92 protein-coding genes, 9 tRNA genes and 1 riboswitch (1 of these 102 running past the window's edge) are annotated in these 115,343 nt (G+C 62.9%); of the genes, 21 read left to right on the top strand and 80 right to left on the bottom strand.

The features are described 5' to 3' along the window. Positions 1–189: 189 nt before the first annotated feature. The 12 genes from map to putP form a co-directional block, all read right to left on the bottom strand. Positions 190–966: a type I methionyl aminopeptidase gene (gene map, locus DMP07_RS04925; protein WP_123198056.1), complete on the bottom strand. Its 777-nt coding sequence runs from the start codon at positions 964–966 to the stop codon at positions 190–192. Between the two features lie 164 nt (positions 967–1,130). Beyond that, a complete protein-coding gene (rplA, locus tag DMP07_RS04930; RefSeq protein WP_123198057.1) occupies positions 1,131–1,838 on the bottom strand; it encodes a 50S ribosomal protein L1 in 708 nt (235 codons plus the stop codon). Between the two features lie 60 nt (positions 1,839–1,898). Continuing rightward, positions 1,899–2,390, bottom strand: a complete 492-nt coding sequence (rplK, locus tag DMP07_RS04935; protein ID WP_123198058.1) for a 50S ribosomal protein L11 — start codon at positions 2,388–2,390, stop codon at positions 1,899–1,901. Between the two features lie 93 nt (positions 2,391–2,483). Next, complete coding sequence (gene nusG / locus DMP07_RS04940; protein ID WP_123198059.1) at positions 2,484–3,014, bottom strand: transcription termination/antitermination protein NusG; 531 nt, start codon at positions 3,012–3,014, stop codon at positions 2,484–2,486. Position 3,015: 1 nt separating this feature from the next. Continuing rightward, positions 3,016–3,390, bottom strand: a complete 375-nt coding sequence (gene secE / locus DMP07_RS04945; RefSeq protein WP_123198060.1) for a preprotein translocase subunit SecE — start codon at positions 3,388–3,390, stop codon at positions 3,016–3,018. A gap of 133 nt (positions 3,391–3,523) precedes the next feature. Beyond that, a tRNA-Trp gene (locus DMP07_RS04950) sits at positions 3,524–3,600 on the bottom strand. 12 nt (positions 3,601–3,612) lie between these two features. Then, on the bottom strand, positions 3,613–3,762 hold the full coding sequence (gene rpmG, locus DMP07_RS04955) for a 50S ribosomal protein L33 (protein WP_123198061.1): 150 nt from the start codon (positions 3,760–3,762) through the stop codon (positions 3,613–3,615). Positions 3,763–3,880: 118 nt separating this feature from the next. After that, positions 3,881–5,083 (bottom strand): elongation factor Tu, encoded by a 1,203-nt coding sequence (tuf, locus tag DMP07_RS04960; protein WP_123198062.1) that lies wholly within the window; start codon positions 5,081–5,083, stop codon positions 3,881–3,883. An 84-nt stretch (positions 5,084–5,167) separates the two neighbouring features. Next, a tRNA-Met gene (locus DMP07_RS04965) sits at positions 5,168–5,244 on the bottom strand. Between the two features lie 48 nt (positions 5,245–5,292). Continuing rightward, a tRNA-Thr gene (locus tag DMP07_RS04970) sits at positions 5,293–5,368 on the bottom strand. A 4-nt stretch (positions 5,369–5,372) separates the two neighbouring features. Next, positions 5,373–5,457 (bottom strand) — tRNA-Tyr (locus DMP07_RS04975). A gap of 357 nt (positions 5,458–5,814) precedes the next feature. Next, on the bottom strand, positions 5,815–7,383 hold the full coding sequence (putP, locus tag DMP07_RS04980; protein ID WP_123198063.1) for a sodium/proline symporter PutP: 1,569 nt from the start codon (positions 7,381–7,383) through the stop codon (positions 5,815–5,817). 132 nt (positions 7,384–7,515) lie between these two features. On the opposite strand from putP, the gene DMP07_RS04985 reads away from it, so the two are divergent. Then, positions 7,516–8,796 carry an aspartate aminotransferase type Ic gene (locus DMP07_RS04985; protein WP_123198064.1) on the top strand — a complete coding sequence of 427 codons (1,281 nt, stop codon included), beginning with the start codon at positions 7,516–7,518 and terminating at the stop codon, positions 8,794–8,796. 491 nt (positions 8,797–9,287) lie between these two features. Here the strand turns inward: DMP07_RS04985 and nifJ are convergent, their stop codons facing one another. The 15 genes from nifJ to DMP07_RS05060 form a co-directional block, all read right to left on the bottom strand. Next, a complete protein-coding gene (nifJ, locus tag DMP07_RS04990; protein ID WP_123198065.1) occupies positions 9,288–12,836 on the bottom strand; it encodes a pyruvate:ferredoxin (flavodoxin) oxidoreductase in 3,549 nt (1,182 codons plus the stop codon). A 487-nt stretch (positions 12,837–13,323) separates the two neighbouring features. Beyond that, the gene (locus DMP07_RS04995; protein ID WP_244594871.1) at positions 13,324–13,725 is read right to left on the bottom strand and encodes a very short patch repair endonuclease; all 402 of its coding nucleotides are present in this window, start codon (positions 13,723–13,725) and stop codon (positions 13,324–13,326) included. A gap of 244 nt (positions 13,726–13,969) precedes the next feature. Beyond that, positions 13,970–14,449, bottom strand: a complete 480-nt coding sequence (locus tag DMP07_RS05000) for a hypothetical protein (RefSeq protein ID WP_244594872.1) — start codon at positions 14,447–14,449, stop codon at positions 13,970–13,972. Positions 14,450–14,507: 58 nt separating this feature from the next. Continuing rightward, positions 14,508–18,167, bottom strand: a complete 3,660-nt coding sequence (locus DMP07_RS05005) for a UvrD-helicase domain-containing protein (RefSeq protein WP_123198067.1) — start codon at positions 18,165–18,167, stop codon at positions 14,508–14,510. Between the two features lie 4 nt (positions 18,168–18,171). Further along, positions 18,172–20,838 (bottom strand): PD-(D/E)XK nuclease family protein, encoded by a 2,667-nt coding sequence (locus DMP07_RS05010; RefSeq protein WP_161957032.1) that lies wholly within the window; start codon positions 20,836–20,838, stop codon positions 18,172–18,174. 205 nt (positions 20,839–21,043) lie between these two features. Further along, complete coding sequence (locus DMP07_RS05015) at positions 21,044–21,274, bottom strand: NifU family protein (RefSeq protein WP_009139334.1); 231 nt, start codon at positions 21,272–21,274, stop codon at positions 21,044–21,046. 146 nt (positions 21,275–21,420) lie between these two features. After that, positions 21,421–21,801: a desulfoferrodoxin family protein gene (locus tag DMP07_RS05020; RefSeq protein WP_123198069.1), complete on the bottom strand. Its 381-nt coding sequence runs from the start codon at positions 21,799–21,801 to the stop codon at positions 21,421–21,423. 44 nt (positions 21,802–21,845) lie between these two features. Next, positions 21,846–22,679, bottom strand: a complete 834-nt coding sequence (lgt, locus tag DMP07_RS05025; RefSeq protein WP_123198070.1) for a prolipoprotein diacylglyceryl transferase — start codon at positions 22,677–22,679, stop codon at positions 21,846–21,848. Positions 22,680–22,745: 66 nt separating this feature from the next. Next, positions 22,746–24,215 carry an LCP family protein gene (locus DMP07_RS05030; protein WP_161957033.1) on the bottom strand — a complete coding sequence of 490 codons (1,470 nt, stop codon included), beginning with the start codon at positions 24,213–24,215 and terminating at the stop codon, positions 22,746–22,748. A 66-nt stretch (positions 24,216–24,281) separates the two neighbouring features. After that, positions 24,282–25,565: a UDP-N-acetylglucosamine 1-carboxyvinyltransferase gene (murA, locus tag DMP07_RS05035; protein WP_123198072.1), complete on the bottom strand. Its 1,284-nt coding sequence runs from the start codon at positions 25,563–25,565 to the stop codon at positions 24,282–24,284. 247 nt (positions 25,566–25,812) lie between these two features. After that, positions 25,813–26,673, bottom strand: a complete 861-nt coding sequence (gene tsf, locus DMP07_RS05040; protein ID WP_123198073.1) for a translation elongation factor Ts — start codon at positions 26,671–26,673, stop codon at positions 25,813–25,815. Between the two features lie 77 nt (positions 26,674–26,750). Further along, positions 26,751–27,500, bottom strand: a complete 750-nt coding sequence (gene rpsB, locus DMP07_RS05045) for a 30S ribosomal protein S2 (RefSeq protein ID WP_162843078.1) — start codon at positions 27,498–27,500, stop codon at positions 26,751–26,753. Positions 27,501–27,854: 354 nt separating this feature from the next. Next, on the bottom strand, positions 27,855–30,473 hold the full coding sequence (locus DMP07_RS05050; protein ID WP_123198075.1) for a cation-translocating P-type ATPase: 2,619 nt from the start codon (positions 30,471–30,473) through the stop codon (positions 27,855–27,857). A 178-nt stretch (positions 30,474–30,651) separates the two neighbouring features. Further along, on the bottom strand, positions 30,652–31,452 hold the full coding sequence (locus tag DMP07_RS05055) for a TetR/AcrR family transcriptional regulator (RefSeq protein WP_123198076.1): 801 nt from the start codon (positions 31,450–31,452) through the stop codon (positions 30,652–30,654). Positions 31,453–31,545: 93 nt separating this feature from the next. Further along, positions 31,546–32,334, bottom strand: a complete 789-nt coding sequence (locus tag DMP07_RS05060; RefSeq protein ID WP_244594873.1) for a TlyA family RNA methyltransferase — start codon at positions 32,332–32,334, stop codon at positions 31,546–31,548. 218 nt (positions 32,335–32,552) lie between these two features. On the opposite strand from DMP07_RS05060, the gene DMP07_RS05065 reads away from it, so the two are divergent. Then, positions 32,553–33,188 (top strand): RNA polymerase sigma factor, encoded by a 636-nt coding sequence (locus DMP07_RS05065; protein WP_123198078.1) that lies wholly within the window; start codon positions 32,553–32,555, stop codon positions 33,186–33,188. A gap of 119 nt (positions 33,189–33,307) precedes the next feature. After that, on the top strand, positions 33,308–34,402 hold the full coding sequence (locus DMP07_RS05070) for a DUF4179 domain-containing protein (protein ID WP_161957034.1): 1,095 nt from the start codon (positions 33,308–33,310) through the stop codon (positions 34,400–34,402). A gap of 112 nt (positions 34,403–34,514) precedes the next feature. Here DMP07_RS05070 and dxs read toward each other — a convergent pair whose 3' ends face one another. From dxs to DMP07_RS05090, 4 genes are read right to left on the bottom strand one after another with little or no spacing between them, the layout of a single operon-like run. After that, entirely contained in the window at positions 34,515–36,413 is a 1,899-nt protein-coding gene (gene dxs, locus DMP07_RS05075) for a 1-deoxy-D-xylulose-5-phosphate synthase (RefSeq protein WP_123198080.1), read from the bottom strand. A gap of 48 nt (positions 36,414–36,461) precedes the next feature. Continuing rightward, a complete protein-coding gene (locus DMP07_RS05080; protein WP_123198081.1) occupies positions 36,462–36,671 on the bottom strand; it encodes an exodeoxyribonuclease VII small subunit in 210 nt (69 codons plus the stop codon). Position 36,672: 1 nt separating this feature from the next. After that, positions 36,673–37,221, bottom strand: coding sequence for a transcription antitermination factor NusB (gene nusB, locus DMP07_RS05085; protein WP_123198082.1), 549 nt, complete (start codon positions 37,219–37,221; stop codon positions 36,673–36,675). Positions 37,222–37,252: 31 nt separating this feature from the next. Continuing rightward, complete coding sequence (locus tag DMP07_RS05090) at positions 37,253–37,603, bottom strand: Asp23/Gls24 family envelope stress response protein (RefSeq protein ID WP_123198083.1); 351 nt, start codon at positions 37,601–37,603, stop codon at positions 37,253–37,255. Between the two features lie 168 nt (positions 37,604–37,771). Between DMP07_RS05090 and DMP07_RS05095 the strand changes: the two genes are divergently transcribed. Next, positions 37,772–38,224: a C-GCAxxG-C-C family protein gene (locus DMP07_RS05095; RefSeq protein WP_123198084.1), complete on the top strand. Its 453-nt coding sequence runs from the start codon at positions 37,772–37,774 to the stop codon at positions 38,222–38,224. A gap of 120 nt (positions 38,225–38,344) precedes the next feature. On the opposite strand, the gene DMP07_RS05100 is transcribed toward DMP07_RS05095, so the two are convergent. Continuing rightward, positions 38,345–39,610 carry a RidA family protein gene (locus tag DMP07_RS05100; protein WP_123198085.1) on the bottom strand — a complete coding sequence of 422 codons (1,266 nt, stop codon included), beginning with the start codon at positions 39,608–39,610 and terminating at the stop codon, positions 38,345–38,347. A gap of 355 nt (positions 39,611–39,965) precedes the next feature. Here DMP07_RS05100 and DMP07_RS05105 point away from each other — a divergent pair, with 355 nt between their 5' ends. Together DMP07_RS05105 and DMP07_RS05110 are read left to right on the top strand one after the other, a co-directional pair. Then, the gene (locus tag DMP07_RS05105) at positions 39,966–40,385 is read left to right on the top strand and encodes a peptide deformylase (RefSeq protein WP_123198086.1); all 420 of its coding nucleotides are present in this window, start codon (positions 39,966–39,968) and stop codon (positions 40,383–40,385) included. Positions 40,386–40,656: 271 nt separating this feature from the next. Beyond that, entirely contained in the window at positions 40,657–42,252 is a 1,596-nt protein-coding gene (locus DMP07_RS05110) for an aminotransferase class I/II-fold pyridoxal phosphate-dependent enzyme (RefSeq protein WP_123198259.1), read from the top strand. A 250-nt stretch (positions 42,253–42,502) separates the two neighbouring features. On the opposite strand, the gene DMP07_RS05115 is transcribed toward DMP07_RS05110, so the two are convergent. The 6 genes from DMP07_RS05115 to DMP07_RS05140 form a co-directional block, all read right to left on the bottom strand. Beyond that, positions 42,503–42,579 (bottom strand) — tRNA-Asp (locus tag DMP07_RS05115). A 168-nt stretch (positions 42,580–42,747) separates the two neighbouring features. Next, positions 42,748–44,073, bottom strand: a complete 1,326-nt coding sequence (brnQ, locus tag DMP07_RS05120; protein WP_244594874.1) for a branched-chain amino acid transport system II carrier protein — start codon at positions 44,071–44,073, stop codon at positions 42,748–42,750. 58 nt (positions 44,074–44,131) lie between these two features. Further along, complete coding sequence (locus DMP07_RS05125; RefSeq protein ID WP_123198087.1) at positions 44,132–44,347, bottom strand: hypothetical protein; 216 nt, start codon at positions 44,345–44,347, stop codon at positions 44,132–44,134. A gap of 238 nt (positions 44,348–44,585) precedes the next feature. Then, a tRNA-Lys gene (locus tag DMP07_RS05130) sits at positions 44,586–44,661 on the bottom strand. 34 nt (positions 44,662–44,695) lie between these two features. Beyond that, positions 44,696–44,771: transfer RNA gene (locus tag DMP07_RS05135), tRNA-Lys, on the bottom strand. 96 nt (positions 44,772–44,867) lie between these two features. After that, positions 44,868–44,944 (bottom strand) — tRNA-His (locus DMP07_RS05140). A 169-nt stretch (positions 44,945–45,113) separates the two neighbouring features. Between DMP07_RS05140 and DMP07_RS05145 the strand changes: the two genes are divergently transcribed. Continuing rightward, positions 45,114–45,189 (top strand) — tRNA-Arg (locus tag DMP07_RS05145). A gap of 269 nt (positions 45,190–45,458) precedes the next feature. On the opposite strand, the gene DMP07_RS05150 is transcribed toward DMP07_RS05145, so the two are convergent. After that, positions 45,459–46,361 carry a LysR family transcriptional regulator gene (locus DMP07_RS05150; protein WP_123198088.1) on the bottom strand — a complete coding sequence of 301 codons (903 nt, stop codon included), beginning with the start codon at positions 46,359–46,361 and terminating at the stop codon, positions 45,459–45,461. Positions 46,362–46,551: 190 nt separating this feature from the next. Here DMP07_RS05150 and DMP07_RS05155 point away from each other — a divergent pair, with 190 nt between their 5' ends. Then, positions 46,552–47,517 (top strand): TDT family transporter, encoded by a 966-nt coding sequence (locus tag DMP07_RS05155; RefSeq protein WP_123198089.1) that lies wholly within the window; start codon positions 46,552–46,554, stop codon positions 47,515–47,517. Between the two features lie 907 nt (positions 47,518–48,424). Here the strand turns inward: DMP07_RS05155 and DMP07_RS05160 are convergent. Further along, positions 48,425–49,354: a LysR family transcriptional regulator gene (locus DMP07_RS05160; RefSeq protein WP_123198090.1), complete on the bottom strand. Its 930-nt coding sequence runs from the start codon at positions 49,352–49,354 to the stop codon at positions 48,425–48,427. 287 nt (positions 49,355–49,641) lie between these two features. Between DMP07_RS05160 and DMP07_RS05165 the strand changes: the two genes are divergently transcribed. Beyond that, a complete protein-coding gene (locus tag DMP07_RS05165; protein ID WP_123198091.1) occupies positions 49,642–51,432 on the top strand; it encodes an FAD-dependent oxidoreductase in 1,791 nt (596 codons plus the stop codon). A 497-nt stretch (positions 51,433–51,929) separates the two neighbouring features. On the opposite strand, the gene DMP07_RS05170 is transcribed toward DMP07_RS05165, so the two are convergent. The 7 genes from DMP07_RS05170 to DMP07_RS08920 form a co-directional block, all read right to left on the bottom strand. Continuing rightward, on the bottom strand, positions 51,930–54,113 hold the full coding sequence (locus DMP07_RS05170; protein ID WP_123198092.1) for a YhgE/Pip domain-containing protein: 2,184 nt from the start codon (positions 54,111–54,113) through the stop codon (positions 51,930–51,932). Beyond that, positions 54,110–56,761, bottom strand: coding sequence for a YhgE/Pip domain-containing protein (locus tag DMP07_RS05175; protein WP_123198093.1), 2,652 nt, complete (start codon positions 56,759–56,761; stop codon positions 54,110–54,112). Before DMP07_RS05175 ends, DMP07_RS05170 begins: the two co-directional genes overlap by 4 nt. Positions 56,762–56,931: 170 nt before the next feature. After that, the gene (locus DMP07_RS05180) at positions 56,932–57,864 is read right to left on the bottom strand and encodes an anti-sigma-I factor RsgI family protein (protein ID WP_123198094.1); all 933 of its coding nucleotides are present in this window, start codon (positions 57,862–57,864) and stop codon (positions 56,932–56,934) included. Next, entirely contained in the window at positions 57,861–58,346 is a 486-nt protein-coding gene (locus tag DMP07_RS05185; RefSeq protein ID WP_123198095.1) for an RNA polymerase sigma factor, read from the bottom strand. Before DMP07_RS05185 ends, DMP07_RS05180 begins: the two co-directional genes overlap by 4 nt. Before the next feature lie 45 nt (positions 58,347–58,391). Next, on the bottom strand, positions 58,392–59,036 hold the full coding sequence (locus DMP07_RS05190; protein WP_123198096.1) for a hypothetical protein: 645 nt from the start codon (positions 59,034–59,036) through the stop codon (positions 58,392–58,394). 147 nt (positions 59,037–59,183) lie between these two features. Next, entirely contained in the window at positions 59,184–60,593 is a 1,410-nt protein-coding gene (locus DMP07_RS05195) for an NAD(P)/FAD-dependent oxidoreductase (RefSeq protein WP_123198097.1), read from the bottom strand. A 153-nt stretch (positions 60,594–60,746) separates the two neighbouring features. Beyond that, positions 60,747–60,893, bottom strand: a complete 147-nt coding sequence (locus tag DMP07_RS08920; RefSeq protein WP_211324515.1) for a hypothetical protein — start codon at positions 60,891–60,893, stop codon at positions 60,747–60,749. A 216-nt stretch (positions 60,894–61,109) separates the two neighbouring features. Between DMP07_RS08920 and DMP07_RS08925 the strand changes: the two genes are divergently transcribed. Both DMP07_RS08925 and DMP07_RS05200 read left to right on the top strand, forming a co-directional pair. After that, positions 61,110–61,271, top strand: coding sequence for a hypothetical protein (locus tag DMP07_RS08925; RefSeq protein WP_211324516.1), 162 nt, complete (start codon positions 61,110–61,112; stop codon positions 61,269–61,271). Positions 61,272–61,479: 208 nt separating this feature from the next. After that, positions 61,480–63,051, top strand: a complete 1,572-nt coding sequence (locus DMP07_RS05200) for a sodium:solute symporter family protein (RefSeq protein ID WP_123198098.1) — start codon at positions 61,480–61,482, stop codon at positions 63,049–63,051. 8 nt (positions 63,052–63,059) lie between these two features. On the opposite strand, the gene DMP07_RS05205 is transcribed toward DMP07_RS05200, so the two are convergent. The 5 genes from DMP07_RS05205 to DMP07_RS05220 all read right to left on the bottom strand — a co-directional run bounded on the left by DMP07_RS05205 (position 63,060) and on the right by DMP07_RS05220 (position 69,955). Then, entirely contained in the window at positions 63,060–63,893 is an 834-nt protein-coding gene (locus DMP07_RS05205; protein ID WP_123198099.1) for a hypothetical protein, read from the bottom strand. A gap of 160 nt (positions 63,894–64,053) precedes the next feature. After that, on the bottom strand, positions 64,054–64,374 hold the full coding sequence (locus DMP07_RS05210) for a hypothetical protein (protein WP_123198100.1): 321 nt from the start codon (positions 64,372–64,374) through the stop codon (positions 64,054–64,056). Next, the gene (locus DMP07_RS09055) at positions 64,367–64,495 is read right to left on the bottom strand and encodes a hypothetical protein (RefSeq protein WP_280176190.1); all 129 of its coding nucleotides are present in this window, start codon (positions 64,493–64,495) and stop codon (positions 64,367–64,369) included. Before DMP07_RS09055 ends, DMP07_RS05210 begins: the two co-directional genes overlap by 8 nt. Positions 64,496–64,652: 157 nt before the next feature. After that, positions 64,653–69,383 (bottom strand): 2-hydroxyacyl-CoA dehydratase, encoded by a 4,731-nt coding sequence (locus tag DMP07_RS05215; RefSeq protein WP_244594875.1) that lies wholly within the window; start codon positions 69,381–69,383, stop codon positions 64,653–64,655. Positions 69,384–69,418: 35 nt separating this feature from the next. Beyond that, on the bottom strand, positions 69,419–69,955 hold the full coding sequence (locus tag DMP07_RS05220) for a TetR/AcrR family transcriptional regulator (protein ID WP_244594895.1): 537 nt from the start codon (positions 69,953–69,955) through the stop codon (positions 69,419–69,421). Here DMP07_RS05220 and DMP07_RS08980 point away from each other — a divergent pair. Beyond that, on the top strand, positions 69,954–70,217 hold the full coding sequence (locus DMP07_RS08980; protein ID WP_244594876.1) for a hypothetical protein: 264 nt from the start codon (positions 69,954–69,956) through the stop codon (positions 70,215–70,217). The two genes, DMP07_RS05220 and DMP07_RS08980, sit on opposite strands and share 2 nt — an antisense overlap. Positions 70,218–70,387: 170 nt before the next feature. Here the strand turns inward: DMP07_RS08980 and DMP07_RS05225 are convergent, their stop codons facing one another. From DMP07_RS05225 to DMP07_RS05260, 8 genes are all read right to left on the bottom strand, one after another. Beyond that, positions 70,388–71,038, bottom strand: a complete 651-nt coding sequence (locus tag DMP07_RS05225; protein WP_211324517.1) for a YqhA family protein — start codon at positions 71,036–71,038, stop codon at positions 70,388–70,390. A 258-nt stretch (positions 71,039–71,296) separates the two neighbouring features. Beyond that, on the bottom strand, positions 71,297–72,199 hold the full coding sequence (locus DMP07_RS08985) for a hypothetical protein (protein WP_244594877.1): 903 nt from the start codon (positions 72,197–72,199) through the stop codon (positions 71,297–71,299). A gap of 10 nt (positions 72,200–72,209) precedes the next feature. Continuing rightward, the gene (locus tag DMP07_RS05235; protein ID WP_123198102.1) at positions 72,210–72,995 is read right to left on the bottom strand and encodes a hypothetical protein; all 786 of its coding nucleotides are present in this window, start codon (positions 72,993–72,995) and stop codon (positions 72,210–72,212) included. After that, the gene (locus DMP07_RS05240) at positions 72,995–78,886 is read right to left on the bottom strand and encodes a hypothetical protein (RefSeq protein ID WP_148039645.1); all 5,892 of its coding nucleotides are present in this window, start codon (positions 78,884–78,886) and stop codon (positions 72,995–72,997) included. The genes DMP07_RS05235 and DMP07_RS05240 overlap by 1 nt, the downstream gene beginning before the upstream one ends. A 62-nt stretch (positions 78,887–78,948) precedes the next feature. After that, positions 78,949–79,635: a hypothetical protein gene (locus DMP07_RS05245; RefSeq protein WP_123198104.1), complete on the bottom strand. Its 687-nt coding sequence runs from the start codon at positions 79,633–79,635 to the stop codon at positions 78,949–78,951. 245 nt (positions 79,636–79,880) lie between these two features. Further along, positions 79,881–80,693 carry a SipW-dependent-type signal peptide-containing protein gene (locus DMP07_RS05250; protein ID WP_161957035.1) on the bottom strand — a complete coding sequence of 271 codons (813 nt, stop codon included), beginning with the start codon at positions 80,691–80,693 and terminating at the stop codon, positions 79,881–79,883. Between the two features lie 97 nt (positions 80,694–80,790). Then, a complete protein-coding gene (locus tag DMP07_RS08930) occupies positions 80,791–81,780 on the bottom strand; it encodes a signal peptidase I (RefSeq protein WP_211324518.1) in 990 nt (329 codons plus the stop codon). Between the two features lie 3 nt (positions 81,781–81,783). After that, positions 81,784–82,041, bottom strand: a complete 258-nt coding sequence (locus DMP07_RS05260) for a hypothetical protein (protein ID WP_123198106.1) — start codon at positions 82,039–82,041, stop codon at positions 81,784–81,786. 129 nt (positions 82,042–82,170) lie between these two features. On the opposite strand from DMP07_RS05260, the gene DMP07_RS05265 reads away from it, so the two are divergent. Further along, entirely contained in the window at positions 82,171–82,371 is a 201-nt protein-coding gene (locus DMP07_RS05265; protein ID WP_148039646.1) for a hypothetical protein, read from the top strand. A gap of 168 nt (positions 82,372–82,539) precedes the next feature. Here the strand turns inward: DMP07_RS05265 and DMP07_RS05270 are convergent, their stop codons facing one another. The 4 genes from DMP07_RS05270 to DMP07_RS05285 all read right to left on the bottom strand — a co-directional run bounded on the left by DMP07_RS05270 (position 82,540) and on the right by DMP07_RS05285 (position 89,612). Then, positions 82,540–83,964: an alanine/glycine:cation symporter family protein gene (locus DMP07_RS05270; RefSeq protein ID WP_123198108.1), complete on the bottom strand. Its 1,425-nt coding sequence runs from the start codon at positions 83,962–83,964 to the stop codon at positions 82,540–82,542. A 213-nt stretch (positions 83,965–84,177) separates the two neighbouring features. Then, positions 84,178–86,703, bottom strand: a complete 2,526-nt coding sequence (locus DMP07_RS05275) for a ribonucleoside triphosphate reductase (RefSeq protein ID WP_123198109.1) — start codon at positions 86,701–86,703, stop codon at positions 84,178–84,180. A gap of 438 nt (positions 86,704–87,141) precedes the next feature. Further along, positions 87,142–87,984 carry a radical SAM protein gene (locus DMP07_RS05280; RefSeq protein ID WP_123198110.1) on the bottom strand — a complete coding sequence of 281 codons (843 nt, stop codon included), beginning with the start codon at positions 87,982–87,984 and terminating at the stop codon, positions 87,142–87,144. Positions 87,985–88,193: 209 nt separating this feature from the next. After that, positions 88,194–89,612, bottom strand: a complete 1,419-nt coding sequence (locus tag DMP07_RS05285) for an alanine/glycine:cation symporter family protein (RefSeq protein ID WP_123198111.1) — start codon at positions 89,610–89,612, stop codon at positions 88,194–88,196. 310 nt (positions 89,613–89,922) lie between these two features. Continuing rightward, positions 89,923–90,083, top strand: a riboswitch (FMN riboswitch). Between the two features lie 143 nt (positions 90,084–90,226). Between DMP07_RS05285 and DMP07_RS05290 the strand changes: the two genes are divergently transcribed. The 4 genes from DMP07_RS05290 (at position 90,227) to DMP07_RS05305 (ending at position 94,110) form a co-directional block, all read left to right on the top strand. Further along, the gene (locus tag DMP07_RS05290) at positions 90,227–90,826 is read left to right on the top strand and encodes an ECF transporter S component (protein WP_123198112.1); all 600 of its coding nucleotides are present in this window, start codon (positions 90,227–90,229) and stop codon (positions 90,824–90,826) included. 135 nt (positions 90,827–90,961) lie between these two features. After that, entirely contained in the window at positions 90,962–92,773 is a 1,812-nt protein-coding gene (locus DMP07_RS05295; protein WP_123198113.1) for an energy-coupling factor transporter ATPase, read from the top strand. After that, positions 92,770–93,570 (top strand): energy-coupling factor transporter transmembrane component T family protein, encoded by an 801-nt coding sequence (locus DMP07_RS05300; protein ID WP_123198114.1) that lies wholly within the window; start codon positions 92,770–92,772, stop codon positions 93,568–93,570. The genes DMP07_RS05295 and DMP07_RS05300 overlap by 4 nt, the downstream gene beginning before the upstream one ends. A gap of 129 nt (positions 93,571–93,699) precedes the next feature. Continuing rightward, positions 93,700–94,110 carry a pyridoxamine 5'-phosphate oxidase family protein gene (locus DMP07_RS05305; protein WP_123198115.1) on the top strand — a complete coding sequence of 137 codons (411 nt, stop codon included), beginning with the start codon at positions 93,700–93,702 and terminating at the stop codon, positions 94,108–94,110. 284 nt (positions 94,111–94,394) lie between these two features. Here DMP07_RS05305 and fdhD read toward each other — a convergent pair whose 3' ends face one another. Continuing rightward, positions 94,395–95,291 (bottom strand): formate dehydrogenase accessory sulfurtransferase FdhD, encoded by an 897-nt coding sequence (fdhD, locus tag DMP07_RS05310; protein ID WP_123198116.1) that lies wholly within the window; start codon positions 95,289–95,291, stop codon positions 94,395–94,397. Positions 95,292–95,373: 82 nt separating this feature from the next. Beyond that, complete coding sequence (locus DMP07_RS05315) at positions 95,374–96,219, bottom strand: formate/nitrite transporter family protein (protein WP_123198117.1); 846 nt, start codon at positions 96,217–96,219, stop codon at positions 95,374–95,376. Between the two features lie 274 nt (positions 96,220–96,493). On the opposite strand from DMP07_RS05315, the gene selD reads away from it, so the two are divergent. Both selD and DMP07_RS05325 read left to right on the top strand, forming a co-directional pair. Then, positions 96,494–97,576: a selenide, water dikinase SelD gene (selD, locus tag DMP07_RS05320; protein ID WP_123198118.1), complete on the top strand. Its 1,083-nt coding sequence runs from the start codon at positions 96,494–96,496 to the stop codon at positions 97,574–97,576. Positions 97,577–97,632: 56 nt separating this feature from the next. Next, positions 97,633–98,169: a GNAT family N-acetyltransferase gene (locus tag DMP07_RS05325; protein ID WP_244594878.1), complete on the top strand. Its 537-nt coding sequence runs from the start codon at positions 97,633–97,635 to the stop codon at positions 98,167–98,169. Between the two features lie 89 nt (positions 98,170–98,258). Here the strand turns inward: DMP07_RS05325 and DMP07_RS05330 are convergent, their stop codons facing one another. The 3 genes from DMP07_RS05330 to sppA form a co-directional block, all read right to left on the bottom strand. Next, on the bottom strand, positions 98,259–99,332 hold the full coding sequence (locus DMP07_RS05330) for a site-2 protease family protein (protein WP_123198120.1): 1,074 nt from the start codon (positions 99,330–99,332) through the stop codon (positions 98,259–98,261). 296 nt (positions 99,333–99,628) lie between these two features. After that, entirely contained in the window at positions 99,629–101,644 is a 2,016-nt protein-coding gene (locus DMP07_RS05335; RefSeq protein ID WP_244594879.1) for a class I tRNA ligase family protein, read from the bottom strand. Further along, on the bottom strand, positions 101,641–102,801 hold the full coding sequence (sppA, locus tag DMP07_RS05340) for a signal peptide peptidase SppA (RefSeq protein ID WP_123198121.1): 1,161 nt from the start codon (positions 102,799–102,801) through the stop codon (positions 101,641–101,643). The genes DMP07_RS05335 and sppA overlap by 4 nt, the downstream gene beginning before the upstream one ends. A gap of 268 nt (positions 102,802–103,069) precedes the next feature. Between sppA and DMP07_RS05345 the strand changes: the two genes are divergently transcribed. Beyond that, on the top strand, positions 103,070–103,480 hold the full coding sequence (locus DMP07_RS05345; RefSeq protein WP_244594880.1) for a VanZ family protein: 411 nt from the start codon (positions 103,070–103,072) through the stop codon (positions 103,478–103,480). Positions 103,481–103,664: 184 nt separating this feature from the next. On the opposite strand, the gene DMP07_RS05350 is transcribed toward DMP07_RS05345, so the two are convergent. Beyond that, on the bottom strand, positions 103,665–104,114 hold the full coding sequence (locus DMP07_RS05350; protein ID WP_161957036.1) for a NanQ anomerase/TabA/YiaL family protein: 450 nt from the start codon (positions 104,112–104,114) through the stop codon (positions 103,665–103,667). Between the two features lie 94 nt (positions 104,115–104,208). Continuing rightward, positions 104,209–105,960, bottom strand: a complete 1,752-nt coding sequence (locus DMP07_RS05355; RefSeq protein ID WP_123198124.1) for a phospho-sugar mutase — start codon at positions 105,958–105,960, stop codon at positions 104,209–104,211. Between the two features lie 626 nt (positions 105,961–106,586). Between DMP07_RS05355 and DMP07_RS05360 the strand changes: the two genes are divergently transcribed. Further along, entirely contained in the window at positions 106,587–106,793 is a 207-nt protein-coding gene (locus DMP07_RS05360) for a hypothetical protein (protein ID WP_123198125.1), read from the top strand. Between the two features lie 107 nt (positions 106,794–106,900). Here the strand turns inward: DMP07_RS05360 and DMP07_RS05365 are convergent, their stop codons facing one another. The 9 genes from DMP07_RS05365 to pyrH form a co-directional block, all read right to left on the bottom strand. Then, complete coding sequence (locus tag DMP07_RS05365; protein WP_123198126.1) at positions 106,901–107,290, bottom strand: GtrA family protein; 390 nt, start codon at positions 107,288–107,290, stop codon at positions 106,901–106,903. A gap of 347 nt (positions 107,291–107,637) precedes the next feature. Beyond that, the gene (locus DMP07_RS05370; protein WP_123198264.1) at positions 107,638–109,803 is read right to left on the bottom strand and encodes a cytochrome C oxidase Cbb3; all 2,166 of its coding nucleotides are present in this window, start codon (positions 109,801–109,803) and stop codon (positions 107,638–107,640) included. A gap of 200 nt (positions 109,804–110,003) precedes the next feature. Then, the gene (locus tag DMP07_RS05375; RefSeq protein ID WP_123198127.1) at positions 110,004–110,630 is read right to left on the bottom strand and encodes an adenylate kinase; all 627 of its coding nucleotides are present in this window, start codon (positions 110,628–110,630) and stop codon (positions 110,004–110,006) included. Between the two features lie 111 nt (positions 110,631–110,741). Further along, on the bottom strand, positions 110,742–111,512 hold the full coding sequence (locus tag DMP07_RS05380) for a type III pantothenate kinase (protein ID WP_123198128.1): 771 nt from the start codon (positions 111,510–111,512) through the stop codon (positions 110,742–110,744). 3 nt (positions 111,513–111,515) lie between these two features. Next, the gene (coaBC, locus tag DMP07_RS05385; RefSeq protein WP_123198129.1) at positions 111,516–112,214 is read right to left on the bottom strand and encodes a bifunctional phosphopantothenoylcysteine decarboxylase/phosphopantothenate--cysteine ligase CoaBC; all 699 of its coding nucleotides are present in this window, start codon (positions 112,212–112,214) and stop codon (positions 111,516–111,518) included. 132 nt (positions 112,215–112,346) lie between these two features. After that, a complete protein-coding gene (locus DMP07_RS05390) occupies positions 112,347–113,294 on the bottom strand; it encodes a phosphatidate cytidylyltransferase (RefSeq protein ID WP_244594881.1) in 948 nt (315 codons plus the stop codon). Next, on the bottom strand, positions 113,291–114,076 hold the full coding sequence (locus DMP07_RS05395) for an undecaprenyl pyrophosphate synthase (RefSeq protein WP_123198130.1): 786 nt from the start codon (positions 114,074–114,076) through the stop codon (positions 113,291–113,293). Before DMP07_RS05395 ends, DMP07_RS05390 begins: the two co-directional genes overlap by 4 nt. Before the next feature lie 555 nt (positions 114,077–114,631). Then, a complete protein-coding gene (gene frr, locus DMP07_RS05405; RefSeq protein WP_123198132.1) occupies positions 114,632–115,189 on the bottom strand; it encodes a ribosome recycling factor in 558 nt (185 codons plus the stop codon). A 19-nt stretch (positions 115,190–115,208) separates the two neighbouring features. Beyond that, on the bottom strand, positions 115,209–115,343 hold the end of the coding sequence (gene pyrH / locus DMP07_RS05410; RefSeq protein ID WP_123198133.1) for a UMP kinase. It continues 585 nt past the right edge of the window; 135 of the gene's 720 nt are visible here — the last part of the coding sequence; its start codon lies off the right edge, out of view — the gene reads right to left on this strand; the stop codon is at positions 115,209–115,211.

Raw genomic sequence — 115,343 nt, forward strand, 5'->3', positions numbered from 1 at the left:
ACGAAGGCGGGCCCACGACGAAGGCGGGCCCACGACGAAGGCGGGCCCACGACGAAGGCGGGCCCACGACGAAGGCGGGCCCACGACGAAGGCGGGCCCACGACGAAGGCGGGCCCACGACGAAGGCCCCGGCCGCGATTCAGTTCCTGAATGCGGCCGGGGCCTTTTCTATGCGATGACGTACGTATGCTAGCCGTTCACGGGACGCCTGAAATCGGGCTCGGTGGTCAGAACCAGCGGACCGTCTTCGGTGATGGCGACCGTCTTCTCGAAATGGGCGCTCGGTTTGCCGTCGCGCGTGCAGACAAGCCAGCCGTCGGGCATCTGGCGCGTCTTATGCGTGCCCATATTGATCATAGGCTCGATGGCCAGCACCATGCCGGGTTCCAGGAGGATGCCGTGATGACGGCGGCCGTAGTTGGGCACGTTGGGGTCTTCGTGCATGTTGCGGCCAATGCCGTGGCCGACGTATTCGCGCACGACGCCGTAGCCTTCGGCTTCGGCGATGGACTGCACGGCGAAGCCGATATCGCCCAAATGGTTGCCGGGGCGCGCGGCGTCGAGGCCCGCCCACATGCATTTCTCCGTGGTATCGAGCAGCTTCTTCACCTCGGGAGCGACCTTGCCAACCGGGAAGGTCCAGGCGTTGTCGCCCACCCAACCATCCACCGTAGCGCCGGTATCGATGGAGATGATGTCGCCTTCCTTCAAAATGACGTCAGCGGAAGGAATGCCGTGGACGATCTGCTCGTTGACCGATGCGCAGATGCTGCCTGGAAAGCCGCCGTAACCCTTGAATGTAGGAATGCCGCCTTCGAGGCGGATCAGGGTTTCGGCCAAGCGATCCAACTCCAGCGTGGAGACGCCTGGACGCACATGGGAGCCGACCTCGCGCAAAACCTTCGCGGAGATACGGCCCGCTTCCTTCATGGCTTCGATTTCAGCCGGGGACTTCTTGATAATCATGTACTCGCCTTCTTCTGAATACAATTAAGAGGAGCCTTCTCGTTCAAGGCCCGTCGCAGTAACGCAGTCAATTCTAGCACACGCGCCCTTACCCACAAGTAACCTTGGGTGAACAAAAAAGACCCGCATAAAGCGGGTCTTTTCGAAGTAAGGCTTTGTTTTCGCTATTCGGCAGAAGCGAAGTTGCGAGAAACGGAGGGGTCGACGGCAATGCCGGGGCCCATGGTGGAAGAAACGGAGATGGACTTGAGGTACTTGCCCTTCGCCGCAGACGGCTTCATGCGAACGATCTCATCGTAGATGGCGCCGTAGTTCTCAGCGAGCTTCTCAGCCTCGAAGCTGACCTTGCCGATGATGACGTGAGCGATGCCGTAACGGTCGGCACGGTACTCGACCTTGCCGCCCTTGAGCTCGGCGATGGCCTTGGCGACATCCGGGGTCACGGTGCCGAGCTTGGGGTTCGGCATCAGGCCGCGGGGGCCGAGGATCTTACCGAGACGGCCGACCTTGCCCATCATGTTCGGGGTAGCGACAGCAGCATCGAAGTCGATGTTGCCGGCCTGGATTTCAGCGACCAGGTCGTCGGAACCGACGATCTCGGCGCCGGCCTCTTTGGCGGCCTCAGCGGCAGCGCCCTCGGCGAAGACGGCCACGCGGACCTCTTTACCGGAGCCGTTGGGCAGGGAAACCATGCCACGGAGCTGCTGGTCGGCCTGACGGGTGTCGATGCCGAGACGGAAGTGGACCTCGACGGTCTCGTCGAACTTGGCGGTGGAAACTTCCTTGACGAGAGCGAGAGCCTCGGCGGGAGCATAAAGCTTGCCGGCTTCGATCTTCTCAGCGGCGAGCTTCTGGTTCTTGGTGAGTTTCATCAATGAATCCTTTCGTGGTGTTGGCGGGTGGAAGAACCACCCTTCCACATGTCAGGTAGGCTATTCCTTGCCAGCGAGGATAGCGGCGAGCTTCTTGGAAGGCACGTAGGTCTTCTTCATCTCGCGGCCCTCGATGCGAACGCCCATGGAACGAGCGGTGCCGGCGACGATTTCCATAGCGGCATCGATGTCGTTAGCGTTCAGGTCGGGGAGCTTGATTTCGGCGATCTCGCGGAGCTGGTCGTTGCTCAGCGTGCCGACAGCCTTAAGCTGCGGAATGCCGGAGCCGCTCTTGATGCCCAGCTTCTCCTTGATCAGGACAGCCGCCGGAGGGGTCTTGCAGACGAACGTGAAGCTCTTGTCCTCGTAGACCGTGATCTCGACGGGGATGATGGTGCCGGACTGGTCCTGCGTAGCAGCGTTGAACGCCTGGCAGAACTGCATGATGTTGACACCCTGCGCACCGAGCGCGGGACCGACCGGAGGAGCGGGGTTCGCAGCGCCGGCGGGAATTTGCAGCTTAATGAAGCCGCTGACTTTTTTCTCAGCCATCTGTCTTCCTTACCTTACTGAAATTGCTACAACGGCCAACCGTGCGTGAGAAGCCCTGTCCACCCAGGCACGCAGGAGCCGGGAATAATCGAACTAAATCTTAGTCACCTGGTCGAACGAAAGCTCGACGGGGGTTTCGCGGCCGAAAATGGAAACCATGACCTTGACCTTGCCCGCCTCGGGCAGAACCTCGGAGATGGTGCCGTCGAATTCGGCGAGCGGACCGTTGGTGACCTTGACGGACTGGCCGACCTCGAAGGAAGACGTGGTCTTCTTCGGAGCGGCAGCGGAAGTGCGCTTCATGATCTTGTTGAACTCTTCGCGGGTCAGCGGAGCAGGATTGCCCTGGCTTCCCACGAAGCCCGTCACGCCCGGAGTGTTGCGGACGGCAGCCCAGCTGCGGTCGTCCATCTCCATGCGGACCAAAACATATCCGGGGAAAACTTTCTTTTCGCTTTCCACACGACGGCCGCTTTCTTTGATTTCAGTGACCGTCTCGGTCGGAATTTCGATTCCGAAAACGTTGTTCTCGAGACCCATGGTTTCGATACGGGTTTCGAGATTCTTCTTGACCTTGTTCTCATACCCGGAATAGGTATGGAGCACGTACCATTTTTTTGCCATGTTAGAGTCCTGCCCCTATGCCGGAAAGAGCAACGATCAAAGGGGTGACAATCAGATTGTCCAGAACGGCAACAAAGACGCCGAAAAACACCAAAGCGGCCACGACAACGCCGGACCAACGAAGAACCTCGGATCGAGTAGGCCAGGTAACGCGTTTGAGTTCTGCCTTAACCTCTTTGAAGAACTTAAAACGCTGTTTTTTAGGCTTGGCCTTCTTAGCATCCGCCTTCTTGGCCTGCTGCTGTTTCGCTGCCTCGGTCTTCTTGGCGGCTTCTTCGGCCGAAATGCCCTGAGCCTCGAGCTCGACAGCCTGCGCTTTTTTCGCCTGACGATGAGCGGAGGCTTTGGCTCGCTGCGTTTTAGACTTTTTCGCCATATTTTTTCTTAATCCCTAAATGCGGTTTCTTAATCCCTTATGCGGTTTAGTGCGGGACCGCACGATCGCTCTCTAGGATAAATGTCCCTAAACCCAAAACAAGCAGCTCGCGTTCCAAGCTGCTTGAACAAGCTGGCAGGCCAGGTAGGACTCGAACCCACAACATGCGGTTTTGGAGACCGCCGCTCTGCCAATTGGAGCTACTGGCCTGTTTTCCTTACCTTATCGAGTTTCCTTGTGCAAGGTGTGCGTGCGGCACCACTTGCAGTACTTCTTCATCTCGATACGATCCGGATTATTCTGCTTGTTCTTTTTGGTCGTGTAATTGCGGCGCTTGCACTCGGTGCAGGCCAGGGTGACCAACGTACGCATGAATTCTCCTTCAAGTTAATCGTTTTGTAGCTTGATGATTGTACACATAAGAGCAGACCTTGAAGAGAAGAGCCCGCCCGAAAGCGGGCTCTTCATCTAATCATCGTAAATCCAAGAGTTATTTGATGATCTTGGTCACGCGGCCGGAGCCAACGGTGCGGCCACCCTCGCGGATAGCGAACTTGAGGCCCTCTTCCATTGCGATCGGGTGAATGAGCTCACCGGTGATCGTAACGTTGTCGCCAGGCATAACCATCTCGGTGCCCTCGGGGAGGTGTGCAACACCGGTAACGTCGGTGGTGCGGAAGTAGAACTGAGGACGATAGCCATCGAAGAACGGGGTGTGACGGCCGCCCTCATCCTTGGTGAGGATGTAGACCTGGCCCTCGAACTCGGTGTGCGGGGTAACGCTACCGGGCTTGCAGAGAACCTGGCCGCGGACGATGTCCTCGCGCTTCACGCCACGGAGCAGGCAGCCGATGTTGTCGCCAGCCTGAGCCTCGTCGAGCAGCTTGCGGAACATCTCGATACCAGTGCAGACCGTGTTGGTGGTCTCACGGATACCGACGATCTCCAGCGGGTCGTTGACATGCAGAACGCCACGCTCGACACGACCGGTAGCAACGGTACCACGGCCGGTGATGGTCATGGTGTCCTCGACAGCCATCAGGAAGGGCTTGTCGGTCATACGCTCGGGGGTCGGGATGTACGCGTCAACAGCGTCCATGAGCTCCCAGACCTTCTCCTGCCACTCTTTGTCGCCCTCGAGGGCCTTCAGCGCGGAACCGCGGATAATCGGGGTGTCGTCTCCGGGGAACTCGTAGGAGCTGAGGAGGTCGCGGACCTCCATCTCGACGAGCTCGAGGAGCTCCTCGTCGTCGACCATGTCGCACTTGTTCAGGAAGACGACGATGTAGGGAACGCCAACCTGACGGGCCAGCAGGATGTGCTCACGGGTCTGAGCCATCGGGCCGTCGGTAGCAGCGATAACCAGAATAGCGCCGTCCATCTGGGCAGCACCGGTGATCATGTTCTTGACGTAGTCAGCGTGACCGGGGCAGTCAACGTGAGCGTAGTGACGGGCATCGGTCTCGTACTCGATGTGAGCAATGGAGATGGTGATGCCGCGCTCGCGCTCCTCGGGAGCCTTGTCGATGTTCTCGAAGGCGGTGAAGTCTGCGTGGGCGGTGCCGTGGGAACCGTCGTTGTCAGACAGGGTCTTGGAGATAGCAGCCGTCAAGGTGGTCTTACCATGGTCAACGTGGCCGATGGTACCGATGTTCACATGCGGCTTGCTGCGCTCGAACTTCTCCTTAGCCATTATTCCTCCTCTTGGAATGGTCTTACGACCAAATACTAACGTGATAAAAGACACGCGCCGTAAAGGCGCGTGCAAAAATACAAATGGTAGCGGTGACTGGATTCGAACCAGTGACGCCACGGGTATGAACCGTGTGCTCTAACCAACTGAGCTACACCGCCGTATATACTAACGGAACCTATTATTGATAAGCTCCATTCGTAGTAAAATGGAGCCCGCGACCGGACTTGAACCGGTGACCTCTTCGTTACCAACGAAGTGCTCTACCTACTGAGCTACACGGGCGAACTGGTGGGCGCGCTAGGATTCGAACCTAGGTAAGCATAGCTAACGGGTTTACAGCCCGTCCCCTTTAACCACTCGGGCACACGCCCAGTTCATCAAGGTGCTCGATGCGATATGTGTACTTATCAAGCTGCGGTTCGCGTTGCGGTTTTCGTTTCCGTGCCGCGAACGAAGTGCATAATACGCTAGCCGCAAAAGCGTGTCAACACTCTACACGCGGCCGGGCGTATCCATTCTCTAGCACCCCATTTCTCGGCATCTACCTGGTATTTTTCTTACACTGAATGTCAAATCCAGCCCATATTCGCCAAACTTCGCCAAAAAAAATTTTTTGGCGAAATAAAAAAATACGGGGTGATTTCCACCCCGTATTCCTTATTCGGCTTCGAAAAATTTCGTTCGAAACAAGCGCGAAGCCGTCGTTTCTTTTTTCGCACGGACGCGTTTTACACGTCGGCGTCCATATAGCGGTCGAATTCGTCAGTGACTTCTTTCGAAGGCTTCTCGGTCAGAAGAGAAACCACCACGATCGCGATCAACGCGAAGATAAATCCGGGCAAAAGCTCATAGACCGCGAAGATTCCGCCGAGCTGCTTGATGAAAAGATTCCACGCGATGACGGTGACGGCGCCCGTGATCATGCCCGCAAGCGCGCCCTGGCGGTTCGTACGGCGCCAATAAAGGCTGCACAGCATCAACGGACCGAAGCTCGCGCCGAAGCCCGCCCATGCATACGACACCACTTGGAAGATCGACGAGTTCTGGTCGAGCGCGATCAGGATGCCGAAAATAAGGATGACCGTCAGAGCCACGCGCGAAACGAACATGGTCTGCGCCTCGGTGGCGTTCTTGTTGATCAAGCCCTTATATAGGTTCTGCGCGATGGCCGATCCCGCGATCAACAGGTAGCTCGAAGACGAAGACATGGTGGCCGCGAAGATGCCCGACACCACCAAGCCGCACGCGAACGACGGAAGCATGATCTGCGCCAGCACGACGAACACCGATTCGGCGCTCGACGCCGTGAGAAACGCCGTCGGAATGGCGGCGCGGCCCACCAGGCCGATGCACACGGCGCTTGCCAGCGAGACGACCACCCACACGACAGCGATGATGCGGCTCTTCTTGATTTCCTTGGAGTGGCGCACGCTCATGAAGCGCACGAGCACCTGGGGCATACCGAAGTAGCCGAGGCCCCACGCCAGGCAGCTGACGATGGTGATGATGCCGGAGCCGTAGACCACGGCCTCGCCGAACACGGGCAGGCCGCCTTCCACGACCTGGTTGCCCGTCGCGTCGAGGACCGGGGACGCCTGATGCGTCGCGGAGAGGAATCCGGGGATGGACTGCAGGAAGGCGACCGTGTTGTCGACGCCGCCCGCCATGGCGACGCTGCCCACGAACACCACCACGAGCGCGCAGACCATGATCGTGCCCTGGATCAGGTCGGTGGTGCACACCGACAGATAGCCGCCGACGAAGGTGTAGACGAACACCACCAAAGCGCCCAGGATCATCATCGTGGTGTAGTCGAGCCCGAACAGCGTGGCGAAAAGCTTGCCGCACGTCACGAAGCAGCTGCCGCAGTAGATGCAGAAGAACAGCAGGATGATCAACGCGGCGACGCTCATCAGGACGCGCTTGTTGTCATGGAAGCGGTTGCTGAAGAAGTCGGGCAGCGTGATGGCGTTGCCCGCCACTTCGGAGTACTTGCGCAGACGCTTGGCGACGAACTTCCAATTCAGATACGTGCCGATGGCAAGACCGATCGCCGTCCACATGGCGTCGGAGGCGCCGGTGAAATACGCGATGCCGGGAAGGCCCATCAGCAGCCAGCCCGACATGTCCGACGCCTCGGCGGACAACGCCGTCAGCCACGGGCCGAGGCCTCGGCCTCCCAGAAAATAGTTCTCAGAACTTGCGTTCGACTTTTTCAGATAGAAAAAGCCCACCGCAAGCACGACGACGAAGTACAGGGCCATCGCAAGAACAACTTGGATGTCGTCTACAGACATCGTCCCTCCTCTCATGATTAGAACAAAAGCAATTGCCGATTATACGGTAAAGTAAGGCCGCAAAGACACGGGGTGCTTTATGACGCTAAAGCGCTTCCCCCGAACGGCAACCGAATCTAAAGGAGGAGACGAATGTCGTACGCCGACCTTGACAGGACGCAGCTCGAAGAGCTCCGGCGCGCCCTCGAACGCGAGTATGCCGACCATTGCGCGAAAGGCCTTTCCCTCAACATGGCGCGAGGAAAGCCTTCGGCCGCCCAGCTCGAGCTGAGCCTTCCGATGCTCGACGCGGTGAACGCGGCGTCCGAGCTGATCGCGCAGGACGGCACCGATTGCCGCAATTACGGCGTGATGGACGGCATCGCCGAAGCGAAGGCGCTCATGGGAGAAGTCATGGGCCACGAACCCGCCACGGTGTGCGTGTTCGGCAATTCGAGTCTCAATATCATGTTCGACCTCGTGACGCAGGGCGTGACGCACGGCTACCTGGGCGCCGCGCCGTGGAAAGACCTCGACGGCGTCAAATGGCTCTGCCCCGTTCCCGGCTACGACCGCCACTTCGCCATCACCGAATCCTACGGCATCGAGATGATTCCCGTGGCGCTCGGCGAAGACGGCCCCGATATGGACGAAGTCGAACGCCTCGTGGCCGACGACCCGTCGATCAAGGGCATCTGGTGCGTGCCGCAGTATTCCAACCCCAGCGGCATCGTCTACAGCGACGAGACCGTCCGCCGTCTGGCGTCCATGACGTGCGCCGCCGACGATTTCCGCATTTTCTGGGACAACGCGTACTGCGTGCACCATCTCTACGAAGAGCGTGCCGCGCACGTGGCCGACATCGCCCGGGCATGCGAAGAGGCAGGCAATCCCGACAGATATTTCGCCTTCGCCAGCACGTCGAAGGTCACCTTCCCCGGCGCAGGCATCGCCGCCGTGGCCGCCAGCGCCGCCAATATCGCCGAGATCAAGGCGCGCGTCGGCATTCAGACCGTCGGCTACGACAAGCTCAACCAGCTTCGCCACGTGCGCTTCCTGCACGACGCGCAGGGCGTGGCCGAGCACATGGAAAAACACGCCGCGCTGCTGCGCCCCAAATTCGAACTGGTCGACCGCATGCTCGAAGACGGCCTGGCCGATACGGGCTGCGCCGCGTGGAGCAAGCCCGACGGCGGATATTTCGTCAGCTTCGACGGCATGCCCGGCACGGCGAAGCGCACCGTAGCGCTTGCCAAGGAAGCGGGCGTCACCATGACGGGCGCAGGCGCCACCTGGCCGCATAAAAACGACCCGAACGACTCCAACATCCGCATCGCCCCCACCCTGCCCCCGCTCGAAGAGCTCGAGCAGGCCATGGAGATCTTCGTCTGCTGCGTGAAGCTCGCAAGCGTCGAGGTGCTTCTGGCCGCATAGGATCGCAAGCGCCGCGCATCATGCAGGCGCCGCGGCGTCGTGGATTCGCCGCTTTCCGCGCGATGCATTTCGAACCGCCTCCCGGTTTTCGGACGACGAACACGAGTCCGAAAACCGGGAGGTTTTCTTTTATATAAGGATGCTCTCTCTATATAGATAGAGCGACATACGTGTTTCGCCCAAAGAATCCGTCCGGAAGCAGGGTTACGCCCAGGAAAAATCATTTCGCCGAGGCAGCCTTTCACCAGGGCGGCTTAGCGCAGAATGGGACAGCATCGCCGCCGACGGACAAGGCCTGGTGCCTGGACGCATCCGCATCAAGCAACAAACGCGACGGATACCCGCGCCCACGGGCAGATTGAGGCGCTCGTGTCGGCGGAGGCCGCACACGGCTCTTCCTCTCCCCCGTAAAAGCGAACGGGACCGGAAACTTCCGTTTCCGGTCCCGTCGTCATTCGATTCGAAAGCCCCTCCGGCTCAAGAAGGCTCGTTTACGCCTCGGCGTAGACTTCCTTCAGCTTGAGCAGGTGCTCGTAGCGCTCGATCGCGGCCTTCTCGTTCTGCTCGAACAGCTCGTCGGCGCGGTCGGGGAACTCGCGCGTCAAGCGGCTGTAGCGGGCCTCGTTCATCAGGAACTCGCGGTAGCCGCCCTTGGGCTCCTTGGAATCCAGGACGAACTTCTTGCCTGCCGGCGCGGCGGGGTTGAAGCGGTACAGGTTCCAGTAGCCGCAATCCACGGCACGCTCCATCTCGACCATGCAGTTGGCCATGCCGCCCTTGATGGAATGCATCTCGCACGGCGAGTAGCCGATGATCAGCGACGGTCCGGGATATGCCTCGGCCTCGGCGATCGCCTTCATGGTCTGCGCAGGCTTGGCGCCCATGGCGACCTGCGCCACGTAGACGTAGCCGTAGCTGATGGCGATTTCGGCAAGGCTCTTCTTCTTGATGTCCTTGCCCGCCGCGGCGAACTGGGCCACCTGGCCGATATTGGAAGCCTTGGAGGCCTGGCCGCCGGTATTGGAGTACACCTCGGTGTCGAAGACGAACACGTTGACGTCTTCGCCCGACGCGAGCACGTGGTCGAGACCGCCGTAGCCGATGTCGTAGGCCCAGCCGTCGCCGCCGAAGATCCAGACGGACTTCTTGGCGAGATAGTCCTTATCGGAAAGGATGGATGCCGCCAGCTCGCTCGTGGCGTCCTGCGCGGCGACCGCCTTCTCGAGCGCGGCGACGTATGCCTCGGATGCGCCCTTGCTGGCCTCGGCGTCGTTGCGCGCCTCGACCCATGCGACAGCGGCGTCTTTGAGCTCGGCGTCGGCCACATCGGCGATCAGCTGCTCGGTTTCGGCGACCAGCTTGTCGCGCACCGCGTTCTGGCCCAAGAGCATGCCCAGGCCGTGCTCGGCGTTGTCCTCGAACAGCGAGTTCGCCCATGCCGGGCCGCGGCCTTCCTTGTTCACCGTGTACGGCGAGGTTGCCGCAGGACCGCCCCAGATCGACGAGCAGCCCGTGGCGTTGGAGATGTACATACGGTCGCCGAACAGCTGGGTGACCAGGCGGGCGTAAGCGGTCTGGGCGCAACCTGCGCAGGCGCCGGAGAACTCGAGCAGCGGCTGCTTGAACTGGCTGCCCTTGACCGTGGCGTCCTGGATCTCGGGCTTATCGGAAACTTCGGCGACGCAGTAGTCGAAGACGTCCTGCTGAGCCATTTCGCCCTCGGCGGGAGCCATGGACAGCGAGTTCGTCGGGCACTGCACCACGCACACGTTGCAGCCCATACAATCGAGCGGCGAAATGGCGAGCGTGTACTGCATGCCGGCTGCGGCCTTGCCCTTGGCGGGGATCAGCGTCGCGGCCTCGGGGGCGGCGGCGGCCTCTTCCTCGGTCAGCGCGAACGGACGAATGGTGGCATGAGGGCAGACGAAGGCGCACTGGTTGCACTGGATGCAGGTGGAAGCGTCCCACGTCGGGACGGACACGGCGATGCCGCGCTTCTCGTAAGCGGACGCGCCCTGTTCGAACTGGCCGTCGACATGGTCGACGAACGCGGAAACGGGCAGGCTGTCGCCGTCCATGCGGCCGACCGGCTCCATGATGGAGGTGACCATCTTGACCAGCTCGGGCTTGCCGGAATGAACGGCTTCTTCCTTCTCGTCGGAAGCGTCGAGCCAAGCGGCGGGAACCTCGATGCGCGTGAACGCCGTGGCGCCCGCGTCGATCGCGCGATGGTTGGTGTCGACGACGTCCTGGCCCTTCTTCAGGTAGGACTTGGTAGCCGCGTCCTTCATATAGCGGATCGCGTCTTCCTGCGGCAGAACGCCGGTCAGCGTGAAGAATGCGGACTGCAGAATGGTGTTGGTGCGCTTGCCCATGCCGATTTCGATCGCGAGGTCGATGGCGTTGATGGTGTAGAGTTTGATGTCGTTTTTAGCGATGTAGCGCTTCGCGTCGGCGCTCAGATGATGCTCGAGCTCTTCAGGCGTCCACTGGCAGTTGATCATGAACGTGCCGCCGGGCTTGACGTCGTAGACCATGGGGAAATCCTTCGTGACGTACGAGGGATTATGGCATGCCACGAAGTCGGCCTTGTTGACGTAGTAGGAGCTGCGGATCGGGGAATCGCCGAAGCGCAGGTGGCTGATGGTGACGCCGCCCGTCTTCTTGGAGTCGTACTGGAAGTACGCCTGCACGTATTTCTCGGTGTGGTCGCCGATGATCTTGATCGAATTCTTGTTGGCGCCCACCGTGCCGTCGCCGCCGAGGCCCCAGAACTTGCACTCGATCGTGCCGGGAGCGGCCGTGTTCGGGCAATCGGGATCCTCAGGCAGCGAAAGGCCCGTGACGTCGTCGACGATGCCGATGGTGAACTCGCGCTTGGGGTTTTCCTTGGCGAGCTCGGTGTAGACGGCGAAGACCGACGAAGGCGGGGTGTCCTTCGAACCCAGGCCGTAGCGGCCGCCCACCACGGTGATGCCGGAAACGCCCTCGATGGCGAGCGCGTTGACGACGTCGAGGTAGAGGGGCTCGCCCACGGAGCCCGGCTCCTTGGTGCGGTCGAGCACGGCGATCTTCTTCACGGTTTCGGGCAGGGCCGCGACGAACTTCTCGGTGACGAACGGGCGATACAGGCGGACCTTCACCAGGCCGACCTTCTCGCCGCGGGCGTTCATGTAGTCGATGACCTCTTCGGCCACGTCGCAGAACGAGCCCATGGCCACGATCACGCGCTCGGCATCGGGAGCGCCGTAGTAATTGAACAGCTCGTAGTTGGTGCCGAGCTTCTCATTGACCTGATGCATGTAGTCTTCGACCACCGCAGGAAGCGCGTCGTAATAGCTGTTGCACGCCTCGCGATGCTGGAAGAAGATGTCGCCGTTCTCATGGCTGCCGCGCATGGCGGGATGCTCGGGGTTGAGCGCATGGGCGCGGAAATCGCGGACGGCGTCCATATCGCACATGTCGGCGAGGTCCGCGTAATCCCACACGGCGACCTTCTGGACCTCATGAGAGGTGCGGAAGCCGTCGAAGAAGTTGATGAAAGGCACGCGGCCCTTGATAGCGGAAAGATGGGCGACGGCAGAAAGGTCCATGACCTCTTGGACATTGCCCTCGGCGAGCATGGCGAAGCCCGTCTGGCGGCATGCCATGACGTCGGAGTGGTCGCCGAAGATGTTGAGAGCCTGCGTCGCCACGGTACGGGCGCTGACGTGCAGCACGCCCGGAAGCAGCTCGCCTGCCATCTTGTACATGTTCGGGATCATGAGGAGCAGGCCCTGCGATGCGGTGTAGGACGTGGTCAGCGCGCCTGCGGCGAGCGAACCGTGCATAGTGCCGGCGGCGCCGCCCTCGGACTGCATCTCGCACACTTTCACCGTGGTGCCGAAGATGTTCTTCTTACCCTGGGCAGACCACTGGTCGACGAAGTCGGCCATGGGGCTCGAAGGCGTAATGGGATAGATGCCGGCGACCTCGGTGAACGCGTAGGAAACGTACGCCGCGGCGTTATTGCCGTCCATCGATTTGAATTCTCTCGTCATACCAACGCTCCTTTGAAACAAGCCTGCGCCGTCTTCCCCGGGCCGCGAGCTTTCCGCCGTGTAAACGAACATACCGCGTTATGGTAGCGCGAGCGCTTTAGTCCGCGCGAGCGGGGCGCTTGGAGTGGGTTGAGCGTTCGGCAAACGGTGCGCCCTGGAATCCACCGACGCCGACGACCGTTCGCTGGCAGGAATTCGCGCATTCGGGGCGAACCGCGCGTCCGCGGCGCGAGACGAGACAAAAACGGGATGGCGCCTTCGCATTCAAGCGCACCGTTTCGAAAGGGTTTGCCGAGCGGGAAAGCATGCCGCATCGAAGAGTCTCGCCGAGCGGGAAGGCGAACCGTACTGGGGAGCCTCGCCGAATGGGAAGGGGGCCGACGCGTTTCGCCGCCCGCGGCGCCGCGACACGTTCCCATACGGCGACGGGGGCCGAAGATCGCGTCTTCGGCCCCCGTCGGAAAAGTTCGGCGCGCAGCGCTTTGCATTAGGCGCGACCGAGTTCTTCTTTCAAAAGAGGAATCAGGCGGTCGAACGTGTCATCGACCGTTTTCTTCTTCAGCTGGCACTCCCAGATAACATGAACGCGCCAGCCCTGCTCTTCGAGGATGCGCACATTGCGTTCGTCGCGTTCGACGTTACGTTTGAATTTCGGAACCCAGTATTCGAGATTGGTTTTCGGCATGGACGGATGGCAATGAGGGCACCGGTGCCAGAAACACCCGTTGACGAAAATGCACACCTTCTTGCCCGGATAGGCCACATCGGGCCTTCCCGGCACCTTCCATTGAAGGCGATACCCGGTCAGCCCGGCTTCGCGCAGGCGTTGACGCACCACCAATTCGGGCTTGGTGTCTTTGCCCTTATTGCCCTTCATGCTTTTGCGCACGGCAGGGGCGACCTTGCTTCGCGGCGGCGGGGCGGCATGAAGAATGCAGCGGGTGGTGTGCGCGTGTACTCTTATATAGGTACGATGCTCGCGCTTCACCGACACCCGCCAAAGGCCCGTTTTGCCGGCAGCGCGAACGCGAACGGCGCCGAGGCTTTTGCCTGCGGCGCCGCGAAGCGCATGGATTCGGCAGAGGGGAGCCGGGCCGCATTCGATCCTGCGCACCCGCTGAGGCACGCGTCCGCTAACGATCACGGCCGCCTCTTATATAGGAGACGATGAACGAGATGCCGGCGACCGTCAGGGCCAAGCCGAGTCCCGTGTAGAAGAACGCGATGAACCATTCGGGCAGGACGCCGCTCGCACGCAACGCGATGCCGCCGCCCATCATGATCGCCATGATGATATAGCCCTTCTTGTCGAAGAAATGCCATATCTGCTTCTTGTCTTCTTCGAAACCGCGGATACGTTCGGAGTGTTTCTTCACGAGCTTCTTGAACACGAACAGATGGAACATGAGGAACACGACGAGGGTTCCGAGCAAGACCCACCATACCAGGTGGTCGTGCGTCAAGGCGCCGATGCCGATGTTGCCGATGTTGCCGCCTGCGACGATCCAGACGAAGCCCGCGACGAGGAGGAGTTTTTCAGTCGATATCTTCATGCCACCGATTATATACGGCACTCCATTCGTGTCGTCCATCTTCACATGAACAACGTTCATTTTTAAAAAGTCCAATGGAGCGGCTTGAATACCGCCCCATTGGAATGAAAACCGGGAATTATCGCAAACGCTGTTTCGCCAATTCGGCACATGCCTCATCGATGCGCGAGCGCAACGAGGCGACATCGCCCCGATCGAACGAATAACGCACGACGCACGGCTGGTCCGGGCGGGCGGCATCGGGCCTTTCGACCCGGACGAACAGCGTTTCGACGCTCTCGAACCCGCGAGACAGCGCCACATACGAATAGCAGCTCGCCTGCAGCTCATGCTTCGCATGCAACGCCTCGGCGCCTTCGTCATCGGAGCCGCCGGTCTTGTAATCGACGATCAGCGCACGGCGCGGCTGCCCTTCCTCATGCTTCCACGACGCGAAAAGGTCGATCGAGCCCTCGAGGTAGCGGATCGCCGCGCTTTCTTCGCAGCGCTCCCCTCCCTCCTCGAGCGAGATGAAGAACGGCAGTTCGGCGCAGAGCGCATCGGCGCGGTCGCACGCTTTAGCGACGTCGCTCGAGAACCAACGCTCAAGAGCCGCCTCGAGACGCGGCAGGGAAGCGTCATGCAGCCCGCAGCCGTGCGCGATGGCACGAATGCGCTCGCGCGACGGCATGGCGAGGGAACCCCGCGACCTGTTGCGCGCACGCACCGCCCATTGGGCGCACAGATGAAGCGCGGCGCCGAAATCGGTCGCTTTGTCGGCATCGCGCAAAAGGTCTTCGCCGAGAGCGTCCCAGAATTCCTCATCGAGCGATGCGGCCGATTCGCCCGCTGCGATCGAAGAATCCGACACGAAGCACGACGTATCCACGCCGCCCGCCTCGGCAAGCGCCGAATAGCTCGCTACGTCGCCGCGCGAACCCGCAAGGCGCACGCCCTTTCGTCCCTCGCGTTCGCGAAGACGCGGGATCTCGACCGTTTCATCCGCCTCGCCGCATTTGTCGGATTCGCAAGGCCCGCCTTCCCGATCGGCGTCGAAATCGGATTCCTCCGCATCGATGCGTTCGATGCGGGCGGGAGCGCTGCCGCCGAAATCGACGAAGGTCTCCCCTTTTTCGAAATCATCGAGCCCGAACAGCGCGCTGCGAATATCGTCGTAGATGCCCGATTCGGCGTCGATGCCCGACGCATCGCCGTTTTTTGCAGGACGAGCGCTTGTCATGGCCACGACGAGCGCTTCCTTAGCGCGCGTCAGCGCCACGTACAGAAGGCGACGACGTTCTTGCAGTTCCTGCTCGGCTTCGTGCTCTTTCAAAATTTCGCGGCGTGCAAGCGGCGTTTCCGCGCGCTCGACGGCTTCGACGACGCTGTCGAAGCGCCCGTCGTCGAACGGCATGTATTCGCTCTTCATGGCTTTGGCGACAGGCGAAGACGGCGAGACGCCCGATACCGACCGACTCGGGAGCAGGCCGACATACGCCTTGCCTTCGAGCACCGTGCAGGAAAACGCCGACGAACGAGGCTTGGATACGGCCATCTCGGCAAGGCCGACGATGGGAAACTCGAGGCCCTTGCTGGCATGCACGGTCATGATGCGCACGAAATCGCCGCCCTTGGCGGACAAAGCTCCCGGAGGCTCTTTGGCGATGGCGATATGCGAAGCCATTTCTCGCGCGACCGACGACGGACCCGTCGCGCCGGATTCCTCGATGCCTTCCACCAAGCGGATGGCCTTCAAGACGTTGGCCGCGACCGACTGCCCCTCCGCGCCGCGCTTCTCCAGGCGGGATATCCAGCCCGACTCGACGACGGCATCGGCCATGATCGCCGAAACGGGCCTGACCCCCGCATCGCGCGCAATGCGATCGACCACGCCCGCAGCATGCGCGAGCTGCGGCGACACCGCATCGGTCTGTTCGCGTACCGCTTCGGCCACGGCATGAAAGCCCTTGTCGAGGCTGCGGCGGCGCAATACTCCCGTAGCATCGTCTTCATAGGTGGACAAAGCAATGAAATCATCGGCGGACAGGGCGAACATCTCGCTTGAAAGAACCTCGAACAACGCCGAGGTGGCGTGAGGATTGGCGATGACCTCGGCCAAGCGCTGCATGATGCGCACCTCGGGGGCCGACGCGAAGATCGACCCGCCCGCGATGACGCATGCGAACCCTTCTTCGCGCAAAGCGCGGGCATAGATTCCCGCATTGGTCATGCGGCCGAGCAGAACCACCATATCGCCCGCCTCGTGGCCGGCTTCGCGTAATTCGGCGAAACGGCGCGCAATGCGGCGCGCTTCGAAAAGAGCCATATCGCTGCGGCTGATTCCCTTGCGCTCGGGGTAGGTGCTCAGGAACACGTCGACGCGGCCCGGTCCACCCAAAAACGGGCGCCTCACCGATTTTTCGTCGCGCGACGGACGAAGCGACATGAATTCTTTGCCGAAGACGTTCGGCTGTTCGAACACGCGATCGACCAGCTTGAGCACGTCGCCGTGACTGCGGAAATTATCAGGCAGCTCGATCAGGCCTTCGGGATTCGTTTCCGCCACGCTGGCCAAGTGGTTCTTATACACCTGCACGTCGGCGCCGCGGAACCGATAGATGCTCTGCTGAGCATCGCCGACGGTGCACAGCCTGCAAGCGCCCGGCCCCGCCATACGCTTGATCATATCCACCTGAAGCTGGTCGGTATCCTGGAATTCATCCACCATGATGATGCGGAACTTGTTCTCGTATTCGCGCGCGATATCGGGATAGAACGCAAGCGCCTGGGACGCCTTGATCAGCAGGTCATCGTTATCGAGCAGGCCGAGTTCGGCCTTCTGGCGCGCATACGACTCGAACACGATGGAGGCAAGGCCGAGCAGCTCGCCGAGAAGCGGCTCGGCGATAAGGCAGCGGGCTTCCTGGATGACCGAAGCGCACGACGCCTGGAGGTCTTTGACGACCGCCTTGTATTCCTTCGTGCCGAAACGCCCCGACGGCCAAGGACAGGTATTGAAAAACGAAAGAAGGCGCTTCGCGTCATCGGGCGCGGCGCTCGATGCCCTTTCGAGAAAGTCATCGGCGCTTTGCAGCCAGGCATCGCGGGAATCGCCCGCCTTCTGAGCGAGGGCGATATCGCGCGCCTCTTCGATAAGCTCGACCATGGAGTGCAGGAGCTCCGAGGCGCTGCGGCACGACGGAGGCTTTCGGAAGCATCCGCATCCTTCAGGATTCGCCGATGCGACGCGCACCAGCGAAAGAACCATGTCTTCGACGGAATCGGACGAACGCGCGCCCGCGCTGCGCGCCGCATACTCCGAGAACAACGCATTGAACCCGCCCGGCGAAACGAATTCGTTTTCGCTCGACAGCGCCTTTTGCACCGACATGCGCAGCATGTCGTCGGCGTGGGCCGGATCGAGCACCGAAAACGCGGGGTCGATCCCGAGTTCGACCGCATGCGTGCGAAGGATGCGCGAACACATGCCGTGAATGGTAGAAATCCATGCGTCATCGACCTTCAAGGCCTCATCCGCCATGCCCTCTGCACGCAAGGTCGCCTTCACGCGCGACTTGATTTCGCCGGCGGCTTTCTCGGTGAACGTGATGGCCATCACCTGCTCGATGCCGTCGAGGAACGCGCCGCCGTCGGCGGCCGATCCGGGCAGAAGCGCCCAGGCGATGCGCTGGGTGAGCGTGAAGGTTTTTCCGCTGCCGGCGCCCGCCGATACGACCAAGGGAGCATCGAGCGTTTTGACGCACTTCAGCTGGCCCGGTTTGAAGCGATTCAGATTCATCGAGCTATCCCCTTCTTTGCGGACAGGAAATTTCAGGACAGTACGAGCAGGCGCCGGATGCGAGCGGGATCGGGGCGATCATGCCCGCCATAAGGCGCTGCAACGCCTCGGCGATACGCGACTCGGTGGCATCGAGCAGATCGTGGAAATGCGGTCCGAAATCGCCGCGATACACGCAGGTCTCGGCACGCAGGCCCGGCACATGGGCAGGTTCTATATCGCAGCTCAACGCGCCCGAGACCTTCGGCAGCCTTCCGTATCCGACGTAGAGCGCACCGACCACTTCGAAACCGAGCAGACGACGCACCGCCTGCGCATAGATAAGCGTCTGCACCTTGCCCTGCTTCATGGCCGAACCTTTGCTTTCGGGTTCGTACAGGTCGTAATCGGGAGAAAGCGAGCTTTTGTAGTCGATGATGACGGCGCGGCCGCGCGCGTCGACATCGATGCGGTCGATCTTGCCGACAAGCTTGCAGCCCGCGTAATCGAACGCCTCGTGCACGGGAATCTCGTATTCGAATGCATAGGGCGAAAAATCGGGAAGCAAGCACGCCTCGCGATCGAGAAAACGCTTCAACCGGTCGCACAGGTCGTCCACCTCGCGTTCCTCGAACACGGAAACGGGCACGAGCCTGTTGCTCGACGGCTTGCGATCGAATTGGGACGCACGCTGCTCGACGAGGACTTCGTCCATGACCGCCCGCGCCTGTTCGAGAGTCGACTCGTCGACCTTAGCCGCGACGCCCGCCTGGAAGCGACGGTAGAACTCCTCGAGCGCGCCGTGGGAGAAATCGCCCATTTCAACGGCGCCGAAGCCCTCTTCGATATCGTCGAGGCGAAGGCGGCGCAGCGCGAACCATTTCTGGGGGCATTCGAGATAGCTTTCGATCTGCGACGCCGAGAAGCACGGCTCGTTCACGATAAAGCCGCCTTTGCCGATGCGTGGAAGCATGATCGAGCGCTTCGCCGACTCGGACTCGATGCGTGCTATCGTGGGGGCATCGACGCGCGCGGCGCATTCGGGATTGCCTTCGCGCAGCGAAGCGTTTTCCTGCAGCAGCTCCTCGCCTCGTTCGATCAGCCCCTCCATCAGGCAGGGAGGCAGCGTATAGCGGTTGTCGACCTCGTCGGCATCGGTGGGGTCGGCGCGGAAGCAGTCGACGAATTCTTCCACCGTGGCCGCAGGATACGTCGGGCCCGCTTCTTCGTCGTTCAAGCGCCTCTCGATCACCAGGGCGTCATGCGCCCTGCCGACCGCGGCGGCGAATGCGCGGCGCATATCGTCGAGCGCATAGCGCGGACGCGCCACGCCGAGCTCTTTCGCGAACGCCGAAGCGGCGTCGTCGGCGTTTTTCACGGGGAACGAAACATTGTCCATATCGCACATGACCACGGTATTCCATACGCGGTCGCCCGCCGACTCGATGCGGCGCGCATCGACCACCATGACGCAAGGCTCTTCCGCGCACGTCGCGCGCGATGCATCGACGCGCAAGGCATCAGCCGCCTCGACCACCGCGCGCGCATCCGCTCCGACGCATCGGGCCGCCGCCATAAGGTCGCGCAACGCGCCGATCGCAGCGAGCTGCTCGGAAACCGTAGGCTCGTCGAAGCCGAGAGCGCGCGACCTGTCTTCGAAATAGCCGAGCAGCGCATCGGCATCGGCCGAATCAACCAGGTCTTCGAAGTATTCGAATGAACGGGACCTGGTGCGAAGCGCATCGAGGCAGGCCTCGCGCGTCATGAGCCTATCGCAGCGCAGGCGGGCGTCGAAATCGTACGCTTCGGCGCTCGACAGGCCCGAAAACGGATTGAGCAGGAAATCGGCGCATGAGGCTTTGTCGGCCTCGAATCCGTGCATGATGCTATGGACCGCGAAATAAGCACGGCCGAAATGCGTGTCGCGAAAGGCACGGCGCGCGCTGACGCCGCACGGAATTCCCGCACGTTCGAGCGGCTCCACCAGCGATTCGTATCGGGCGAGCGGATCGCGCGCCGTTATGAGAACGCTTCCCTTGGACGCATAGCCCATGACGGTATCGGCAAGAAGATACGGCTCGGCGTATCTGCCCGAAGGAAACGCGAAGCGCAGATCGACGCCTTCTTTCGGCTTTGCGATGCGGCCGCCGAACGACGAACGCGACTCGACCGAGCGAAAACATGAGGCGGCGAGCTTTTCCTGCGCAGCCGTCAGAACCACGTCGTAGACGACCGCTTCGTCGGCGGCCGGAAGACCCGACGCGCGCTCGGCCATGATGCGGCATGCGCGGCCGGCATCGACCAGCGACGCGACGGCAAGCACCCGCTCATAGCGGCGCAACGCCTCGACAAGCGGCTCGAAGCGCGAGGGCACCTGGCGATCGCCGCGCAAGGCGTCTTCGAATTCGTCGGAGCCGAGCGCTTCGTCGGCAAGACGGACCAGAAGGCGCACCATGCCGAACGTGCACGGAAGACCCGCGCCGTCGCTCGAATCGAGCGCCGCATACAGCGCCATGACCCGCTGCGCCCGCGACGCGATCCGACGGCCGTCGCCTTCGAGGGACCAGGCATCGGCCACCCACGAGCCGACCGATGCGACGGATGCGGCGAAAGAATACGGGTCGTCGGACGCTGCGTGACGACGCCTGAAAGCAAGCGCCTGCGCACTATCGGGGAACAAAACGGTCAACACTTGAGCGGCCTCCTTCATATCGGAAGCCCATTATAACGCACAGGCGGCAGCGAAGCGCCCGTTTCTCAAACATTTGTTCGTAATAAGAGAAAGAGCCGCGCATGAAAACAAAATGCCCCTCCGCGTCGCACCGATGTGCGCGCGAAGGGGCGATGTGCTTCGCCGGCGAACCGACGAAATCGGAAACAATGTGCGCGGAGGCTTCCTACGCGGGGACGACCTTGGTGACGCCCGGGACGTGCTCTTTGAGGATACGCTCGACGCCGTTGGCGAGGGTCATCTGGCTCATGGGGCAGCCCTTGCAAGCGCCCTGAAGCTCGACCACCACGACGCCGTCTTCCTGAACGTCGACCAGGGCGACGTCGCCGCCGTCAGCCTGCAGGCTGGGACGGATGAGGTCGAGAACGCGGCTGACCTGTTCTTTATCGATAGCCATATCGATACTCCTTTTCGCTTAAAGAATACGAATCGTTGGAATTGTATCCCGATTCGACGCGCTGCGCGACGGCAGACGCGACGCATTCGGGCTGCGATGCAAAAAACGCGCCGCCCTTGCGAGCGGCGCGCACTAGATCATGCGGCTTAGAGCTCGTTGACCCACAGGCCGTGCAGATTGCAGTACTCGTACACCTTGACGGCGGCGTCGCCCTCGGCCAGGACGAACTCGGCCTTCGGCTCGTTCTCGGCGGTGAGCTGAGCGACCTGGTAGCCCTTCTCGGTGACCAGGACGACGAACTGGATGAGGTGCTCCTCGGTCATGGGATGCTCGACTTCGCCCACCTTGACGCGAACGACGGAGCCTTCGGCCTCGACGACGGGAACGTGCTTCTCGACGGCGGCGTCGACGGAACCGGCAACGAGCTCGACCATCTTCTCGCCGCAGCACATCACGGGAACGCCTGCGTCGACGACCTTGATGACGATGTTGCCGCAGTGCTCGCACTTGAAGAATTTGATATCCATGGTATTGCCCCCTTAATCAAGCAATCTTGTTTACACCCGATATGTTACTTCTTTTGTGACATATCGGGAAGCCCCTCTTGGGGCAGCTTCATTGTAACCGCATAAATCAGCAAAGCCACGCCCGCAATGATCAAAGGAACCGAAAGGAGCTGGCCCATGGTCAGCCAATCGCCCCAGAGATAGCCCAGCTGGGCATCGGGCTCGCGGATGAATTCGACCAGGAAGCGGAACGTGCCGTACATGGCGAGGAACAGGCCGATGAACGTGCCGCGCGGGCGCGGCGGGTTCTTGCGCGACAAGGCATAGAGCACGCAGAAGATCACGACGCCCTCGAGAAGGGCCTCGTAGAGCTGGGACGGATGGCGCGGCATCGAGCCCGCGGCACCGCCGAACACCACGCCCCACGGCAGGTCGGTCGGCGCGCCCCACAGCTCGCCGTTGACGAAGTTCGCGCAGCGGCCGAAGAACAGGCCGATCGCGCCGCCCACCGCGCCCATGTCGGCCAGCGTGAGGAAGGGGATGTGCGTGATCTTCGACGCAACGACGCCGCCCAGCAAAACGCCGATCAAACCGCCGTGGAAGCTCATGCCGCCCTTGTTGAAGGCGAGGATCTGGTCGGGATGCTGCAGGTAATAGCCGTCGCCGTAGAAAAGCACGTAGCCGAGCCTTCCGCCCAAAATGACGCCGATCACGACGCAGATGACGATCGTGAAAAACGCGTCCTCGCCCACGCGCACACGCCAGCGCCGCGAAACGTCGAGCAGCACGACGGCCGCGCAGATGAAGCCCGCCACATAGGCAAGGCCGTACCAGCGGATCTGAAACGGCCCGATCGCAAGCGCCACGGGGTCGAGCATCTGATAGATATCGTTGAGCATCGGCTTCCTTTCTTCCATGAAAACGCCGGGTCGCGCAAGCGCGGCCCGGCGTTGCAAGCGCCCTCGTTACGAAGCGTTCGTCGCAACAGGCGCGGCTGTTTTCTCGCGCGCGTCCAAGACGGCCTGCCAGTCTTTTCCGACGACCACCAGGATATCGGTCTCGAACGCGTAGTTCACGGCATCGAGCACGGCGCGGCCCGTTCCGAGCGTCGCGACGATCGCCTCAGCCTTCGCCTCGTTTTCCGCCTTCTGATACACGACGAGCGTGCTTTCGTAGACGGCCTGGTTCGCGTTGCCCACGGAATCGACCGTGAAGCCCGCGCCCTCGAGCAAAGACGCCGCATCGGCCGCGGCCCCTTCGACGCTGCCGCCGTTATTCACCGTGATGGAAAACGACGCGGAATCGACCGACTCGATGATCGATTCCTTATCCTGCTGAGGAACCTCGCCCGCCACGAAACGCTCCATCATGGCCTTCCACTCGTCGGAGATGGGCTCTTGGTACACGTCGTCTCCCGCCCTGGAGAGATACGTCGGCATGACGCCCGTCATGACGGATTCGGCCACGATATCGCGCAGCGACGACATCATGGCGTAGGCGGCCTTGACGTCCATGTCGGTTTTCACGCAGTCGGAAAAACCGTCCATGCCCGTGTAAAACGACAGCTTGTCCATTCCCACGAACTTCTTGAACAGGGCCTGAGCAACCTGCGATTCGTTCAGGCCGCGCTGCAATTCGGGCGTTGCGGCGAAATCGTTGGCGCGGCACAGGAACAAAGCCTGCTCGCCCGAGAGCACCTGAAAACCTGCAGGAAGGCTCATCGTGCCCGCGTCGGAATCGCTCACCGGCTCGGACAGGTCCACCTCGACGCCGCCCACCGAATCGACCAGCGCGACGAAGCCTTCGGCGTCGGTTTTCGCGTAATGGGACACTTGGACGCCCGACAGGTTTTCGACGGCCGAAACGACTTCCGCGTCGCCTCCTATCGCCTGAGCCTCGCCCAAACGATGCGCCTTGCCGTCGGAAAGCTTCACGCGCGCATTGCCGGGAATAACCACCGCCGAGGCGGAGGCGTTCTCGGAATCGGTGCGCACGAGCAGCACCACGTCGGGGCCCGTTCCCCCGTCGCCGTCGTCATACGACGCGGCGAGCACGGTGTAGACGGGGCCTTCGGCGGGGGCGTCGGCCAGAACCGACGCGAGGGCGGGGTCTTGCAGCTGAAGCCTGTCGTTGACGCCGCCGATGAACACGAACCACGCCGCGACCGACGCCACGGCAAGCGCGACGGCGGCCAACGCCACGGCGACGGCGATCTTGCGACGACGGCTCGACGCCACGGCGCGTTCGATGAACGCCTGCTGGCTCATGCGATTCGTATAGTCACGCCTGCTTTCGCGCGTCGAGGTGTTCGGAAGCACCTGATGGATTTCGCCGCGCTCGACATTGCGCGTGCGGCGCGGGCTGGCCTGTTCCCTGCGAGACGGAATCGGACTCGGAATGCGCGCGACATGGGTGCCCAGCGTCGCGCGGCGCATCTGCCTCGATGTTTTCTTATATTGAGCACTGCTCGGTCGACGTGTAACCATATCCGCCGCCCCGAACTACCAATCGATGTCTTCGTCGGGCTCGCGATGCAGGCGCGCGCCGAGAGACGAGAGCTTGCCGACGTAATCTTCGTAGCCGCGGTCGATGTGGTGGACCTTATGCACGCGCGTGACGCCTTCCGCGAAAACGCCCGCCAGCACCAACGCCGCGCCGCAGCGCAGGTCGGTGGCCTTCACATCGGTGCCCTGCAGCGACGTGACGCCTTCGACGATGGCGTGGTGGTCTTCGATGGTCACGCTGGCGCCCATACGGCCGATTTCGTCGGCGAACATGAAGCGGTTCTCGAACACGTTCTCGGTGATGACCGAATTGCCCTGGGCGACGGCGGCGAGCAGCATGAACTGGGCCTGCAGATCGGTGGGGAATCCCGGATGGGGCAAGGTCTGGATATCGATCGCCTCCAGAGGACCCTTCCTGGACACGGTGATCCAGTCGTCGCCGAAATCGACGGTGCAGCCCATGGCGTGAAGCTTCATGAGCGCCATGCGCAAGAAACCGGGCTCGATGCCGCGCACCGTGACAGGACCGCCCGTCATGGCGCCGCCCACCAGAAACGTTCCGGCCTCGATGCGGTCGCCCACCGTGGTGTGCTCGCACGGGTGCAGCTCGGATGCGGAAACGCCTTCGACCACGATGGTCGGCGTGCCCGCGCCGCTCACGCGCGCGCCCATGGCGTTGAGCATATCGGCCAAGTCTTCGATTTCGGGTTCGCGCGCGGCGTTTTCGATGACGGTCTGGCCTTCGGCGGTAACCGCGCACATCATGGTGTTCTCGGTGGCGCCGACGCTCGGGAAATCGAGGGCCACATAGGCGCCGTGCAGACCGTTGGGCGTGCTTGCCTCGATGAATCCGTGGTCGGTTTCGAAATGGACGCCGAGCGCCTCCATGCCCACCATATGCATATCGATCTTGCGGGCGCCCAGGTTGCAGCCGCCGGGCATGGCCACGCGGGCGCGGCCGAAGCGGGCGACGAGCGGGCCGAGCACGGAAATGGACGCGCGCATCTTGGAGACCAGCTCATAGGGGGTTTCCCACGTGTCCACGTTCGCCGTGTCGATCACGAGCGTATGGTCTTCGCGCTGCACGCGGGCGCCGAGCGTTTCGAGCACCTTGGACATGACGGCGATATCGGAAATAAGCGGAACGTTGTGGATGACGCTTTCGCCCGCGCCGAGGATGGACGCGGCGATGAGCTTGAGCGCGGAATTCTTCGCGCCGGAAACGCGGACCTCTCCAACGAGCGGCGTGCCGCCTTCGACGACGATCATCTCTTTCGCCATGATTTCGATCCCCTTTTCTATAAAAAGCCGCACTGAAGGCGGCTCGAGTAGCGTATGCACTCCGTGCATTTTCCCAAAAAAGAAGAAAGGGTTGAACCCTTGCGCGGCAACCCTTTCATAAAACCACAGCGCCGAGCGATTCGGCGCGCCGCCGATATGCGCACCACGGAGCATCTTCTCCACATAAAAAAGAAAACGCCGGCGAAAAACGCCGGCGTTTCATATTGATGCGAAAGCCTGGAGACTTTTACTCGCCCAGAGCGAAGCGCTTGAAGTCGACGACCTTGATGGAGCCGCCCAGCTTCTTGGCAACCTCGTCGGTGTACTGGTTGATGGTCTGATCCGGGTTCTTCACGAAAGCCTGCTCGGTGAGGCACTGCTCCTTGAAGAACTTCTCCAGACGACCGGTAGCCATCTTCTCCTGGATAGCCTCGGGCTTGCCGGACTCGGCGGCCTGAGCCTTGTAGATGCCCATCTCGTGCTCGACGACGGCGGGGTCGACCTGGTCGCGGTTAGCGGCGATCGGGGCGACAGCGGCGACCTGCATGGCGACGTCGCGGCCGTAGTGAGCGAACTCGTCGGAAGCGATGTCGATGCCCTCGACGTCGAAGGAAACCAGAACGCCGATCTTGCCGCCCATGTGGATGTAGGAAGAAACGGCGCCGGCCTCGACGACGGCGAAGCGAGCGAGCTGGGTGTTCTCGCCCATCACGTGGATGCAGTCGGTGACGACGGCCTCGACGGTCTCGCCGTCGACCTCGGCAGCCTTCAGAGCGTCCATGTCGGCGGGCTTGGCGGCCACGGCGGCGCGGGCGATCTTCTCGGCGTAAGCCTTGAACTTCTCGTTCATGCCGACGAAGTCGGTCTCGCAGTTGAGCTCGACGAGGGCGCCGGTGGTGCCGTCCTCGGAGACGAGAGCCATGACGGTGCCCTCATTGGTGGCACGGCCGGCCTTCTTGGCGACGGCGGCAAGACCGCGGGTGCGCAGGACGTCGACAGCCTTGTCCATATCGCCCTCGGCCTCGACCAGGGCCTTCTTGCACTCCATCATGCCGGCGCCGGTCATCTCGCGGAGTTCTTTGACCATAGCAGCGGTAATGTTAGCCATGGGGAAATTCCTTCCATTCGAACGACGGCCCTTCGAACGCCTTTGCGGCGAAGGGCCGTCGTACTTATATAACGTGTTTATTCGGCGGCAGGAGCCTCGGCCTCGGCGGCCTCGGCCTGAGCAGCCATTTCCTCTTCGATGGCAGGAGCGCCGGTAGCGGCGATCACAGCATCGGCGACGAAGGTGCAGAGCAGGTCGACGGAGCGGATGGCGTCGTCGTTGGCAGGAATGCCGAACTCGACGTCGTCGGGATCGCAGTTGGTGTCGAGGGTGCCGACCACGGGGATGCCGAGACGCTTGGCCTCGTGGATGGCGAGCTGCTCGCGGTTGGTGTCAACGACGAAGATGGCGTCGGGGACGGTCTTCATGTTGCGGATACCGTTGAGGTTGGTCTGCAGCTTGGCGAGCTCCTTCTTCAGCAGGACCTGCTCCTTCTTGGGCAGGACGTCCATGCGGCCGTCGGCCTCCATGGCCTCGAGCTCTTCCATGCGAGCGACACGGGAACGGATGGTGACGAAGTTGGTCAGCATGCCGCCGAGCCAACGGGAGTTCACGTAGGGCATGCCGCAGCGGTCGGCCTGGGCAGCGATGGCCTCCTGGGCCTGCTTCTTGGTGCCGACGAACAGGACGGTGCCGCCCTTCTTAGCGACGTTCTCGACGAAGGTGTAGGACTGGTCGAGACCGATCAGGGTCTTCTTCAGGTCGATGATGTAGATGTCGCCGCGGTTGCCGAAGATGTAGGGCTTCATCTTGGGGTTCCAGCGACGGGTCTGATGACCGAAGTGCGCGCCCGCGTCGAGCAGGCTCTTGATGCTGACTTTCGCCATTGCAATCTCCATTCGTTAAACCTCTGCCTGCGGTCATCCCCTCTCCCGCAGCCTTTTCAAGTGGCCACTCGCGGTGAGAAAGTCGCGCAAGCATGTGAAATATAGAAACTTCGCTATTATACGACGCATTTTTCGGATTGCAAGAAAAATCACGAGCATTCGAGAGAACGTCCCAACCCGTCGCGACAAGGCTCTGTCGGAACAAAGCGACCGCAATCCCACATCCACGCGCCGCGCATGCTCGCCGCACGCCCGCCCATACGCGCCTCGACGATCGTGACGAACCTACAAACGCACGAAGGCGGCCCCCGCGAACGGAGGCCGCCTTTCAAACCGTGGGCGAAAACGCCCGCGCTACTTGTCGAACGCCATCTTGATCAGGCGACCGACCTGGACGATCGCGGTGGGAGCGAACGCCAGGCCGACGATCTGGGCGAACTGCACGGCCGTCAGCGGAGCGACCGAGAACGCGCTCTGCAGGAACGGGACGAACAGGACCAGCGCCAGCAGGACGAAGCCGCCCAGCCACGCCAGCGGAACCCATTTATTGGTAAACAGGCCCAGCTTGAAGATGGACTCGCCGCCGCGGCAGTTGAAGCCGTGGAACAGACGCGCCAGCGCGAGCGTGGCGAACGCCATGGTGGAAGCGAGCGCCGCGCCGCCGGCGTTGAGGCCGATGAAGAACGCGGTCATAGACGCGGTGGCAATCAGCGCGCCGTGCCAGACCACCTTGCGTGCAAGCGGAGCGTCGAGGATCGACGCCTTCGGGTCGCGCGGCTTCTGGTCGAGCAGGCCCTTGCGTGCGGGCTCGAGGCCGAGCGCGATCGCAGGCAAGCTGTCGGTCAGCAGGTTGATGAACAGCAGGTGCACCGGCGCGAAGGGCACGGGCAGCGCCATAAGCGACGCGAACAGCACGGCCATGATGCCCGCCATATTGCCCGAGAGCAGGAAGTGGATCGAGCTCTTGATGTTCGCGTAGATGCTGCGACCGTTCACCACGGCCTTCACGATGGTGGCGAAGTTGTCGTCGGCGAGCACCATGGAGGCGGCGTCCTTGCTGACCTCGGTGCCCGTGATGCCCATGGCCACGCCCACGTCGGCGCGCTTGAGCGCGGGGGCGTCGTTCACGCCGTCGCCCGTCATGGAGACGATGCAACCGCGGCGCTGCCACGCCGACACGATGCGGATCTTATGCTCGGGAGACACGCGCGCATATACCGACACCTTGGGCAAAATCTCGTCGAGCTGCTCGTCGGTCATGGCGTCGAGCTCGGTGCCCTCGAGCGCGATATCGCCGTCTTCGAAGATGCCGACGCTGCGGCCGATCGCGGCCGCCGTGACCTTATGGTCGCCCGTGATCATGACGGTGCGGATGCCGCCGCGCTTCGCGTCGGCCACGGCCTGGGCGCTTTCCATGCGCGGCGGGTCGACCATGGCGGTCAGGCCGACGAACGTGAAGTCGCGTTCGTCGTCGAAGGTCACGTCCGCGGAATCGACCGTGCGGTTCGCGAATGCCAGAACGCGCAGGCCCTGGCGCGAGAAATCGTCGTTGGCCCGGGCGATGCGCTTGCGCATCTCGTCGGTCAGCTCGACGTCGCCGTCGGCCGTCATCATGCGCACACAGCGAGCCAGCAGCACGTCGGGCGCGCCCTTGGTCAGCATGAGCAGCGAGCCGTCCACTTCGTGCACCGTGCTCATGAGCTTGCGGTCGGAATCGAACGCGAGCTCGCCCAGGCGCTCGTAGGCGGCGCGGGCGTCTTCTTCGCGCATGCCGTGCACGTCGCCCCAATCGACCAGCGCGATTTCTGTGGGGTCGCCCACCGCGGCGCCGGTTTCTTCATCGGTGGTGGCATCGCTCGCCAGAAGGCCCACGCGAATCAGGCGCGCGGCCACCGGATCGCTCGTCGAGGCGTCGGCGGCTTCGACTTCCTTGCCGTCGAACCAGGCCTTGACCACCGTCATCTTATTCTGCGTCAGCGTGCCCGTCTTATCCGAACAGATCACGCGCACCGAGCCCAGGCTCTCGACGGCCTTAAGGTCTTTGATGATGGCGTTTTCCTTGGCCATCTTCTGCGTTCCCATGGCAAGCACGATGGTGACGATCGAGCTGAGCGCCTCGGGGATGGCGGCGACGGCCAGCGCCACGGCGAACAGCAGCGAATCCATCACGGGCATGTGGCTACGGAAGACGGACAGCGCGAACACGAGCACGCATACGGCCAGAACCGCCGCGGCGAGCTTCTTCGAAAAGTCGTCGAGATTCTGCTGAAGCGGCGTCTTGCGCTGCTGCGTCTGGTTCATAAGGTGGGCGATATGGCCGATTTCGGTCTGCATGCCCGTGCCCGTGACCACCATGAGGCCGCGGCCGTACGTGACAAGCGATCCCGAAAACGCCATGTTCTTCTGATCGCCCAAAGCCACCGAATCGCCCGACAGGGCCTCGGTGTCTTTCTCGACCGCTTCGGATTCGCCCGTCAGCGAGCTTTCGTTCACTTTGAGCGAATAGCATTCCACCAGGCGGCCGTCGGCGACCACCATGTCGCCCGCTTCGAGGAACACCAGATCGCCCGGCACCACGTCGGGACCGGCGATTTCCTCGCGGGCGCCGTCGCGCAGGACCTTGGCCACGGGGGCCGACATGTTCTTGAGCGCATCGAGCGATTTTTCCGCCTTCATGTACTGCACAGTGCCGAGCACCGCGTTCAAGATCAGCACGGCGATGATGACGAGCGTGCTTTCGGCATCCCCCGTCAGCATGGAAATGCCCGCCGCGATGACTAGAATGGCGACCAGCAAATCTTTGAACTGTTCCAGAAATACGACGAAGACGCTTTTCTTCTTGCCTTCGGCGAGCTTATTGGGCCCGTGCGACTCCAAACGCACGCGAGCCTGCTCGCTCGTCAGGCCGTCCGTCGAGGTGTCGAGCTTGTCGAGCACCTGCTGCGAGGACATACGGTAATACGGTTCGGCCATCGCTTCCCCTTTCCTTCTCTCTCTTCCCTATCGTCAGTGTAACGAGGGCGGAACAAGAGCATGACGGCGAGAGCCAATCGTTTCCTTCGCGAAAGAATGCCGTCGGCAAGCCGTAGCGAAACCGCATGGGTGCTCAGGCGCACGGCGGCGGGAGGCTCAGGGCGAAAAGGGCCGAACGCTACTCCGAAGGCGTGCGCCACTGGCACGGATCGGGGGCGGCGCCCGCGCGGATGCCTTCGATGATCACGAACAGGCCGTTTTCGAACGAGCGCTCGGAATAGCCCGCGCGCACCGAACGCTTCCAGCGGTCGTTGGGCGCCACGATGCGCGTGGAGACGATGCGCCTGCCCGTGAGCATGCCGGGGACGCGCGATTCGGTGGCGAAGCGCGCGTTGTCGCCCGCGCCCGAAACGGGCGTCGGAGCCACGCCTCTTTGCTTGGGCTTCTCGCGCTCCTTGCGCTCTTCTTTCTCCTTCTCGCGCTCGACGCGCTGAAGCGAGCGCAGGCAAAAGCCGGCGAAAAACGCGTCGGCAATACTCAGCATCTGGACGGCTATCTCTTCAGGCATGCCCTGTTCCAAATAGATCGCGCGCAGACGCATCATGTACGGCTCGAGGCCTTCGGAAATGCACGGGTCGTTGAGAAGGCGTGCGAAATGCGGCCTGCGCACGCACGCATGGCGCAGCGAGCGCATCGTGCGCAGAAGGGTTTCCTCCCACGACTCGCCGCGCAGCGCTCGTGTGTCGGCGCTTTCGAGAAAACGCGCGGCCACCTCGTTGAGCAACGCTTCGCGGGACGGCACGTAGCCGTACACGGCCATGGCGGTCACTCCGAGCTTGGCGCCCAGCGCACGCATGGAACATGCCTCGATCCCTTCAGCGTCGACGAGCGCGAAAGCCGCGGCCACCACCTGCTGCTTCGTCAGCGTGCCCCGCTTGCGTTTCGCAGGTTGCTTTCCCTTGCCTTGCTCGGCGGCCATGGCGCCCTCCTTCGATATAGACCCATATAAAACGCACAATCATTCTATCAGGTCTGACATACTTCTATACGTTGTATAGTTATGGCGAATCCGTCACGCCTGATAAACGGCCTTCACCAGATATTCGACATTGCCCTGCGCGCCGGTGATCGGGCTTTCCACCACGCCTTCGATCGCGAACCCGGCGGCGGAAAACGCCCCTTTGACCTCTTCCACCACGCGCAGCCTGACGGCCTCGTCGCGCACGATGCCGCGGTCGGTTTCGTCATGGGCGCTTTCGAACTGCGGCTTGATCAGTGCGAGCACCGTGCTGTCGGGCGCGCACAGAGCCGCGAACACGGGAGCCAAGCCCGCCAGCCCGATGAACGACAGATCGGCCACCAAAACGTCGAACGGCGCACCCAATTCCTCGGGCGAAGCCGTCTTGATGTTGGTGCGCTCGAACACCGTAACGCGCGGATCCTCGCGCAGCTTCCACGCAAGCTGGCCGTAGTTCACGTCGACGCACGCCACGCTTTTCGCGCCCGCCTGCAAAAGGCAGTCGGTGAAGCCGCCCGTCGAGCTGCCGATATCGATGCAACGCGCGCCTTCCACGCTTTGTTCGAAGGCGTCCAGAGCACCTTGCAGCTTATGTCCGCCGCGGCTGACGAAGGCACGCCTGTTGCGCACGAACACGTCGGCGTTTTCGCGCACCATCACGGCCGCGCTCGTGGGATACACGTCGTCGACGCGCACCTCGTGGGCCAGCACGGCGCGCAACGCCTGACCGCGGTCGTCGAAATAGCCCAGCTGGACGAGCAGGTCGTCGAGGCGCAGCTTCTTCGGCTTGGACTTGCGCGCAGGGCGCGGCGTATTCGCTTCGATGGATTCAGTGTTCGACACGACGAACCTTTCTTCATAATGACGAAGATGAACGATGCGGCACGCACCATGCAGCCGCCCGATAGACGGCTGCATGACTCGACGGCCGAAGCGGCGCCGCACGGCATCTTCGAAAAAAGCGGCTTTTTCTTCCGAGCGATGTCAAGAAACGCATCGCTCGTTCGTATTGTAAGCGAGCAACGTTGCAAAGCACACCGAACAAACCGAAGGAGGGCGCCATGCGCACGAACAACCGATACCACGCGCACGTCGACCCCGATACCGAGGCGCGCCGGCTCGTGAACGCGTATTCGGGCCTCATCCTGCGCCTGAGCTTCACGTACCTGAAGTCGACCCACGACGCGCAGGACATCTGCCAAAGCGTCCTGGTGAAACTGATCGGACGCGCCGAGCCGTTCCAAAACGAAGAACACGAAAAGGCCTGGGTGGTGCGCGCCACGGCGAACGCCTGCAAAGACCTGCTGCGCGACTCCTACCGTCGCACCTCTGCCCCGCTCGAAGCCGCCGCCGAACACCCGGCGCCCGAAGCGCCCGTCGGCAGCGACGTGCTGGATGCGGTGATGACACTCGACGAAAAGTATCGCGAAGCGATCTATCTGCACTACTACGAGGGCTACTCGATCGCCGAGATCGCCGCCCTCACCGACCGCAGCGCCTCTGCGGTAGCCGCGCACTTGAGCCGCGGGCGCACGAAGCTGCGCTTCCTGCTGGGCGATGCGGCATCCGAGCTAGGCCCCGAACCGAACGACGGAGCCGATAACGACGACCCCGTTGCGAAAAAGCATGCGGCACGAGCGCCGTCGGTATTCCGAAAGGCAACGAACGCCGCACATGGCGCAACGCAGTCGCTTTAATGCGATTGCGGCATCCCGCATTCCGTCTCCGACCCGTCGGGCGACGGGACCCTTCCTACCGACCCTCAGTCTCTCTGGAGGCCACCATGCATACAACATATCGACAGGCCCTCGACTCCTTGGCCTTTTCCGAAGAAACCGCCGACCTGATGGCGAACGACCTGGCCCGAGCCATCGCCGAACACCGGACGCGCGAGGCGGACGCCGCGGCTGCAACTGCCGCGCAGCAGCGCGCCGCGAGCAAACGCGCGCCGCGCCTCAAGAAACGCTGGCAGCTCGTAGCGGCCGCAAGCCTCGCAGGCGCCCTGGTCGTAGGAAGCGCCGGCGCGATCGCCGCGACCGGCGCACTGACCACCGTGAACGGGCTGCTCGACGACATGTTCAACGGCGCGCCTGCATCCACCGAGGTCATCGACGCGATCGGCCGTCCCATCGGCGCATCCGCCAGCTGCAACGGCGTCACCGTGACCGCCGACGCCGTGGTAGGCGACCGCTACAACTACGTCGTGGTGTTCAGCATCGCGCGCGACGACGGCGAGCCCTTCGACGTGGCCCCGAACGATGCCGGCACGCTGCCCCTGATGTTCGAAGGCCCCTCGGGCACGCATATCGACTGGATGGACGGCGGAGGCGGCAGCATCCATTTCTACGACGCCGACCCGAGCGACAACGCCATCCAGATGGTGGAAAGCATGTCCGCCGACACCTTTAACGGCAAAGGCATCATCGGCAACACCGCCCGCGTGCATCTCGAAAACCTCTCCGTGCTCGACGGAGCGAACGGCCTGCATACCCTCGTCGAAGGCACCTGGGACCTCAAGTTCACGATGAACTACGACGACACGACCGTCGACCTTCCCGCAGGATTCGCCGTGGACTACAACGGCTTGAGCGCCGATGTCGAATCGATCGCAATCTCCCCCATCGGCATCACGGTGGATTACACGGCGCATGACGTCATGAACTGGCAAGACCAGGGCGACGGCAAGATGTCCGACCGCAACGAGGCCGAGATGGACCGCATCCTGAACCTGCCCATCCTGATCTCTTTGGCCGACGGCACCGTGATCGACGCGACCGAAAGCGGCTCGTCGAGCCGCACCAACGGCGACGGCACCACGAGCGTCCACAAGACCCTTGTGTTCGACGTGTTCGCCGCACCCGAAAACGTGACGAGCGTCAGCATCGCCGGCACGGAAGTCTGGGAGCGTTAGCGCCACGCCGCACGCCGAGCGACACCGGAGCGCGGCATACGAGCGCATACGAAAAGAGGGCGACGGAGTTTATTCCGTCGCCCTCTTGCGTTGCCGGACGGTTGCTGCGCCCTTAGGCCTGCTTCATGGAAGCGAGCTTTTCGCGGATGCGGTTCGCCATGCTTTCGGCGTCGAGGCCTACTTCTTTGTGCAGCAAGGACACTTTGCCCTGGCTGACGAAGCGATCGGGAATGCCGAACGTCAGGATAGGAGGCACTTTCGCGGGCGGGTTGGCGGCCAAATCCTCCAAGATCCCCTCGCCGATACCGCCTTCGACCACGCCTTCTTCGGCCGTGGCCACCAGCGAGCATTCCTCGGCGGCGGCACGCACGGCGGCTTCGTCGAAGGGTTTGATCCAGCGCATGTCGACCACGCGCACGCCGATGCCTTCGGCGGCCAGGATATCGGATGCGCCTTCAGCCTCCTGCACCATGCGACCGAACGCAAGGATGGCCACATCGTCGCCTTCGCGCGTAGTGCGCGACTTGCCCACCTCGAGAACCTGCGGGGTCTCGGGCAGCTCGAAGCCGCGCGCCTCGCCGCGCGGATAGCGCAGCGTGACCGGGCCGTGCAAAGAAAGCGCCGTATGCAGCATATGCACCAACTCGGCCTCATCGGATGGCGCCATGACCTTCATATGCGGGATCATGCGCGTATAGGCGATATCGAACACGCCGTGATGCGTGGGGCCGTCGTCGCCCACCAGGCCTGCGCGGTCGAGACAGAACACCACGTCAAGATCAGGCAGCGCGTTGTTGATGATCATCTGGTCGACCGCGCGCTGCATGAACGTGGAATAGATCGCCACGACGGGCTTCTTGCCGCCTATCGCAAGGCCGCTGGCCAGCGCCACCGCATGCTCTTCGGCGATGCCCGTGTCGATGAAGCGCTTCGGGTACTTGTCGGCGAACTCGTTGAGACCCGTGCCGTCTTTCATGGCCGCGGTGATGGCCACGATGTCTTCGTTGGCGGCGGCTTCGCGCACCAGCGCCTTGCCGAAAACGCTCGTGTACTTGGGCGCGGTCGACGACGACTTCTTCACCTCGCCGGTGGCCAAGTCGAACGGACCCACGCCGTGAAACACATCGGGGCGGCGCTCAGCAGGCTCGTATCCCATGCCCTTCTTCGTGACCACGTGCATGAGCACGGGAACCTCGGCGTCGAGCACCACACGCAGCGTATGCTTGAGTGCCGTGATGTCGTGGCCCGGAACGGGCGCGGTGCACAGAAAGCCAAGCTTTTCGAAGATCATCTCGCCGGGAATGATCATCTGTTTGATCGAATCTTTGACGTTGCGGCCGAAATCGACCAGGCCGTGGCCCCATTCGCCCTGCGCCTCGAGCGCGCTCTGGATGCCGTCGCGCGCCTGGGTGTATTCGCGCGACGCACGCTTATGGCCGAGATATTTGGCCAGCGCGCCCACGTTGCGCGAGATGGACATCTCGTTGTCGTTGAGGATGACCACCATGGGCGTCTGCAGCTGGCCCGCGTGGTTGAGCGCCTCGAAGGCCATGCCGCCCGAAAGCGCCGCGTCGCCGATGATCGTGACGATCTTCTCGTCGCTGCCGCGCAAATCGCGCGCCATGGCAAGGCCGAGCGCCACCGAAACCGAATCGGACGCATGGCCCGAAGGGTGCACGTCGTAGGGGCTTTCGGCGGCCTTCGGAAAGCCCGACATGCCCTTGTACTGACGCAGCGTGTCGAACATGTTCAGGCGGCCGGTGAGCAGCTTGTGCGCATACGACTGATGGCCTACGTCGAACAGCAGCTTGTCGTGGGGACAGTCGAGCAGGCTATGGCACGCCAGAGTAAGCTCGACTACACCGAGGCTCGGGGCCACGTGGCCGCCGTTTTTCGACGTGGTTTCAAGAATCTGCTCGCGTATTTCGGAGGCGAGAATGGCAAGCTCCTCGTCAGTGAGGAGCTTGAGATCTGCAGGGGACGATATCATGTCAAGAATTCGGTGTTCCATGCATCCTGCCTTAGCTTGCGGGTGTTTGCCACGTGACCGGAAGAGGCGTCATCGCGCCTCTTCTCCTGACTCGGCATGATCGCCCTCTTCGATGGTTTCCAGAAGCTCCGTCGCCTTCATACCGAGCTTCACCGCCTCGTCGTACAGGTCGAGGGCGGCATCGAGGGGCATGGCGTCGTCGCGCACCTGCGCCGCTATCTCGTCGAGGCGGTCGCGGATGGCAGCGAAACCGGAGCGCGTCTGCTCGTCGGCGCTCATGCTATTCGGCGGCCTCGTCCGTCTTCGCGGGCTCGGCCTGGGCGGGCGCCTCAGCGTCGGCCGGGGCCTCGGCGGCCTGGACCTGCTCGTCGGCGGCCTGGGCGGCCGGCTCCTCCTCGACGGCCTGCGTCGGGTCGATGCCGGATTCGCTATCGCGCGCGATACGACCCAAAATGCCGTTCACGAAACGATGGGAATCGTCTTCGCCGCCGAATTCCTTGGCCAGCTCGACGGCCTCGTTGATGGCTACCGACACGGGAACGTCGTCCACGTATTTCAGCTCGAACGCGGCAAGGCGCAAAATGGAGCGGTCGACCACGGGCATGCGGTCGATGGCCCAGTTCTGCGAGCTGACGCTGATGATGCGGTCGAGTTGGGTCTTGTGCGAGGAAACCCCCATGATGAGCATGCGCGCGTAATCGCCCATGCCTGCCTCATCGGGGACCAGGCCTTCTTCGACTACCTGGTCGGCCGGCTTGTTCAGAATCTCGCTCTGATACAGAACCTGCAGCGCGCAGCGGCGCGCCAAAGAGCGCTCGTGACGTTTCATCTATTCCCTATCCTTATATACGTACTATGCGTTATGCCGAGAAGCGGATGCCGTCGACGTAGACGTCGATCGAAGACACCTTGAATCCGACCTGGGTGATCACGGCATCGGCGACGGCCTGGCGCACCTCGGCGGCGACGGAAGGAATGGGCCTTCCGAAATACACGTCGACGTGCACGGCGATATCGACGCCCTCGGTCTCGTTCATGCTGACTTCGATGCCCTGAGCGGCCGCGTTGGACACGAAGCGCGAACGAATGCCGGAAAACGTCGAAGAACCCACGCTCGCGACGCCTTCGACCTCTTTAGCGGCGATTGCCACGATGGTTTCCATGACGCCCGGGGCAAGGCCCAAGCCGTCGACATACAACTCTTCGCTCATGACGGTCCTTTCGGCTCGTTGTTGACTAAGCATCCCGTTATTGTACTCCATTCGGCGGCGAGCCACGCAATGCGCCCGAGTTTCGATCGAAATACCGAACTCGTTCATACCGCGCGCGCGGCGGCGTACAATCCATGTCACAGCAAACCAACGGACCGAGGAGATGCCATGACTACCGAAAACCCCGCCCGTCCCGCGTTCGACCGCGAAGCCCTGGCCGCGCATGCGCTGGAGCTGCACGCCCGCAACTTCAACTGCGCGCAGTGCGTCGCCTGCACGCTGGCCCCGTTCGTGAACGCCGACGAACGCGACGTCTTCCGCGCGGCGGAAGGCCTCGGCGGCGGCATGGGCGGCTTCACCGAGACCTGCGGCGCCATCGCGGGCGCGGCCATGGTGGCGGGATACGCCCGCAGCAACGGCTACGACGACCCCACCAGCAAGCAGGACACCTACGCGCTGGCCAAGCAGGTCGTCGACCGTTTCCGCGACAACGTAGGCTCCACCCTGTGCGCCGACATCAAAGCCGTCCATGCCGACGCGCCGCTGCGCCCATGCGACGAGTGCATCGTCTTGGGCCTGAACCTGGCCATCGACATGCTCGAAGGCCTCGAGGGCCGCTAAGCCCGCGCGCACGGCGCACGCCTTCGGCCGCACGCGAAAAGGACCCGAGGAAATCCTCGGGTCCTTTCTTGGAGCATGACGTTTCCGAAGCGTCCGCTGCGAAGCGGGTCCTAATCGGACTTACTTCACCGGCGGGGTGCCTTCGAAGTTGCCGAAGATGGCGTCGATCATGACCAGGGCCTCGCCCTGCAGATTCTTCACGCCCACGACGCGACGGGCAGGGGTTCCCTCGGGGAAGAACTCCTTGTACGCCTCGTTCACGGCGTCCATGTCGGCGAGGTCCTTCACGTAGATGTTCACCTTGACGGCGTCTTCCATGACGTGGTCGACGCACTCGATGATGGCCTTGATGTTCTTCAGGGCCTGGACAGCCTGGGCCTTCACGCCGCCCTCGACGAGCTTGCCGGTGGCGGGGTCGATACCGTACTGGGCGGAGATGTTGTTGTAGTGAGAGAACGCCACGGTCTGCGTGGAAAGGGCGCACTTCGGAGCGGCGTCGGTGTTGTTAGCCTCGAGGATCAGACCGTGACGGTCTTCGACGGCCTGCGGCGGAGTGCCGTCGCCGTGGGAAACCACGGCCTCGATCTGCACGAGCGCGTGCAGGGGCAGGTCGGCGACCTCCACCACGGTGCGGGCCGGCATGTAGGCGACGGCGCGCGCGATGGCGGAATCGGGGAAGAACGTGGTGTAGACCTCGTTCACGGCGTCCAGATCGGCAAGGTCGCGCAGGAACACGGTGATCTTGACGATGTCGTCGAACGGAACGTCGACGCTGTTCAGGATGGCCTTGATGTTCTTGAGGCACTGAGCGGTCTGGGCCTTGATGCCGCCCTCGACGATCTGGCCGGTGCCGGGGTTGATCGGCAGCTGGGCGGAGATGTTGTTGTAGTGCGAGAACGCCACGGTCTGGGAAGACATGACGTTCATCGGAGCCGCGTGGGTATTGTTGACATACTTCAGCAGGTCGCCCGCCTGAGGCTCGTTAGGAATGGTGCCTTCGCCGTTGGTGATCAGGGCCTCGATCTGAACGAGGGCGCCGAACGGCAGGTCGTCGACGGCAACCACGGTGCGCGTAGGAGCGTAGGTCGGGAAGAACATCTTCTGGACCTCGTCGACATCGTCCATATCGCGGATATCCTTGACGAACACGGTGATGCGGACCACGTCGTTGAGGACATGGTCGATGCTTTCGACGACGGACTCGAGGTTCGCGAAAGCCTGAGCGGCCTGCTCGAGCACGCCGCCTTCGACGAGCTCGCCGGTGGCCGGGTCGATGCCCAGCTGCGCGGAGATGTTGTTGTAGTGCGAGAACGCCACGGTCTGAGAAGACATCGGGCACTTCGGCGCGTCTTCGGTATTGCGCGCCAATACGACGTTGTCACCCATGGTTCTACCTTCCTTTTGACACCCATTGGTCATTACACTCGCAGGACTTCTTGCCCCTGTCCTGCCATGCAGCCATTACTGCACGCAGCGAATTACACGGTACGGGGCGCGTCTTGTCAACACATTTTGCAAAACCGTTTTCCAAGCAGCCGCATGCCGTCGCAGCGACGCCGCCTGGAGGGCACAAGACGGCGGAAATCAACGGAAAACAAGGCTTGAAATGACCGATCCGGACAGGTTTCGAACCCTTCGTCGAAGCATCGCTGGCGTGCGGAGAAAACGGCCGCGAAGACGGCGGAGCCGAAAGCGTGATACCATAGCCCGACGATTCGAAACCCTACGAGAAGGACTTCCCATGATCAAAGAGCTCGTGAAAGACGAAGCGATCCTGTCGACGCCGTGCGAGAAGGCAACCCCGGCCGACGAGCAAATCGCCCAGGACCTGGTGGACACCCTGCTCGCCACCGAAGGCGCGGCATGCCTGGCCGCCAACCAGATCGGCGAGGCCAAGGCCGTCATCGCCTACCTGGACGAACAGGACCGGCCGCACGTCATGTACAACCCCAAGCTCCTGCTGGGTCTGGGCGCATTCAGGGCCGAAGAGGGCTGTCTGACCCGCGACGAAGTAACCGTCACCACGCGCTACGACCGCGCCAAGGTTTCCTACCACGAACTGGTCGACGGCGAGATGAAGCTGCGCAAGGAAGACTTCCAGGGCTGGACCGCGCAGATGCTTCAGCACATGATCGACCATTGCAAGGGCAAGCTGGTCTAGCGGACCCACGCACAACCTACGGCGACGCACGGCGCGCGGCTTCGGCTGCGCGCCTTTTCTTTTGCCGCGGCCCACCCGTCACGCGCGTCGACCGTTCGCCTTCTTCGTTGAAATTGAACCGAATCGTCGGGAAGTTCAATTTCAGCTGTGTTAGACTGCACGGAAATTGAACTTATGGCGAACGAAATTGAACTTATCGATGTTCGACCCGATGAACGAAGAAGGAGGACGCGTGACTTCCGAGACCTTTTCCGACCGGCTGAAAAGCGCCATGGCTGATGCGGGCATGAAGCAGGCCGATCTGATCGGCGCCGCGGCCGCCCGCGGCTCGAAGCTCGGCAAAAGCCAGGTGAGCCAATACGTCAGCGGCAAAACCATCCCGCGCAAAGACGTGGCCGCCCTGATCGGGTCCGTGCTGGACGTAGACGCCGCCTGGCTTCTGCACGGCGACGAAGGCGAGAAAGCCGACCGGGCTCCGCGCAGGGCCGCCGCACGCAACGCCACGCAGGCCGCCCGCGCAGAACGCGACCAGGCCGCCGACGCGCCGCGAGACGAGGCGCGCGACGAATCCGAGACGCGAGCCGACGCGCGGCCTGCGGCCGCCATCGACCAGACCCCGCCCTCCCCTTCTTCTTCAAGGAGCACCCCGATGCGTGAATTCAAGAAATCATCCAAGCTCGACAACGTTCTCTACGACGTGCGTGGCCCCGTGGTCGACGAAGCCGCCCGCCTCGAGCGCGAAGGCCAGCACATCCTCAAACTCAACATCGGCAACCCGGCGCCGTTCGGCTTCCGCACGCCCGACGAGGTGATCGCCGACATGCGCATGCAGCTGCCCGAGTGCGAGGGCTATTCCGATTCGCGCGGCCTGTTCTCGGCGCGCAAGGCGATCATGCAGTATGCCCAGATCAAACACATTCCCAACGTGGACATGGACTCGATCTATACCGGCAACGGCGTGTCCGAGCTCATCCAGATGTGCATGCAGGCCCTTCTGGACACCGGCGACGAGATCTTGATTCCTTCGCCCGATTATCCGCTGTGGACTGCGTGCGCCACGCTGGCAGGCGGCACCCCCGTGCACTATCTGTGCGACGAACAGGCCGATTGGTACCCCGACATCGCCGATATGGAAAGCAAGATCACCCCGCGCACCAAGGCGCTCGTCATCATCAACCCGAACAACCCCACCGGCGCCGTGTATCCGCGCGAGGTGCTCGAGGAAATCGTCGAAGTGGCGCGCAAGCACCAGCTCATGATCTTCTCCGACGAAATCTACGACCGTCTGGTCATGGACGATGCCGAACATATTTCAATCGCCTCGCTTGCCCCCGACCTGTTCTGCGTCACCTTCTCGGGCCTGTCGAAATCGCATATGATCGCGGGCTATCGCGTGGGCTGGATGATCATGTCGGGCGAGAAGCGCTGCGCACGCGACTTCATGCTGGGCATCAACATGCTTTCGAACATGCGCTTGTGCTCCAACGTGCCTGCGCAGTCGATCGTGCAGACGGCCCTCGGCGGGCATCAGAGCGTCAAGGGATACGTGGCGCCGGGCGGACGCGTCTATGAGCAGCGCGAGTTCGTGTACAACGCGTTGAAAGAGATCGACGGCATCTCGGTGGTCAAACCGAAGGCGGCGTTTTACATCTTCCCCAAGATCGACGTGAAGAAATTCAACATCACCGACGACGAGCAGTTCGCGCTCGACCTGCTGCATGAGAAGAAAATCCTCATCACGCGCGGCCAGGGCTTCAACTGGCACAAGCCCGACCACTTCCGCATCGTGTACCTGCCACGCATCGAAGTGCTGGCAGAAGCCATGGAGAGCCTGCAGGACTTCTTCGCGCACTATCGCCAGCGTTAACGCGAAGCCCCGTATAATCAGCCCGCAAATAGCGTGCAGGCGGCCGAAGCCCGCGCCCCGGAACCGAACCTGGGCGCGGGCTTTTTCGTTCGCACGGCCTCCGAGGCCCCGATGGCGCAAAAGTCAGACTCGGATGCAATGGCCGAAAAAATTGTTCGGAAAGAAAAAACGAGACGGGTTGCAGGCAGAGCCTCGCAGCATATGCCCGATAACGAAAAAGAGCCGCCGAAGCGACTCTTTCGAATTCAGATGGCGGGATGTACGAGACTCGAACTCGCGACCTCCGACGTGACAGGCCGGCGCTCTAACCAACTGAGCTAACACCCCGTGTTGTTTGTTGCCGTTGCAACGAGTTGTTAGTATACAGAAGCCTTACCCATATGCCAAGAGAAATTTTAAAATTTTTTCGACTTTCTTTTCCGACCCTCGGAAGGCCCCGCCGAAGCGCAAAAAGAGCCGCCGAACGAACGGCGGCCCTCAGGCTTGAGCATATGCTTATGCGCGCTTCTTCTCGATCGAAGAATACAGCGCACCGATGCAGGCGGCCACGACAGCGATGCCGATCCAGCCAAGACCCATGTCGGCGCCCGGCAACGCATCCAAGAAGATCCACATGTCGGGAACGAACGCGTCGCGCAGCGCAACGATGACGCTGACGACCGTCGTGGACAGCACGACCCACGGCCACATGCGGGGCGACTTGTCGCACACGCTGTGGGCAAGGCCCATGACCATCATAGCGATGGCGGGCGGATACAGGGCGCCCAGCAGCGGAGCGGAGAACGCCAGGATGGAATCGAGTCCGACCAGCGAAACGCAGCAGCTGAACACCGCGAAAATAGCGGCCCAAACGGGCAGCGGAACGCGCGGGCACACTTCGGAGAAGTACTCGGAGCAGCACGAGATGAGGCCCGTGCACACGTTCAGGCAGGCGAGCAGGAAGATCGCGGCCACGATCACCGAACCCGCGGCACCGAAGTGCAGATTCGCCGAAGCGGCCAGGACCTCGGCGCCGTTGGTGGCGCCGGGCATAGAAGAAGCCATGGAAAGGCCCACGAACGAAAGGCCGCAGTACACGGCGGCCATGAGCACGCCGGCGATGATGCCCGCGACGGAGATGGCGCCCGTCACCTTCTTGGGGTCGGTGACGCCGTGCTCCTTCACGTTCGAAGCCACCACGATGCCGAAGCACAAAGCGGCAAGCAGGTCCATGGTCTGATAGCCCGCCAAAAAGCCCTCGGACACGGCGTTGCCGTCATACGGCGCACGCGCGGCCGGCACGTCGCCGATGCCTGCGAACAAGGCCGCACCCACTACGAGCGCGATCAAGACGATCAGCGCAGGAGCGGAGAAACGGCCGAGGATGCGCGACAGCATGCCGGGACGAAGGGCCAGGAAGAACGCGATGGCAAAGAACACCACCGAGAATACCGCGGCCACCACGAACGAATCGCCGCCGGGGATCAGGGGCTTCACCATCTCGAACGCTGTGGTGGACGTACGGGGAATAGCCAGGAAGGGGCCGATGGTCAGATAGACCGTCGCGATGAACACCGACGCGAACAGCGGATGCACGCGGCCGGCGAGCTGACGGATGTCGCCCACCAAGGCCACCGCGATAATACCGAGCACGGGCAGGCCGATGCCCGCGATCAAAAAGCCCGCCGTGGCAGGAGCGGCATCGGCGCCCGCCTGCAGGCCGAGAAGCGGCGGCAGGATCAGATTGCCTGCGCCGAAGAACATCGAGAAGAGCATGCCGCCGAGCATCAGCAGCTGCATGCGGCTCATGCCGCCTTTTTTCACGTCATTCGTTTTTTCCACGAATCCCCTCCATTCGACTCGTTTCGTCATCGCTTGTTTTCGTCACAAAAAAGGGCGCCTAAAGCGCCCCGTTAGCCATTTCCCAATTGTTCAGAAAGGCTTCTTTATCCTCATACGGACAACGGCATTTATCTTTGCCGTCGGTGACCTCGACCCAGAAACCGTCACGACCGTACTTCCTGTCGAGCGGGACGATTTCATACACCTGACCGGGTTCGAGGCTCACGCCGGTAATCAAGGAGCGCCTGCCTTTATACCTCATCAGTTCGCTCATTGCTCGCCTGCCTTTCTCAACCTGTCAGCACGGAAACACTGCATCTTCTTTGACAACGAACCGCGATTTTACATGCAGAGTGCCCTGCGTTGCAAGCATTCCGCTACAAAGCACCCCGAATGTATACATCGGCCGTTCGTTCCGACGGTTCGGAACAGTATACGGCGTTTTCGACGCCATGCATGCCGAATCAATCAAAAAAGGGCTGGAAACGTAAGCTTCCAGCCCTGTCATTATCTGGTGGATCGTCGGGGACTCGAACCCCGGACCTTGGGATTAAGAGTCCCCTGCTCTACCAACTAAGCTAACGATCCGAAAGAAAGCCGGAATGAACCGGCTGAATATACCTGGTGGATCGTCGGGGACTCGAACCCCGGACCTTGGGATTAAGAGTCCCCTGCTCTACCAACTAAGCTAACGATCCGAAAAGCATATGTAAAGGTTCTGCGCTTCGTGGCTGAAGCGCTTGGCTATTGTGAACTATTCTTTCAAATTTCGCAAGAGCCAATTTTAAAAAAACTGGGGTGGGTGATCGGATTCGAACCGACGACCTCCAGAGCCACAATCTGGCGCCCTAACCAACTAGGCCACACCCACCACGTCACACGCAATGTGCAAGTGGATAATATACAGACCTCTTAGCCGTTTTGCAAGAGTATTTTTCAATTATTTCCTTTTTTTGTTTCCGCTATAATAAACAACCGTGCGCATTCGCCCTTTTCGCGGCATTCAGCCGCGCCCATGCAGGGGCATGCACGCGCGACACGCCCCCGTGGCTCAATGGATAGAGCACCGGACTTCTAATCCGATGGTTGTGGGTTCGAATCCCGCCGGGGGCGCCATGAAGAAACGCAAGGCGTCTCGGCCGTACCCGAGGCGCCTTTCTTTATATCCGGCGAATCGATGCGGCTATGCGGCAGGCCAATGCGGTACGGCAGGCATCTTCACGAAACGGCGCAGCCGAAAAGCAGAGGCGCGCATCGCCTTAGAACACGTTTCGTCGAACGCCCGCGCCGCTCGATGAGCAGCAGCCCCTTCGAGCACGCCGGCATGCACGAACGCACCCTGCTGCGAATCGACGTGTGAAACGCGGCCCGCGCCGACGCCGCCGTCACGCCTCCGCGGCGTCGAATTCGCCGCACACGCCTTCGAAAAATTCCCTGAACCCGTCCTCGAACACGCTTTCCTTCGGACGGACGAACGAGATGTCGTGCACGATCGCATCGCCTTCCACCTCGATGCGCGCAAGATCGCCCCGCGCGAGCTCCGCCGCCACGCCCGCCTCGTAGACGAACGACACGCCCAGGCCCGCAGCCACGAACGCCTTGATGACCCCGATGCTCGACACCTCCGCCACGTCGGCGAACGATGCCAGCGTGAGGTTTCGCCCGCGCAGGGCGTGCTCGAGCACCGCGCGCGAGCCCGATTCTTTCTCGCGCACGATCAGCGGCTCGTCGAACAGGTCCTCCATGCGGCACCGCTTCCCTGCCAGGCGGTGCTCGGGCGAGCAGACGCACACCAGCTCCTGCTCGCACAGAAGATCCCACGAAAACGCGCTTTTCTCGAAGATGCCTTCGACGAACGCGCAATCGATCGCCCCTTTGTCCATCAGGTCGAGCAGCTCCTCGGTGCTGCGCGAGGTCACCGTGACGCGAAACCGCGGGTTGCGCTTCAGCGAGCGCGCCAAGGCAGGCGCCACGATGTATTCGCCCGCCGTGAGCGTGGTGCCCACGTTCAGTCGCACCACCTCATCCGACGAAACGGCGGCGATGCGGCGGCGCAGCAGCGCCTCGTCGTGCGCGAACGAAAGAAAGGCGCGCTGCAGCAGCTTCCCCTGTTCGGTGAGGCGCATGCTCTTGCCCTCGATCGACACCAGCTTGGCGCCGTACGACCGCTCGAGATGGGCCATGTGCTGCGAAACCGCCGATTGCGTCAGATTGAGCTCGCGGGCGGCGTGGGTGTAATTGAGCGTGCGGCACACGGCCAGAAACGTGGCGACGCGGGTATCGAGCATGGCATCCTCCCGAAGCTTTCTCGCGAGCGCGCGGCATGCGAATGCCTGACGCGCGCTCATTCCACAACCATAAGCAAAACTGTTTATGCCATTAGTAATCATAAGTTTACTTCATCGAAAGACAGGCGCAAGATAAGTCCATCGAAACAACTGCGGCGCGACGAAGCCGCCCGATAGATAAGGAGCAATCATGCGAGAGTTTCTGAAGAAGGTACCCATTCCCACGGGCGGCCTGGCACTGGGCCTTGCTGCGCTGGGCATCCTGCTCAAGCCCCTGTCGACGGCGGCTTACGCAGCATGCGGCTTGTGCTCCCTCGCTCTTACCGTCCTGCTTGCCGCCCGTCTTCTGAGCGATTCCGCCGGCATCCGCGAAGATTTCGAGAACCCCATCCTGGCAAGCGTGAGCGCAACCTTCCTCATGACCGTCATGCAGCTGAGCACCTATCTGGCTCCGTTCGCCCACGTTCCCGCCTTCGCGATCTGGGCCTGCGCCGTAGCCGCCCATTTCGTGCTGATGGCCTGGTTCAGCGTGTATCACCTGCGCGATTTCGACCTGACCAAGGTCTACCCCACCTACTTCATCTGCTACGTGGGCATCGTCGTGGCCTCGGTGAGCTCGCCGGTCTACGGCCTCGAGCGTCTCGGCTCCGCGATCTTCTGGTTCGGTTTCGTCGCCTACGCCGTGCTGCTGGTCATGGTGACGACCCGCTACGCCAAGCATCCCGTGGAAGAAGGCGCGCGCCCGCTGTTCTGCATCTACACCGCGCCCATGAGCCTTTCGCTGGCGGGCTATCTTGCCACCGAGCCCATTCCGAACCCCGCATTCGCCTGCGTGCTCGCCGTGCTGGCCCAGCTGCTGCTGGTGGCCGTGCTGGTTCGTCTGCCGCACTTCCTGCGCCTGAAGTTCTACCCCAGCTATGCGGCCATGACCTTCCCCTTCGTGATCACCGCCACCGCGCTCGACCGCACGCTCACCATGCTGGCGAATGCAGGCATCGTCTATCCCGCCGTTTTGCATGTGCTGGTCGGCATCGAAACCGTGCTTGCCTGCGCCATGGTCGGCTACGTGTTCGCGCGATTCCTCATGGAGTTCGCCCGCATCGGCCGCAGCCTGGCCGCCGAGCGCTCCTGCCGCCGCGAGCTGGCCGCCGAATAAAGCACTCTCCCGAGCCTCTTCATCCGCCCAAAAACGGCTCCCTCTTCCAAAACGGCCCGACGTCTTACCGCGTCGGGCCGTTTTGCATGCGCGACAAGAATCGCCGAGGCCGCCGCAGCACTGGATAAAGCCGAAAGGCCTCGTAAGGGCTACGGCCTATCGCGTCCGAGTTCCGCAAAGGACCCCGTTTCCTGAACGACAAAAGAAGCGAATCAAGCGGCCCGGCTGAGCCTGTACTCGACCGGGCCGCCTCCGTCCAGGCGTCTCTTGATGCGCACATCGTTATACCGGTCGATACACTTCCCCGAATCCCCCTCGAAGATATCGGGGCGCCTTCCTCCCAATCGCAGTAAAGCTCGGTCTTGACCATCGAGAAGGAGCTTTCGGCTTTCGCGTTGTCGAGGCAGTTTCCTTTGCGAGACATGGGCCGGGTAATCTCCATCCGCGCTTTTGTTCGTCAGTCTCCTTCTCACATCCGCATGCTTTTCGCTTTCGCGTGCTTTTCAGCTTCCACACGTCTTTTCGGCTTCCGCGCATCGGGCCATCAGAAGCGAACCCCCTCCGGCGGCGTCGGATTCCGGCTTTTTTGGAAAAAGGAGGCCTGTCAGGTCATTTTTTGCGCGGTTTGGCACGCAGAAGGCGCCCGTCGCGCCCTTTCGTGCCACGATATGCCACATTTTTCTTTTCACTGTGTATTATTTCGGCATCAACAAGGAGAGATTGCTGCGAATTCGTGCCAAACCGCGAGTTTTTCGGCCTCGGAGGCCTCTTTTTTCCAAAACACGCCGCCGATGCCGAGATCCGCGGGGTCGGCGCGCCGCCCTCGCGCCATCGAGCCGCAACCGCGACGCTGCGCTCCCGAACTGCGGCATGCACAAAAACACCGCCCGCGCCCGAGAACGCCGCATCACGACGACACGGACTGCTTCAACGCCTCCACGAACAGGCGTGCCGTTTCGTCCTCGACGAATTCGTCTTTATAGAGCACGTAGAAGTCGGTCACGAGCTTCAGGTCGGAAAGCTCGAACGTCCGGCACTCGCGACGGCGGTCGATGCCGAACCGGGGAATAAGGGTGGTCGGCACGACCCCCAGCTCGTCGTCGAAACCGTGGGAGAAATACTCGAAATGGTCGCCGAACGGCAGCGGGCGCAACGAAACCCTGGCGCCGCGCTCGAGCAGACGCTCGGCCACGCCGTCGCGCATGTATCCGTTATATATGTCGGGCGGAAGAAGGATGCATGACCCGTCAAGGTCTTTCGCGCGGATGTCGGCCTGGCCGAACAAAGGATTGCCTTCGGTCATAAGCAGCATGATGGGTTCCGTCTGCAATTCGAAGCCGGAAATTCCCGACGGCATGACCGCGCCGCTGCTCTCGCCCTCCCAATTCTTACAACCTGTGACGACGATATCGTTGCTCCCGTCGAGAAGCGCATCGGCCGTGCTTGCCGCGCCCGGCGTCGCCACCACATCGACGACCTTCCTCGGGTTCATTTCCTCCAATGCGCGTTTCGCCCGATGAATGGAGCTTTCGAGCCACGGAAGATTCGTCGCCGCAATGCGGACCGAAAGAAAATTCCCCTGCAGCGACCGATACTCGGCAATGACGCCGGAAATGCCCTCGACAAGAGACAAGGCCGTCGCGACGAACCTTCGCCCGATCGGCGTCAACGCCAGACGGCCCTCGCTTTTCACGAAAAGCGCGCAGCCGAGCTCGGCCTCGAGCTCGGCCATGTGCTCCACGAGCGTCGGCCGCGACACGTGCGACTCTTGGGCCGCGGCCGTATAGTTAAGAGCGCTGGATAGAACCAGAAACTCCTCAAGATGACGTGCGTCCATAATGCCCCTCCCCCTTGAGCAGCGCCGACGAACCCCGCCGCGCTCGGCATGGCAGCGCGATCGGCACCTGTTCAGCATACCCGGCCGAACAATGGCGACGCAAGCGAAAGGATTTCTTACACCCGGCCAAATTATCCTTCTGCGGGGAAAAATACCCTACGGCGCGCGAGGCGGACGCGGCCGTACGATAACGGCAAGGTTCGCACCAGGACGAAGCAAGGCCTGCGATGCCGACCATGCGCGCAAGCGGCGGCTTCACAGGCGAATCACGAGGGAAAGGGGAGGCCATGAAGCTCAATCGAAGGGATTTCCTCAAAAGCGCAGCGCTCGTAGGCGGCGTCGGAGCCGCCCTCGGCATGGCTGGATGCGCGCCGCAGGGACAGAGCCAGGAAAATGCGACTCCGTCAGCCGACCCCGCGCGCGAGGCGTTCGAAGCGGCCGCACAGCCCATCGCGCCGGCGGATGTGCCGTCGAAATGGGACGAAGAACGAGAAATAGTCGTCGTCGGCTCGGGCGCCGGCGGAATCAACGCGTCCATCAGGCTCGCGCAGGCAGGATACGATGTGCTCATGGTGGAGCGCAATCCCGAAACAGGCGGCAACTCGAAGCATTCGTCGGTCTTTTCCAATTTCGGCGGACACAAGCTGGCCGAAGAAGCGAAGTGGGCGTACCCGAGCTATCCCTACGACGTGAACGGCATCGTCGAATTCGTCATGAGCTGCCAGCAGATGACCGGCGACCCCGACCTTTTGCGCGCGATGGCCGAAGAGGGCCCGAAATGCATCGACTGGATGAATGAGAAAGCGGGCGCCAAATGGGTTCCGATGAACCCCTCCCCCGCAGGATGCGGCCTGCTCGAATGGGAAGGCATGTCCACCCCGACGAACGGCATCAACGTCAACCTGATTCCGTTCCAGGAGCTCGAGCAGACGGCGCGCGACGCGGGCGTCGACGTGCGCGTCGATTGCCCTGTCACCACGTTGGTTTACGACGGCGAAGCGGTCGTCGGCGTGAAGGTCGCCGAAAGCGGCGAAGACCGCTTCATCAAGGCTTCGCGCGGCGTCGTGCTGACCGCAGGCGGCATGGAAGTCAACCGCGCCATGATGGCGAAATATTCCGCGACCACGCTCCAAGGCATCGCATGCATCGCCACCCCGCCGAACGGAACGGGCGAGTGCATCCGCATGGGCCAAGGCGTCGGAGCCGACCTTTCGGGCTACGATTCGACGGGCGCGTTCGACGGCGGCGTATGGTGGCGCGAATACAGCGAATACGACACCGAAATGGACTGCCACATCAACAAAGACGGCAACCAGGCCCTTCGCCAGCCCTGGCTTCGCATCAATCGCGACGGCCAGCGCGTGCCTTACATTTCCACCTCGGGACGCAGCTATCCCTACGTGAACGACGCCGCTCCCTCTTCTGAAGGATTGTGCGAAACGGCCGCGATCGAAATGAGCCAGCCCGGAGGCCTGACCTTCTGTTGCTTCGACTCGAAGTTCGACGAGCTTGTGACCGAGAACTTCTTCGGCCAGGTCATCTGCCGTAAAGCGAAAATCGTCGCACCCGACGACCCCTATATCGACCGCGTGCCCGAATGGCTGCGCGACTGGCACACCGGCTTCCAGCAGATGATCGACGGCGGCGCCATCAAGAAATGCGACACGATCGAAGAGCTCGAAGAACAGCTCGGCCTGGAACCCGGCACGCTCGTCTCCAACGTCGAAAAATGGAACGAAGCATGCGCAGCAGGCGAAGACTACGCGAGCGCCTATAAATATCCCGCCGAATGGCTCATTCCGATCGACACGCCGCCGTATTACGGCGCCAAGCTGGGCGGACACGTGTTCGGGTCGAAGACCGGCCTCCGCGTAACGCCCCAGATGCAGGTCGTGAATACCGAAGGCAAGCCCATCAAGGGACTCTACGCCGGATGGCACACCGCGGGCGGGTCGTCGGGAGACGGCAACCCCGCAGGCAAGCCGCTGACCGGCATGTACGCCGACCTCGGACTCGCCTTCGTCGGCGGCTACATGGCCGCAGGCGGCATCATGGCGCAGGACGGACTGCAGGAATAGCACGCCCCTCCAGGGAGCTTCTTACGAAGCTCCCTTTTCTTTTCAGTCCCGCGAATTCACTTGTTCCTCCTCCACTGCGGTCGGAGGGGTTTCTTGCAAAAAGGGGCGTCTCGGGCCATTTTTTCGAGAGTCTGCCACTCGAATGGGCGAATACGCTGTCATTCGCGGTGCGAACGCGACGATATGCCGCATATATTATTAAAACGGGTATTATCTTGGACCCGATAGCGCGGAATCGGCGCGGCGGCGTGTCAAGCCTCGCATTTTTTGGCCTCGGAAGCCTCTTTTTTTCAAAGTATGCCGAAGCGGGGCCGCCGGATGCTGTTGCGCAGACCTCGACCCCCGTCTTTTCCCTACGAAACCGGAAACCCGCAGGCATCGCGGCACGGCACGCCGCCTCTGGGCACAAAAAACGGGTGCGCCCCTCGCGGAGCGCACCCATCGGATGGAACGGCTCAAGGCGTCACACCGAGCGCCGCCGACACGACAGCGCGGCACTACATGACCTTCGAGCTTTCCACCATCTCGACGAACTTCGACACCACCTTGATCAGCGGCGTGCGAAGCACCAGGCCCAACACGATGAACGGCACCGTGAACAGCAGCAGGATGCCTATCTCGGTCCAGAAGTCGCCGTTGTACACGCCGAACATGGCCGCGCGCATGGCGTTGACCGCATGCGTGACGGGCAGATACGGGCTGAGCACCTGCACGAACTCGGGAAGCGATTGCAGCGGATAGCTTCCTCCGCCGCCCGACACCTGCACAATCAGCAAGAACACCGAAATGGCCTTACCAAAGTTGGCGAACGACACCACCAGCGTGTAGATGATGAACGCGAACACCAATCCCGACACCCAGTAGCACAGCAGATAGAGGAACGGATTCACGGTCTGAACGCCTAAGAACACCATATTGCCCACGCTCACGCACGTGCTCTGCATGAGCGAAATCAGCGCCACCACGCCGAAGCGCCCGATGAACTGCTGCCAGGCGGGCACGTGGCCCATCTGATCGAGGATGCGCTTCGAAGGCGTCACCTTGAGCGTCACCATGACCAGCAGCGCGCCGATCCACAAAGCGAGCGTCGTGTACAGAGGCGTCATGGCCGATCCGAAGTTGTCCACCGGATACACCGCGTGCCTATCGAGCTTCACCGGCGCCGAAACCGCCTTCGCCAAGGCGGACGGGTCCGAGCCGATCGCCGCGCGCAGGGCCTCGACATCGCCGCTCGCCGCCGCTTCGGCGATGCGCGCGCCCGCGTCATGCATGCGCTGCGCCGACGAAGCCAGGTCGGCCGCCGCGGCGTCGAGCTTCTGCTGCGCGTCGCCGATGCCGGACGACACCGAACCCGCGGCTCCCGTCAAATCGGACGCGGCGGCATCCAGCGTGGCCGCGGTGGACGAAAACGTCGCGCTCGCCTCGCCGATAGTGCCCGCCAAGGCCTCGATGTCGGGCTTGAGCTGCGTGTCGTAATCGGCTTTCGCGCCGCCCAGGGCGTCTGCGGCCTGCTGCGCGAGCGCCTTGATCTCGTCGCGCTTCGCCTGCGTGTCCGCACGGCCCGCCTCGATATCGGCCGCCGCCGAATTCAACGAATCGCGCAGCTGCTCCTGCAGCGCGATCGAAGCCTTCAGGCGCGCCACCATGGTATCGACCGCCGACTGCGCCCCCTCGGGCAGCAGAGGCCTGAGCGACTCGAGATGCGCGATGACGTCGCGGTATCCGCCGATCTGACCGTCCACCTTGGCGGCGGCCCCGCTCAGCTGCGAAGCCGACGTGGACGCCAAAGACGACGCCGAATCGAACGCGGCATCCACCGAATCGGCCACCGCGCCGTAGCTTGCGGCGCTCTGCTCGATAGCCGTCGAAAGCGCCGAAGCCGACGAGCCGATCGCGTCGCCCACATCGCCCGCGGCGGCCTTGATGTCGGACACCGAGCCCTTCACGCCGTCGGCCTCGTTTTTGACCTGGCCGAGCAGCGCCGCCGAATCGTCGACCAGCGACTGCGCCGAGCCGAGCACCGACGAGTACATGGTCAGCACCGAAGACGCCTTGTCCATGGTGGAGCCCACGTTGTCGATATGCACGGCCAGCTCGCCGATGCGCCCGCCCAGATCGGAATCTTGCGCATAGTCGGCAAGCGTGGTGGCTATGCCCAGCGCCACCTCCGAAAGCGTCTCCGCGAACACGGTGTTCACCTGGGCCGACACGCCGTCGGCGCCTTGATCGGTCACCTTCGGCGCAATGGCGTTTTTCTTCTCGTTCGTGTAGTAGGTGATTTTGGCGTGCTCCACGTCGTCGGAATAAAACGTCATCATGTCGCGGCTGAAGCTGGACGGAATCACCACCGCCGCGTAGTAGCGGCCCGAGCGGGCGCCGTCGATAGCGTCCTCTTCGTCGGTGATCGTCCATTTCAGCTGGTCGTTAGCGCGCAGGGCCGAAACCACCTGCTCGCCCACGTTTATCTCGAGCGGCACCAGGTCGCTTTTGTAGCCCTCATCGGAATTGGCCACGGCCACCTCGAGGTTGCCCGTGTTGTCGAACACGTTCCAGCACGCGATCAGGTTGTACCACGAGAACAGCGACGGAATGGCCACCAGGCCCAGCACGATGATCACCGTGATCACGTTATGGCCGAGGCGCTTCAGGTCGCCCGTGAAAAGGCGCCAGATATTCTTCATCGTCGGCTCCTTTCCTCACCGGACGTATGTCGCTCGCCTGCATAGGCGGAAGCGCGCACCTGGGTCGTGCAGCCGCAATCGGCACGTGCCTCGCGCCCGCACGATCCGCACACGTCGTTGCGGCTGGCGTAGAGCGAGCGCACCTCTTCGTCGCTCATGGCCTCGAGCGACACCTGGCGCTCCAGGCTGTCGCGCAGATACTCCACGACCACCAGAAACGCGATGATCGCCACGATCCACACGAGCCACGCCGTGAGCATGACCACCTTCTCGGTCTCGGTGATGGCGAACACGAGCGTCACCACCACGGGCACCAGGATGCCCACGACCACCGCGCCGCGTTTGAACTTCGGATACAGCCTCATGAAGCGGGCCGCGCGGTTGGCGATGGCGCTACGGTATTCCTCGCGGTCGGAAAGCACGCGGATGAGCTGCGCCATGCGATAGCGACGCTCGGGCAGCTGCACGGACTCGCCGTTGATGATGTCGCTTTCCTCGATCTGGTGGGCGAACAGATGGTTCAAATTCGCCAGATACGGGCGCGCGATCAGGCCTGCCAGCAAGAACGCCGTCAAGAACAGCAGCAGCATGCCGACGCTTTGCAGCCATGCGCCGTCGTAGAAGCCGCAGGTGGTTTCGCGGATGGCGTTGATGCCGTAGGTGAACGGGAAGACCGGGTAGACCGCCTGGAAGAAGCTCGGCGTCATCTCGATCGGGTACAGGCCCGTGGCGCCGGGGATCTGCACGAACACCAAGATCACGCAGATCGCCTTGCCGATATGCTGCAGCGTGGTGGCCAGCGTGTACTGCACGGCCAGATACGCCAGCGAGCAGATCGCGGCGGTCAGGAAGAACGCGGGCACGTCGGTCGCCTGCACGCCTATGAACAGGCATCCCGCGCAGCACACAATCGATTGCAGCACCACCATGACCGCCAGCAGCAGCTCGCGGCCCAAGAAGCGCTGGGCAATCGTAAGGTCGGGAATGCCTTCGTCGTCCACCTCGTTGCGCATGATCACCAGCAGCATGAACACGCCGATCCACAGCGTGAGGTTGATGAACAGCGGCGCCATGGCCGAGCCGTACGAGTTCAGCGGATAAAGGTTCTCGGTCTGCACCTGCGTGGGCGACTGCATGAATTCGGCCACCTTGGACGCGTCGAGGTCGCCTTCGTCGAACAGCGCCGCCACCGATCCCGACGAGCCCAGGGCCGCCACGTCGGTCTTCACGGTTTCGAAATCGGCCTGCAAGTCGGCGAGCAGCGAATCGGTCTGGGCCAAAGCGTCGGCCGACGAAGAGAGCGTGGTTTTCAGCTGGTCGAGCACGCCGACGCCCTGGTCGACCAAAATCGTCTGGTTGGAAACCGCCGAGCCGAAGCCGCTCGTGGCGGCCACGATGCGCGTCAGGCCGTCGCTGGCCTGGGGAATGGCGGTGTCGGAAAGCGTGGCGCGATAGCCGTCCACGTTGGTCAGGGTCTGCTGGACGGCCGTGTTCACGGAGTCGGCCGCACCGCCCACCGACGACGCGGTTCCCGACACGCCGGATGAAAGGTCGCGCAGGGCACCGAGCGTGGCGTTCGCTTCGGCGTTGCGCTCTTCGAGCGACGTCACCGCGGCATCGATAGCGCCCGATGCGGGGTTGTCGGCCGGCAAAGCCTGCTGGATTTCGCGCAACAGGGCGATGATGCGGGCATTCTCGTCGACCACCGCCTGAGCACGCGCCACGGCGGCATCCACGTGCCCCGTGGCGGCCACGACGCCCGACGTGGTCTGGCCGATGGCCTCGTTGGTCTTCGACGACGCCTGGGAAAGAAGCGTCGAGCCGTGGTCGAGCACGCCGCCGATGGAACCGGAGAACGTCACGATGCCGCGATTCACGTCGCCCGCCAGCTCGGACACCTGGCCCAAGCCCTCGCCCAGCAGCACGACCTGGGCCTTCACATCTTCGAGCGCCTTTTGCGCGTCGCCCGCCTTGACGACGGCCTCGTCGGCCGCCGTCGCCAGGTTGCTCAGCGATTCGCGGGCCGAGGCGATATCGTCGGCCGCTTCGCCCAGACGCACGACCACATTGCCGCGCGTGGCGTCGAAATCGGCGTCGGCTTCTTTCATGGCCTGGTCGATCGCATAGACGACCGTCGAGCTGATCGTGGAAACGAACGTGTCGTTGATGGTGTTGTCGAGCGTGGTGGCTCCCGTGTCGGTGATCTTCGGCGCGACCGGGCCCGCCTTTTCATTCACATAGTATTCAAGTTCGGGCTGCTGAAAATCGCCCGAAAGAAGCGTGGTCACATCGGAGCTGAAGTCTTCAGGGATGACGAACGCCGCGTAAGCCTCGCCCGCCTCCACTTCGCGCATGGCTTCGTCGCGGTCGACGAAATGCCACCCCAGCTGCTTGTTCTCTTCGAGCTGTTCGACCACCTGGGCGCCCAGGTCGAGTTCTCCCAGCGTTTCGTCGCTCGCCCCGGCGTCTTCGTTGACCACGCATACGCGCAGGTTGCCCGTGTTGTCGTAAGGGTCCCAAAAGCCGATGACGTTGAACCAGGTGTACAGGGAAGGCAGCACGATGAGAAACAGCGCTACAAGCCAGGCCGCAGGCGTTTTCGCAATGCGTTTCACGTCGCGCACGAACACGCGCAGGATGTTGCCCACTCGCTCCTCCTTTGCCAAGATAATCAACATTTGTACAGAAAGCTGATTCTACTTGCAGGGGGCGCATGATAAGGAGCGAGCGACCCCTGTCACACAATTGTTACCGATTTCTCGCGGCGCCACAATCGAAAACAAGGTAAAGCGCGGCGCGCGAAGAGCGGCGGAACCGCCTACGCGCCCTGGCGGCCGCGGCCTTCGCCGTGCATCGGGCGGGCGCCTTCGCCGGCGCGTCCGCAGCCCTCGCCGCACGAAGCGCCCTGGCCGAACGCGCGTCCCGCGCAGGCGGAATCGCACGTGTCCACCCCCGCCTGGGCGGCAAGCGCGCGCAGCTCGGCCATCGACATGCGCATGGCGTCTTCTTGGGAAATATCGACGCCCTGGCCGACCAGGGTTTCATACACGCGATAGCGCCCCAACCCCATGCCCGCCTCCACGGCGGCGCGACGCTGGTCGTCGCTCAAGCGGCCGCAATGCACCTCCGCCGCGCTGCGTTCGAAGCTGCGCAGCGCCGCCGACTCGATGGTCTCGCAACGCGCTTCGTCCTCGCAGGCCACGCCCACTTCGACCACCGCGCCTTCGCTTATATAGGTATCGCACGCGTCGGCCAGGACCTGCATGGCCTCTTCGCACGCCATGCCGTCGACGCGGGCCCGGTCGAGCACCGCCGCCGCGTCGTCGTTGACGGCGCGGGCGTCCACCACGAGGCCGAAGCGGTTCACGGACAGCTCGAACGACGGGTTCACATCGATGCCCACACGCGCCACCGGAGCCGTGGCGTAGGCGAAGCCGCCCATGCCGATCGCGACGAATGCGGCGCATGCAGCAACCGCCAACGCCATCTTGCGCGAAAACGCCCTGCGCGCACGCGGCATTCGGCGGCGCACGGGCACCAAGGCTTCGGCCGAAACGCAGCCGTCGCGCGGCCGCGGCGCGGAGTCGGCTTCGTCGAACAGAGGCGCGAACACCCGGCTGTCGGCCCCCGCGCATGCAGAAGCGCCTTCGCCGCGCTGCTGCTCGATGTGCGCAAGGGCGGCGGCCTTCAACGCCTCGGGCGCGTGCACCGCGTCGTACGCGTCGCGCAGGCGGTCGTCGATATCGCTCATGACAGCGCCTCCTTCAACTGCTTGCGGCCGCGCGAAATCCAGGAATACACCGTGCCTTCGGGCGCACCGACCATGCGCGCGATCTCGGGCACGGTATAGCCCTCGCACGCGAAAAGATACAGCGGAGTTTTGGGCGGATCGCTCAAGCGATTCACAGCGTCAAGCACCTCGCGCACCTCGGAAGCGCGCTCCTTGCCCTCGCATGCGAACGCGCCGCCCCGCCGCTGTATCTCGGCGTCGAGCGACACGTTCGAGCGGGCGCGGGAGCGCAGCAGGTCTTTGCATCGGTTGATGGCCACGCGCACGAGCCACGCCTTGACGTGCTCAGGTTCGCGAAACGCCTCGTCGCGCTGAGCGTATGCGGCGAAGACGTCCTGGAACACGTCTTCGGCGTCATGCGCGGGCACGTACGTCAGGCACGCGCGCCAAACCGTATCGCCGTAGCGTTCCACCGCTTCTTCGATGTCTTGCGCGTCGCGCACGCGATTTCCCGCCTCCCCTGGTTTCGGTCGAAAGAACTCCGGATGCTAGCAGGCGCCGCGGCCGTAGCCATGGCCGAAGCCGCAACCGTTGCCAGCGCCGGAACCGGCGCCGCGGCCGTATCCATTGCCGCCGCACACGCCGTTCTGGCGATTGTCGCACATGCCGTCGCCATCGATATCCACGAAGCCGCCGGGATACGCCGCGCCGCACGTATCGCACGCGCCATCGGCATCAGCGTCCACGCAGGCGCACGCGGCGGCGCGGTTATCGCATACGCCGTCGCCGTCGGCGTATGCGAAGCCCTGGCCGCAGCCATCGCCCTGGCCTGCGCCGTTGCCGTCGCGCTGGCCGTAGCCGTTGCCGTAGCCCACGCCTTCGCCGCGGTGTGCGCGCATGCCGAAGTTGTCGCACACGCTATCGCCGTCCGCATCCACGAAGCCTTCGCACGAAGCAACCCTGCAGCAGGCGTTTTTCACAGACGCGCCCATGTCGGCGATGCCCTTGCTCGCCGCAGCGGCGCATGCGCGCATGCAGGGGGAATCGCAACCCGCGCCGTTGCGCGGACCCAGGGCGAACGCAGGAGCCGTCGCCAGCGAGAACGCCAGCGCCGCCGCCAGAACCGCGAGCACCGCTTTGGCCGGCTGCGCCTTCGCCGTTGCCGTCTTGCTCGTTTCGACCATGTTTTTCATAACGACCTCTTTTCCGACAAGCGGCCCGCTTCCCCGCGATCGTCCCCCCCCGAAGAGGAGAACGCCGGAAGACCGCTTTCCCTTCCTGTCATAAGGAACACGATCGACGCGGGAGAATCCTTGCAAGAAAGTCGAAAATTTTCCGCTTTACGATTCGCGCGCCAGGCGCTCGCCCATCAAGTACCCCATAACCGAGGCCATCATCAAGCCGTGCGTCCAGCCGCTCGAATCGCCCAGGCAATACAGGTTCTTCCTGTTGGTGTTGAAATCCTTGTCCATCTTCACCTGGTTGCTGTAGAACTTCAGCTCGGGCGCGTACAGAAGCGTCTCCCCCGCCGCGAAGCCGGGAATGGCCTGGTCCACGGCCAGCATGAAGTTCATAATCGAGGTCATGGTGCGATACGGCATGGCGCTCGTGATGTCGCCCGCCACCGCGTCGGGCAGCGTGGGATGCACGTTGGATCGGTTCAGCTCGTCTTGCCACGTGCGCTTTCCGTCCAAAATGTCGCCGAAACGCTGCACCAGAATGCGCCCCGCGCCCAGCATGTTCGCCACCGCGCCGATCTTTTGCGCGTACGCGATGGGCTGGTCGAACGGTTCGCGGAAGTGATGCGAGCACAGAATGGCCAGGTTGGTGTTTTCGGACTTGCGCTCTTTATACGAGTGGCCGTTGACCACCGCCAGGCCGTCGTCGTAGTTCTCCTGGCTGACGAAGCCGCCCGGGTTCTGGCAGAACGTACGCACCTTGTTCCTGAACGGATTCGGATAACCGATCAGCTTGCTTTCGTAGAGCACGTTGTTCACGCGCTCCATGATTTCGTTGCGCATCTCGACGCGCACGCCGATATCCACCGGGCCGGGAGCGTGGTCGATGCCGTGTTCGACGCACACGCGCTCGAGCCAATCGGCGCCGCGTCGGCCCGCGGCCACCACCACGCGCTCGGCCGCAATGGCGCGCTCCACGCCGTCGGTCCCCTTCACGATCACGCCGCGGCATGCATCACCCTCCATGACCACGTCCAAACACTCCGTGCGAAACATCAGCTCGACGCCCGCATCGTGCAGATGGTCTTCGATCCTGCCGTAGATTTCCTGAGCCTTTTCGGTTCCCAGATGACGGATCGGGCAATCGACCAGCTTCAAGCCAGCCTGGATGGCGCGACGGCGGATTTCTTTCACCTCATCGGGCGCGCCCACGCCCTCCACGTGCGTGTCGGCGCCGAAGCGCAGATATATGTCGTCGACGCGGTCGATCGAGCTTTGCGCCAAACGCTCCCCGATCAATTCAGGTAAATCGCCGCCCACCTCGCACGAAAGCGAGAGCTTGCCGTCCGAAAACGCGCCCGCGCCCGAGAAGCCCGTGGTGATGCGGCACGGCTCGCAGCCGACGCAGCGACCAGCCTTGGCCTTCGGGCACGAACGGTCCTCGATGGCGAGACCTTTTTCCACAATGACGATACACGCGGCCGAGCCGCTGTCCAGCAGGCCGAGAGCGGTGAAAATGCCCGACGGGCCCGCGCCGACGATGACTACGTCGGCGCTCGAATCGAAACGCATGATAAAACCCTCCCTATGCAGATCGACGCCGTATGACGGCGCCTTGGCATTGTAGCGTGACGGAGCCGTGCCGAAGAGGCGCCTCGGCGACCGGATAACCCGCCAAAATTGTACAGGTGTACAACAAATTCCATGACCGACCGGCGGCGGCCCTCATGCGCGCATCGAAGCTGCGCGAAACGCATCGCGCATCCGTGATATATCGACAAAAAACGACGCCATGCGGCATTGGCCCCGCATCGACGCCCGATAATTGCCGCAGCGTTCATTTTTCAGTTGAATACCAGGCATTTTGACCATATTTCCCCTTATGGCCCGACATGCGCACGAAAAGCGGCCTATCACGCATTCGAGCCGAGAAGGTAGGGAACGCAAGCGGTCGGATACAGTCGGCAGACGGACGGAGCTTACCGCATTTTTGAACAATTGTACAATTTTCGCACTTTATCACGATAAATTATTGACCTTGGCAACGCCGTCTCTATAATGAAACCCGCAACATCGAAGGAGTCAGCCATGAACAACGGAACCGCACATACCCCGGCTTCCCCAGCCTGCTGCGGCACCCCCCGTTGTCTCCCCTTCATGTTCAATCTCACCCCATTTGATGCCCGCAGCGCCTGCGGGCATCGCCGTTTCGGCACCGTTTCTCACGCATATTCCTATCGATATCTTTAGCACACGGATGTAGCGCGGGCGCTGTTCCTCTCTCGCTCGGCCGCGCCTCCCGTGTGCGCCTCCTGGGCGATACGCGTTTTCCGCAACGGCGGAAAACGCTGCGTCCCTCGGGCCGTTTCTCCACGACGTCTCGACCCCGACCGGATCACCCTCGGCGAACTGCCGGCGCCGCGCGCCCGCCCTCGCCATCGCACGATAGGAATACCTCATGATCGTCAAAGCGCTCATGGTGGCCATCTTCGCCGCCACCGCCATCGGCGTCGGCATTCTGTGCCGCAAGCACGCCGGCAACGTCTCCGGATTCATCCTGGGCGGCCGCAATGTCGGCCCCTGGCTTTCCGCCTTCGCGTTCGGAACCTCGTACTTCAGTGCGGTCATCTTCGTCGGATACGCCGGCCAGTTCGGCTGGAAATACGGCCTGGCCGCCACTTGGATCGGCATCGGCAACGCCATTCTGGGAAGCCTTCTTGCCTGGTGGGTGCTCGGACCGCGCACACGCGAGACGACGCAGCGCCTGCAGGCATCCACCATGCCCGAATTCTTCGGCAAGCGATTCGCGAGCAAAGGGCTGCGCATCGCCGCTGCCGCGATCATCTTCGTGTTCCTGATCCCCTACACCGCCAGCGTCTACAACGGGCTTTCGCGCCTATTCGGCATGGCGTTCGGCCTGCCTTACGAGGTGTGCGTCATCGGCATGGCGTTGATCACCTGCGTCTACGTGGTGATCGGCGGCTACATGGCCGCCGTGGTGAACGATTTCGTCCAGGGCATCGTGATGCTCTTCGGCATCATCGCCGTGATCGCCGCGGTGGTCATGGGCAACGGCGGATTCAGCGAGGCGCTCGTGTCGCTTTCGCAGGTCCCCGCCGAAAACAGCGCGCTCGAAGGCGCCTTCGTCAGCATGTTCGGCCCCGACCTTCCCAACCTGGTCGGCGTCATCGTGCTCACGAGCCTGGGCACCTGGGGCCTGCCGCAGATGGTGCAGAAGTTCTACGCGATCAAGAGCGGTCCCGCGATCAAGCAGGGCGCGATCATCTCGACCCTGTTCGCCGTAGTGGTGGCAGGAGGCAGCTACTTCCTGGGAGGCTTCGGGCGCCTGTACGGCGACCAGATCGCATACTCCGCCAACGGGGCGCCCGTCTACGACTCCATCATTCCCACCATGCTTTCGGGGCTGCCCGATATTTTGGTGGGCCTCGTGATCGTGCTGGTGCTTTCCGCTTCCATGAGCACGCTGAGTTCGCTCGTACTGACGTCTTCTTCCACGCTGACGCTCGACCTGCTGAAGGGCAACGTGATCAAGCATATGAGCGAGAAAAACCAGCTTCTGTGGATGCGCGGGCTGCTGGTGCTGTTCGTGGTCGTCTCGGCCGCGATCGCGTTGGTGCAGTACAACAGCTCGATCACGTTCATCGCCCAACTCATGTCGATCAGCTGGGGCGCGCTGGCGGGCGCGTTTTTGGGCCCGTTTTTCTGGGGCCTGTACAGCAAGCGCGTCAGCAAGGCGGCCGTATGGGCCAGTTTCGTCGTGGGCGTCGGACTGACCGGCGGCAACATGATCGCCGGATTCTTCGGCGCACCGCTGATCGCAAGCCCGATCAACTGCGGCGCGTTGGCCATGGTGCTCTCGATGGCGATCGTGCCGCTCGTGAGCCTTGTCACCAAGCCCGTCGATTTCGACATGGACATCGCGCTGCCCAGCCGCAAAAGCGCCACCGACCGCGAAATCGAAACCGAGATGCGCGAAGAGCACTTGCCCGAAATGGACCCGACAGCGTAAGCGCGGCGCTACTGTCCGCCCGCGGCGAGGTAGTCGTCCAAACCCGGTTTCGCGGATACGTACACGCCGCTTTCGGGGAAGTACGTCAGCCACACCACGCCTTCGGCGCTGACCACGTCGGCAAGACCGGGGCGGTCGTTTTCGGCGACACTGATATGGATCGGTCGATCATCGAGGGTCTTGAACGTCATTTCGAGCGTGCCCTGGCTGAACCCGCTATAACGGCCGGTCGCGCGGTCCTCCTCGACTTCGGCAAGCCAGCATAGCTCGGTCTGCGGACCGCGCATCAGATCGACCAAGGCGTCTTTGGACTGAATGACGCCGATAGCCAAACTGCCGATCGTAAGCAGCACGAACAGGGCTGCGATGCCGGCGCTGCCGAGCATGTCGTACGAAACCGGGTGCTTCTTGCGATAGAGGCGATACGACACGGCGACGCCGATGCAGGCAGCCAAAACCGCGACCAACTTGAGCAAGCGTATAGGCGTCGGCGCGCCCTCGCCGAACGCGACGATCACGCCGAGCGCCACGAAGGCCGAGCCCGCATAGGCGATGCAAGCCACGGCGAAGCGTGCGACCTCTCGTGCGAACCGTGCCGCAGTTGCCGCAAATCCCGCACCCGCACCGCCCTTACGCTCCTGCGAAGACACGACCAGCATAATGGCGAAGCCGACGAACGAAAGGGCGAACAACACGAATCCGGCCGCCATGCACAGATAGCGCACCAGGCCCATATACCCGATGGAAGGCGCCCACTCCCCTGCGAACAGAATCCCGAACGCCGCAAACAACACTACCAGCGTGACTACGCCAATTACTTTCTTCGACGATGCCGAAACCATCGCATCCTCCGCTCTCGCGCCGCAACCGTCAGCGCGCGATGCACGTGACGCAGCGCATCGTATCATGCGGCCGTAAAGCGAATCGAGAACCCTGCGACAAAAAAGATGGGCGGGCGCGGAAACATTCCCGCACCCGCCCATCGCGGCGCCGACGAAACGCCTAAGCCGCCGCTTCGCCCATCAAGCGCTCGCGCTTCTTGCGCGCCACGGCGCGGCCCTTGCCGCACTTCGGCTTGGAAAGCGGGCAATGCTTGCTGCAGCACGGACATGTGCCCAGGTTGAGCTGAAACGATGCGGCGCTCGACGCGGCGGCGACCTTGTTCGCCTTCGCAGCCTTGGGCGGCTTCGACTTGCCGGACGAAAGCTTCTTCGCAAGCTTCTTGGCCGCCTTGCGCACGGCCTTCTCCTGCTTTTTTTCCTGCTTCTTCAACTGCTTTTTCGAAAGCTTCTTTTTGGCGGCGTTCTTTTTCTTGTCAGACATGGCTGGCTCCTTCTTGCTTTTCGCCGCCATCATAACCGATAAACGTTACAAAGTTAGTATCAATTAACTTTTTCCAAAACGTTTTTCGGCAGCCGAAGCGGACGACTCCGTCGGCTGCCATGAAACGAAAGCGGGGCCGGAACCTCACGTTCCAGCCCCGCTCGACCATCTATAGACGCCCCGCATAGACGTGCGCTTGCGGCGCGACACGCAAACTCGCGGCATACGCGCAGTGCGGCGCGCGCTCACGCCCCAACGTGCACTCGCAGCGCACCGCGCTATCGTTCGGTGCGGCTTTCCTGCACCTCGAACGCGCCCACTTCCTCGGCGGCTGCGCAACCGCACGAACAGCCCGCGGTCGCATCGGCGGCAGCCTTGTCGGCCGCACGCGCCACGTCGCGCATGCGGCGCGCCTCGGCCTCTTTGCCTTCAAGGTTCGCCTTCGCCACGCTGATCATCAGCTTGATGCGGTTGAGCTGATTCACCTCGGAAGCGCCAGGGTCGTAATCGACCGCCACGATGTTGCTCTCGGGATACCTGCGACGCAACTCCTTGATCACGGCCTTGCCCACCACATGGTTCGGCAGGCACGCGAACGGCTGGGTGCACACCACGTTGGGCGCACCCGTGCGAATGAGCTCCACCATCTCGGCGGTCAAAAGCCAGCCTTCGCCCATCGAATTGCACAGGCTCAGAATCTCGCTCGCATAGCCCGCCAGCTCGTAGATGTCGGCCGGCGGCTCGAAGCGATGCGACGCGCGCAACGCGTCGTTGACCGGCTTGCGGAATTTGTCGATGGCGGCCAGCGCGATGCGGCTTCCAAGCGCACTTTTCGCAGAACGGCCCAGCGGATCTTTCTGGAAGATGGCGCCCGCGAGACCGAACAGGAAGAACTCCGTCAAGCCCGGCACCACGGCCTCGCAGCCCTCACGCTCGATCACATCCACGATCTGGTTATTCGCCGTGGGATGGAACTTCACCAAGATCTCGCCCACCACGCCCACGCGCGGCTTGCTGCCCTCGCCCACCAGCGGCAACGTGTCGAAATCTTCCACGATCTGACGCACAGTGCGCTTCCATTCGCTGCGCGAAAGGCCCGCAGCCAGCTGGCGCTTGCACTCGCCCATCCAATGGTCGAACAGCCTCTGCGCGGCGCCGGCTTCGGCCTCGTACGGACGCGTGCGATACAGGCACATCATCAGCAGGTCGCCGTAGAGCACGCCGTACACCGCCTGCAGCAGCATCTTCGGCGTGACCTCGAAGCCGGGATTGCTTTCCTCGAGCTTCTTGAACGACAGCGAAATCACGGGGATATGCCCCAAGCCCGCCGCCGCCAGCGCCTTGCGGATCAGCGCGATGTAGTTGGTGGCGCGGCAGCCGCCACCCGTCTGCGTGATGATCACGGCCAGCTTGTCGGTATCGTAGCGGCCGCTGGTCACAGCCTCCATGATTTGGCCCGTCACCAGGATGGACGGATAGCAGATGTCGTTGTTGACGTACTTCAGGCCGGCATCCACCGCGCCGTGGTCAACGCTGGGCAGAAGCTCGAAGTTGTAGCCGTTCTTGCGGAAGATCTCCACCAGCAGGTCGAAGTGGATCGGCGCCATCTGCGGGCACAGAATGGTGTAGCCGGCCTCTTTCATCTCCTTGGTGAACTGGACCTTCTCGAACTCGGTGGACGCGCACGCACGCTGCTTGATCAACGCGTCGGCCTGCGCCACCACGCGCGCGGCCTCGGCCTCGGTCATGCCCGTCTTATTGTCCATGCGGATCTTGGCATGGCGCGCATGCTCTTTCATCTCGTCTTCGGGAACGGCCGCCTCGGTGCTGTATTCCTTGTTCATGGCGACCGTCGGGCATGCCAGCGGACCACGCTCGGCTTCGGCGCGCTCGTCGGCCTTGTCCTTGAGCGCCGCCAGCAGCGAACGCACGCGGATGCGCGCGGCGCCCAGGTTGGACACCTCGTCGATTTTGAGCACGGTGTACACCTTGCCCGACGCCTCCAGAATTTCTTGCACCTGGTCGGTGGTCAGCGCGTCCAGGCCGCATCCGAAGCTGTTCAGCTGGATCAGGTCGAGGTCGTCGCGCTGCGTGGCCACCTTGGCGGCGGCGTACAGACGCGTGTGATACATCCACTGGTCCACCACGCGAATCGGACGTTCCAGCGTGCCCAGATGCGCGATGGAATCTTCCGTGAGCACCGCCAGGCCGAAGCTGGTCAAAAGCTCGGGAATGGCGTGGTTGATTTCGGGGTCGTTGTGATACGGGCGGCCCGCCAGCACGATGCCGTGCGTGCCGGTCTCCTCCATCCAGCGCAGCGTTTCTTCGCCCTTGGCGCGAATGTCGTCTTTGAACGCCATATCCTCGGCCCACGCGGCCTCAACCGCATCGGCCACCTCGGCGCGCGTAGGCGCGTCGGCATGGCGGCACGTGGCCTCGACGAAGTTCTCGTACAACTCCACGAACAGGCGCTCTTTAAGCTTGTCTTTCTGGTCGTAGGGAAGCCACGGGTTCAAGAACTTCGCATCGGACGTGCGCAGCTCGTCGATGTTCAGGCGCAGCGCCTCGGAATAGCTGGCCACGATCGGGCAGTTGAAGTGATTGCCAGCGCCCGCGTCTTCCTGGCGCTCCCACTTGGCGCACGGCATCCAGATGAAATCGACGCCCTTTTCCAGCAGGTTCATCACGTGACCGTGCGAGAGCTTGGCCGGATAGCACACGCTTTCGGACGGCATGCTCTCGATGCCCGCGTCGTAAGTCTTTTTGGACGAAGCGTCGGAAAGCACCACGCGATAGCCCAGCTTCGTGAAGAAGGTGAACCAGAACGGATAGTTTTCGTACATGTTCAGCGCGCGCGGAATACCCACCGTGCCGCGCGGGGCCGCTTCGGCGGCAAGCGGCTCGTAGCCGAACAGGCGACGGCTCTTGTACTCGAACAGATTCGGCACGTTGGACGTCTCGCCCAGCACACCCGCGCCCTTTTCGCAGCGGTTGCCCGTGATGAAGCGGCGATGCTTGCCGGTGTTCTCGTCCACGCCGAAATCGTTCACCGTGAGCAGGCAGTGGTTGGAACACGCTTTGCAGCGCACGGTTTTATGCGTGGGTTCGAGCGCCTGGATGCGTTCGAGCGAAAGCATGCCGGACACGGGATGCTCGCCCTTCGCGCGGTCGCGCGCCAGAAGCGCGGCGCCGTATGCGCCCATGTTGCCCGCGATGTCGGGGCGCACGGCGTTCGTGCCCGAAAGCTGCTCGAAAGCGCGCAGCACGGCATCGTTCAAAAACGTGCCGCCCTGCACGATCACCTTATCGCCCACCTCGCGCGGGTCGCGGATCTTGATCACCTTGAACAGCGCGTTCTTGACCACCGAAATGGCCAGGCCGGCGGCGATATCGCCCACCGTGGCGCCTTCTTTTTGCGCTTGCTTCACGCGGCTGTTCATGAACACCGTGCAGCGGCTGCCCAAATCGACCGGATGCTTGGCGGCGTTGGCCGTCTTAGCGAACTCGGTGACGTCCAGATTCAAGCCGCTGGCGAAGCTTTCGATGAAGCTGCCGCAGCCCGACGAGCACGCCTCGTTGAGCATGATGTGGTCGATCACGCCGTCGCGCACGCGCAAGCACTTCATATCCTGGCCGCCGATGTCCAAGATGAACTCGACGCCCGGCAGCATTTCCTGCGCACCGCGCAGATGCGCAACCGTTTCGATTTCGCCGGAATCGACGCGCAAAGCCTCGAGCAACAGCGCTTCGCCGTAGCCGGTCACGGTGGCATGGCCGATCGTCACGAACGGCTCGCCCGTCGTGGCGTCCACCGGCAGCGCGCCGTACATATCGGCGATCGCACGCTTGGCCGTGCCCAGCACGTCGCCTTTGTTGTTGCAATACGAGCTCCACAGAAGTTCGCCGTCTTCGCCGATCAGCGCGGCCTTGAACGTGGTGGAGCCGGCGTCGATGCCCAAATAGGCGGTGCCGGTATAGGCCATCAGGTCGCCGCGCGCCACTTTCTCGCGATCGTGGCGGGCCTTGAACTCGGCGAATTCTTCTTCGTTTGCGAACAACGGGTCCAGGCGCACCACTTCGCTGCCCTGGATGTCGCCCAGGTTGCGCAGGCGCCCCAGCACGTCGGACAGAAGCTCCGCCTTGCCCTGCGCGCCGCACAGCGCGGCGCCGCACGCCACGAACAGATGCGCGTTTTCGGGACGGATGGCATGCTCGTCGTCCAACCCGAGCGTTTCGCAGAAACGTTTATCCAGCTCGGAAAGGTATTGAAGCGGGCCGCCCAAAAGCGCCACGTTGCCGCGGATGGGGCGGCCGCACGCCAGGCCCGAGATGGTCTGCGTGACCACGGCCTGGAAAATGGACGCCGCGATGTCTTCCTTGCGCGCGCCCTCGTTGAGCAGCGGCTGCACGTCGGTCTTCGCGAACACGCCGCAGCGGCTCGCGATCGGATAGATCGCGGTATGGCTTTTCGCCAGCTCGTTCAAACCGCCCGCGTCGGTGTCGAGCAACGCGGCCATCTGGTCGATGAACGCGCCCGTGCCGCCCGCGCACGTGCCGTTCATGCGCTGTTCGATGCCGTTGTCGAAGTAGATGATCTTGGCGTCTTCGCCGCCCAGCTCGATCACCACGTCGGTCTGGGGAATGAAGGTCTCCACCGCGGTCTTGGAGGCGATGACCTCCTGCACGAATTCGATGCCCAGCCACTGGGCCAAAAGCAGGCCGCCCGAGCCCGTGATCGCGATCGTCATAGGAGTGTCGGGATAGCGCTCGGCCGCCTCCTGCACCACTTCCACGATGGTGGCGCGAATGTCGGCGTGATGGCGGCGGTAGCAGGAATACAGGACGTCACGGTTGTCGTCGAGAACGGCCACCTTGACCGTAGTGGAGCCGACGTCGATGCCGATATGCAAAGGCGAAGCATCCGCAGCGCGTGCGATCTGCGCGGCGCGCGCCTCCCCTTCGACGGCCGCGTTGTTCGCAACCCGGGCTTTCATAGTTTCGGCAGCCATGATGCTCTCCTTTTGAATCATGGTGGTTCCTTATCCTAAAGCTTGATCGATTCGCCCGGCTTGATGAAGAACAGGCGAACGGCGATGAGCGCCATTTCTTCCGAGCTTTCCTGCATGCCCGTTTCGATCCAACGGACGATCACGGAAACGTAGGCGCCCGCGAAATAGGCGATGTAGTAATTGACGAACGGCGTGGGGTCTTCGCGGTACTGCTCGTGCAGAAGCGACATGATCAGCTTGCTGCACACCGCTTCGCGCAGGCGCGGGCCGAATCGCACGTCGCCTCCGGGGCCGAGCACCGCGTGGAAGAACTCGCCTTCCTTGCGCACGTAGTCGAACAGCTCCACCAACACCGGAAGCGGCTTTTTGAGCATGCGGTAATGCATGAGCTCCACGATCGAAATCTCGCTCATCTTGCGGCTGAAATCGTCGAGCTCGGCCAGAACCTCGTCCTCAAACGCCTGCAGAAGGGCGTCTTTGTCTTTGAAATGATTGTAGAACGTGCCGCGGTTGAGGCCCGCGCGCTGGCAGAGGTCGTTCACGGTGAAGCCGTCGAAGCCGCGCTCTTCCATGAGTTCTATCAAGGCTTCGCGCAACGCCGCCCTGGAACGCGCGATACGCGGGTCGCAGGGCGCGGGGCATTCCGTGCGAGTGCGGGAAGAAGGTTCGGGCGCGGAACATGCGCGCGATTCCTCGGCCACGGGCGCGTTCGAGCTTTTCCTTTTGGCGCTTTTAAGAGAAATTGCCGCCAAACCGATCGACTCACCTTTCATTTTGCTTATGCCATCAGGCATTTTGAACAAGTTGACCAGTAATGAACACTTTGTTCAATAGGGCGTATTGTATAACCGCGGCATACGGCGGGCAACACAGCGCCGGCAAAACGGCCGTATTTTTACATTCGAACCGGAGGTGCGTAAAATCGGCGCACGACACAGCACGTGAGCGCAAAAAAGCGCGCCTGGACGGCGCGCCTTGCGGGTCGGTTTTCTTTTCAGCGACGATCATTTGTCGCGATCATGGCTATTGTGGGCCACCATGACATAGCGCACGAAATACGCAAGCGTCAGCACCACCGCGCCGATGCCGATGCCCGTCAGCAGCAGGTCGATCGGCTCGGTACCGTGGATTAACAGGCCCAGGAAGTACACGCCCATTACCACCACGATCACGCCGACCAGCTTTTCCTTCAGGTCGTCCAGATTGCGGATCTGCAGCCAGGAGGGCATGTCGATGCCATCGTCGACGAACAGCGAATACAAGCCCACCGACATGATATAGAGCACCACGGCAAGCAGGAAGAAGTCGGCGAACTCGATGTAATCAACCAGCATGTCCTGCATTTCGAGCCTGCCGCACGCCGCCTCGAACGTCACCATGACGGTGGATATCAGCGTGGAAATGGTAAGCGCCATGGATGAGATGAACAATCCGACGCTAGGCACGATGGCCATGAAGCGCGAGTAGCCCACCAGCTTGCGCTCGCGGCGCCTTCCGCGGCTTTCCTCGGGAATCTGCGGCTCGTCGGCGTGCGACGAGGGGGCTTCGGATGCAGCGCCCTGAGGTGCTGTCGGCCTTTCCAGGGCGGTCTCCTGCGCTGCGGGGGCCGCGGCGCGATCGGCGTCGATACGGTTCGGGCGAATGTCGTCGGACATGGCGCCTCCTGTTCTTCGTGCGGAGAAAACGGGCGCATGCCCGCAATGGTCGTAACGCGGGGCGCCCGCAAAGCGAAGCCGCGAAACGCGGCCGAAAACGCCCTTTGCCGCATCATTGTATCCCCGACGCGGCGTTCAGGCCACAAAACGGCCGATTGTGGGCATGACGTTGCTTTCGAACGGCCGGCGAAACGCAGGAATGCGAACGACCGAAGCCGTCCGCATTCCTCGATGCGCCCGCATGCCAAGCGCCGCGCCTTAGCGCTTCTTGCTGCTCCTCAAGCGGATGATCGCGATGATCGCCAGCGCCGCAGCCACAATGCCCGCGATGGCGAACACGGCGGCCGTGACGGCCGATACGTCGTTGGTCTTGCTTAAAAGATCGCTCAACGTGGCCGAAACCGTGGTTCCGCCTGAACCGTCGGCGCCGCCCAAACCTGCGTCAGCGCCGCCGCCCGTGCCGTCAGGGCCTGCGGGGCTATCGGGCCCGCCAGGTTGGTCGGGATCGACGGGCTGGTCGGGGTCGACCGGTTTGTCAGGGTCCACCGGCTTGTCGGGATCGACCGGCTTATCCGGGTCGACGGGCCTGTCGGGATCCACCGGCTTGTCGGGGCCCGTCCCGCCGCCTTCTTCCTGGGCGATGAACACCCATTCAGGCGCATACGCCTGGTTCTGGTATTCGTTGCCGAAACTCGTCGGAACGCTCAGCTCGATACGCAGCGGCATGGAGCCGTCGCTCGGAAACGTCGCGATTTTCGCGGCGGGCTTGCCCTGATCGGCGATGTCTCCCAGAACGCCTTCGGCAAGCACGGTTTCCTGAGCATCCGCAGAAGCGGTTTCGACCACCTTGAACGGCACTGCGGCCAAACCATGAAGCGTCGCTTCATCGGCCTTAACGCGCAGATACACCGTCACCTCTCGACCCACGTGGCGCGCGTCGAGGGAAAACTCCTGCGTCAGCGAATCGCCCGGCATGGCCTCGGAGAAGTTCGCCAGAACGTCGACGGCCTGCAGGTTCTCGCCATGCCACTCCTTCGCCGCGCCGTCGTACACCACGGCAGGCCCGCCATCGGCCGGAGCGGCGAACGCAACGGCGGGCATCACGCAGGCAAGCGCACAGGCGCAAACGGCAAGAGCCCTTGCAAGAAGCTTCTTCATCATGTGCGCCCTCCTAGTTCGCCGGCGGCACGGGAGCGAGCGCGCCCGCTTCGACAAGCGTGCGGCCGTCCGCGTCGACCCTCAAGCCGCTCGATTTCGCCCACGCATCATCGAAAGCCTTCTGGTTCGCCTGCAACGCCTGCGTGGCAATATCCACCACCAGATGCTTGCCCTGAGGCTGCGTGAGCCTGGTGGCCACGTCGATCAAATTCTCCGTGGAGCCTTTCGCCCCCACGGGCTGCGACCAGTAGTAATAGCCGTCGGCGCCCGCGATCCAGCGCGGGTCGGCCTGGCCCGCAAGCGTATTGCCCCAATCCATCGTGTAGTCGGTGCCTTCAATAGGAGCCTCCCACAGCTGGTTGCCGGCGTCGTCTTCCCAATACACCGAAGCCGTCGCACGCACATAGGCGTCGGCCGTGCCTTCGTTGGTCACCTTCACGTCTTTTTTCTCAACGGCCGCAGCATCGAAGGTCTCCCCGATCACGGGGTCGACCTTGCCGTTCGTGAATACGTTCAGCACGCTGTCTTGACCCGAGAACCACGCGAAGGCGCCGCCCACGCCGCACAGCGCAAGAGCCAGGCAGCAAACCGCAGCGATGCGCTTCAGCGGAACATGCGCCGAAGCCGACGCGGCCTTGGCGCGCGCCGCCTTTTTATAGCGGCGCGCCTCGTCGGCCGAAAGATGCGGCGTCGGCGTGCGCGACGCCGATGCCGACGCTCGAGGCGCCGCGGCGCGGACCGCGCGAGGGTCGCGCCCGGCCGCCTGGCCGCGCGGCACGTTCATATCATGGCGTCCCATTACTGCACACCTCCGTTCTCGTTCGGCACCCTGCCCTTGCCGAAGACGTTCTTCGCACGGTCTTCGCCGTCAAGATGATCGCCGTTGGCCAACGCGTTGGTCACCTTGGCCGTGCCAAGGCTTCGCACCAACACCACGTTGGCGGGACGGTCGGCATGCACCATGCCGTTTTCCAGGAACTCGTACGTCGGGTTGTAGCGCCAACCCCAGCCGGTTTCCGCCACCTTGTAATAACCCCACGGCACGTTGAGCTTCGCCGTGGCGGTTGCGGCGTCTTTGCCCGCCTTCTGAGCCGTCACCGTAACCGTCGCGCTCTTCGCGTCGGGCAGAACCGTGCCATCGGCCTGACATTCCGTCACCGTGAAGGTGAATGTGGAACCGTCGGCCGAAGCAGGAGCCACCTTCTCGATCATCAGCTCGCCCGTGGTATCGAACTGGAACACGGCATTGCCCTCGCCCTGATTGCCAGCACCCGTCACCTTGTGGTCGAGCTGCTTGGCCTTCGTGAAGTCGAAGGTGTCGTACAAGCCCACAGGCGCATCGTTCACAGGACTGCTTACAGCGTTCGCGTAGTGCACCTCGTCCATATGGATGGTGAGCTTGTTGCCCAGATAAAGCGTGTTCGGACCGAACGCGATTTTCACCGCAGGCATGGTATCGGGGGCCGGGTCGGGCTTCGCCAACACAGCCGGGTCGATCTGCCACACCAGATTGGAAGCAGCATACGGCGCACCATTCTGGTCAAGCGCGTTCAGGCGATGCGTCACCGGGTACAGATGCATCTCGGTCACGTTCGCGCCCTTCATGCTCGCGACGATTCGATCCCTGCAGAACGCGTCCCAAGGCACGATCTCCGTGTCGGATTTCTTCCACTCCCACTCCTTGAAGAGCTCCTTCACATCGCCCTGAGCATCCTTTTTGGACAGGTAGCCCTCCATGGAAGCCGTCTGCTCGCCACCGACGACCGTCGCTTCGACGGTCGTCTCCTCCGTCTGGGGAGTGCCGTCGGGATTGAGCACGGGGTTGCCGTCTGGGCCGATCACGGGCTTTTGGGTCGTGACGTTCTTGACGAACACCGACTCGTCATTCTCATCGAACTCGAGCACGTCGCCTTCAGCCCTGTCGGGGAAGTGGTAGACCACCTTGTACACCTGCGTCTTCTGGTAGACCGCAGTGTAGAGGTCGCCGGCGAACATCTCGTCGCCCGTCACGCGGCCGCCGGGCACAAGCGCGCCCTCCACCGAAACCTTGCCAGTCGCAGGGTCGACCGTCATGCTCTTGTAATCCTTGTACCAGCCGATGAACCTGTAGCCGTCCACCGCATCGGCCTCAAGGGCCACGTAGGTCTGCTTTCCCTGCAATGTGTCAGCCATCTTCACCGTCGCGCGGCGATGGTCATCCGGATCGGGATGCTCGGCATCGATGTTCGAGTTCACGCGCACGTCGACGTTCGCATCGCCCTCGCCGCCCGTGGTGATCGGGCGATAGACCGCCCACAGCTCCATCGGACGCGCGACAATCGTGCCGCTGGTCACCATTTGGTTGGGGTCGGCGGCGTCGAGCATCAGATAGTCTCCCTGGGCGGGCTGTTGCTCGGTCCAGCCAAGGAACACGGCATCATGTACCTCAAAGCCGGCCTCCGGGCCAGCACCCAGCGTGGAGCCCGCTTTCTTGGGCACATCGACAGTCGTAGGGGCGCCGTCGCGCTGCACGTGATAGGTCACCGCGAGCTCGGCATCGCGGTTGGCCTCGTAGTTCGCCACGATCATGTACGGCTGGCCGGCCTTGATCGCATACTTGAGCGTCGCGTTGTCGTTGCCCACGGGGGTGCCGCCCGCCTGCACGGGCGCGCCCGTGGCATCCGTCGCGCGGATGGTCGCGACGGCAGTTCCCTCGGGGCTTTCGATAGTCCAGGAAACGAGCGAATACAGCTTCGCGGTTTCAGGGTCGACATCGGCCTTAACCGTGACGGTCTTGGTGCCGTCGGGGTTAATCGCAACGTCCGCCAGAGCGGGGTCGATCGCGGGCTTAGCCGGGTCGGTCAGCGCGGTGTCGCGCGTGATGTTGGTCGTGGTATCGCAGCTGTAATCGGCATACACCGGGTACAGCGTGGCAGGATACTCGCACAACTCGCGATTGGTCACCATATATGGCGTGATGGCATCGATGGACACCTTGGCCGTACGTGTAGCCTCGTCGTACACCGTTTCGTACTCGGCCTGCGTCATCAGACCCTCGGAAACCGCGGTCTTGTTAATCCATCCCACGAACACCGAACCGGGACGCTTCGCTTGCATCTCATCCTTGCTCGGATTGGCTTCGCTCAACGTGGCCAACTTGTCGGCCTTGGTGTTGCACTCCGTCGCGCTGATGGGAAGGCCCTTGCGCACCTGATAGCGATAGGTATACGCCTTGTCCTCGTTCATCAATAGCGGCTGATAACGGTTCTCATACGCAGCGGTATTAGGGTCGTAATTCTCGTATTTCTCATACGCGCGGGTCACGGTCTTGAGCGGTTGGTCGCCAGTGATGTCCATGAAATCGACCTCGGCAACCAGACGAGCCTCGATCCAATACTCGGTATTGGGGAACATCGCGCCAACCTGCCATTTGTACAGCTTCTGACTCGTATCGGTAATAACCGTATAATCCTGATCCCCGTCGCGTATCCACGTTCCACCCTGCATCCTGAATCCGTCTTTGGGCGTGGCATGCAGCGTAAAGAGGCCATTACTCGCAAGATGCCCCGTGTCCAACTCCGCCGAATTGGGGAAGTCCGTATAGATATCCATATTGTACGAGGCGCCGCCGGCATCCACATTGTGGCCATTCACCAGCGTATGAGAGACGATACCCGCGGCAAGCTGATTCGGCGCAAGATGCTTTTCGTCCTTGGTGCAATTTTTGTAGCCATACATTCTGTCCGTCGTCCAGTGGTGATGCTTCCAGTTGTAGAAATTGGGGCCGGGATGGTCTGCGAACGTGCCGAGATAGGGTTCCCAGGTCGTTGCGAACACATACGGAGTGTTATTGCCATCCTGCGTTGCATTCGGATTCAAGGCGTAGTAATCCACGCGGTATTCGAAACGCGCGATATACGCATGCTTCTGCGTAAGATCGACATCAGCGGGAATAACGTACGTCGGGTCGGAAGAAACCCTCAGGCCATGTTTGTACGTATTGGCCGACACGGTCTGCTTTCCCAAAACATTGTCCTTGGGACCTTGCGTCCAGTCGTTCCAATCCTGCAGCAGCACATTGTCCGTGGTCGAGGCAACCACAGGCTTGCCGTCCGCATCTAGCTCGACCTCGTACCAAGCAAGGAAACGGTAGCCGTCGGGCAGCTCGCCCTCGGGCATCTCGCTACCGTCGGAGTTGTAGCCCTGAATGGTCAGCTTGTATCGGCCGTTCTCGGACACGACCTTGCCAACCGCCACGTTCTCGCGGATGTTCGTATCTCCGCCGGCGATCAACTCGTGGCCTTCCACGATCACATTCACGTTCATGCCAAGCGAAGCGTACACGGGATACAGGTCCATGGGGCGCTCGATACTCTCGCCGCCCTCGAAAAACCGCCCGTTGGCCTTCATGTCGTTGAGCTCGGACGTGGTGACGTCCGGCCAGCCGCCCTGCGTAGTTCCGTTTTTCTGCGTGGTCCAACCCAGGAATTTCGCGCCGCCGTCCACGCCGTCGCGCACTGCGGGCTCGGGAACCACGGGCAGCAGGTCCTGGTGGTTGTACCAGTCATCCGACGTATCGGCGTTCGCAGCGCCCGTCAGATCGAGCACCTCGCCCTTCACGCCATGGAACAGAACCTGGGCCTGGTAGTAAGCCACAAACAAGTCGCTGTTAGAGAATTCCTCATTGCGCTGGTCGCCCGTGCCCGAGTTCACGGCCTTGTACGCCAGGTTCAGCTTGTCGGCATCGCTGTTGAACACCTGATCGCCGCTGGGCGCGGGCGGAACCATGGAATCGAAGAACGCATGGCTGCCCTGCTGGATATGGTTGGGCGTCACGCCCTTGTTGCGGAACCAGCCCTGGAAGCGGAAGCCCTCGTTGGCATCGGAAGACACCATGGCCAGCGCCGGGTTGGCGGCGCGATCGTTGTTCACCGCGGCCGTGAACGTGAGTTCCGTTTCATTGGCGCTCACCGGCTGGACGACGAAGTTATACGGGTCGGCAGTCTTCTGCTCCTTGCCCAACGTGGACTGCGAGACGGTCACATCGCCCGCGCCAGGGAAATCCAGCGTGGCGCGCACCGATTCGCCATGCACGGGAATGCCCAGGTAATCGTCCATGATCCATTTGTTGATATGCGGTTCGCCCTGATTGTCGATTAGCGAATAGCGCAGCTCGTCGCCCTCGAAGTCGTAGCCCTCGCCCTCCCAGAACAGGCGGTCGGCGTACTTCGCATCGTCGGCGATCGGGCCGTAGCCGAAGCCCTCGGCCGAGCTGCCGTCGCCGTGGTTCAGGCCCAGCCAATCGCCCAGCGAGCGCACATAGCCCTGCGGGTACGGCTTGATGGCCTCGTCTTTGCCCACGATGTCGTTACGTTTGAAATACGAATTGTACAGGCGCGTATCCTCGTTCCAGTCGCGCTCCACCAGACCGGCCAGGTACACGTTGCTCTGAATGATGGGGATCACGGCCACCGCGTTCCACTGGTAGCTTTCCATGTTGCCCGCATAGTGACTGCGAATGACCTGGCTCGTGGTGCCGTTATCGCCATCGCTCTTGGAATGCGCGATGATGCCGCCCACGTAGCCGATGTTGCCGGCGCCCACGCCGACGTAGTTGGCAACCCAGGCGTGCACCCATGCGGTGGAGAAGCAGTCCACCACGTCGACATCTTTGGCGTAGCCCACCACGCCGCCAGCGTATACGCCCTGGCCGGACACGGCGCCCACGGCAACCTCGTAGCGGTTGTAGACCTCGGTCTGGTACAGGTAGTGGCCGTCGGCGTCGCGCGCATAAACGTCTACGTCGGGATTCGTCTTGCGGTCCTCGTAATACTTAATGGAAGGCAGCACGCGGCAGTATTCGATTTCGGAATTCTCAGCCGAACCCACGAGCGCTCCCAGGTACAAGCCCTCGCCGCCCAGGCCGGAAACGCCCACCACCGAGTTGTTCACCGCGCGGCCGCCTTGCACGGTGCAGTTGTACATATGCGAGCCGCCGCGCAGCTCGCCCGCGACGATGCCGCCCATAATGCCTGCGTTCGTGACGAGTGACACCGCGTTGTTGGCCGGCGTGACCGAGATGGTGCAGTCTTCCATACGCACCGATTCGATGCGCGTGTTCCACGCCTGGCCCACCAGCACGCCGCCGCGGAAGTCGGCGCCGATATAGCAATCCTTAAAATGCACGTCATGCAGATAAGCGTCTTCGGTGAAGCTGAACAGGCCGGTGTTGGCCTTGGGCTTCCACAGGCTCCTCTTGTAATTGAGGTTCTTGATGTAATTGCCGCCGCCGTCGAATTCGCCCTTGAACGGATGGCCCTTGTCGCCGAAGGTAAGCGACCCCAGCTCGGTAATGATCTGGTCGATCTTGCCGTCGCCGTCCTGCATTACTTTGAAGTCGATATCGTTGTCGAGCACGATCTTCTGACCCTGGAAGCTCACATAGCTGCCATCCATGCCGCGAGACAAACGGATGAGCTGCATCATCTCGTCAACGGTTTTTACATGAATCTCCTTGGCAGCGGAATCGAGCGCCAACGCCTGCTGCGGGGCGACGAAGGAATACGCCGCGAACAAGGCCGCGACCGCCAGCATCAGAGCCGCTGCCGCAACGCCGAAACGCGCCAGCGCGCCGGCCGTGCCGCATGCGAAAACGCCCTCGCCCATGCGAGGGCTGTGCGCCGCCTCGCATGCCGCGGTTTCACGGGGCATGCACGTGTTCGTTCGGATATCCGCTCGCTTACGAGCGCTCAGGATCGTTTTCAGAAGGTCTTTCATTCTGCCCAGCCTTCCGCCTCGAGTACGTTTTCGCTCTTCTGGTTCTCGCTCTGCACGCCGTAGCCCTTCACCACAAGCCGGAACGTGCAATCGGCGCCGTATTCGGCGATCATGCCCGCCGTATCGACATCGATGCCGATATTCAGCGGGTCGGAAAGAGCCCCCTTATCATCAGGTGCGCCCTTGGGCGGAAGCACCTTGTTCAGATAGAAGAATCCGTCGGTATTGCCCTCGGCATCGGCGGGACGCTTGATCCATGCGGCATTCGTATCGGCCTCGTCCTTCCAGGTGAAGCCGACGTATTTGGCGTCGACGGGACTCCATTGATCCTTACCCTGCCCTTCGACGTTTTTCGCGTATTCGAAGCCGACCTTCAGGCGCACGAACACGGGATGATCGCCCGTATTCTCCACGCGCAGGATGCGGCTCACATGGGCGTCGTGCGCGCCGAGATTATCGCCATCGGCAGCTTCGACCTCGGCACCCTCGGCATTCTTCGTGAGAACGTGCGTCACGATTCCCACGTCGCCGAATTGGACCTTGGTCTGCAGCGGTATTTCACGCGTGATGAAAGAGAGGGTCTGGGCAACAATAAGAGCGCACGCGATCATGGCCACGACCAGCCATGGCATCATGCGCGATTTCGTCGAGTCGGCTTTGGCATGCTTTCCTTTAACAGGCATGCGGCAGACCCCCTTTCTGGCCATTGGGCCACTTTGTGCATCGTGGCCTTATCTTTTATGCAAATGCATATATGGGATATCGAGGAAAACCCACGTATCGCACATATGCACCTGCACGACGCATGACGCATAAACCGGTCAAGCTTGAACAAACGTCGGAAACGCCGCATCCGCGACGGGAAAATCCCGTCGCGGATTTTTTGACGACCTATGGAAATAATCGCATAGTGACGAATGGAATGTGACTAGGCCTTGACGTTTGCAGCCCAGGCTTTGACACTTGCAAGAATCTCCTTCTTGGATTCTTCCTTGAGCTGGTTCTTATTTTCGCCGGTGTACTCGCCATCACCAGAAGCGGCAGCAAAGTAAGCGCTCACCTTGATGGTGTTCTTGTCACCCGTGACCTGGCCCTTATCGAACGTAGAGCTGGTGTAGACCTTATCGAAGAGCTCGCCGGTGTAATTCGCCTTGTTGCCTGCGGGGTCGACCGTCGGAGCAAGCATCGCCCAATCGCTGGTCTCGCCCACGTACACGAACAGGCCGCTCTTGTAGAGCTTGGCATCGGGGTCAGTAATGCTGGGGTGTTTGTCAATGACAGTTTGGTCGGGCGCTACCGTGATCGTAGTCTTATATTCGGTAACGTAGCCCTCTACCGGCTTCCAGCCTTTGCCCAGCACGAAATATGCGTCGGCAGGCAAGGTATTCTCGACCATGGCGAAAACGTAGGCGGGCATGGAATCCCCACCGATACCCATATTGGGATTCTTCGGCGTAATGGAACCCGGAGCCAGCGGGGAGTTCTCGTTCCACTCGGTCTCGACGATCTTACCATCTGTATTGGGGTTATTATCGGGGTCGGGATGGGGGTCCGTGGGCCGATTGGGGTCGGGCTTCACGTCGGGGTCGGTGATGCCAGTGCCGCTCACAAACGTGTTCGTCTTAGTGTCCTGAGCGCTAAACCAGGCGAACACGCCTGCGCCCACGGCCAGCACCAGGCAGGCCACCAGGGCGACGATCAGCGTCGTCCTTTTCTTTCCCGTGTTTTGCGAGGTGTCCATGTCCTCTCCTTTCCTTGCTGCTTGTACAAGCATCCTTTTGTCAACATCGCATTCGATGGATGTCGCTTCGTGAGAAAGCCGCTTAGTCCTTGAAGGTTTATCGTCGTCGGCCTGATCGGCGCGCGTCGCTTTCGGGACGCGCATGCGCCGCATGCTTGCTGGCAACGGGAACGACGGGCGCATACGCGTCCGCGGATTGCTGGTCGAAGCGTCGGTCGTACGGGGAAGGCTGCGCAGCCATGCCGCGCCCGTCGTGGGAGCCGGCCTGCTGCACAGGGGGCGCCGCGACGCCAGGGGCTCCATAGGGGGCAGCGCCGGGCACGGCGCCGGGCGAGGAAACGCGGGCGGGGTCGCATGCGGTCGTAACGCCCGCAGGGCTCGCGACGCCGTAAGGCTGCGCGCCGTAAGCATTCTGGGAAGCGGCTCCGTACGGCACGCCCCGAGCACCGGGGTTCGGGGCGTAGTTCGGCACGGCATGCGCGGCATGCGGAGCGGCAGGGTTGCGGCCCTGCGCACAGCCTGCATACGCGCCCGAACGGCGCTGCATGTCCTGACGGTAGCGCTCAAGCTCTACGGCACGGCGCTTCTCGACGCTCATGCGATGCAGCTCCATGGCGATCGAAACGGCCATGATCACGGCCACCAGGGCGACCATGACATAGATGCCCGGCGCATGGGTGATCCAATCGTTCACATAGCCCAGATACGGAATGCACGCCACCGGCACGCCCACCAGCGCATCCCATGACGCGGGCGTGGCGTCATGCATGATTTCGCCCGAATCGTTCACGTTGGCGATGCCCTGCGTGTAGAACAGGCGCTGTTCGGAATCGATGTCATACACCTGATGCGTGACCAGGCGGTCGGCTCCATCTTCGAACGTGATGGCCTGCCCCACCTGAACGGTTGCGGGGTCGGCGTCTTTCACATAGATAAGAGAACCCACCGGATACTGCGGCTCCATAGAGCCCGACAGCACCGCGAAAGGGGTCAGGCCCACCAGACGCACGCCCGCGAAAGCGATCGCCAGCGCCGCGGCAACAATGAGCAGAAGCGTCAGAACGACATTCCAAATACGAGAAATCATGCATCAGCCCTCCGTGCCGAATCCATGAACGCACGACGAGCCGGCACGCCGACAAAGGCGCGCGCGAAAAATGCCGTCGAACGACGGCATGTGCTTGCTGAAGCCGATTGAATTGCTAAATGAGTCGCACCCCCCCCCCGAACGATTTTCGTCCAGGAGGCACGAAATGAGCGCACGGGCCCAGAAAGGAAGAATCGCCGAAGGCGCATCGCTCGCGAAAGCGGTGCGTTCATTGCAGCCGACCGGCAGCAGAGCCTTCATGCGGAATCGCCCCCTTCATTTTCCGCACAGTAGTTACCAGAGTGTAAAAAGACAGACCGTCGGTCGGGCAGTCTGTCGTACGTGATGCAAGTGATTATTCAGATAAAGTCACTCCACTATGATAAGACTGTGGAAAATTTGTTGCAATATGGTTTCGGCAATCCGATGTTTTTCACCTTTCAATATTTAAACGGTAGCAAATCCGTGGTGAGCGGTATAAAAAGCGAAGTTTTTAACATTTTTCAGGCCTCTGCAGAAAACAGGATGGCATTGCGCCGCTTTATCCAGCTTCTTCACGCGCGCGCATACGGCACGAATGGCGTTCAGTAAGCCGCCGAAACGAACAGCGCACCGGCCGCGTATCCGTAAAACCGCGAACGGCGCCTCGCACCGCTGCCGCGTGCAACGGCGAACGACGGCCGTCTTCCCGTCCATCGAATCAAGAATAATTCCGACCTTTAGCCGCCGCGCGAGTCGTGATGCCGTGCGCCGCCTTCCCTATCGCATCACGTCTTCCATGAGCGGCGTGGGCTCGCTCGACTTCTCATCGAGGTTCTTATCCCATACGTAATGGCGCGTTTCGCGGGCGATCACGCCGCTGAGCAGCAGCACCACGATGATATTGGGAAGCGCCATGAAGGCATTGGCGATGTCGGACACCGTCCACACCACGCCGCCCACGCCGATCGCGCCCAAAAACGCGGCCAGCACGTACAGCACCTGATACGGACGCAGCGCGCGGCGGCCGAACAGAAACGTTGCGCAGCGCGTGCCGTAATAGCTCCAGCCCAGCATGGTGGAATACGCGAACAAGATCATGCCGATCACCAGGATGGGCGTGCCCACGTACGGGATCGAGGCGAACGCGGCGCTCGTAAGCGCGGCGCCTTCGGAGAGATTGCCGGCCGTCACGATGCCGGGGTTGGCGAGCATGGTGGAAACCAGCACCACGCCCGTCAGCGCGCAGATGACCACGGTGTCCCAGAACGTGCCCGTCATGGAAACGAGCGCCTGACGCGCCGGATTGCGCGTAGCGGCGGCGGAGGCCACGATCGGAGCCGAGCCCAAGCCGCTCTCGTTAGAGAACAGGCCGCGCGCGCAGCCGAACTGCAAGGCAACCATGATGCCGCTGCCCACCGCGCCGCCGAACGCGGCCTTGGCGGTGAACGCGCATTCGAAGATCAGTTTGATGGCAGGCCAAACGTATTCCCAGTTCATGCCGATAATCACAATGCAACCCCATACGTAGGCGATAGCCATGAACGGCACCAGCTTCGAGCACACGCGCGAAATGACCTTCACGCCGCCGAAAATGACGATCGACACCATGATCGCGATCGCCAGGCCCAACGCCCACATAGGAATGCCCGGGAAGTTGGAGTCGATCACGCCCGCCATGGAGCTGGACTGCACGGCCGAGCCGATGCCCAGCGAAGCCACGCCCGCGAACAGCGCGAATGCCACCGAACCCAGCTTAGCCCACCAGGGAATGGAGCCGTCGGCGCGCTTGAAGGCACGACGCCAGGCGTACATGGCGCCGCCGTGCATTTCGCCGTCGGCGTCTTTCACGCGGTATTTCACCGCGGCATAGACCTCGGAATATTTCGTGGCCATGCCGAACACGCCCGTGAGCCACATCCACAGCACGGCGCCCGGGCCGCCTGCAATGATCGCGGTGGCCACGCCGATGATATTGCCCGTGCCGATCGTGGCCGAAAGCGCGGTGGTCAGCGCGCCGAACTGGCTGATGTCGCCTTCTGCATCAGGGTCTGCCGTCACCGACAGCTTGATGGCCTGAGGCAGCTTGCGTTGGATGAATCGCGTACGCACGGTCAGATAAACGTGCGATCCCAACAAGATCACGATCGTGAGCGGACCCCACACCCAGCTGTCAACCAGATCGATCACACCGACGATATCCATGGCGGCTCCTTCGTGATGGTGCGCCCGCAGGCGCGTCGTCGCGAGAAACGCCGGCGCAGCGCGGCGCCGGAAAGTTCGCACGATTATACGAATGCACCCGCCACCTGCAACGCTTTAGCGCGCAAAAGCGCTTATTCGACGGCGAAAGGGGCCCGCATGGACAACGAAACGCGCCTCACGCCGCCCGCCGACGGCGGGCGGCGCGCACAGAAGTCAGACGCGCTGAGGCGCAGCCTCGGAAAGGGCGGCCATGATCGCGGGCATGCCGGCCGCCGCATCCACAGACCCGTCGGCGGCCACGAACAAAAGCGTCGGCGCGGCCATGATGCCGAGCCGGTCAGCGACCGCCCGGGCGCGCGCGTCGTCATCGATGCGCAGCTCGCGATAGGCGATTCCCGCCGAAGAAAGCAGAGGCTTCACCCTGCGGCAATTCGGGCACGCGGCCGTGGTGACCAGGTACGAACCCGGTTTCAGACCGCATGCGTCCGCCGGAAGCGGACCGTTTTCGCTCGCTTTGCCGAACACGGGGGCCGTGCCCGCGAAGCCGCCCTGAACGCGCCCGTCGCGGGCGCCACAGGGCGCCGCGTCTTCCCCGGCGTCAATGCCGAAGGTCGCGTTGCGCATCGTGCTTTCGGGCGGCATGAACGGCGCTTCGCCCTTCGTCAAGCGCGACGCAGACGGCGCGTATTCCATGCGATCGACGTATTCCTGCGCCTTGCCTTCGTTCCAATTCTTCAGCGGACGGTAATAGCCCGTGATGCGGCTGTATACCTCGGTCTCGGCGCCGCACTGCGGGCAAACATGCTGCTCGCCCGCAAGGTAGCCGTGGGTGCGGCACACCGAATACGTGGGCGACAGCGTGTAATACGGCAAGCAGTAGTTCTCGGCGATCGCGCGCACCAGCTGCGCCGCGGCACGCCAATCGGGCAGCTTCTCGCCCAGGAAGGCATGAAACACCGTGCCCGAGGTGTAGCGCGTCTGCAAGTCGTCTTGCACGTCGAGCGCGCTGAACACGTCGTCGGTATAGCCCACGGGCAGATGCGAGCTGTTGGTGTAATACGGCGTGCCTTGCCCGCCCGCGCACACGATGTCGGGAAACTGCTCTTTGTCGTGTTTGGCCAAGCGGTACGACGTGCTTTCGGCGGGCGTGGCCTCCAGGTTGTACAGGTCGCCGTAGCGTTCCTGATACACCACCAGGCGCTCGCGCATGTGGTCGAGCACCTGCGCGGCGAATTCCTGCGCACGCGGGTCGGTCAGATCGCAGCGAAGCCAGCTCGCGTTGAGCGCGGCCTCGTTCATGCCCACCAGCCCGATCGTGGAGAAGTGGTTGCCGAAACCGCCCAGATAGCGCTTCGTGTAGGGATAGAGCCCCGCATCGAGCAGCTGCGAAACCACCGTGCGCTTCGTCTTGAGCGAACGCGCGGCGATATCCATCATATGGTCGAGGCGCGCGTAGAAATCGGCCTCGTCGGCGGCAAGGTAGGCGATGCGCGGCAGGTTCACCGTGACCACGCCGATGCTGCCCGTGCTCTCTCCGCTGCCGAAGTAACCGCCCGATTTCTTGCGCAGCTCGCGCAGGTCGAGGCGCAGGCGGCAGCACATGGAGCGCACATCGGAGGGCTCCATGTCGGAATTCACGTAGTTGCTGAAGTACGGCGTGCCGTATTTCGAGGTCATTTCGAACAGCAGGCGGTTGTTTTCGGTGTCGCTCCAGTCGAAATCGCGCGTGACCGAATACGTGGGAATGGGGTATTGAAAACCGCGGCCCTCGGCGTCACCTTCGATCATGACCTCGATGAACGCCTTGTTCACCATGTCCATCTCGCGCGCGCAGTCGCCGTAGGTGAAATCCTGCGGCTCGCCGCCCACGACGGCGGGCACGTCGCGCAGGTCGGGCGGGCACGTCCAATCGAGCGTGATGTTGGAAAACGGCGCCTGGGTTCCCCAGCGGCTCGGCGTGTTCACGCCGTAGACGAAGCTTTCGACGCAGTGCTTGGTTTCTTCGTAGCTCAGATCGTCCGCACGCACGAACGGGGCCAAATAGGTGTCGAAGCTCGAAAACGCCTGGGCGCCCGCCCATTCGTTCTGCATGATGCCCAAGAAGTTGACCATCTGGTTGCACAGGCTGGCCAGATGCTTGGCGGGCTTGGAAGAAATCTTGCCGGGCACGCCGCCCAGGCCCTCTTCGATCAGCTGACGCAGCGACCAGCCCGCGCAATAACCCGTGAGCATGGACAGGTCGTGCAGGTGGATGTCGGCATTGCGGTGCGCCTGGGCCGCTTCGGCATCGTAGACCTCGGACAGCCAGTAGTTCGCCGTGATCGCGCCCGAATTGGACAAGATCAAGCCGCCGACGGAATAGGTGACGGTGGCGTTTTCCTTCACGCGCCAGTCTTCGATCTTGAGGTAGCCGTCCACGAGCTTTTTGTAGTCGAGCAACGTGTCGCGCGTGTTGCGCACGTTCTCGCGCTGGCGGCGGTACAGGATGTAGGCCTTGGCCACGTCGGCATAGCCCGCTTCGGAGAGCACCTCTTCCACGCTGTCTTGAATCTGCTCGACGCCGATCAGGCCGTTTTCGATCTTACGCTCGAAATGCGCCGTCACGTTGAGCGCCAGCATATCGATGACCGTGGGATGGTGGTTCTTTTCGCACGCCCGGAAGGCTTTGGAGATAGCCGCCGATATCTTCGCGATGTCGAAGGCGACGACGGCGCCGTCGCGCTTGATGACCTGGTACATGATTCCCGCCTTTCGCTCGTGATGTCCACGATGATAACGACAGGAAAATTCAATTCAATATCTTGCAATGCCAAATGGTCAGAAGCACAACATATGGTGGTAGCAAGGCGTATTCAAGCGCACCTGGGCAAATGCCGCCCGCCGAAAAAGCATCACGCCGTCCGCCGTCGACGAACGGCGAGGGGAAACGTGCCGAAACCGCGGGCAGACGGCGAACAGACGCCTGCGGCGCGGGCGGGACGCGGCGACCGAGCGGCGGGCGGGCAAACGCGGCACGGACAGCGGGCTGCGGATTCGATGGCCGCATCGCCCGCGAACAGCAGCAGACGGATGCGCGAGCCAACGAGGACGCAGGCCGCGATCGGACTTGCCGCGCGGCGCAACGGGCGAACGGCGAGAGACGTTCGCGAGACACTCGATTCGCGGCAGACGGGCAGCCTACACCCCGCGCAGGCGGACGAACGGGGCGCGCTCGGCGAGCCGTTCGGCTATGCGGGCCATCTCGGCCTCATCGTAGGCGCTCAGCCTTCCCTGCCCCGCAAGCACGTTGGGCGAGTCGACATAACGCTGCAGATACCACGCCCGCGCGCCACACAACGCGTCGGCCATGGCTTCGAGGCATTCCGCATCGTGCAGCTCGCGCACCACGGTGGTGCGGAATTCGTAGGGCACGGACCCTTCCATCAACATGCGGGCGCTTTCCCGCACGGCGCGCACCGCGGCGGGCGCCGCATCGGCGCGAAGGCCGGCCGCTTCGGCATAACGCCGCCAGCTCGACTTCACGTCCATGGCCGCATAGTCGATCAAACCCGCATCGAGCAGCGCCGCCAAGTGCTGCGGATGGACGCCGTTGGTATCGAGCTTCACCCGATACCCCATGCCTTTGATACGCGCGCAGAAATCAGGCAGGTCGCTTCTGAGCAGCGGCTCTCCCCCTGTGATGCAAACACCCTGCAGCACGCCGCGGCGCTTGTCCAGAAAGGCCCAGAAGGCGTCTTCGCCAACCGAGGGAAAACCCGCGTCTGCGCCGGACATGCCGCCGTCCGCCGCGCAGGAAGGCCGCGGGTTCGCCACACAAGGCGCGCCGTGCGCGCTGCTCGTGCCGCTCGCACCGCCGGCCGCACCGCCGGCCGCAGCGCCCGCCGCGGCCGCGCGCCCGATCACGAGCGAGCCGTTATGGCAGAACGGGCAGCGGAAGTCGCAGCCCGGCACGAATACCGTGGCCGCCAAGACGCCCGGATAATCCACCAGCGAAAGCTTCTGCAATCCCGCTATATGCATGAGCTCCCCTTTCCGCACGGCCCTTTCTTCTCCTATACCCCTGCCGAATGCGGCGCGCCCTGCGCGCTCGGTACGCGGGCGCCCTTCTTCCGCGCTCGGGCGATCCGCGCCGCAACGCAAAAACCTCCCGCCTCCGAGCCGCCATGCGGCCCGAAAGACGGGAGGTTAATTCGTTCGTTAACGGCAAAGACAAACCGATCGAAGACGCGCTATTTGGCCTCGATGACGGGAATCTCTTCCTCATAGGCCTCGTCCAGATGGCCTTCGTAAACGTAGTGCTTGGTCTCGCGCGCGATCATGCCCGAAAGCAGCAGCACCATGATGATGTTAGGCACCGCCATGAGCGCGTTGCCGATGTCGGAGACGACCCACACCATATCGCCCACGCCGACCGCACCCAAGAAGCCCACGATGACGTAGAGGATCTGGTAGGGGCGTACGGCCTTGCGGCCGAACAGGTAAGTGGCGCAGCGGTTGCCGTAGTAGCTCCAACCCAGAATGGTGGAGTATGCGAAGCTGATCATGCCGATCACCAGGATAGGCGTGCCCACATACGGAATCGTGGCGAAGGCCGCGCTGGCGAGCGCCGCGCCTTCCTTGATGCCGCCGCCTTCGATGAGGCCGGGGTTGGCAAGCATAGTGGAAATGAGCACGATGCCGGTGATGGCGCAGATCACAACGGTGGACCAGAAGGTGCCGGTCATGGCCACGAGCGCCTGGCGGGCGGGGTTCTTCGTCGCGGCGGCCGCGGCCACGATCGGGGCCGAGCCCAGGCCGCTCTCGTTGGAGAACAGGCCGCGCGCACAGCCGAACTGCAAGGCAACCATGATGCCGCTGCCCACCGCGCCGCCGAACGCGGCCTTGGCGGTGAACGCGCATTCGAAGATCAAGCCGAACGCGGGAACGATGTATTCCCAGTTGTAGGCCATGATCACGAAGCAGCCCACGGTGTAGGCGATGGCCATGAAGGGAACGAGCTTCTCGCACACGGTGGAAACCGTCTTCACGCCGCCGAAGATGACGAGCGAGACCAATACGGCGATAGCCAGCGCGATCGCCCACTCGGGGATGCCCGGAAAATTGGCCTCGATGATGCCGGTCATGGCCGCGGATTGCACGGCGGAACCGGTGCCGATGGTGGCCACGATGGCGAACAGCGCGAACGACACGGCGCCCAGCTTGGCCCACCACGGAATGGAGCCGTCCTTGCGTTTGAAGGCGCGCTCCCACGCATACATGGCGCCGCCGAGCATTTCGCCCTTATGGTCTTTGACGCGATACTTCACCGCGGCGTAGACCTCGGAATACTTGGTGGCGATGCCGAACACGCCCGTGAGCCACATCCAGAACACGGCGCCCGGGCCGCCCGCGATGATCGCGGTGGCCACGCCTACGATCGAGCCGGTGCCGATGGTGCCCGCCAGGGCGGTGACCAGGGCGCCGAACTGGCTCACGTCGCCTTCGCTGCCCTCGTCTTTGACGACGGACATCTTGATGGCCTGCGGCAGCTTGCGCTGAATGAAACCCGTACGAATAGTCAGAAAGATGTGGGAGCCCAGCAGCAATGCGATCATGAGCGGACCCCAAACGACGGCATCGATCTGGTTGAGTATGCCGACAATGTCCATATAACAGCCTTCCCCCGGTTGCACTGTAGCGATGCATTGTACGCCTGGCCGCTCGCGGCCCTGCATGAGAAGTGAATCAAAACGGAACTCGGCGCATAAAAACAGAAGTCAGGCAGGAAAAAGGCGTTTTGCCGTGCATATAAAACCGTTCGCCGATTCATGTGAAGCGTTCTCTTGTGAACATGGTGCCGCCCTTCTACCGGCGTCGCGCGCCTGCACGCATGCGATCCGGGATTTTCGCACAAGAAAACGGCGGGCGGCGCATAAGGGGTTTCGAACGCGGCGGGCGGTGCTACAATAACCGGCATGAATTCTGTTTCAGGGCGGGGCGAAATTCCCCACTGGCGGTAACCGGCACGGCGCGCAGCGCCCCCGGAAGTCCGCGACCCCGATGCGGCCCTCGGGCCGGGTCGGGCTGATTCGGTGAGAATCCGATACCAACGGTCACAGTCCGGATGGAAGAGGCAGAGTTCGCACGACATCGCGTTCCGGCACGACCGGACCGTTTTCATGCGAATGACAAGCCCGTATTGGAATTCATACGGGCTTGTTTCTTTTTCCGCGAGACAAGAAGCAATTCCGACAGGCACCCGTCTCGCAGAAAAGAGGCCGTCATGGCAGCACCGAAGAAACCCGTGAAAAACACCAACCGCTGGAGCACGCGCCAGCTCGTCACCATGGCGCTCATGTGCGCCGTCTCCGCGCTGTTCTCGTTCGTGCAGATTCCCTTGATCCCGGGCCTGCCCTTCCTGACCTACGACCCCTCGCTCATGCCCGCCATGGTGTGCGGCTTCGCGTTCGGCCCGGGCGCGGGCTTCGCCGTGGGCGCCATGGCCGCCGTGATCCACGGCCTGGTGCTCGGCGAATGGGTGGGAACCCTCATGAACATCATCGCCACGCTGTGCTTCGTGGTGCCCGCTGCGCTGATCTATCGCCGCTTCCACACGTTCAAGGGCGCCGTTTCCGGCCTAGCCCTTGGCAGCCTGCTGGCGATCGCGGGCTCGATCGCGGCCAACCTGACCATCGGCGTGGCGTTCTGGTACGGCAGCCTGGATGCCATCCTTCCCATGGTCGTTCCCGCCCTGCTGCCCTTCAACCTGGTGAAAACCATTTTGAACTCCGTGCTGACCATGGTGGTGTACAAGGCCGTCTCCAACCTGATCACGCCGAAGAAAAACCAAGTCAAGGGACGTCCCTCGCCCAAGCAGGCCTAACGCGGAACGCCCACGCCCCGGCACGCGCCGCGCGCATCGCCCGCACGACGCCCCTGCGCCGGCCCCTTCCCCATCCTGCGTCCGACGCTGCGCGCGGACGCGCCTTCGAACCGCCTCGAGAAGAAACGAACCGTGATGATCGACTGCGAACATATGAGCTTCACCTATGACGGCAAGCGCTTCGTGCTCTCCGACGTCAGCATCCGCATAGCCCAGGGCGAATTCGTCTGCATCCTGGGCGGCAACGGAAGCGGCAAATCAACCTTCGCCAAACACATCAATGCCCTGCTCGTGCCCGACGAGGGCACGATGACGGTCGACGGCATGGATACCGCCGACGAGGAATCGCTCTACGCCATCCGCTCCACCGCCGGCATGGTGTTTCAGAACCCGGACGACCAGCTGGTGGCGTCGCTCGTCGAAGACGACGTGGCGTTCGGCCCCGAGAACATGGGCGTCGAAACGTCGGAAATCGCGCGCCGCGTGCGCGAGGCGCTTGCCGAAGTGGGACTGATGGGCTTCGAGACGCACGAGACCAACGCTTTGTCAGGCGGGCAGAAGCAGCGCGTGGCCATCGCCGGCGCGCTTGCCATGGAGCCGAAAATCCTCATCCTGGACGAAGCATCGTCGATGCTCGACCCGCGCGGCAGGCGCGGCCTCATGCGCGTATGCAAGGCGCTGCACGAACGCGGCATGACCGTGGTGGCCATCACCCATTTCATGGAAGAGGCCGCCGAGGCCGACCGCGTGGTGGTGCTCGACGGCGGACGCGTGGCGCTCGACGGCACGCCCGCCGACGTGCTGGTGCAGACCGACAAACTGGCGCACCTGAACCTCGAGGTTCCCTTCGCGTGCGAGCTTTCCGAGCGCCTGCGCTCCGAAGGCGTGGACGTGCCCGCGTGCATTCGAGAACGCGACCTGGCCCACGCCATCGCAGACCGTGCCGAAGGCCGGGCCGCGCAGGCGCCTATCGCGCACGACGGGAGCACGGCGCACGAAAGCGGCGCGGCGGGAGCGGGCGGCGAAGAGCCTGTCATCGCATTCGAACACGTCAGCCACACCTATTTGGATTCCTCGAAGGCCAGGAAAAACCGCGGCAAGAAAGGCGGGAAAACGGCCGCATGGGGCAACGACCCCAACGCCGTGTGGGCGCTGCACGACATTCATTTCGCCATTCGCCCAGGCGAATTCGTGGGCATCGCGGGCCACACCGGGTCGGGCAAATCGACGCTCATCCAGCATATGAACGGCATCCTGAAGCCCACGGAGGGGCGCGTGCTGGTGTGCGGGCGCGACATCGCCGACAAAAAGGAAGCCACCGCGGCGCGTGCGAAGGTGGGCGTGGTGTTTCAGTACCCCGAGCGCCAGCTGTTCGCGGCCACCGTATACGACGACGTGGCGTTCGGTCCGCGCAACCTGGGCCTTTCGGCCGACGAGGTCGATAAGCGCGTGGCGTCGTCGCTCGCGCTGGTGGGCCTTGACCGCGAAGCGATCGGCGACGCGAGCCCCTTCGAGCTTTCAGGCGGCCAGCAACGCCGCGTAGCCTTCGCCGGCGTGCTGGCGATGGACCCCGAAGTGCTGGTGCTCGACGAGCCCACCGCCGGATTGGATCCGGCCGCGCGCAAGGAATTCCTGGAGCTCGTGGCCGGCCTCCACGCCGAAGCGGGCCTGACCGTGGTCATGGTGTCACACAGCATGGACGACCTGGCAGCGCTCTGCCAGCGCATCGTGGTGCTCAAGGAGGGCGAGATGTTCGCCTCGGGCACGCCGCGCGAGGTATTCGCCCTCAACGCAGAATTAGACGCCGTAGGCCTCGGCCTTCCCGCCGCGCGCCGCATGGCGCTCGCCCTGCGAGACCTGGGCATGCCCGAGGCGTTTTCGGGCTTCTACACCGAAGACGAGCTGGTCGCGGGCATCGTTTCCGCCTGCAAGGGCGGTGCCCGATGAACGCGGCGTTCTCTTTCGGAAGCTACTACCAGGGCGACAGCCCCATACATCGCCTGGACCCGCGCACGAAGCTGCTCGCAGGCATCGCGCTGATCGCAGCGGCGCTTCTGGCGCGCGATTTCGCAGGATTAGCCGTGGTGGCAGCGTTCGTGGCGGGCTTTTACGCCATGGCGCGCATCCCGCTGGGATCGGCGGCGCGCTCGATCGCGCCGCTTCTGGCGATCGTGGTGCTGGCTTCGATCTTCAACCTGTTCTTCGTGCAGGGCGGCGAGGTTTTGTTCCAGTGGTGGATCGTGCGCATCAGCGAAGCCGGCGTGTATTCGTGCGGGTTCATCGCCTCCAGGCTCTTCCTCATGATGGCGGGCATGAGTCTTGTCACCATGACCACCACGACGCTCGATTTGACCGAGGCGTTCGAGCGCCTGCTGGCGCCGCTGGCGCGCATCGGGCTTCCCGCCCACGAGCTGGGCATGATATTGGGCATAGCGCTGCGCTTCATGCCGCAGTTCGCCGACGAGCTGGTGGCGGTCTATCGCGCCCAAATCAGCCGCGGCGCGGGATTCGCGAACAGCCCCTCGCGCGGAATGCGCATGCTTTCCTCGCTCGTGGTGCCGCTGTTCTCGAGCGCGTTCCGCCGCGCAGAAACCCTGGCCGCGGCCATGGATGCCCGCTGCTACCACGGTGCCGACGGCCGCACCCGCCTGCACCCGCTGGCCTTCGGCGCACGCGATGCCGCGGCAGCGGGCGTCATGGCGGCGCTTGTCGCGCTTGCCGCCTGCGCGCATCTGATCCTGTAACCGAGTCGGGCGTCGGGGCAGACGCAAGCCCCCGCCCCGACGCCCGACGCCTTCGCATAACACAGCGCGTCGCGCCGTTCGCACAGCCGGCGCGACGCGAACCGACACGCCCTCTGGAAAGGAGCAGCCATGACTGGAAACGAGACGATCCTGCAATACCTCAACGCCGTGCCCGCGTGGTATCTGGCCACGAGCGTGGACGGGCAGCCCCACGTGCGCCCGTTCAGCTTCGCCGCCGAAGAGCACGGCAAAATCTGGTTCTGCACCGCCACGACCAAAGACGTGTGGCAGGAGCTGCTGGAAAACCAGCGATTCGAGGCCACGTCCTGGTGGCCCGGCCACGGCTGGCTCATCCTGCGCGGCAAGGCGGGCCTGAAAGACGAGGCGGGCGCCGAGATGCGCCGCGCGGGCTACGAGCACCTGGAAAGCCTGGGCGAGCACTATGACGGCCCCGACGACGAAACGCTCGTGTTCTTCAGCGTGGAAGAGCCTCAGGCCTGGATCTGCGACCACGACGAATGGAAGCCGATCGAGCTGTAGCCCGAAAGTCGCCGCGTGCGATGCCGTTCGCTGCGGCGGCCGCCGACGCAGCAGCGGTTCGCGCGCGGCGCCTGGTTCGCCGCGCATCGAGCATCCCGTAACGAACAAACCCGGCCGGAGGCGCAGGCTTCCGGCCGGGTTTGTTCGTATTCAAAAGAACCATGCCGTCCGCGACGCTCCGAAGGCGCCGCCGATCGAAAGGAACGGCATCGGGACCCGCCAGGCGGCGGACCGGCCACTCGGCAACGGCGGTCTGACGAAGCGGTGAGACGCGCGGCGCGTGCCTACGCGGACGCCTTGCAGGCGCAGGAGTCGGCCTGGCAGCACGGCGCGTCGAACGCGATGCGCTCGGGATGCGTGTACACGGTGAAGCGGTCGTCACGGGCGAACGCGGCCAGCGCAACTCCTGCCTGCGTGGCGAACTCGAGCACCGCCGACGTGGGCGCCGACACCGTGGCCACCAGCCCCACGCCGAAGCGCGCCGCCTTGTTCACCAGCTCCAACGCGCAGCGGCTCGACAAGAACACGAACCCCTCCTGCGGATCGGCCCCCGCGCGCAGCAGGGCGCCGATCAGCTTGTCCAGGGCATTGTGGCGCCCCACGTCTTCGCGCAGCATGAGAAAACGCCCGTCGCGGCCGACGAAAGCCGCCGCGTGCGTGGCGCCTGTGGCGCGGTGCAAGCCCTGCTTGTCGCGCAGCGCGTTGGCCGCGCGCGTGATGGCCTCCGCAGGAAACGGCTCCGACACTCCCACCTGCACCATGCGGGCGGGGAAATACGACGGAACACCCTGGTCGCACAGCGAGCGCGGGCACCCCGACAGCGGACTCAGGCGCAGGGCCGATTCGGACACGGCAAGCCCTTCGCGCAGATCGACATCTACCACGGGCGCATCGGCCGTACCGCCCACTTCCACCGCCGCCACGTCGGAAACCCCGCCGATGACGCCCGCCGAAAACAGCGCGCCGTAGGCAAGGTCGACCAGGTCGACAGGCGTGCATGAAAGCACGTTCAGGCACACGCCGTTACAGAACAGCGGCACCGGAATCTCGGCCGCCACCGTTTCATCGCGCATCTGCAGGCCGTGCGCGTCGTAGCGCACGCATTCGGGAACCGAGCGCAGCGCCGCCTCATGCCTGCGACGTTCTTCGGCATCGAACGAAACGAATCTTTTCTCGGCCACGTATACCTCCCGATCGCATTCTCGCTATCCATTCCCCCGACACCCGCGCACACGCAGCCTTCAACCCCCCTCCTTCAGCCGATCAGCTCTCCTTCTTCGCATGGAACACGAACCAGTAGGCCAAGCCGACGAAGATCGCGCCGCCCACGATGTTGCCCAACGTGGCGGCCGAAATGTTGTAGAAAACGCTTCCCAGGTCGAGCGCCGAAGCGTCGATCTGCGCGCCGAAGCCCGCGCCCTTGGCCAGAAGGCCCATGGGCAGGAAGAACATATTGGCCACGCAGTGCTCGAAACCGCAGGCCACGAAGGCGGAAATAGGCAGCAGGATGCCGACCACCTTGTCGACCACCGTGCGCGTGGCGAAGCCGATCCAAACCGCCAGGCACACGAAGATGTTGCACAGGATGCCCTTGAAGAACAACGTGATCCAATCGGGGGTCACCTTCGACACCGCCACCGACACCATGGCGTTGCCCACCCCGCCGCCGTTCATATCGGCGATGTGCGCGAAATACACCAGCGCCACGGCCACCAGCGCGCCCGCCAAATTACCCAGCCACACGAGCACCCAGTTCTTCGCCATGGCGCCCGCCGTGATCTTCTTGCTGGCCAGCGCGCACACCATGAGCATATTGCCGGTGAACAGCTCGGCGCCGCAGCACAGCACCAGCACCAAGCCCAGGCTGAAGCACAGGCCGCCCACGATGCGCTGCACGGCGAACGGCATGGACGGATCGCCCAGAAACACGCAGAAATACAAGGCGCCGAAGGCGATGAACGCGCCCGCCAGCATGGACAGCACGAGCAGCTTCGCCGCCGGCGTCTTGGTTTTCCCTATTGCGACGACTTCGGCCTTCGCTTCGATTTCGGCCGGCGCCAATGCGTCGGGCCTGACGGCCTTCATCTCGAAATCGTCCAGAACCGCCATAGGTGGGGCCTCCCTTCCCTCATGCGCCCGCGCCGCGCGGGCGAACCGATACGGTGCACGACTACGCCTCGCAGACACGCCCGGACGCGTCGGACGGGCCTGGAACCATCACGGTACTGCATGCCTGGTGCGTCGAATCGCGCGAATTCGCAGTCGGCGCGGATTGCGTGGCGACGAGAGGGCGCGTATCGGCGGATGGCGGTCGCGATAGCGTCGTATACTTACACAGACACACGAAAACGGCGCGCCGCCGACCGAAACGAACGGAGACACCATGAGCGAGAAAGAACGAATCAGGCTGACGCAGCTGACGTCGCGCGGGGGTTGAGCGGCGAAATGGGGTCCGGGCGACCTCGACGACGTGCTCGCCACGCTCGCGCAGCGCAGCGCGCACGACCTTCTTCCCGCCGACGCCGAAAGGCTGCTGCTCGGCTTCGAGACGAGCGACGACGCGGCGGTCTGGCGGATCGACGACGATACGGCCGCGGTGCTCACCGTGGATTTCTTCACGCCGATCGTAGACGACCCATACCTATTCGGACGAATCGCGGCGGCCAATTCCCTTTCCGACGTGTTCGCCATGGGAGCAAGGCCGCACGTGGCGCTTAACATGCTGGCGCTCGATAGCGTCCTGGGCTGCGAGGTGGCGGCCGAGATCTTGCGCGGCGGCGCCGATGCCGTGCGCGAAGCGGGCGCGTTCGTGGCGGGCGGCCACACGATCGACGATGCGGAGCCTAAATACGGCCTGACCGTGTTCGGCACCGTGCATCCCGAGCGCATCGTGCGCAACGCGGGCGCACGGCCAGGCGACGTGCTGTTTTTGACCAAACCGCTCGGCACGGGCATCATGGTGGCGGCGCATGCGGTAGGCCTGGCCGACGACGACGCCATGCGCCCCGTGTTCGACGCCATGGCCGAGCTGAATCTACACGCGGGAGAGGCCATGAAGGCCGCAGGCGTGCACGCGGCCACCGACGTGACCGGGTTCGGGTTCGCGGGGCATCTGCACGAGATGCTTTCGGCAAGCGGATGCGCGGCGAAGGTTTCCTGGAGCGCGCTGCCCGTGTTCGAAGGCGCGTGGGACAACGCCTGCGCGTACTGCAGACCCAACCGCACCTTCGCCATCATGGATCTGGCCGAAGGATACATCGCCCAGGGCGCGCTTTCCAGCGAGGAATACGACAACCGCATGGCGGTGCTGTGCGACCCGCAGACTTCGGGCGGTATTCTGGCGGCCATTCCGCCCGAGCAAGCCGACGCCTTCTCGCGCGAATTCGAGCAACGCGCGGGACGGCCCGCCTGGCGCATCGGCACGATCGCGCAAGGAGCGGCGGGCACGATCGCCCTGACCGACTGACGGCGGCCTTCGGGCCGCACCCATGAACCGACGATCGCCGAGAGATGGAGGAAAACATGACGCGCGTACGCATCGCACGACCCGACGAATTCGAACAGGTGGCCGCGCTTTACGACGAAATGGTCGCCGACATAGAGCATTCCGCCTTCGACCCGCATTGGAACCGAGAAAACCATCCAAGCGATGCGTTCTTGAGGCAAGCGATCGAATGCGAACAACTCATCGTTTGCGAACACGACGGCGAGCTGGCAGGGGCCCTGGTGCTCGACGAGGGCGGAGCCGAGGGCTACGAAGAAGCCCCCTGGCCGACCGACGCCGAAAGCGGCGAAGCCTCCGTCGTGCACGTGCTCTGCACCCTCCCCCGCTTCCAGGGCAAAGGACTTGCGCGAGCTCTGCTGAAAGGCGCGATCGACACGGCGAAGCAGCGCGGCAGACGCTGCGTTCGCTTGGATATCCTGCCCGATAATCTGCCCGCGCAAAAGCTCTACGAATCCGAAGGGTTCATACGCGTGGCCGACGTCGTGCTCACGTATCCCGACGGCACCTTCGAGGCGGTGCTGTACGAACGCCCGCTCGTCGGGCCTTGCGCCTAGGCCGCCCATGCCGCGAAAAACGGCCGCAGGCGGCGTATCGAAGACGATGCGCCGACCTGCGGCCGTTTCTTATGCGCTGCGCGAATGCGCTACCAGTTGCCGAAGATGAAGCGTTGAATGTCCTGGTTCAGCATGATGACGAAGAATCCGATGAACAACGCCATGCCCGCGATGCTCATATAGTTCATGGCCCTGTAGCCCACCGTCTTGCGCGTGATCTTCTGGAAGACCTCGATCACGAAACGACCGCCGTCGAGCGGCGGAATCGGCAGCAGGTTCATGATGCCGAGCGACACGGAAATCATTGCCATGAACTGCAAAAACATCGCCAAGCCAGCATCGGCGTACATCTTCGACATGACGGCCATGCCCATGATCGACGTGGATCCCGACACGGTTTCGGCGGTGGTCTGCGGGTTGAACAGGCCCGCCACGGCCTGCGCCACCACCACGATGTAGTTCAGGCCGCCTTGGATCGATTCGAGCGGCGTGAGCACGATGTGCTGCTGGACCACGCCCGCCTCGTCCACGATATCCACGCCGAGCACGGAAAACGCCACCACCAGAAGCACCACGGCCACCAGAAGGTTCATGAACACGCCCGCGAGCAGGATGACCGATCGCTTCCAAAACGGCAGAGCCCGGTACGTCTGCGCGCGTTCGGTCTGGTACAACTCGTGCGGATCGCGGAATTCGCGCGGCGTGCCTTCGGCCAGGTCGATGCCGCGCTTCTTGTTCGTATACGCGCGGGTACGGAAGATATTGTGCTCGTCCTCCTTCTTCGGACCCGTCAGGCATCCCCAGTCTTCCAGCACGTAAAGCACGTCGCACGCCTCCTGGATGGTGATGCCCATCTCTTCGGCCAAATCGTCGGCATACACGGTGCCATGCTTATAGGCGAATGCGAGCGCGGCTTCGATATGCGGGTTTTCGGGACCGGGTTCCATGCCGCACACCTTGGCATAGCCGCCCAGCGGCACCGCCGTCACGCCGAAGCGCGTGCCGCGCCACGTGAACCCGACGCTGGGGCCGGGAAAGCCGATCATGAACTCGGTCACGCGCACGCCGAACGCACGCGCCGCCAGGTAATGACCGCCCTCGTGCACGAACACGAGCACCGAAAGCACGATGGCCAGGTACAGAATCATCATCACGATATCCATGCGGGGATCCTTCTCGCAATCTCTCATGCAGCGCGGCTGCGGCGCAATGCCGACCGCGCGTCTCTCTTTCGCCTGCGTTTATACCGGCTCGTCGCGTGCGCAGGCGCATGCGAAAGCGACACGGGCGCGAAACGCGCAAACAAAACGCAACGGGCGCGGCCGCCTGCGTCATGCGACGTAGGGCGGGCCGGCCGCTCCGCCCGATACGGCATGCGCCCCGATCGGGCAGACGCCGCCGCGCACGAAAACGCCCTGAGCGCATGCCCAGGGCGTTCGGAAAACGGTTTTCGCAAAGCCTACTTGAACTGGCTCGGGTGCTTCTCGAAGAAGTCGGTGCGGGCGGGAAGCTCCACCACGGCATGGCGGCCGGCGGCGCGCTCGTCTTCGACGCACAGCTCATCCATGCTCTCGAACGCCTCGTTCCACGAGAACACGCGCTGAACGGGAAGGTTCAGGTGATGCGCGATCTTCTCGCAGCCCGCAGGGGCCACCGGGTGCATGAGCAGCGCGCAGACGCGCAGCAGATAGAAGCTCTCGAGCAGGACCTGACGGCGCGCATCGGCGTCGTCGGCCGTATCGGCGGCCTTGATGCCGTCGGCCCACCACTTCTGCGACCAGCGCACGAACTCGTCGAGCAGCGTCATGATCGAATGCAGCTCGGCGCGGTGCATGATGCGCTCGTATTCGGCCATGGCCTCATGCGCGCGCTCCACCACGGCGGCGGCCGGCGCGCCTAGGGGCATGAAGCCCTCGAAGCTCTTCTGCGCCTCGTAGAAGCAGCTGCGGGCCAGGCGGTTGAGCACGTTGGTGAGCAACGCGCCCTCTTTGAGCACCGGGTCGGCCACGCGCGGGTCGGTGCGCTTCTGCTCGTCGGGATCGAACGGTTTGGGCTTGAAGCCGACCGATTTCTGATCGAGGCCCAGGCCAAGCCAATGCGCGCGCAGCTGCTCGACCGTGTAGTGGTCCAGCAAATCGTCGGCCGAAGGAGGCTTGACCGCGCCCGACGAAGAGGCCTTGGTCTTGCCGAACAGGATATGGTGGTTCGCGATCAGACGCGTCTGCTGCAGCTGGCCTTCGGCAGGCTCGGCCTGCATGGCATCGCCTTCCTCGAGACCCATCCACAACGCAGGCTGGGCAACGCCGTAGAAGTACAGGTTGTCCTGGCCGATGAACTGGTACACGCACGCATCGGAGGAGCACCACCAGTCGCGCACGGCTTCCAGGCTTTCGCCGCGCTCTTCGAGAGCCGTAGCGCTGAAGCTGATCGGAGCCCACAGGCTTTCGGGCCAGCACCATGCGGTCAGCCCGTCCACACCGTCCATCTCGGGAACCTTCACGCCCCATTCCACGTTGCCGGAAATGCGGAACGGCACCAGGGCCTTGCCCGTACGGAAGCGCACGCCCGCCGCGAACAGCACGTCGCGCGCGGCGTCGCGGTCTTCGATGCTCTCGAATTCGATTTCGAAGGACTGCTTGCCCTTCTCGGCCTCGTGGAACGCGTGCGCGGGCAGCTTGTCGGCCACCGCGCGGTAGTCGTCCTCGAGCTCGTTTTTGATATACATCACAGGCGGCACCAGGAATTCCTTGGCGCCCTTCACCACCACGGGACGCACGTCTTCGTCGGCCTCCAAGCGGGCGGCGTGCTCTTTGAGCTGCGTGCGGAAGTTGGGCAGGTCGAAATACCAGTTGCGTACCGGGCGCATTTCGGGAACCTGCCCCGTCAGCGTGGACACGGGAGCGATCAGGTCTTCGGGATTGAACTGGTGGCCCAGGTCGCATTCATCGGCATAGGCCTTCTCGGACTTGCAGCCCTGCACGGGGCAGTGGCCCAGCACCTGGCGGCCGTTGAGAAACGCGCCGGCCTCGGCGTCGTAGAACTGCAGCGTTTCGAGGGTGTTCAGATGGCCGTTGTCGTGCAGGCGATGCAGCACGGCGTCGGTGACCTGCTGATGGACCTCGCCCGCGCGGCCGATGCCGCTTCCCTCGTAGATCGAAAGCGACACGTCGTAGGCATCGAGCGTGGCCTTCTGCGCATCGTGGTTGCGCTGCACGTAATCGCGGATGGTTCCCTCGAAGCCCTCGTTCTCGCAGGCCTTGCGATAGCCCTCCTGGATCGGAGAGCCGAAGCAGTCGGTGCCCGAGACGAACAAGACGTTTTCGGCGCCCAGGCGGTCGCGCAGGAAGCGCGCATAGGCGTCGGCGGGAACGAACACGCCCGCGACGTGTCCGAAATGAAGCTTCTTGTTGCCGTACGGCATGCCCGCCGTCACCACGGCGCGCTTCGGCCAAGATACCGTGCTCAGATAACTCACGAAAGAACACCTTCCTGTTTCAACAAGCTCAACAGCTCCTCGACGGCCTGCGAAGACTCGGAGGAACCGAACAAATCCATCAGTGCGCCCAGGTCGGCCGACGAGGACGTCAGGCGAACCACGTCGTAGGACGGGGCGCCTTCGTAGGCGTCGTAGTCGATGTCGCCAAGCTCGGCGGCCTTATCCAGAGCATCGTCGTAGATGCCCACTTCGTCGGCGAGGCCGTTCTCGACGGCCGTCGTGCCCGCGAACTGCATGCCGGTGGCAAGGGCGCTCACATCTTCGACCGTCATGCCGCGGCCGTCGGCCACGTTGCGGACGAAGGTGGCGTTGATCGTATCGACCAGCTCTTGGTAGTACGCGCGCTCTTCGTCGGTCAGAGGACGCGTGCCGTAGCTGGAATCCTTCGACTGGGCCGAAGCGATATTATCCACCGAAATGCCCAGCATATCCATAAGGCCGGACAAATCGCTGACCTGCATGATGGTTCCGATGGCGCCTATCGCCGTGGTCTCGTTCACGAAGATGTAGTCGGCCTGGCTGGAAATCTCGTAGGCGGCGCTGCAGTTGATCGAGGCGCTCGACACCACCACCGGCTTGGAGAAATCGCGCACGTAGGCGGCCATCTCCTCGCCCGCCGTGGCCACGCCGCCGCCGGAGTCGACGCGCAGCACCACGGCCTTGATGTCGGGATTGTCTTCGGCCTGTTGCAGCAGCTCGCGCAAGCCCTCGGGGCTGCTGGCCGTGCCGTCGTATTGGATCGTGCCGGCGATGTCGATCACGCCGACGCTGTCGCCCATGGTGACGGCGGCCGTATCGGCCTGGCCCGCAGACATCACGTTGGAATACACGTGCGAGCACGAAAGCGCGCCGATGGTGAACATGAATACGATGACGAACAGGAACACGCCGCCCACGATCCAGGGCGCCTTGCTCTTCTTGGCAGGAGCCGCGGCATAAGGCGTCGCATAGGGCTGCGAAGCGTACTGCGGGGCGTACTGCTGCTGCGCATAGGGCTGGGAATACGCCTGCTGCTGCGGCTGCTGGACGTAAGATTGCTGCTGAGACTGAGCCGACTGCCCGTACGGCGGCTGCGGGGCCGCGCCCGGCGCCTGCGGCGGCACAACGGCATCAGGAGCCTTGTTCTGGTCCGTCATGCGAACCCTCCTTCTATGGATGCGCCCGAGGCGTGAAAAGCGCCGGACGCCTGCGCTGCAAAGCGCACGATTACAATGCAGACCATGGTAGCGTAAAGCGTTTCAGGCCGCGGCGAGAGCCATGGTTTTGCTACAATCACCTGCCATGAAATCATCCCACACGCCCCATAGCGCGCCCCGAAGCGCCTCTTCTCCAAACCGACGCGGCGCACGGTGCGCCGACGGCTCGAAAGCGTTCGCCGTCCTTTCGTGGGCGGCCGTTTTCGCCGTGGCGGCGCTGGTCTTCGCCATGAGCGCCAAAGACGGCGTGACCTTGGACACGGGATCGGGCCTGCTCTCGGCCGCCAAGGCCTGGCTCGCCGAAACGCTTTCGGCAGCCGCAGGCCATGCGGTCGATGTGTCGCCCATCGGGCATTTCGCGGAATACCTGCTGTTCGGCGCTGTTCTGGCCAACGCGCTGCGCCTGCATGCCCCCTTGAGGCGGGCGGGCGTGCTCGCAAGCGTCGCCGCCAGCCTGTACGGCGTGACCGACGAGATACACCAGATCTTCGTGCCCCTGCGCTCGTGCGACCCCGCCGACTGGGCGGTCGACACCGCGGCCGCATGTCTCGGCGCGATTGCCGTATGCGCCTTGCTGGCCCGCCGCGCAGCACGCACGCGCGCCGCAAACAACCGATAAACGCGCGAAACGAACCGCCGATTCTCGAGAACATCGGCGTCGGCGAACGGCGAGCGGCCCTTGGATGTGAAAACGTCTCGGCCGCTCGCCCGTTTGCCCGAAACGCGAGGCATGCGGGCGCGCGGCCGAGACGCCGATACGCGGGCGGGCGACCGAGCCATGCCCGACCGCCCGCCGAATACGTTTAGACCAGTACCTTGAAAACGGCCTTTTTCACCGGCACCGAGCCGTCGACCGCGATGCCCGGTTTATGGCCGTCGCACGGAAACACCGCCACGAACGTGCCGGGCGTCATAACCACGGACGCCGCCGCCTCGCCGTCGAGGAACATGTTGTCGGCCTCTTCGTCGAAGGGCTCGGCATCCAGACGATCGACGAACTGCACGTCGATGCGCTCCTCGCCTTCGAGCACCATCTGCACGTCGATATAGCGGCGATGGGCCTCGAAGCGGCAATCCTCGAACGCGCGGGTGTCGTAGGCGCACACGTTGACGAACAGCGCGTCGCCGTCGATGTCGTGGCGGCCGGGCTCGAGCGCGCTCAGGTCGTGCTCTTTCGCGTAGGCCACGGCGCGACGCACGCCCTCGTGGGCGCATTCGTCCAGGCTCGCCGTATCGATATGTCCGAACAGCATCGGCATTTCCTTTCTCCATGCCGCCCGCAGGCGGCGTCGTTTCCTTTCAGGCGGCAAGGCCGCGATCGGGCGCTTCGGCGGGCGCCGCCAGGCGCTAGGCCAGCATAGCGCGGGCGGCCGCATCGAGCACGTCGAGCAACGCGAGCGCGTCTTCGCGGGCATCCGCCTTCGCGAACAGATAGGCCTTGATCTTGGGCTCGGTGCCGCTCGGGCGCACGATCACCTTGCAATCGCCCTCGAGCGCCAGCTCCACCACGTTGGCGGAAGGCAGCGGAGCCAGGCCCTCGCCCGTTCCGCCCACCACGGGCATGGCCGCTCCCCGGGCGTAGTCGGTCGCACGCAGCACGGCGCGGCCCGCAACCGATGCGGGAGCCTGGGCACGCAGGCCGGCCATGATGTCGGCCATTTTGCGAGCGCCGTCGGCGCCGGGGTAACTCAGCGAAATAGTGCGGTTCAGGCAGTAGCCGTAGCGCTCGTACAGGGCGCGCATGGCCTGCACCAGGTTCATGCCCTGCTCGCGGTAAAAACGCGCCATCTGGCAAATCAGCATGCTCGCCACCACGGCGTCTTTGTCACGCACGTGGGTGCCCGCCAAATATCCGTAGCTTTCCTCGAAGCCGAACATGAAGCGGTCGGCCTCCTCCGCCGCCTCGAGCAGGCCGATCTGCTCGCCGATGTACTTGAAGCCCGTCAGGGTGCGGCGCAGCTCGAAGCCGTGGGCGCGCGCCACGTCGTCGGCCATCGCCGACGACACGATCGTGGTCACCGCGATGCAGCGCGCGATATCTTCGCCGCGCTCGGCGCGCATACGGGCCAGGTAGTCCATGAGCAGAATGCCCATCTCGTTGCCCGTGACCAGCGTGTAGTCGTCGCCGTCTTCGCAGGCCACGCCCACGCGGTCGGCGTCGGGGTCGGTAGCCAGCAGCAGGTCGGGAGCCGCTCCCTGCGCCGCGCGCTCATGGCAGCGGGCGATGCCCGCCTCGAGGGCGGCGCGCTCTTCGGGGTTGGGATATTCGCACGTGGGGAAATCGCCGTTAGGCTCGCCCTGCCCCGCCACCACGTCCAGGCTATCGATGCCGATACGGCCCAGCGCATCGCTCACGCATTCCAAGCCCGTGCCGCACAGCGGCGTGTACACCACTTCCAGCGGACGCTGCATCTGCTCGGGCGTCTCCTGCGACTGGGCGAGCACCGCCTCCACGAAGCGCTCCAGCGTGTCGTCGCCGATTTCTTCCACCAGGCCCTCGGCGGCGGCGCGGTCGAAATCGACCGTCTTCGCGCAGGCTCCGTCGGCTTCGAAATAGCCCAGGCGCGCGATGCGGGCCGAAATGTCGGCCGCAGCCTCGCTGGTGATCTGACAGCCGTCGGCACCATAGACTTTGTAGCCGCTATAGGCGGCGGGATTATGGCTCGCGGTCATGTTGATGCCGGCGCTGCAGCCCAGGTCGCGCACGGCGAACGAAAGCGCGGGAGTGGGCTCGACGCGCGGATACACCAGGCAGCGGATGCCGTTGGCGGCAAGCACGCTCGCGGCCGTGCGCACGAACAGCTCGCCTTTGTGGCGCGAGTCGCGCGCGATGGCGACGCTGGGGTTTTCGAAGCGGGCGTTGAGGTGCTCCGCCAAACCCTGGGTGGCGCGCGCCACGGTGTAGACATTCATGCGGTTGGTGCCGGCGCCGATCACGCCGCGCAGGCCCGCCGTGCCGAATTCAAGATCTTGGAAGAATGCATCGGCGACCGCGGCGTCGTCGGCCTCGGACAGCTGCGCGAGCTCTGCGGAAAGCTCATCGTCCGCCACGCATTCGCTCCAGTGCGCGAGGGCAGCGCGCACGTCGATTTCGCTCATATTCCGTCCCCCTGATGTGGTCGCGCCTGCGAAAGATGCACTCTTTCGAAGACGTCTCGATACGATTCCCCGATTCTACCAATGACCGCCGGCGCGTGTCGGAAAACGCATCACAAAGCGACAAGCGCCGCATGGCGGCATCGCGCGCGATCGTGCGGAAGCCCGAGCCCGTCCGACGGTTCGCAACCGCCGCGACAGGCGGCCGACACAGAACGAAACGCCCGAAGAAGGCGCATACGGACCGAAGGCGTCGAAACCCGACGCAGCCACGTCTTCGGCATCGTCGGAAAACAGCGGCCGACCATCGAGCACGGACGCCCGAAGCCGCGCCTTCTTCGACCGATAGACACGCCCCGACCCGTGGCCGAAACATTTTTCGTCGCGCGAAACGGCCCGCGAATGTACAATGCCGGTTAAAAGAAAAGAGCATGTCAGGCGTAAAAAATGCCGTTCGCCAATAACGTCTTTCCACACGCCGATTCGCTCTGCGAATTCATTGACAAATGTTAAATCAGATAGAAATTATCACCTTTCTTCGAGGAACCGTGGTATCTTGGCCACAACGTCGGGGGCGGCACCCCGGCGAACGAGCAAAGGACGCCTCGAATAAGAAAGGGGGCATTCCCATGAATGCCTATTTCATCGCCGCGAAAGCAAACGCTTGGGAAGTCTCCCAGCAGGTCGGCCACGCCATCGAAGCGCATCAGCCCGAGTACCTCACCGACGCGCAAGGCCGCGGTGCAGGTTGCGACATGAGCACGAAGCGCAAGGTCATGACGCGCCCCAGCCTGTACAAGGACATCTTCCGCATGGCGGGCAAGACCTTCGCCTAGGCAAGGTCGCGAAGAGCCGTCATGCAAGACGCGCTCTTTCCAACCCGGACCACTTCCTCCACGGGCCCCGCACCTTCACGGTCGGGGCCCGTTTTTGTGGTCGGATCCTATTCGCCCGCGTCGAGGAAGATCTTGCGCGTGACGAAGTTCCACACCATGACGATGGCCGTGGCCACGATCTTCACGATCAGGTAATGCACGCCCAGCAGCTCGACGCCCGCCCACATGCAGGCGTTGTTGATCAGCAGGCCGATTACCGACAGCACGACGAAGATGACGAACTCGCGGCGGCGGCTCATATCCTCTTTATGCGTGAACACGTAGCGCATCGACGCCACGTAGTTGAACACCACCGACGCCGTGAACGATATCGTGGCGCTGACCAGATAGTTCACGCCGAAAAGCTCGGTCAGAAGCGCAAGCAGGCCGTAATCGATGACGAACGCGATCGCGCCCACCACGCCGAACTTCATGAACTGAGCGAAAAGCTTCTTCATAACAACCTTTCATCGCCATATCGTAAAAGCGCAGAACCCTGAAAGCCTCGGCCCGCCTGAGAGGATGTGCGGAGGTTCCATGCTCAAACAGTCCCGAGGTCGCACGAAAGCCACGTTATGTGGCTTTCGGCTCCTGCGGAACTGCGCGTGGAACCTCCGCGCTCCCCTTTCTGCACACCATGCCGGGCGGGCCCTCCAGGCGATCGGGAATTTCTACCGAGCGCACAAGCGCCTTCGCCCATCACAGCCCGAAAAGCACGGCGCACAACTCCGCGCGAACCGAACGGCGCCCGATGCGCCGTGCGGACGAGAAGGGCGTCGAGCACGAACCCTTTCGACAGCCGCCCTTACGTCCAGAACCGGAACGTTTCCATAAGCGCCTGATACGCCCACGGATACGCCTGGCTCCACCAGCCCGATTCGGCCGTCAGGCACAAAAGCAGCATGTAGGCCAGGCCGACGAACACCGCCACGGGAAGCACGCGCAGCATGAGCGCATGCAAGGAACTGCCGGGGGCCATGTTCTCGTTCAGGATGAATATCACGAGCACCGCGGCCATGAGGAACATGATGCTGAAGTCGGCGAAGTAGCGCTGCAGGATGCCCGCCACCTCCGCATCGGCGATGCCGATGATCACGCCCGACGCCAAAAGCACGCCGACGACGCCCGCGATCGTGCGCGTCTTGCGCTGGCTGACGCGCATGCGCAGCGCCGTGACGGCGAACGGCAGCACCCACAGCACAGGCAGGCAGGCGAAAATGCCGCCGAACGTGGCCTCTTTGACAGTCTGGCCCAGGTACGTGGTGTCGAACGGCGTCGCCTGCAGATACGGGAACACGCCCGTGGCCGAAGGCGGCTGGAAGAAGTAGGCGAACAGCGCCGGCGCGATGCGGCCCACGGCCATGCCGCGCTTGGTCATGTCGTTGACCGTGAGGTTGTAGTTGGCGCCGAAATCGAACAGCGAGCCGAAGCGGGCGTAGTTGTACCACATCACGCCGGCGAGCACCACCGCGTACGGCGCGATCAAACAGATGAACTGCCGCATGCCCGCGGCCGTTTTGATATGGCCCTCGGTGATGAACGGACGCCAGAACAACGGGAACGCCAAGAAGCTCAGCATGACGAACTGCGGGCGGCAGCCCACCACGAGCGCCATGCACAGCGAGCCTGCAAGATAAAGCAGCTCGGGCCTGCGATGGGCGCGTCCGAGCATCCAGAAATACAGGCCCCAGACCGAAAACGCCAGCGCCAGCATGATCGGCAACGAATAAAACGTCGGGAACTTCAGCAGATACAGCGCGCCGCTGCAGCCCACCACGGCCATCTGCAGCAGCAGATACAGGCCCACGCTCACGCGCTTGAAGTGGTAGCGCGCGAAGCGGTCGAGCAGCGCCGACACACCCGCGATGAACGCGATCATGCCTATGAGCACGCCGATCGCCGTGGGAAAATTAGCCCCCGTGGCAAGATAGAACGGCAGATAGAACAGCACCACCGGAACCACGCCGAAATACACGTAGTAATGGCCGTCGTAATAGGCTACGTCCCACAGGTAGTTCTCGCCCGTTTCCTTGACCAGCTGGTCGCGGGCGCCGCGGTCATAGGGGTCTTCCATGTTCTGCAGCCAGTTCGGCGGCTCTTCTTCAAGGTAGAGCTTGCCGTTCGCCATGCTCTTGGCCAGCTCGGCGTACTGCTGGGCGTTATCGCCGCCCGCTTCGAAGGTGTTTACCAGGCTCACGCCGTCCCACGAGCCCGAGTTGTACGACGAGGTGGCCACGCCCACCAGGTTGGAGCCCATGAACAAAAACGACGAGCACAGCCAGATTTCCACGACGGCGATGCCGATCGCCGCGATCTTCGAGCGGTGCGGATGCTCTTTGATGTAGATGCGGTACAGGCCGCTGCGCGGACGGAACGCGTAGGCGAACGTCATCACGGCGATCGCCAACAGGCAGCGCAGCGTGCTGAACGAAAACGGCTCGGGCGTGTTGATGGACACGCCGTCCAAATACAGCGGATAGACCGTCTTGTCGCCGCCGAACTGGATGCGCAGCTTGCCCATCTCGCCCGACGAGTTCAGCTTGAGATATTCGCTTTCGTCGCAGTTGGTGGCCACGTCGGTCACGGGCACGCCCGAGGTGTATTCCGTGTCGTCGAAATAGGTGGAATGGGCGTCGTCGGTGAACCAGATCTTCACCGGGACGTTTTGCGCGCCTTGATTCCAGCTGAAGTCGATACGCACGTTGTGCACCTTCACGCCGAGGTGCTCGAATTCTATGTCGTTGTCGACCGTCGATATACGGTAGCGCCCGTCGGGCGTTTCGGGCAGGTCTATCTGGGAATCGAGCGTCACGGTCTCCCACGTCAGACTGCGCCAGTGGTTGAAATTGAAGACGAACGCTTCCAGCACCACGGCGCAGAGCACGATGATGCACGCCGTTTTCGCGAAACGGCGCATTTCGGGATGATGGGTGGCCACGAACTCTCGCAGCAATGTCATGAATTCACGCATGGCGGACATTATAGCCGACAACATGCGCGCTCACGCCCCCTGCGCACAAGCACGACACCGTACGGGCGCCCCGCACGCCGCAACGGAGCGCCCGCGGCGGACCCGGGCCTCGCGGCACCCGAAAAACAAAACGGGGAGAAGCGTTCGCCTCTCCCCGCGGGATGCACCGCCCACATGCCGGACAGCGTATGTACTCGAGCCTACAGGCCCAGCATGGCCTTCACGTCGGCGTAGACCTCGTCGACCGGACGGTCGCCGTCGACGGCCTTGAGCAGAGCCTTGCCCTTGTAGTAGTCGATCAAGGGAGAGGTGCTCTTCTCGTAGACGTCGAGACGGTTGCGCACCGTGGCCTCGTTGTCGTCATCGCGCTGGTACATTTCGCCACCGCACTTGGGGCAGGCCGCATCGGCGTCGGAACCGATGTAGCCGCAATCCTTGCAGCAACGACGCGCGGTCAGGCGCTTCACGATGACCTCGGGGTCCACGTCGACGAGCAGCGCGCCGTCGAGCGGGCGCTCCAGACGGGCCAGCATGTCGTCGAGGGCGACGGCCTGCGCGGTGGTGCGGGGGAAGCCGTCCAGGATGAAGCCGACCTTGGCGTCGGGCTCCTGCAGGCGCTCGTTCATCAAGTCGATGATCAGGCTGTCGGGAACGAGGTCGCCCGCGTCCATGAACGACTTGGCCTTCTTGCCGAGCTCGGTCTGGTTCTTCACGGCGGCGCGCAGGATGTCGCCCGTGGAGATGTGCGGCGTGCCGAACTCCTCGACCAGCTTGGCGGCCTGGGTTCCCTTGCCAGCGCCCGGGGCGCCCAACAATACGATGTTCATACGAACTTCCTTTCGTTAGAAACGGTGGCTCCATTGTAACAGCGCGCCCCTGCGGAAGAAACCGCGCAGCCGCCGGCGCGCTCGGCGCAGGCGGGCATGAGGCGCGCAGCATTACGAGATATTGCGGTGATACAGATCCCACAGGCCCTTCAGCAGCAGGTTGGGATCGTGCACCACGTACCTGCGACAGGCAGGCACGATCAGGCGGGAAATGCCGCCCGTGGCCACGGCCAGAACCGGGCCGTCCAGCTCGTCGGAAATGCGGTCGACCAGGCCGTCCATCATGGCCGCGTTAGCATAGATCACGCCGCTGCGCATGCAATCGACCGTATCGCGGCCGATCAGGCGCTTCGGGCGCTCGAACTTGATGAACGGCAGCGCCGAGGCCTTCGCGGTCAACGCGTCTTGCGAAATCACGACGCCCGGCATGATGATCGAGCCCAGATATACGCGGTCGGCGCTGACCACCGAGCACGTGGTTGCCGTGCCCATGTCGAAGATGGCCAGGTTGCCGTCGTAATCGTTGATCGCGCCGGCGGCGTCGGCGATCATGTCCACGCCGAGCTTCTCGGGCGTCTCCATGTCGATCGTGAAGCCCAGGTCCATGCGATGGTCGACGACCAGCGGGGCCTCGCCCGTCTTCGCGCGCACCGAGGCCACCACCGAATCGGTGAGCTCGGGCACGACGGAGCTCACGATGGCGCCGTTGACGTTGGAGAAGTCGAAGCCGTGCATGGCCACGAGCGCCTCGAAGCCCTCCATGAACTCCTGCACCGTGCGGCGCTTATCCGTGGGAAAGCGCAGGTTGGAAGCAAGCAGGCCACGCTCGGGCATGAGGCCCATGACCACGTTGGTGTTGCCGATATCGACCGTCAGAAGCATCGGCTACTCCCCTTTCGGCGCGATCGCGAACAGCTCGTCGAGAACGCGGTCGGCGGCATCGAGCTTGTCCATCAGCGGCAGGTCGACTTCGCGCTCGTGCGAGATCAGCGTGAGATGGTTCGTCGGCGTGCCGAAGCCGGCGCCGTCTTCTTTCAGGCAGTTCGCGCAGATCATATCGACGTTTTTACGGTCGAGCTTGGCGCGGGAGTTCTCCATCACGTCGCGCGTCTCCATGGAGAAGCCGCACAAACGCTGGCCGGGCACGCGATGCGCGCCGAGCCACGAGAGGATGTCCACCGTACGCTCGAGCTCGATCGTCAGGTCTCCGTCCTTCTTCTTCATCTTGTCGGAGGCCGTGTGCTTGGGGCGATAGTCCGCCACCGCCGCGGCCTTAATCACAGCGTCGCAGGATTCGTAGCGCGAGACGACCGCCTCGAACATATCCTGGGCGCTCACGACGGGCACCAGCTCGACCCCTTCGGGAGCATCGATCGAAACCTTGCCCGACACCAGCACCACGTCGGCGCCGCGCTCGCAGGCGCGCTGCGCGATCGCATAGCCCATGCGGCCCGTGGAATGATTGCTGATGAAGCGAACGGGGTCGATGGCTTCCTGCGTGGGCCCCGCCGTCACGAGAATGCGCTTGCCCGCCAGATTGCGCGTCGGCGCGGCGGCGCAAGAGGCCGCATCGTGTTCGGTCATTGGTCGTTCCAATCTCTTCTGGATGATTTATTCCACATAAAGGCATAAAAAGTCGCTTTTATGCCAGCTTCGCCACGAATAGTCTAGCCGAAGGCGCCTGCCGCCCGCCGAGAAAACGCGCCGAACGGAGCCTTACAGCACGTAGGGAATGCAATTTCCCGAAACCAGCAGCACCGCGGCCACCACCGACGCCAGAAACAGCGAGTCGCATCGGTCGAGGATGCCGCCGTGGCCGGGCATGATGGTGCCCGAGTCCTTGACGCCGGAATTGCGCTTGATGCGGCTTTCGGCCAGATCGCCCAGCACGCCCGCCAGACCGCACGTCATGCCGAAGCATACGGCCTGGACGATGCTCATGTCCACGCCGGGGATGAACGACAGGGCGCACCAGATGACCACCGATCCCAGCAGGCCGCCTATAAAGCCCTCCCAGCTTTTCTTCGGCGAGATGCGCGGCGCCAGCTTATGCTTGCCGAGTTTGCTTCCTACCAGGTAGGCGAACGAATCGTTGGCCCACACGCTGCAGAAAATGCCGACCACCAGCACGCCGCCCCAGAATCCGGGAACGGCCTGGCGCACCACGATCAAGCTGGACAGGAGCAGACCGGTGTAGGCCGCGCCGAAAAACGACACGCCCACGTCGCCGATGCGCGCCCTCATCCAGAAGACGTACCACACCAAAAGCGCCACGAGCAGCGCGCCCGTGACGACGAGCGCTCCCGGCATGCCGAACTGCCACACGCTGATCGGATAGGCCACCGCGGCCATGATGCCTAAAAGCTCGTTGGGAAGCTTCGCGTCGCTGCGCAGCATATAGAAGAATTCTCCCGCCGCGATGCCCGACAGGGCGCACAGCAGAAGGACGGTACTCAGTTCGCCGCCCATGATGCACAGGATGGAAACCGTCACGTAGATGAAGCCCGTGCGGAAACGCACCTGCAAATCGCTTGCATTCTTGAACTTGGCAGGCGTCTTGTCGTAGACGAATTTCTTGGCGGCGTTCTTCTTGCCAACCGCCGTGGATTTCGCCGATTCGTACGCCTGATGGGCATGTTCTCTCATTTCGTGCGTATCGCTCACGACTGCACCGCCCCGAAACGCCTGTCGCGGCTCTGGTAGTCCAGCAGAGCGCGCAGGAAATCGTACCTATTGAAATCGGGCCACAGCACGTCGGTGCAGTAGAACTCCGAATAAGCCATCTGCCACAGGAGGAAGTTGGACACGCGCATCTCGCCCGACGTGCGGATCACCAGGTCGGGATCGGGAATGTCGGCGGTATAGAGACCGCGTTCGAACATGCGCTCGTCGACCTGCGGGATGGCGCCCGTCTCTTCGGCGGCGATGACGGCCTCGCGCATGCATGCCTGCACGGCGCGCAGCATCTCCTGACGCGAACCGTAGTTCACCGCCACGAGCAGGGTCATGCCATCGTTGTCTTTGGTTTTCTCCCACGCCTCGTCGAACGCGGCGCGCGTCTCTTCGGGCAGCGCGGAAATGTCGCCGATCGTGCGCACGCGCACGTGCTCTTCATGCAGGCCGTCCACTTCGGCGAGCATGGTCTTGGCGAACAGGTCCATCAGGCCGACGACCTCTTCTTCGGGGCGCTTCCAGTTCTCGGTGGAAAACGAGTAGATGGTCAGATAGCGCACGCCGGCATCGCTCGCGCAGCGAATGGTCTCGCGCACGGCTTCGATTCCGGCCTTATGCCCCTTGAGACGGTTCAAAGCGCGTTTTTTCGCCCAACGGCCGTTGCCGTCCATAATGACGGCGACATGTTCGGGAACGCGCTCCGGATCGAGCGCGAAAGGATCGAGCCCGTCGGGCGGGCTCGGGAATATAGCGTCGAGAGGCTTGTGAAGCATAAGCACCCCTTTCCTTCGAATCGGGTGCCGCGTGGAAACGCGGGCTGGAAATGGACCGAAAAAACAGGTGCCGCCCGCGTCATGCGGACGGCGCTATCGGTGCATTTCCAGCCCGGCCGCCCCCAGAAGGACGGCTCGGGCAAAAAGCTCGAAATAATGGAAGAATCCCAGGTCGTCGCAATGCAGACGAGGGCGAATCCGACGGAGCGAATCGCCGCGAACGAGAAGCGCCGCGTACTTCGGTACGTAAGCGCAACCCGGAGCGCGTCGACTGTTGCCGCCCCAGGTCGCCGAAGCACAGGCGAGAGCGAGCGCGGCGGATGCAGTCGGCGTGAAAGCGGGGCGAAACGTACTTCGGTACGTGACCCCCGTCCGAAACGCGACATCCCCCAGGTCGCCGAAGCGCAGGCGAGAGGCGTCCTCGCCTTCCAGATGCCGCGAAGGTTTTGCGAAGCGTACTTCGGTACGTGAGCAAAGCCTGGAGCGAGCAGATGGACGGCGAGGGCGCCTCGCAGCCGGACGACCCTGTTCCGCCGGCCGAGAGGCCGACGGAACCTAAATCTCCATGACCTCGGCTTCCTTCTTCTTCAGCATCTCGTCGACGGAAGCCACGAACTTATCGGTGAGCTTCTGGACCTGCTCCTCGGCGCGACGGGCGTCGTCCTCGGAAATCTCGGAATCCTTCTTCAGACGGTCGATCTTGGCATTGGCGTCGCGGCGGGCGTTGCGCACGGCCACGCGGGCTTCCTCGGCGTAGGTCTTGCAGTCCTTGACCATTTCCTTACGACGCTCCTCGGTGAGAGCGGGAATGGGAAGGCGGATCACCGCACCGTCGTTGGACGGGGTGATGCCCAGGTCGCTCGCCAGAATGGCGGCCTCGATGCCGCGCAGGACCGACTTGTCCCACGGCTCGATGACCAGCATGTGGGCATCGGGGGTCTTCACGGCGGCCATCTGGTTGATCGGCGTGGGAACGCCGTAGTAGTCGACCTTGATCTTGTCGAGCATCATCGGGTTGGCGCGACCGGTGCGAACGCCGGCGAACGCCTCCTTCAGATTGTCGAGGCCCTTGTTCATGTTGGCCTCGGCGGCAGTCATGATTTCAGCAGTCATGTCCGGTTTCCCCTTTTCTCTAGTACACGAGCGTTCCGACGTTTTCGCCCTTAAGGATGCGTCCGATATTGCCGGGCGTGGTCATATCGAACACGAGCAGCGGCATCTCGTTGTCTTTGCACAGCGAGATGGCGGCCGCGTCCATGACGTTGAG

The sequence above is a fragment of the Slackia faecicanis genome (assembly GCF_003725295.1).
Taxonomy (GTDB): domain Bacteria; phylum Actinomycetota; class Coriobacteriia; order Coriobacteriales; family Eggerthellaceae; genus Slackia; species Slackia faecicanis.

Excerpts from the sequence above, each read along its gene's own strand:
- map (WP_123198056.1), bottom strand. The coding sequence starts at position 966 with ATGATTATCAAGAAGTCCCCGGCTGAAATCGAAGCCATGAAGGAAGCG.
- rplA (WP_123198057.1), bottom strand. The coding sequence starts at position 1,838 with ATGAAACTCACCAAGAACCAGAAGCTCGCCGCTGAGAAGATCGAAGCC.
- rplK (WP_123198058.1), bottom strand. The coding sequence starts at position 2,390 with ATGGCTGAGAAAAAAGTCAGCGGCTTCATTAAGCTGCAAATTCCCGCC.
- nusG (WP_123198059.1), bottom strand. The coding sequence starts at position 3,014 with ATGGCAAAAAAATGGTACGTGCTCCATACCTATTCCGGGTATGAGAAC.
- secE (WP_123198060.1), bottom strand. The coding sequence starts at position 3,390 with ATGGCGAAAAAGTCTAAAACGCAGCGAGCCAAAGCCTCCGCTCATCGT.
- rpmG (WP_123198061.1), bottom strand. The coding sequence starts at position 3,762 with ATGCGTACGTTGGTCACCCTGGCCTGCACCGAGTGCAAGCGCCGCAAT.
- tuf (WP_123198062.1), bottom strand. The coding sequence starts at position 5,083 with ATGGCTAAGGAGAAGTTCGAGCGCAGCAAGCCGCATGTGAACATCGGT.
- putP (WP_123198063.1), bottom strand. The coding sequence starts at position 7,383 with ATGTCTGTAGACGACATCCAAGTTGTTCTTGCGATGGCCCTGTACTTC.
- DMP07_RS04985 (WP_123198064.1), top strand. The coding sequence starts at position 7,516 with ATGTCGTACGCCGACCTTGACAGGACGCAGCTCGAAGAGCTCCGGCGC.
- nifJ (WP_123198065.1), bottom strand. The coding sequence starts at position 12,836 with ATGACGAGAGAATTCAAATCGATGGACGGCAATAACGCCGCGGCGTAC.
- DMP07_RS05000 (WP_244594872.1), bottom strand. The coding sequence starts at position 14,449 with ATGAACGTTGTTCATGTGAAGATGGACGACACGAATGGAGTGCCGTAT.
- DMP07_RS05005 (WP_123198067.1), bottom strand. The coding sequence starts at position 18,167 with ATGAATCTGAATCGCTTCAAACCGGGCCAGCTGAAGTGCGTCAAAACG.
- DMP07_RS05015 (WP_009139334.1), bottom strand. The coding sequence starts at position 21,274 with ATGGCTATCGATAAAGAACAGGTCAGCCGCGTTCTCGACCTCATCCGT.
- DMP07_RS05020 (WP_123198069.1), bottom strand. The coding sequence starts at position 21,801 with ATGGATATCAAATTCTTCAAGTGCGAGCACTGCGGCAACATCGTCATC.
- lgt (WP_123198070.1), bottom strand. The coding sequence starts at position 22,679 with ATGCTCAACGATATCTATCAGATGCTCGACCCCGTGGCGCTTGCGATC.
- DMP07_RS05030 (WP_161957033.1), bottom strand. The coding sequence starts at position 24,215 with ATGCGCCGCGCGACGCTGGGCACCCATGTCGCGCGCATTCCGAGTCCG.
- murA (WP_123198072.1), bottom strand. The coding sequence starts at position 25,565 with ATGGCGAAAGAGATGATCGTCGTCGAAGGCGGCACGCCGCTCGTTGGA.
- tsf (WP_123198073.1), bottom strand. The coding sequence starts at position 26,673 with ATGGCTAACATTACCGCTGCTATGGTCAAAGAACTCCGCGAGATGACC.
- rpsB (WP_162843078.1), bottom strand. The coding sequence starts at position 27,500 with ATGGCGAAAGTCAGCATCAAGAGCCTGCTCGACGCGGGCGCGCACTTC.
- DMP07_RS05050 (WP_123198075.1), bottom strand. The coding sequence starts at position 30,473 with ATGGCCGAACCGTATTACCGTATGTCCTCGCAGCAGGTGCTCGACAAG.
- DMP07_RS05055 (WP_123198076.1), bottom strand. The coding sequence starts at position 31,452 with ATGGCCGCCGAGCAAGGCAAGGGAAAGCAACCTGCGAAACGCAAGCGG.
- DMP07_RS05065 (WP_123198078.1), top strand. The coding sequence starts at position 32,553 with ATGCGCACGAACAACCGATACCACGCGCACGTCGACCCCGATACCGAG.
- dxs (WP_123198080.1), bottom strand. The coding sequence starts at position 36,413 with ATGGAACACCGAATTCTTGACATGATATCGTCCCCTGCAGATCTCAAG.
- DMP07_RS05080 (WP_123198081.1), bottom strand. The coding sequence starts at position 36,671 with ATGAGCGCCGACGAGCAGACGCGCTCCGGTTTCGCTGCCATCCGCGAC.
- nusB (WP_123198082.1), bottom strand. The coding sequence starts at position 37,221 with ATGAAACGTCACGAGCGCTCTTTGGCGCGCCGCTGCGCGCTGCAGGTT.
- DMP07_RS05090 (WP_123198083.1), bottom strand. The coding sequence starts at position 37,603 with ATGAGCGAAGAGTTGTATGTCGACGGCTTGGGCCTTGCCCCGGGCGTC.
- DMP07_RS05095 (WP_123198084.1), top strand. The coding sequence starts at position 37,772 with ATGACTACCGAAAACCCCGCCCGTCCCGCGTTCGACCGCGAAGCCCTG.
- DMP07_RS05100 (WP_123198085.1), bottom strand. The coding sequence starts at position 39,610 with ATGGGTGACAACGTCGTATTGGCGCGCAATACCGAAGACGCGCCGAAG.
- DMP07_RS05105 (WP_123198086.1), top strand. The coding sequence starts at position 39,966 with ATGATCAAAGAGCTCGTGAAAGACGAAGCGATCCTGTCGACGCCGTGC.
- DMP07_RS05110 (WP_123198259.1), top strand. The coding sequence starts at position 40,657 with ATGGCTGATGCGGGCATGAAGCAGGCCGATCTGATCGGCGCCGCGGCC.
- DMP07_RS05125 (WP_123198087.1), bottom strand. The coding sequence starts at position 44,347 with ATGAGCGAACTGATGAGGTATAAAGGCAGGCGCTCCTTGATTACCGGC.
- DMP07_RS05150 (WP_123198088.1), bottom strand. The coding sequence starts at position 46,361 with ATGCTCGATACCCGCGTCGCCACGTTTCTGGCCGTGTGCCGCACGCTC.
- DMP07_RS05155 (WP_123198089.1), top strand. The coding sequence starts at position 46,552 with ATGCGAGAGTTTCTGAAGAAGGTACCCATTCCCACGGGCGGCCTGGCA.
- DMP07_RS05160 (WP_123198090.1), bottom strand. The coding sequence starts at position 49,354 with ATGGACGCACGTCATCTTGAGGAGTTTCTGGTTCTATCCAGCGCTCTT.
- DMP07_RS05165 (WP_123198091.1), top strand. The coding sequence starts at position 49,642 with ATGAAGCTCAATCGAAGGGATTTCCTCAAAAGCGCAGCGCTCGTAGGC.
- DMP07_RS05170 (WP_123198092.1), bottom strand. The coding sequence starts at position 54,113 with ATGAAGAATATCTGGCGCCTTTTCACGGGCGACCTGAAGCGCCTCGGC.
- DMP07_RS05180 (WP_123198094.1), bottom strand. The coding sequence starts at position 57,864 with ATGAGCGATATCGACGACCGCCTGCGCGACGCGTACGACGCGGTGCAC.
- DMP07_RS05190 (WP_123198096.1), bottom strand. The coding sequence starts at position 59,036 with ATGAAAAACATGGTCGAAACGAGCAAGACGGCAACGGCGAAGGCGCAG.
- DMP07_RS05195 (WP_123198097.1), bottom strand. The coding sequence starts at position 60,593 with ATGCGTTTCGATTCGAGCGCCGACGTAGTCATCGTCGGCGCGGGCCCG.
- DMP07_RS08920 (WP_211324515.1), bottom strand. The coding sequence starts at position 60,893 with ATGGTCAAAATGCCTGGTATTCAACTGAAAAATGAACGCTGCGGCAAT.
- DMP07_RS08925 (WP_211324516.1), top strand. The coding sequence starts at position 61,110 with ATGAACAACGGAACCGCACATACCCCGGCTTCCCCAGCCTGCTGCGGC.
- DMP07_RS05200 (WP_123198098.1), top strand. The coding sequence starts at position 61,480 with ATGATCGTCAAAGCGCTCATGGTGGCCATCTTCGCCGCCACCGCCATC.
- DMP07_RS05205 (WP_123198099.1), bottom strand. The coding sequence starts at position 63,893 with ATGGTTTCGGCATCGTCGAAGAAAGTAATTGGCGTAGTCACGCTGGTA.
- DMP07_RS05210 (WP_123198100.1), bottom strand. The coding sequence starts at position 64,374 with ATGTCTGACAAGAAAAAGAACGCCGCCAAAAAGAAGCTTTCGAAAAAG.
- DMP07_RS09055 (WP_280176190.1), bottom strand. The coding sequence starts at position 64,495 with ATGGCAGCCGACGGAGTCGTCCGCTTCGGCTGCCGAAAAACGTTTTGG.
- DMP07_RS05215 (WP_244594875.1), bottom strand. The coding sequence starts at position 69,383 with ATGGCTGCCGAAACTATGAAAGCCCGGGTTGCGAACAACGCGGCCGTC.
- DMP07_RS08980 (WP_244594876.1), top strand. The coding sequence starts at position 69,954 with ATGAGTTCTATCAAGGCTTCGCGCAACGCCGCCCTGGAACGCGCGATA.
- DMP07_RS05220 (WP_244594895.1), bottom strand. The coding sequence starts at position 69,955 with ATGGAAGAGCGCGGCTTCGACGGCTTCACCGTGAACGACCTCTGCCAG.
- DMP07_RS05225 (WP_211324517.1), bottom strand. The coding sequence starts at position 71,038 with ATGTCCGACGACATTCGCCCGAACCGTATCGACGCCGATCGCGCCGCG.
- DMP07_RS08985 (WP_244594877.1), bottom strand. The coding sequence starts at position 72,199 with ATGATGAAGAAGCTTCTTGCAAGGGCTCTTGCCGTTTGCGCCTGTGCG.
- DMP07_RS05235 (WP_123198102.1), bottom strand. The coding sequence starts at position 72,995 with ATGGGACGCCATGATATGAACGTGCCGCGCGGCCAGGCGGCCGGGCGC.
- DMP07_RS05240 (WP_148039645.1), bottom strand. The coding sequence starts at position 78,886 with ATGCCCCGTGAAACCGCGGCATGCGAGGCGGCGCACAGCCCTCGCATG.
- DMP07_RS05245 (WP_123198104.1), bottom strand. The coding sequence starts at position 79,635 with ATGCCTGTTAAAGGAAAGCATGCCAAAGCCGACTCGACGAAATCGCGC.
- DMP07_RS05250 (WP_161957035.1), bottom strand. The coding sequence starts at position 80,693 with ATGGACACCTCGCAAAACACGGGAAAGAAAAGGACGACGCTGATCGTC.
- DMP07_RS08930 (WP_211324518.1), bottom strand. The coding sequence starts at position 81,780 with ATGATTTCTCGTATTTGGAATGTCGTTCTGACGCTTCTGCTCATTGTT.
- DMP07_RS05260 (WP_123198106.1), bottom strand. The coding sequence starts at position 82,041 with ATGAAGGCTCTGCTGCCGGTCGGCTGCAATGAACGCACCGCTTTCGCG.
- DMP07_RS05270 (WP_123198108.1), bottom strand. The coding sequence starts at position 83,964 with ATGGATATCGTCGGTGTGATCGATCTGGTTGACAGCTGGGTGTGGGGT.
- DMP07_RS05275 (WP_123198109.1), bottom strand. The coding sequence starts at position 86,703 with ATGTACCAGGTCATCAAGCGCGACGGCGCCGTCGTCGCCTTCGACATC.
- DMP07_RS05280 (WP_123198110.1), bottom strand. The coding sequence starts at position 87,984 with ATGCATATAGCGGGATTGCAGAAGCTTTCGCTGGTGGATTATCCGGGC.
- DMP07_RS05285 (WP_123198111.1), bottom strand. The coding sequence starts at position 89,612 with ATGGACATTGTCGGCATACTCAACCAGATCGATGCCGTCGTTTGGGGT.
- DMP07_RS05290 (WP_123198112.1), top strand. The coding sequence starts at position 90,227 with ATGGCAGCACCGAAGAAACCCGTGAAAAACACCAACCGCTGGAGCACG.
- DMP07_RS05295 (WP_123198113.1), top strand. The coding sequence starts at position 90,962 with ATGATCGACTGCGAACATATGAGCTTCACCTATGACGGCAAGCGCTTC.
- DMP07_RS05300 (WP_123198114.1), top strand. The coding sequence starts at position 92,770 with ATGAACGCGGCGTTCTCTTTCGGAAGCTACTACCAGGGCGACAGCCCC.
- DMP07_RS05305 (WP_123198115.1), top strand. The coding sequence starts at position 93,700 with ATGACTGGAAACGAGACGATCCTGCAATACCTCAACGCCGTGCCCGCG.
- DMP07_RS05315 (WP_123198117.1), bottom strand. The coding sequence starts at position 96,219 with ATGGCGGTTCTGGACGATTTCGAGATGAAGGCCGTCAGGCCCGACGCA.
- DMP07_RS05325 (WP_244594878.1), top strand. The coding sequence starts at position 97,633 with ATGACGCGCGTACGCATCGCACGACCCGACGAATTCGAACAGGTGGCC.
- DMP07_RS05330 (WP_123198120.1), bottom strand. The coding sequence starts at position 99,332 with ATGGATATCGTGATGATGATTCTGTACCTGGCCATCGTGCTTTCGGTG.
- sppA (WP_123198121.1), bottom strand. The coding sequence starts at position 102,801 with ATGACGGACCAGAACAAGGCTCCTGATGCCGTTGTGCCGCCGCAGGCG.
- DMP07_RS05350 (WP_161957036.1), bottom strand. The coding sequence starts at position 104,114 with ATGCTGTTCGGACATATCGATACGGCGAGCCTGGACGAATGCGCCCAC.
- DMP07_RS05355 (WP_123198124.1), bottom strand. The coding sequence starts at position 105,960 with ATGAGCGAAATCGACGTGCGCGCTGCCCTCGCGCACTGGAGCGAATGC.
- DMP07_RS05360 (WP_123198125.1), top strand. The coding sequence starts at position 106,587 with ATGAATGCCTATTTCATCGCCGCGAAAGCAAACGCTTGGGAAGTCTCC.
- DMP07_RS05365 (WP_123198126.1), bottom strand. The coding sequence starts at position 107,290 with ATGAAGAAGCTTTTCGCTCAGTTCATGAAGTTCGGCGTGGTGGGCGCG.
- DMP07_RS05370 (WP_123198264.1), bottom strand. The coding sequence starts at position 109,803 with ATGCGTGAATTCATGACATTGCTGCGAGAGTTCGTGGCCACCCATCAT.
- DMP07_RS05375 (WP_123198127.1), bottom strand. The coding sequence starts at position 110,630 with ATGAACATCGTATTGTTGGGCGCCCCGGGCGCTGGCAAGGGAACCCAG.
- DMP07_RS05380 (WP_123198128.1), bottom strand. The coding sequence starts at position 111,512 with ATGCTTCTGACGGTCGATATCGGCAACACCAACGTGGTCATGGGCCTC.
- coaBC (WP_123198129.1), bottom strand. The coding sequence starts at position 112,214 with ATGACCGAACACGATGCGGCCTCTTGCGCCGCCGCGCCGACGCGCAAT.
- DMP07_RS05395 (WP_123198130.1), bottom strand. The coding sequence starts at position 114,076 with ATGCTTCACAAGCCTCTCGACGCTATATTCCCGAGCCCGCCCGACGGG.
- frr (WP_123198132.1), bottom strand. The coding sequence starts at position 115,189 with ATGACTGCTGAAATCATGACTGCCGCCGAGGCCAACATGAACAAGGGC.